General features: G+C 67.7%; 110 protein-coding genes, 1 tRNA gene and 2 pseudogenes (2 of these 113 only partly in view). 37 read left to right on the top strand and 76 right to left on the bottom strand.

Annotated features, from left to right (window positions below; translation table 11 throughout):
• On the top strand, positions 1 to 671 hold the 3' portion of the coding sequence (locus AC23D6_RS04795; protein ID WP_487752572.1) for an SGNH/GDSL hydrolase family protein. It extends 61 nt beyond the left edge of the window; the window shows 671 of its 732 coding nt (coding positions 62–732); its start codon lies beyond the left edge, outside the window; its stop codon occupies positions 669 to 671.
• 61 nt (positions 672 to 732) lie between these two features.
• Here the strand turns inward: AC23D6_RS04795 and AC23D6_RS04790 are convergent, their stop codons facing one another.
• From AC23D6_RS04790 to AC23D6_RS04750, 9 genes are all read right to left on the bottom strand, one after another.
• Positions 733 to 2,106 (bottom strand): S8 family peptidase, encoded by a 1,374-nt coding sequence (locus tag AC23D6_RS04790; protein ID WP_487751679.1) that lies wholly within the window; start codon positions 2,104 to 2,106, stop codon positions 733 to 735.
• A gap of 205 nt (positions 2,107 to 2,311) precedes the next feature.
• A complete protein-coding gene (locus tag AC23D6_RS04785) occupies positions 2,312 to 2,689 on the bottom strand; it encodes a VOC family protein (RefSeq protein WP_487751678.1) in 378 nt (125 codons plus the stop codon).
• Positions 2,686 to 3,372, bottom strand: a complete 687-nt coding sequence (locus AC23D6_RS04780; protein WP_487751677.1) for an RNA polymerase sigma factor — start codon at positions 3,370 to 3,372, stop codon at positions 2,686 to 2,688. Before AC23D6_RS04780 ends, AC23D6_RS04785 begins: the two co-directional genes overlap by 4 nt.
• Entirely contained in the window at positions 3,373 to 4,329 is a 957-nt protein-coding gene (locus tag AC23D6_RS04775) for an isoaspartyl peptidase/L-asparaginase family protein (protein ID WP_487751676.1), read from the bottom strand.
• Positions 4,330 to 4,375: 46 nt separating this feature from the next.
• On the bottom strand, positions 4,376 to 5,617 hold the full coding sequence (locus AC23D6_RS04770) for an ABC transporter permease (RefSeq protein ID WP_487751675.1): 1,242 nt from the start codon (positions 5,615 to 5,617) through the stop codon (positions 4,376 to 4,378).
• A complete protein-coding gene (locus AC23D6_RS04765) occupies positions 5,614 to 6,339 on the bottom strand; it encodes an ABC transporter ATP-binding protein (protein ID WP_487751674.1) in 726 nt (241 codons plus the stop codon). Before AC23D6_RS04765 ends, AC23D6_RS04770 begins: the two co-directional genes overlap by 4 nt.
• Before the next feature lie 2 nt (positions 6,340 to 6,341).
• The gene (locus AC23D6_RS04760; RefSeq protein ID WP_487751673.1) at positions 6,342 to 7,877 is read right to left on the bottom strand and encodes an efflux RND transporter periplasmic adaptor subunit; all 1,536 of its coding nucleotides are present in this window, start codon (positions 7,875 to 7,877) and stop codon (positions 6,342 to 6,344) included.
• A 96-nt stretch (positions 7,878 to 7,973) separates the two neighbouring features.
• Positions 7,974 to 9,245: a sensor histidine kinase gene (locus AC23D6_RS04755; protein WP_487751672.1), complete on the bottom strand. Its 1,272-nt coding sequence runs from the start codon at positions 9,243 to 9,245 to the stop codon at positions 7,974 to 7,976.
• Between the two features lie 51 nt (positions 9,246 to 9,296).
• Entirely contained in the window at positions 9,297 to 9,998 is a 702-nt protein-coding gene (locus AC23D6_RS04750) for a response regulator transcription factor (RefSeq protein ID WP_056879702.1), read from the bottom strand.
• 128 nt (positions 9,999 to 10,126) lie between these two features.
• Here AC23D6_RS04750 and AC23D6_RS04745 point away from each other — a divergent pair, with 128 nt between their 5' ends.
• Entirely contained in the window at positions 10,127 to 10,465 is a 339-nt protein-coding gene (locus AC23D6_RS04745) for a DMT family protein (RefSeq protein ID WP_487751671.1), read from the top strand.
• Between the two features lie 77 nt (positions 10,466 to 10,542).
• Here the strand turns inward: AC23D6_RS04745 and AC23D6_RS04740 are convergent, their stop codons facing one another.
• The 5 genes from AC23D6_RS04740 to nudE form a co-directional block, all read right to left on the bottom strand.
• Positions 10,543 to 10,845 (bottom strand): Mpo1-like protein, encoded by a 303-nt coding sequence (locus tag AC23D6_RS04740; RefSeq protein WP_487751670.1) that lies wholly within the window; start codon positions 10,843 to 10,845, stop codon positions 10,543 to 10,545.
• Between the two features lie 16 nt (positions 10,846 to 10,861).
• Positions 10,862 to 11,185, bottom strand: a complete 324-nt coding sequence (locus tag AC23D6_RS04735) for a YnfA family protein (RefSeq protein WP_487751669.1) — start codon at positions 11,183 to 11,185, stop codon at positions 10,862 to 10,864.
• 82 nt (positions 11,186 to 11,267) lie between these two features.
• Entirely contained in the window at positions 11,268 to 12,080 is an 813-nt protein-coding gene (mazG, locus tag AC23D6_RS04730) for a nucleoside triphosphate pyrophosphohydrolase (protein ID WP_487751668.1), read from the bottom strand.
• Entirely contained in the window at positions 12,064 to 12,900 is an 837-nt protein-coding gene (gene cysQ, locus AC23D6_RS04725; RefSeq protein WP_487751667.1) for a 3'(2'),5'-bisphosphate nucleotidase CysQ, read from the bottom strand. The genes mazG and cysQ overlap by 17 nt, the downstream gene beginning before the upstream one ends.
• Positions 12,897 to 13,445 carry an ADP compounds hydrolase NudE gene (nudE, locus tag AC23D6_RS04720; protein ID WP_487751666.1) on the bottom strand — a complete coding sequence of 183 codons (549 nt, stop codon included), beginning with the start codon at positions 13,443 to 13,445 and terminating at the stop codon, positions 12,897 to 12,899. Before nudE ends, cysQ begins: the two co-directional genes overlap by 4 nt.
• 74 nt (positions 13,446 to 13,519) lie before the next feature.
• Between nudE and bioA the strand changes: the two genes are divergently transcribed.
• Positions 13,520 to 14,920, top strand: coding sequence for an adenosylmethionine--8-amino-7-oxononanoate transaminase (gene bioA / locus AC23D6_RS04715; protein ID WP_487751665.1), 1,401 nt, complete (start codon positions 13,520 to 13,522; stop codon positions 14,918 to 14,920).
• Positions 14,911 to 15,642 carry a 16S rRNA (uracil(1498)-N(3))-methyltransferase gene (locus AC23D6_RS04710; RefSeq protein ID WP_487751664.1) on the top strand — a complete coding sequence of 244 codons (732 nt, stop codon included), beginning with the start codon at positions 14,911 to 14,913 and terminating at the stop codon, positions 15,640 to 15,642. The genes bioA and AC23D6_RS04710 overlap by 10 nt, the downstream gene beginning before the upstream one ends.
• 50 nt (positions 15,643 to 15,692) lie before the next feature.
• Here the strand turns inward: AC23D6_RS04710 and AC23D6_RS04705 are convergent, their stop codons facing one another.
• The 7 genes and pseudogenes from AC23D6_RS04705 to AC23D6_RS04675 form a co-directional block, all read right to left on the bottom strand.
• Positions 15,693 to 16,163, bottom strand: coding sequence for a chemotaxis protein CheW (locus AC23D6_RS04705; protein ID WP_487751663.1), 471 nt, complete (start codon positions 16,161 to 16,163; stop codon positions 15,693 to 15,695).
• A 10-nt stretch (positions 16,164 to 16,173) separates the two neighbouring features.
• Positions 16,174 to 17,403, bottom strand: a complete 1,230-nt coding sequence (locus AC23D6_RS04700) for a chemotaxis protein CheB (protein ID WP_487751662.1) — start codon at positions 17,401 to 17,403, stop codon at positions 16,174 to 16,176.
• A pseudogene (locus AC23D6_RS04695) lies at positions 17,390 to 18,577 on the bottom strand (response regulator); the annotation flags it as partial. The gene AC23D6_RS04700 and the pseudogene AC23D6_RS04695, both read right to left, overlap by 14 nt.
• Before the next feature lie 788 nt (positions 18,578 to 19,365).
• Positions 19,366 to 23,314 (bottom strand): annotated as a pseudogene (locus tag AC23D6_RS04690) (Hpt domain-containing protein); the annotation flags it as partial.
• Positions 23,315 to 23,404: 90 nt separating this feature from the next.
• Positions 23,405 to 25,441, bottom strand: coding sequence for a methyl-accepting chemotaxis protein (locus AC23D6_RS04685; RefSeq protein ID WP_487751661.1), 2,037 nt, complete (start codon positions 25,439 to 25,441; stop codon positions 23,405 to 23,407).
• 35 nt (positions 25,442 to 25,476) lie between these two features.
• Positions 25,477 to 26,007, bottom strand: coding sequence for a chemotaxis protein CheW (locus AC23D6_RS04680; RefSeq protein ID WP_487752571.1), 531 nt, complete (start codon positions 26,005 to 26,007; stop codon positions 25,477 to 25,479).
• A gap of 53 nt (positions 26,008 to 26,060) precedes the next feature.
• Complete coding sequence (locus tag AC23D6_RS04675; RefSeq protein ID WP_056879689.1) at positions 26,061 to 26,462, bottom strand: response regulator; 402 nt, start codon at positions 26,460 to 26,462, stop codon at positions 26,061 to 26,063.
• A gap of 243 nt (positions 26,463 to 26,705) precedes the next feature.
• Here AC23D6_RS04675 and gshB point away from each other — a divergent pair, with 243 nt between their 5' ends.
• Both gshB and AC23D6_RS04665 read left to right on the top strand, forming a co-directional pair.
• Complete coding sequence (gene gshB, locus AC23D6_RS04670; protein ID WP_487751660.1) at positions 26,706 to 27,653, top strand: glutathione synthase; 948 nt, start codon at positions 26,706 to 26,708, stop codon at positions 27,651 to 27,653.
• Position 27,654: 1 nt separating this feature from the next.
• The gene (locus tag AC23D6_RS04665; protein ID WP_487751659.1) at positions 27,655 to 28,530 is read left to right on the top strand and encodes an energy transducer TonB; all 876 of its coding nucleotides are present in this window, start codon (positions 27,655 to 27,657) and stop codon (positions 28,528 to 28,530) included.
• A 3-nt stretch (positions 28,531 to 28,533) separates the two neighbouring features.
• Here the strand turns inward: AC23D6_RS04665 and AC23D6_RS04660 are convergent, their stop codons facing one another.
• From AC23D6_RS04660 to mrcB, 8 genes are all read right to left on the bottom strand, one after another.
• Entirely contained in the window at positions 28,534 to 30,615 is a 2,082-nt protein-coding gene (locus AC23D6_RS04660; protein ID WP_487751658.1) for a S9 family peptidase, read from the bottom strand.
• A gap of 34 nt (positions 30,616 to 30,649) precedes the next feature.
• On the bottom strand, positions 30,650 to 32,491 hold the full coding sequence (locus AC23D6_RS04655) for a hypothetical protein (RefSeq protein ID WP_487751657.1): 1,842 nt from the start codon (positions 32,489 to 32,491) through the stop codon (positions 30,650 to 30,652).
• 9 nt (positions 32,492 to 32,500) lie between these two features.
• Positions 32,501 to 33,409 carry an ABC transporter ATP-binding protein gene (locus tag AC23D6_RS04650; protein WP_487751656.1) on the bottom strand — a complete coding sequence of 303 codons (909 nt, stop codon included), beginning with the start codon at positions 33,407 to 33,409 and terminating at the stop codon, positions 32,501 to 32,503.
• A 15-nt stretch (positions 33,410 to 33,424) separates the two neighbouring features.
• Complete coding sequence (locus tag AC23D6_RS04645; protein WP_487751655.1) at positions 33,425 to 33,835, bottom strand: GntR family transcriptional regulator; 411 nt, start codon at positions 33,833 to 33,835, stop codon at positions 33,425 to 33,427.
• A 90-nt stretch (positions 33,836 to 33,925) separates the two neighbouring features.
• A complete protein-coding gene (tsaB, locus tag AC23D6_RS04640) occupies positions 33,926 to 34,666 on the bottom strand; it encodes a tRNA (adenosine(37)-N6)-threonylcarbamoyltransferase complex dimerization subunit type 1 TsaB (RefSeq protein ID WP_487751654.1) in 741 nt (246 codons plus the stop codon).
• Between the two features lie 42 nt (positions 34,667 to 34,708).
• Positions 34,709 to 36,751: a DNA repair helicase YoaA gene (yoaA, locus tag AC23D6_RS04635; RefSeq protein WP_487751653.1), complete on the bottom strand. Its 2,043-nt coding sequence runs from the start codon at positions 36,749 to 36,751 to the stop codon at positions 34,709 to 34,711.
• 57 nt (positions 36,752 to 36,808) lie between these two features.
• A complete protein-coding gene (locus AC23D6_RS04630) occupies positions 36,809 to 37,405 on the bottom strand; it encodes a hypothetical protein (RefSeq protein WP_487751652.1) in 597 nt (198 codons plus the stop codon).
• A complete protein-coding gene (gene mrcB / locus AC23D6_RS04625; protein WP_487752570.1) occupies positions 37,402 to 39,789 on the bottom strand; it encodes a penicillin-binding protein 1B in 2,388 nt (795 codons plus the stop codon). Before mrcB ends, AC23D6_RS04630 begins: the two co-directional genes overlap by 4 nt.
• 125 nt (positions 39,790 to 39,914) lie before the next feature.
• Here mrcB and AC23D6_RS04620 point away from each other — a divergent pair, with 125 nt between their 5' ends.
• Complete coding sequence (locus AC23D6_RS04620; protein ID WP_487751651.1) at positions 39,915 to 42,011, top strand: glycosyltransferase; 2,097 nt, start codon at positions 39,915 to 39,917, stop codon at positions 42,009 to 42,011.
• Here AC23D6_RS04620 and AC23D6_RS04615 read toward each other — a convergent pair.
• Both AC23D6_RS04615 and AC23D6_RS04610 read right to left on the bottom strand, forming a co-directional pair.
• Positions 42,008 to 43,390, bottom strand: a complete 1,383-nt coding sequence (locus AC23D6_RS04615) for a hypothetical protein (protein ID WP_487752569.1) — start codon at positions 43,388 to 43,390, stop codon at positions 42,008 to 42,010. The two genes, AC23D6_RS04620 and AC23D6_RS04615, sit on opposite strands and share 4 nt — an antisense overlap.
• Positions 43,391 to 43,611: 221 nt before the next feature.
• Positions 43,612 to 45,765, bottom strand: coding sequence for a RelA/SpoT family protein (locus AC23D6_RS04610; protein ID WP_487751650.1), 2,154 nt, complete (start codon positions 45,763 to 45,765; stop codon positions 43,612 to 43,614).
• A 119-nt stretch (positions 45,766 to 45,884) separates the two neighbouring features.
• Between AC23D6_RS04610 and AC23D6_RS04605 the strand changes: the two genes are divergently transcribed.
• Entirely contained in the window at positions 45,885 to 46,385 is a 501-nt protein-coding gene (locus AC23D6_RS04605) for a hypothetical protein (protein WP_487752568.1), read from the top strand.
• Positions 46,386 to 46,391: 6 nt separating this feature from the next.
• On the opposite strand, the gene hrpA is transcribed toward AC23D6_RS04605, so the two are convergent.
• The gene (gene hrpA / locus AC23D6_RS04600; RefSeq protein ID WP_487751649.1) at positions 46,392 to 50,498 is read right to left on the bottom strand and encodes an ATP-dependent RNA helicase HrpA; all 4,107 of its coding nucleotides are present in this window, start codon (positions 50,496 to 50,498) and stop codon (positions 46,392 to 46,394) included.
• Positions 50,499 to 50,587: 89 nt separating this feature from the next.
• Here hrpA and AC23D6_RS04595 point away from each other — a divergent pair, with 89 nt between their 5' ends.
• The 3 genes from AC23D6_RS04595 to AC23D6_RS04585 all read left to right on the top strand — a co-directional run bounded on the left by AC23D6_RS04595 (position 50,588) and on the right by AC23D6_RS04585 (position 53,598).
• Positions 50,588 to 51,136 (top strand): Dps family protein, encoded by a 549-nt coding sequence (locus AC23D6_RS04595; protein WP_056879674.1) that lies wholly within the window; start codon positions 50,588 to 50,590, stop codon positions 51,134 to 51,136.
• A 126-nt stretch (positions 51,137 to 51,262) separates the two neighbouring features.
• Positions 51,263 to 53,056, top strand: coding sequence for a DNA helicase RecQ (gene recQ / locus AC23D6_RS04590; protein ID WP_487751648.1), 1,794 nt, complete (start codon positions 51,263 to 51,265; stop codon positions 53,054 to 53,056).
• A 98-nt stretch (positions 53,057 to 53,154) separates the two neighbouring features.
• On the top strand, positions 53,155 to 53,598 hold the full coding sequence (locus AC23D6_RS04585) for a hypothetical protein (protein ID WP_487751647.1): 444 nt from the start codon (positions 53,155 to 53,157) through the stop codon (positions 53,596 to 53,598).
• Positions 53,599 to 53,605: 7 nt separating this feature from the next.
• Here AC23D6_RS04585 and AC23D6_RS04580 read toward each other — a convergent pair whose 3' ends face one another.
• The 3 genes from AC23D6_RS04580 to AC23D6_RS04570 all read right to left on the bottom strand — a co-directional run bounded on the left by AC23D6_RS04580 (position 53,606) and on the right by AC23D6_RS04570 (position 59,103).
• Positions 53,606 to 54,766, bottom strand: coding sequence for an MFS transporter (locus AC23D6_RS04580; protein ID WP_487751646.1), 1,161 nt, complete (start codon positions 54,764 to 54,766; stop codon positions 53,606 to 53,608).
• 7 nt (positions 54,767 to 54,773) lie between these two features.
• Positions 54,774 to 56,954, bottom strand: coding sequence for a glycoside hydrolase family 3 N-terminal domain-containing protein (locus tag AC23D6_RS04575; RefSeq protein WP_487751645.1), 2,181 nt, complete (start codon positions 56,952 to 56,954; stop codon positions 54,774 to 54,776).
• Between the two features lie 121 nt (positions 56,955 to 57,075).
• A complete protein-coding gene (locus AC23D6_RS04570) occupies positions 57,076 to 59,103 on the bottom strand; it encodes a M3 family metallopeptidase (RefSeq protein WP_487751644.1) in 2,028 nt (675 codons plus the stop codon).
• Positions 59,104 to 59,339: 236 nt separating this feature from the next.
• Between AC23D6_RS04570 and AC23D6_RS04565 the strand changes: the two genes are divergently transcribed.
• Positions 59,340 to 59,948 (top strand): GNAT family N-acetyltransferase, encoded by a 609-nt coding sequence (locus tag AC23D6_RS04565; protein WP_487751643.1) that lies wholly within the window; start codon positions 59,340 to 59,342, stop codon positions 59,946 to 59,948.
• 377 nt (positions 59,949 to 60,325) lie between these two features.
• Here AC23D6_RS04565 and AC23D6_RS04560 read toward each other — a convergent pair whose 3' ends face one another.
• The 3 genes from AC23D6_RS04560 to AC23D6_RS04550 form a co-directional block, all read right to left on the bottom strand.
• Complete coding sequence (locus tag AC23D6_RS04560; protein ID WP_487751642.1) at positions 60,326 to 61,945, bottom strand: AAA family ATPase; 1,620 nt, start codon at positions 61,943 to 61,945, stop codon at positions 60,326 to 60,328.
• 219 nt (positions 61,946 to 62,164) lie between these two features.
• Positions 62,165 to 62,344, bottom strand: coding sequence for a DUF3606 domain-containing protein (locus AC23D6_RS04555; protein ID WP_487751641.1), 180 nt, complete (start codon positions 62,342 to 62,344; stop codon positions 62,165 to 62,167).
• Positions 62,345 to 62,547: 203 nt separating this feature from the next.
• A complete protein-coding gene (locus AC23D6_RS04550; RefSeq protein WP_487751640.1) occupies positions 62,548 to 62,886 on the bottom strand; it encodes a hypothetical protein in 339 nt (112 codons plus the stop codon).
• Between the two features lie 64 nt (positions 62,887 to 62,950).
• On the opposite strand from AC23D6_RS04550, the gene AC23D6_RS04545 reads away from it, so the two are divergent.
• The 4 genes from AC23D6_RS04545 to AC23D6_RS04530 all read left to right on the top strand — a co-directional run bounded on the left by AC23D6_RS04545 (position 62,951) and on the right by AC23D6_RS04530 (position 65,049).
• Entirely contained in the window at positions 62,951 to 63,163 is a 213-nt protein-coding gene (locus AC23D6_RS04545; protein ID WP_487751639.1) for a hypothetical protein, read from the top strand.
• A 1-nt stretch (position 63,164) separates the two neighbouring features.
• Positions 63,165 to 64,100, top strand: a complete 936-nt coding sequence (locus AC23D6_RS04540) for an SOS response-associated peptidase family protein (RefSeq protein ID WP_487751638.1) — start codon at positions 63,165 to 63,167, stop codon at positions 64,098 to 64,100.
• Entirely contained in the window at positions 64,097 to 64,669 is a 573-nt protein-coding gene (locus AC23D6_RS04535) for a hypothetical protein (protein WP_487751637.1), read from the top strand. Before AC23D6_RS04540 ends, AC23D6_RS04535 begins: the two co-directional genes overlap by 4 nt.
• A 110-nt stretch (positions 64,670 to 64,779) precedes the next feature.
• The gene (locus AC23D6_RS04530) at positions 64,780 to 65,049 is read left to right on the top strand and encodes a DUF2845 domain-containing protein (protein WP_487751636.1); all 270 of its coding nucleotides are present in this window, start codon (positions 64,780 to 64,782) and stop codon (positions 65,047 to 65,049) included.
• 11 nt (positions 65,050 to 65,060) lie between these two features.
• Here AC23D6_RS04530 and AC23D6_RS04525 read toward each other — a convergent pair whose 3' ends face one another.
• From AC23D6_RS04525 to AC23D6_RS04405, 25 genes are all read right to left on the bottom strand, one after another.
• The gene (locus AC23D6_RS04525; protein WP_487751635.1) at positions 65,061 to 65,294 is read right to left on the bottom strand and encodes a hypothetical protein; all 234 of its coding nucleotides are present in this window, start codon (positions 65,292 to 65,294) and stop codon (positions 65,061 to 65,063) included.
• The gene (locus AC23D6_RS04520; protein ID WP_487751634.1) at positions 65,284 to 67,116 is read right to left on the bottom strand and encodes a hypothetical protein; all 1,833 of its coding nucleotides are present in this window, start codon (positions 67,114 to 67,116) and stop codon (positions 65,284 to 65,286) included. The genes AC23D6_RS04525 and AC23D6_RS04520 overlap by 11 nt, the downstream gene beginning before the upstream one ends.
• A 3-nt stretch (positions 67,117 to 67,119) precedes the next feature.
• The gene (locus AC23D6_RS04515) at positions 67,120 to 67,449 is read right to left on the bottom strand and encodes a hypothetical protein (protein ID WP_487751633.1); all 330 of its coding nucleotides are present in this window, start codon (positions 67,447 to 67,449) and stop codon (positions 67,120 to 67,122) included.
• 2 nt (positions 67,450 to 67,451) lie between these two features.
• Positions 67,452 to 68,444 carry a hypothetical protein gene (locus AC23D6_RS04510; RefSeq protein WP_487751632.1) on the bottom strand — a complete coding sequence of 331 codons (993 nt, stop codon included), beginning with the start codon at positions 68,442 to 68,444 and terminating at the stop codon, positions 67,452 to 67,454.
• The gene (locus tag AC23D6_RS04505) at positions 68,441 to 72,070 is read right to left on the bottom strand and encodes a hypothetical protein (protein WP_487751631.1); all 3,630 of its coding nucleotides are present in this window, start codon (positions 72,068 to 72,070) and stop codon (positions 68,441 to 68,443) included. The genes AC23D6_RS04510 and AC23D6_RS04505 overlap by 4 nt, the downstream gene beginning before the upstream one ends.
• A complete protein-coding gene (locus AC23D6_RS04500) occupies positions 72,071 to 72,490 on the bottom strand; it encodes a hypothetical protein (protein WP_487751630.1) in 420 nt (139 codons plus the stop codon).
• Positions 72,487 to 75,759: a phage tail tape measure protein gene (locus AC23D6_RS04495; RefSeq protein WP_487751629.1), complete on the bottom strand. Its 3,273-nt coding sequence runs from the start codon at positions 75,757 to 75,759 to the stop codon at positions 72,487 to 72,489. The genes AC23D6_RS04500 and AC23D6_RS04495 overlap by 4 nt, the downstream gene beginning before the upstream one ends.
• Entirely contained in the window at positions 75,759 to 76,388 is a 630-nt protein-coding gene (locus AC23D6_RS04490; protein WP_487751628.1) for a hypothetical protein, read from the bottom strand. The genes AC23D6_RS04495 and AC23D6_RS04490 overlap by 1 nt, the downstream gene beginning before the upstream one ends.
• Before the next feature lie 90 nt (positions 76,389 to 76,478).
• Positions 76,479 to 77,276, bottom strand: coding sequence for a phage tail tube protein (locus AC23D6_RS04485; protein WP_487751627.1), 798 nt, complete (start codon positions 77,274 to 77,276; stop codon positions 76,479 to 76,481).
• A 13-nt stretch (positions 77,277 to 77,289) separates the two neighbouring features.
• Positions 77,290 to 77,760, bottom strand: a complete 471-nt coding sequence (locus tag AC23D6_RS04480; protein WP_487751626.1) for a hypothetical protein — start codon at positions 77,758 to 77,760, stop codon at positions 77,290 to 77,292.
• Positions 77,753 to 78,079: a hypothetical protein gene (locus AC23D6_RS04475; RefSeq protein WP_487751625.1), complete on the bottom strand. Its 327-nt coding sequence runs from the start codon at positions 78,077 to 78,079 to the stop codon at positions 77,753 to 77,755. The genes AC23D6_RS04480 and AC23D6_RS04475 overlap by 8 nt, the downstream gene beginning before the upstream one ends.
• Positions 78,076 to 78,609: a hypothetical protein gene (locus AC23D6_RS04470; protein ID WP_487751624.1), complete on the bottom strand. Its 534-nt coding sequence runs from the start codon at positions 78,607 to 78,609 to the stop codon at positions 78,076 to 78,078. The genes AC23D6_RS04475 and AC23D6_RS04470 overlap by 4 nt, the downstream gene beginning before the upstream one ends.
• A 9-nt stretch (positions 78,610 to 78,618) precedes the next feature.
• The gene (locus AC23D6_RS04465) at positions 78,619 to 78,975 is read right to left on the bottom strand and encodes a hypothetical protein (RefSeq protein ID WP_487751623.1); all 357 of its coding nucleotides are present in this window, start codon (positions 78,973 to 78,975) and stop codon (positions 78,619 to 78,621) included.
• 2 nt (positions 78,976 to 78,977) lie between these two features.
• Entirely contained in the window at positions 78,978 to 79,502 is a 525-nt protein-coding gene (locus AC23D6_RS04460; RefSeq protein WP_487751622.1) for a glycoside hydrolase family 108 protein, read from the bottom strand.
• Complete coding sequence (locus tag AC23D6_RS04455) at positions 79,499 to 79,789, bottom strand: hypothetical protein (protein WP_487751621.1); 291 nt, start codon at positions 79,787 to 79,789, stop codon at positions 79,499 to 79,501. Before AC23D6_RS04455 ends, AC23D6_RS04460 begins: the two co-directional genes overlap by 4 nt.
• Positions 79,790 to 79,868: 79 nt before the next feature.
• The gene (locus AC23D6_RS04450) at positions 79,869 to 80,222 is read right to left on the bottom strand and encodes a capsid cement protein (RefSeq protein WP_487751620.1); all 354 of its coding nucleotides are present in this window, start codon (positions 80,220 to 80,222) and stop codon (positions 79,869 to 79,871) included.
• 70 nt (positions 80,223 to 80,292) lie between these two features.
• Complete coding sequence (locus tag AC23D6_RS04445) at positions 80,293 to 82,539, bottom strand: ClpP-like prohead protease/major capsid protein fusion protein (protein WP_487751619.1); 2,247 nt, start codon at positions 82,537 to 82,539, stop codon at positions 80,293 to 80,295.
• Complete coding sequence (locus tag AC23D6_RS04440; protein WP_487751618.1) at positions 82,539 to 84,116, bottom strand: phage portal protein; 1,578 nt, start codon at positions 84,114 to 84,116, stop codon at positions 82,539 to 82,541. The genes AC23D6_RS04445 and AC23D6_RS04440 overlap by 1 nt, the downstream gene beginning before the upstream one ends.
• Positions 84,113 to 84,328 carry a DUF6148 family protein gene (locus tag AC23D6_RS04435; protein ID WP_487751617.1) on the bottom strand — a complete coding sequence of 72 codons (216 nt, stop codon included), beginning with the start codon at positions 84,326 to 84,328 and terminating at the stop codon, positions 84,113 to 84,115. The genes AC23D6_RS04440 and AC23D6_RS04435 overlap by 4 nt, the downstream gene beginning before the upstream one ends.
• Positions 84,329 to 84,384: 56 nt before the next feature.
• Entirely contained in the window at positions 84,385 to 84,705 is a 321-nt protein-coding gene (locus AC23D6_RS04430; protein WP_487751616.1) for a hypothetical protein, read from the bottom strand.
• A complete protein-coding gene (locus AC23D6_RS04425; RefSeq protein WP_487751615.1) occupies positions 84,705 to 86,675 on the bottom strand; it encodes a terminase gpA endonuclease subunit in 1,971 nt (656 codons plus the stop codon). The genes AC23D6_RS04430 and AC23D6_RS04425 overlap by 1 nt, the downstream gene beginning before the upstream one ends.
• Positions 86,672 to 87,268 (bottom strand): hypothetical protein, encoded by a 597-nt coding sequence (locus AC23D6_RS04420; RefSeq protein WP_487751614.1) that lies wholly within the window; start codon positions 87,266 to 87,268, stop codon positions 86,672 to 86,674. The genes AC23D6_RS04425 and AC23D6_RS04420 overlap by 4 nt, the downstream gene beginning before the upstream one ends.
• A gap of 337 nt (positions 87,269 to 87,605) precedes the next feature.
• A complete protein-coding gene (locus tag AC23D6_RS04415; RefSeq protein WP_487751613.1) occupies positions 87,606 to 90,011 on the bottom strand; it encodes a DUF5906 domain-containing protein in 2,406 nt (801 codons plus the stop codon).
• 416 nt (positions 90,012 to 90,427) lie between these two features.
• Positions 90,428 to 91,006, bottom strand: a complete 579-nt coding sequence (locus AC23D6_RS04410; protein WP_487751612.1) for a hypothetical protein — start codon at positions 91,004 to 91,006, stop codon at positions 90,428 to 90,430.
• Between the two features lie 327 nt (positions 91,007 to 91,333).
• Positions 91,334 to 91,546 (bottom strand): helix-turn-helix domain-containing protein, encoded by a 213-nt coding sequence (locus AC23D6_RS04405; RefSeq protein WP_487751611.1) that lies wholly within the window; start codon positions 91,544 to 91,546, stop codon positions 91,334 to 91,336.
• 75 nt (positions 91,547 to 91,621) lie between these two features.
• Here AC23D6_RS04405 and AC23D6_RS04400 point away from each other — a divergent pair, with 75 nt between their 5' ends.
• The 21 genes from AC23D6_RS04400 (at position 91,622) to AC23D6_RS04300 (ending at position 101,760) form a co-directional block, all read left to right on the top strand.
• Positions 91,622 to 92,077: a helix-turn-helix domain-containing protein gene (locus AC23D6_RS04400; protein WP_487751610.1), complete on the top strand. Its 456-nt coding sequence runs from the start codon at positions 91,622 to 91,624 to the stop codon at positions 92,075 to 92,077.
• Positions 92,078 to 92,095: 18 nt separating this feature from the next.
• Entirely contained in the window at positions 92,096 to 92,452 is a 357-nt protein-coding gene (locus tag AC23D6_RS04395; protein ID WP_487751609.1) for a hypothetical protein, read from the top strand.
• A 239-nt stretch (positions 92,453 to 92,691) separates the two neighbouring features.
• Entirely contained in the window at positions 92,692 to 92,910 is a 219-nt protein-coding gene (locus AC23D6_RS04390; protein ID WP_487751608.1) for a hypothetical protein, read from the top strand.
• On the top strand, positions 92,910 to 93,110 hold the full coding sequence (locus AC23D6_RS04385; protein WP_487751607.1) for a hypothetical protein: 201 nt from the start codon (positions 92,910 to 92,912) through the stop codon (positions 93,108 to 93,110). The genes AC23D6_RS04390 and AC23D6_RS04385 overlap by 1 nt, the downstream gene beginning before the upstream one ends.
• Positions 93,107 to 93,421, top strand: coding sequence for a hypothetical protein (locus AC23D6_RS04380; protein WP_487751606.1), 315 nt, complete (start codon positions 93,107 to 93,109; stop codon positions 93,419 to 93,421). Before AC23D6_RS04385 ends, AC23D6_RS04380 begins: the two co-directional genes overlap by 4 nt.
• A complete protein-coding gene (locus AC23D6_RS04375; protein WP_487751605.1) occupies positions 93,418 to 93,687 on the top strand; it encodes a hypothetical protein in 270 nt (89 codons plus the stop codon). The genes AC23D6_RS04380 and AC23D6_RS04375 overlap by 4 nt, the downstream gene beginning before the upstream one ends.
• Positions 93,688 to 93,766: 79 nt before the next feature.
• On the top strand, positions 93,767 to 93,961 hold the full coding sequence (locus tag AC23D6_RS04370) for a hypothetical protein (protein ID WP_487751604.1): 195 nt from the start codon (positions 93,767 to 93,769) through the stop codon (positions 93,959 to 93,961).
• Positions 93,958 to 94,086: a hypothetical protein gene (locus AC23D6_RS04365; RefSeq protein ID WP_487751603.1), complete on the top strand. Its 129-nt coding sequence runs from the start codon at positions 93,958 to 93,960 to the stop codon at positions 94,084 to 94,086. Before AC23D6_RS04370 ends, AC23D6_RS04365 begins: the two co-directional genes overlap by 4 nt.
• Entirely contained in the window at positions 94,083 to 94,253 is a 171-nt protein-coding gene (locus AC23D6_RS04360; protein ID WP_487751602.1) for a hypothetical protein, read from the top strand. The genes AC23D6_RS04365 and AC23D6_RS04360 overlap by 4 nt, the downstream gene beginning before the upstream one ends.
• Before the next feature lies 1 nt (position 94,254).
• Positions 94,255 to 94,545 carry a hypothetical protein gene (locus tag AC23D6_RS04355; protein ID WP_487751601.1) on the top strand — a complete coding sequence of 97 codons (291 nt, stop codon included), beginning with the start codon at positions 94,255 to 94,257 and terminating at the stop codon, positions 94,543 to 94,545.
• Positions 94,535 to 94,831 carry a hypothetical protein gene (locus AC23D6_RS04350; protein WP_487751600.1) on the top strand — a complete coding sequence of 99 codons (297 nt, stop codon included), beginning with the start codon at positions 94,535 to 94,537 and terminating at the stop codon, positions 94,829 to 94,831. Before AC23D6_RS04355 ends, AC23D6_RS04350 begins: the two co-directional genes overlap by 11 nt.
• Positions 94,828 to 95,043, top strand: a complete 216-nt coding sequence (locus AC23D6_RS04345; protein WP_487751599.1) for a hypothetical protein — start codon at positions 94,828 to 94,830, stop codon at positions 95,041 to 95,043. Before AC23D6_RS04350 ends, AC23D6_RS04345 begins: the two co-directional genes overlap by 4 nt.
• Positions 95,040 to 95,231 (top strand): hypothetical protein, encoded by a 192-nt coding sequence (locus AC23D6_RS04340; protein WP_487751598.1) that lies wholly within the window; start codon positions 95,040 to 95,042, stop codon positions 95,229 to 95,231. Before AC23D6_RS04345 ends, AC23D6_RS04340 begins: the two co-directional genes overlap by 4 nt.
• Complete coding sequence (locus tag AC23D6_RS04335; RefSeq protein ID WP_487751597.1) at positions 95,216 to 95,443, top strand: hypothetical protein; 228 nt, start codon at positions 95,216 to 95,218, stop codon at positions 95,441 to 95,443. Before AC23D6_RS04340 ends, AC23D6_RS04335 begins: the two co-directional genes overlap by 16 nt.
• A 12-nt stretch (positions 95,444 to 95,455) precedes the next feature.
• The gene (locus AC23D6_RS04330) at positions 95,456 to 97,480 is read left to right on the top strand and encodes a ParB/RepB/Spo0J family partition protein (RefSeq protein ID WP_487751596.1); all 2,025 of its coding nucleotides are present in this window, start codon (positions 95,456 to 95,458) and stop codon (positions 97,478 to 97,480) included.
• Positions 97,477 to 98,331, top strand: coding sequence for a ParB/RepB/Spo0J family partition protein (locus AC23D6_RS04325; protein WP_487751595.1), 855 nt, complete (start codon positions 97,477 to 97,479; stop codon positions 98,329 to 98,331). Before AC23D6_RS04330 ends, AC23D6_RS04325 begins: the two co-directional genes overlap by 4 nt.
• Entirely contained in the window at positions 98,328 to 98,624 is a 297-nt protein-coding gene (locus tag AC23D6_RS04320) for a hypothetical protein (RefSeq protein WP_487751594.1), read from the top strand. The genes AC23D6_RS04325 and AC23D6_RS04320 overlap by 4 nt, the downstream gene beginning before the upstream one ends.
• Positions 98,621 to 99,373 (top strand): ASCH domain-containing protein, encoded by a 753-nt coding sequence (locus tag AC23D6_RS04315; RefSeq protein WP_487751593.1) that lies wholly within the window; start codon positions 98,621 to 98,623, stop codon positions 99,371 to 99,373. The genes AC23D6_RS04320 and AC23D6_RS04315 overlap by 4 nt, the downstream gene beginning before the upstream one ends.
• Positions 99,370 to 100,398, top strand: a complete 1,029-nt coding sequence (locus AC23D6_RS04310) for a phage Gp37/Gp68 family protein (RefSeq protein WP_487751592.1) — start codon at positions 99,370 to 99,372, stop codon at positions 100,396 to 100,398. Before AC23D6_RS04315 ends, AC23D6_RS04310 begins: the two co-directional genes overlap by 4 nt.
• On the top strand, positions 100,395 to 100,604 hold the full coding sequence (locus AC23D6_RS04305; RefSeq protein WP_487751591.1) for a hypothetical protein: 210 nt from the start codon (positions 100,395 to 100,397) through the stop codon (positions 100,602 to 100,604). Before AC23D6_RS04310 ends, AC23D6_RS04305 begins: the two co-directional genes overlap by 4 nt.
• Positions 100,605 to 100,608: 4 nt before the next feature.
• Positions 100,609 to 101,760, top strand: coding sequence for a site-specific integrase (locus tag AC23D6_RS04300; RefSeq protein ID WP_487751590.1), 1,152 nt, complete (start codon positions 100,609 to 100,611; stop codon positions 101,758 to 101,760).
• On the opposite strand, the gene AC23D6_RS04295 is transcribed toward AC23D6_RS04300, so the two are convergent.
• The 13 genes from AC23D6_RS04295 to AC23D6_RS04235 all read right to left on the bottom strand — a co-directional run.
• Positions 101,757 to 102,284, bottom strand: coding sequence for a hypothetical protein (locus AC23D6_RS04295; protein WP_487751589.1), 528 nt, complete (start codon positions 102,282 to 102,284; stop codon positions 101,757 to 101,759). The genes AC23D6_RS04300 and AC23D6_RS04295 overlap by 4 nt on opposite strands.
• A 111-nt stretch (positions 102,285 to 102,395) precedes the next feature.
• Positions 102,396 to 102,471, bottom strand: a tRNA-Lys gene (locus AC23D6_RS04290).
• 73 nt (positions 102,472 to 102,544) lie between these two features.
• Positions 102,545 to 103,210, bottom strand: a complete 666-nt coding sequence (queC, locus tag AC23D6_RS04285; protein ID WP_487751588.1) for a 7-cyano-7-deazaguanine synthase QueC — start codon at positions 103,208 to 103,210, stop codon at positions 102,545 to 102,547.
• A 150-nt stretch (positions 103,211 to 103,360) separates the two neighbouring features.
• Complete coding sequence (gene queE, locus AC23D6_RS04280) at positions 103,361 to 104,044, bottom strand: 7-carboxy-7-deazaguanine synthase QueE (protein ID WP_487751587.1); 684 nt, start codon at positions 104,042 to 104,044, stop codon at positions 103,361 to 103,363.
• 52 nt (positions 104,045 to 104,096) lie between these two features.
• Positions 104,097 to 104,903 carry a tol-pal system protein YbgF gene (ybgF, locus tag AC23D6_RS04275; RefSeq protein ID WP_487751586.1) on the bottom strand — a complete coding sequence of 269 codons (807 nt, stop codon included), beginning with the start codon at positions 104,901 to 104,903 and terminating at the stop codon, positions 104,097 to 104,099.
• A 33-nt stretch (positions 104,904 to 104,936) separates the two neighbouring features.
• On the bottom strand, positions 104,937 to 105,452 hold the full coding sequence (pal, locus tag AC23D6_RS04270; protein WP_487751585.1) for a peptidoglycan-associated lipoprotein Pal: 516 nt from the start codon (positions 105,450 to 105,452) through the stop codon (positions 104,937 to 104,939).
• Between the two features lie 58 nt (positions 105,453 to 105,510).
• Positions 105,511 to 106,830 (bottom strand): Tol-Pal system beta propeller repeat protein TolB, encoded by a 1,320-nt coding sequence (gene tolB, locus AC23D6_RS04265; protein WP_487752567.1) that lies wholly within the window; start codon positions 106,828 to 106,830, stop codon positions 105,511 to 105,513.
• A gap of 103 nt (positions 106,831 to 106,933) precedes the next feature.
• Positions 106,934 to 107,929: a cell envelope integrity protein TolA gene (gene tolA, locus AC23D6_RS04260; protein ID WP_487751584.1), complete on the bottom strand. Its 996-nt coding sequence runs from the start codon at positions 107,927 to 107,929 to the stop codon at positions 106,934 to 106,936.
• Positions 107,919 to 108,362, bottom strand: coding sequence for an ExbD/TolR family protein (locus tag AC23D6_RS04255; RefSeq protein WP_093295958.1), 444 nt, complete (start codon positions 108,360 to 108,362; stop codon positions 107,919 to 107,921). Before AC23D6_RS04255 ends, tolA begins: the two co-directional genes overlap by 11 nt.
• A 12-nt stretch (positions 108,363 to 108,374) precedes the next feature.
• Positions 108,375 to 109,148 (bottom strand): protein TolQ, encoded by a 774-nt coding sequence (gene tolQ, locus AC23D6_RS04250; protein ID WP_093487632.1) that lies wholly within the window; start codon positions 109,146 to 109,148, stop codon positions 108,375 to 108,377.
• Between the two features lie 38 nt (positions 109,149 to 109,186).
• The gene (gene ybgC / locus AC23D6_RS04245) at positions 109,187 to 109,624 is read right to left on the bottom strand and encodes a tol-pal system-associated acyl-CoA thioesterase (protein WP_487751583.1); all 438 of its coding nucleotides are present in this window, start codon (positions 109,622 to 109,624) and stop codon (positions 109,187 to 109,189) included.
• A gap of 67 nt (positions 109,625 to 109,691) precedes the next feature.
• A complete protein-coding gene (gene ruvB, locus AC23D6_RS04240; protein WP_487751582.1) occupies positions 109,692 to 110,732 on the bottom strand; it encodes a Holliday junction branch migration DNA helicase RuvB in 1,041 nt (346 codons plus the stop codon).
• A 90-nt stretch (positions 110,733 to 110,822) separates the two neighbouring features.
• Positions 110,823 to 111,129 carry the final stretch of a potassium transporter Kup gene (locus tag AC23D6_RS04235; protein ID WP_487751581.1) on the bottom strand. It continues 1,610 nt past the right edge of the window, so only the last 307 of its 1,917 coding nucleotides appear in the window; its start codon lies beyond the right edge, outside the window; its stop codon occupies positions 110,823 to 110,825.

Here is a 111,129-nt window from a genome sequence, read left to right as displayed (position 1 = left end):
CCGGCGTTCCAGCGACCACGACCCCGGCCACCGCCGCGCCCTCCGCGCCGGCCAGAAGCGCTCCGCGCATTCCCGAGCAGGTCTCGAATCCGGCCTGGGAAGCCGACATGCAGCGCTTCGAGGCCGCCGACGCGCAGTCGCCTCCGCCGCGCGGCGGCGTGCTGTTCATCGGCAGCTCGTCGATCCGCTTCTGGGACACGCTGGCGCAGGATTTCCCCGGCGTGCCCGTGATCAACCGCGGCTTCGGCGGCTCCGAGCTGCGCGACAGCACGTGGTACGCCGATCGCATCATCGTGCCGTACGCACCGCGCCAGATCCTGATCTACGCGGGCGACAACGACCTCAATGCCGGGCGCACACCGCAGCAGCTGCGCGCGGATTTCATCGCCTTCGTGGAACGCGTGCGCCGCGACCTGCCGACAACCAGGATCGGCTACATCAGCAACAAGCCGAGTCCCTCGCGCGCGCAGCTGCTGTCCGTGCAGCGGGAGGCGAACGCATTGATCCAGGCCGAAGCGAAGCATCTGGGGGTGGACTACATCGATATCTTCACCCCCATGCTGGATGCGACGGGCCAGCCGGACGAAAGCCTGTTCATCGAGGACCGCCTGCATATGAACCGCGCCGGCTACGTCATCTGGCGAGGCGTGATCGCGCCCTACGTCAAGTAGGTGCTCGCGCAAAAAAGAAGCCCGGCGATGCCGGGCTTCTTCGTTGCAGCATCCGCTGGCGTCAGAAGCCGCTGACGTTGAGGCGTCCGCCCGTCACCGTCTTGCCCTGCAGCGACGGCGTCGGCACGGTGGCCCCGAGGATGGCCGCCTTGATCTGCGCCGCCGTCACGCCCGGACGCGTGGACGCATAGAGGGCAGCGGCGCCGGTCACGTGCGGCGTCGCCATCGACGTGCCGTTGTAGCTGGCATAGCCCGACACCAGTTGGCCCTTGGACGAGGTGGGCACCGTCGACCAGATGCCGTAGCCCGGTGCGCCCAGGTCCACAGTGGTCGCGCCGTAGTTGTAGACGAGCGCGCCGGTCGAACGGAGAGCGGCCACCGAGATGATGCTCGCGTTCGGGTACGACGCCGGATAGCACGCGCCCGACGTATTGCCCTCGCAGTTCACGCTGTCGTTGCCGGCGGCGACGATCGTCAGGATCTCGGCCTGGCCCGCGCGGTCGATGGCATCGCTCAACGCCTGCGAATAGCCGCCGCCGCCCCACGAGTTGTTCGTCGCCACCAGGTTCAGGCCATGGCGGGTCTTGAGGTCGGTGAAGTAGTCCAGCGCCTTGACGGCATTGGCCGTGCTGCCGCCGCGACGACCGAGGAACTTGCCACTGATCAGCTTCACGCCGCTCCAGCACACGCCCGCCACGCCCTTGCCGTTGCCGCCCACGCCGGCGATGGTGCCGGCCACGTGCGTGCCGTGGTCGTCGTTGGCGCCAGCGGAGTTGATGTTGTTGGTGTTGCCGTCGAAATCCCAGCCGCGCACGTCGTCGACGTAGCCGTTGCCGTCGTTGTCCACGCCATCGACCGGATCGTACGGATTGGTCCAGATGTTCGCCGCCAGGTCTTCGTGGGTGTAGTAGATGCCTTCGTCGATCACGCCGACCACGACGTTGCCGCAGCTGGTGTGGCCCGCGGCCCACGCTTCGGATGCCTGCGAGCCGTACACGTTCGTGGGCGTGCCCGCATCGCCGTACATGCCCCACAACGAACCGTTGGTGGAATAGGTGTCGTTGGAGACCGCGTTGTGCTGGTAGGTCCAGTTCGGCTCGGCGTACTCCACGGCCGGATCGGCGCTCAGCGCCTGCACGGCAGCAGACAGGTCGACGTTGCCCGGCAGCTTCAGCAGCGCGATCTCGCCACTGCGGCCGTTGCCACGGCGCACCGTTTCCAGCTTCTGCGCGCCCAGGCCGTGCGCGACGGCGTCACGATCGGCGGCGACGGCACCGTCGCGGTACTTCACCAACAACTCACCGCTGGCGTGGGGCTTGCCTTCCTTCAGTCCCTTGATCACCAGGTCGGGCCTGCCGCCCGCGCTGGCCGCCTGTGCCGCCCCCATCGCCACAAGCGTCAATCCCACCCATACCGCCATGCGATTCTTCTTCATAAACCGATCCGACTCCGAGTGTTGTGGTTGCCGCGCCGAACGGCGCGGTGGATCGAATCTAGCTTGTAATTTCGGTTCTAGATATCCAATTTGACTCACACTTTCGCTGTGCGAAAAAAATACCTGCGATGGCACCGGTAGCCATGAGAACGACTCGCATCGCAGCGCCTGATGCCGCTGCGATGCGTCACGTCATTTGAAGGGATCAGCGCCTGCGCGGCGCGCCTTCCGGTTGGTGAAGACTGAGCACGTTGCCGTCCGGATCGAGGAAATCCAGCGACAGCCCACCGTCCGGCGATTCGCTCACCGGCACCACGATCTCCACCCCCTTCTCCGCCAGCGCTACGGCATGGTCGTCGATGCCGCCATCCAGACTGAAAACGACCACCGGCGATTCGCCCGCGCGCGCCTCGCGCGGGATGAACACCAGGCTCAGGTCGCCCACATCACCGACGGCGAACGGACCATCGTGGCCCTCCACGACCTGCACGGGCAGGCCGAGCGTGTCGCGGTAAAAGGCGACCGACCGGGCCAGGTCAGAGACGAAAAAGACGATGGCACCCACCTTGCAATTGCTGATCATGGGAGTTCCTCCTGTGTGATTCCCTTCTCTTCGTTGCCGCGAGGCCGCGATGTGTGAGCGCGCGCATCGATCAGGACCAAGTGGCCATCGGGATCGTGCGTACCCAGGCCCTCGCCGACCCGCATGGCAGCCTTCAGCGCCCGCCGCACCAGGCCGAACTGCAGATCGACAGCCCGTGCCGGATCGCGCAGGTAAGCCAAGGCCAGGCTTTCGGCGCGCACCTGGGGAGACTGCGCAGCCACGGCGCGCCGGACCGTGGTCAGCCGCTGGCGGAACGCCGTGGGCTGGATCCGCAGGATCCAGCGGATCTCGTCCGCCGACAGGCCGTGCAGGGCGAGCAAGGCAACGCGGCGCGCCGAGGGCGGCAGCGTGGCGAGCCAGGCCTGCGGCGCACCATGTTCCGACGGCGCGGGCGTGGCATCGACAGGGTCTTCGCCCTGCAGCGCCACTTCGGTCTCGCGACGTCGCCTTCGCACGCTGCCGCGCGCCGCGAACGCCGCCTGACGCCGCAACACCCCCGATAGCCACGGCAGGTCATGGCGGCCGGCCACGCACGCGGCCAGCAGGGTCTCCTGCACAAGATCTTCGGCGTCTTCCACGCGCCGGCACAAGCGCAGCGCCTGCGCGCGCAACTGGCGATAGGCCGCCAGCGTCAGCGCTTCCTGCCCCACGCCGTCCGTCACTCAGTCGTCCCGATGGATGGCGGTGCCGCGACTGCCGTCGGGGCGGATCCACCCGCGGTACATCCCGCGCGTACTGAGCACCAGCACCACGTTACCGTCGCGGTCCAGCGCGATCACGCCCCCGTCACCGCCATGCGCGGGGACCTCGCCCAGCACCACGTCCTCGGCGGCGTCGCGCAGCCGGTCGCCACGGTAGGCCACGCGCGCCGCGATGTCGTGGGCCACCACGTTCCGGATGTAGTACTCCCCCCAACCCGTACAGGACACCGCGCAGCGCGCATCGGCCCACGTGCCTGCACCGATCAGGGGCGAGTCGCCCACGCGCCCCCAGCGCTTGTTCGTCATCCCACCCGTCGATGTCGCCGCAGCGAGGTGTCCGCGGCTATCCAGCGCGACCGCACCCACCGTGCCGAAGTAGCGCCCGCGCAGGTCCGGATTGGCCTGCCAGGTCTGCTGCTCGAGCCGCTGAGCCTCGACCAGTTGCAACCGGCGCGGCTCGGTGGAGAACCAGTCGTTCGGCACGCGCTCGATTTCCGGATGCAGGTCGGCGAACTGCTCGGCGCCGGCGCCGACCAGGAACACATGCGGCGAATCCTCCAGCACGCGGCGCGCGAGTCGCACCGGATTGCGTACGCTGGACACGCCGGCGACCGCGCCGGCACGCCGGTGCTGGCCGTCCATGATCGAGGCATCGAGTTCGTGGCGGCCGTCGGCGGTGAACACCGCGCCGCGCCCCGCATTGAAGTAGGGCGAATCCTCCAGCACGCACACCGATGCCTCCACCGCATCCAGCGCGCTGCCGCCCGAGGCGAGCACACTGTGGCCCGCGTCCAGGGCGCGGTCCAGCTCGGCATGGATGCGCTCGGCGGTGGCATCGCCCAGCGTCGCCATGTCGATCACACCCGCCCCGCCGTGGATGGCCAGCGCGAGCGGCCTGCGCGGGGAATGCGTACTCATGGCGCCCTCCGGTCTGCATGACCCGACGGCGCCAGCATACTCCGCGCTACTGCGAACGGAGCGCCTCGATCGGGTCGAGCTGCGAGGCCTTGCGCGCGGGGTAGTAGCCGAAGAACAAACCCGTTGCGATCGAGAAGCCGGCCGCCAGGCCGATCACCTGCCCGTTCAACGCCACCGGCAATTCGCTGAACTTGCCGACCAGCAGCGCGCCGACCACGCCGATCACGATGCCCAGCACGCCGCCACCCAACGACAGCAGCATGGCCTCGGCGAGGAATTGCCGTCGCACGTCGCTGGGTCCGGCACCCACGGCCATGCGCAGGCCGATTTCGCGGATGCGCTCGGTTACCGACACCAGCATGATGTTCATGATGCCGATGCCGCCGACGATCAACGAGATGGTGGCCACCGCGCCGAGCAGCAGCGACATCAGCTTCGTCGTAGCGGTGCGCGTGGCGACGATCTCCGAGATGTTGCGGACGTTGAAGTCGTCCTCTTCGCCCGGATTGATCTTGTGCCGTTGGCGCAGCAGGGCTTCCACCTCACCCTGCACGTAGCTCAGATCCTTCGCATCCGCGACGGTCAGCGCCACCTGCATCACGGCCCCGGGGGGCAGGCCCATCGAGCCCATCAACCGGCGACGCGCGGTTTCCAGCGGCACCATGATCACGTCGTCCTGGTCCTGGCCGAAGCCGCCCTGGCCTTTCGGCGCCAGCGTGGCCACCACGGTGAAGGGGACGCGGCCCAGGCGCACGGTCTGGCCCACGCCGCTGTCTTCGCCGAACAGCGTGCGGCGCACGGTCTCGCCGAGGATCACCACCTTGCCGGCGCTGGAGTAATCCTGCGCGTCGAAGCCCTCGCCGTTGGCGATCACCCAGCTGTTGATGTCGAAGAAATCCGCCTGCACGCCCTGCCAGCTGGTCGACGCATTGTTCTCGGCGAACACGACCTGGGTGTTGCCGCGCAACGCGCCGGCGACGTACTGCACTTCGGGGATCTCGTTGCGGATCGCATCGACGTCGCCCTCGTTGAGGGTGAAGAAGCTGCTCGAGCTCATCCGCACGCCACCGCCACCGGGCCCACGGCCGGCGCCCGGGCTGATGTCCAGCCGCTGCGAGCCCAAGCCCGACACGAGCTTGTCGATCTCGGCCTGCGTGCCCTGCCCGACCGACACCATCACGATGACGGCGGCGATGCCGATGATCACACCCAGCGAAGTCAGCGCGCTGCGCATCCAGTTGCCGCGCAGCGCATGCAGCGCGGTGCGCAGGATGTCGGAAAATTTCATGGGCGGCCTCCGGCGTGCTCGAGGTCTTCGTGCAGCTCTCCGTCGCGCATCACCAGGATGCGGTCGGCGTGCGCGGCGACTTCGGCGTCGTGGGTGATCAGGATGACCGTATGTCCGTCATCGCGCAGGCGCTTGAACAGGGCCAGGATCTCCTCGCCCGTCTTGCTGTCGAGCGCGCCGGTCGGTTCGTCGGCGAGCAGGATGGGCGGCTGGTTGATCAGCGCGCGCGCGATGGCCACGCGCTGCTGCTGGCCGCCGGACAGTTCGTTCGGGCGATGCCCGGCACGCTCCGCCAGGCCGACCGCGGCGAGGGCCTGGCGCGCACGCTCGGTACGTTCGCCGGGCGGCACCTGCGCATAGCCCAGCGGCATCGCCACGTTCTCCAGCGCGGTCATGCGCGGCAGCAAGTGGAAGCCCTGGAAGACGAAGCCGATCTTTTCGCGCCGCAGGATCGCCAGTTGCTCGGCATCCAGCGTCGCCACATCGATGCCGTCGCACAGATAGCGGCCGTCGCTGGGCGTGTCCAGGCAGCCGATCAGGTTCATCAGCGTCGACTTGCCGGAGCCCGACGGCCCCATGATGGCGACGAAATCGCCACGGTCCACGCGCATGTCCACGCCCTTGAGCGCGACCACTTCCGCCTCGGTGCCCGCGGAATAGACCTTGCCCAGCGCGTGCGTCTGGATGACCGGCACGCGTTCGCCGGTAGGTGCGGACGGCATGCTCATTCCTTCGCGCGCTCGCCCACGACCACGACGTCGCCTTCTTTCACCGCGCCGGAGACCTCGGTGCTGGTGCCGTCGCTGGCGCCGATGCGCACCTGCGCCATCTCCGGCTTGCCGTCGACGAGCTTGTAGATCGGCGCGCGCTTGGCGCCGAGCAGGGTGCGCAGTTCACCGTCCCAACGCTGCTTCTGCATATCGTCCAGGGTGGCGCGGAACGGGGCGAAGTCCTGCTGCATGCGCTCGGCCATGCGCTGGCGGATCTGCGCCTGCATGGCGCCGCCGCCGGCGCCGGCCGTCACCATGCGCGGACCGCCACCAGGACCGCCACCGAACATGCGGGAACCGCCCTGCTGCTGCGCCTGCGCCATGCGCGCGGCCTGGCGTTCGCGCAGCGCGGCAAGCGCGGCATCGAAGGCGGCCTGCTGCTCGGGCTTCAACTGCAGGCCACCGGCCACGCGCACGAGGTCATCGCTGATGCCGCCGCCACGGCTCTGGCCGCCGGGCGGCGCCTGCCCAGCGGGCGCCCCGTTGGCCTCCTCGCCGGTCGGCTTGTAGCGCAGTGCGGCATTGGAGACCTTGAGGATGTTGTCGCGCTTGCTGACCTCGATCTCGGCGTTGACGGTCAGGCCCGGCAACAGCGTGCCGTCGGTGTTGTCCACGCTGACCACGACCGGATAGGTCACCACGTTGTTGGTGGTGGTCGCGGACAGGCGCACCTGCTGCACCTCGCCCCGGAACTGGCGATCGGCAAAGGCATCGACGGTGAAGGACACCGCCTGCCCCACCTTGACCTGGCCGATGTCGGCTTCGTCGACGGCCAGTTCGATCTTCATCTTCGAGAGGTCCTCGGCGATGGTGAACAGCTCCGGCGCCTGCAGGCTGGCGGCCACGGTCTGGCCCGGCTCGATCGTGCGCGTGAGCACCACGCCGTCCACCGGCGAGCGGATCACGGTGCGGTCCAGATTGACGCGCGTAGTCTGGGTGGAGGCAGTCTGCTGGCGGATCGAGGCCTGCGCCGCGTTGACCTGCGCGCGCGCCTGGTCGCGCGCCGCTCGCGCCAAGTCCACATCGCTCTGTGCGACCAGCTTCTGCTTGCCCAGGTCCGCCTTGCGGGTGTAATCGAGTTCGGCGTTGGCCAGCGTGGCCTGCGCCTGCCTGAGGTTGGCCTGGGCGTTGGCGATCTGCGCGTTGCCCTGCGCGATCTGCGCCTCGTAGGTGCTGGGGTCGATGCGCGCGAGCACTTCGCCCTTCTTGACCTCGCTGTTGTAGTCGACCATCACGTCGGTCACCTGGCCGGAAATCTGGCTGCCGACGGTCACGGTGGAGATCGCGCTCAGCGTGCCGGTGGCCGAAATGGCCACGCGGATGTCGCCGCGCTCGATGGTGGCGGTGCGATAGGCACTCTCCGCGGACTCGCCCTTACGGGACGTCCACCACCAGGCGCCGCCGCCGAGGAGGGCGACCACGGCGATGCCGAGCAGCACGTTGGGGACGATGGACTTCTTGCGGAGGGAGGAACGTGCAGGCTGGCTCATGCGGTGAGTCGGCTCGGAGAGTGGGGAATCGGGGACGGGAACGCGCGGGGAGCCGCGGCGTTGACAGCCCCGGCCACCGGTCAGTTCCCGTATAGATTACGGAACGAAGCGGATCGTCGCGGTGGTGCCGCGTCCAAGCTCGCTGTCGAGCTCGATCTTCCAGCCGAAGCGGTCGCACAGGCGGCTGACGATGGACAGGCCCAGGCCGCTGCCATGGGGCCGGTTGGGATCGGCGCGGTAGAAAGGCTCGAAGACCCGGACCATCGATTCGGCCGACATGCCGATGCCGGTATCCCGCACGACCACGCGGTCCGGCTCCAGGATCACGTCGATCCTGCCGCGGTCGGTATACGTGCAGGCGTTGCGCAGCAGGTTGCTGACCACCACCTGGAACACCCGCGGCGGCGCATGCAGGCGCGGGCGGGCATGCAGGGTCACTTCCAGGTCGACCGGCTTGTTGAGCAACAGGGTGCGCGCGTTCTCCGCTTCGTCCATGACGATGTCCGCCACGTCGAAATCCTCGCTCTGCGGTTCCACCTCGGCCTCGCGGGCGAGGATGAGGAAGGCGTCGATCACCGCCTCCATGTCGCGGCCGGCGCGCTGGATGCGCTGCAATGCCCGGGCCACGCGCGGCGGCGAGTCCTCGGCCATACCCATGTCGGTGGCCACGCGGATGACCGTCAGCGGCGTGCGCAGCTCATGGCTGGCGTCGCGGGTGAAGTCGCGCTCGCGCGCGATGTGGGCGGTGACGCGCTGAGCTAGGCCGTGCAAGGCCGAGGCCAGTTGGCGGGCTTCGCCCTGCACGTCGTTGGGAAGGCGGTCCGGCGCCAGGCCGCTGACGTCGGGGCGCCGCGGATCCCACTCGGCCACCTGCCGCGCCAGCCAGCTGACCGGCGACACCAGCCGTTTGGAGGCCCGGTACGTCAGCCACGACACCAGGTAGATGGCCACCAGCGTCATGATGATCGGTACGGTGCCGAAGTAGAACGCCAGGCGCTCGGCCTGCGAGCGCAGGAACACCAGGTAGAGCCGGCCGGCCGGCTGCTCGTCGACCAGCACCAGCAGGTCATCGGCCTTGAGTTCGTGGAAGCCGGGCTTCAGCTCGCGCAGGTTTTCCGGCAGCACCAGGTTCGAGTGCCCCTTCAACACCAGATAGCCGCGCAAATTGTGGGTGTTCGGCGGCGGCTGCGCGGTCGACGCGCTGTACAGCTCCCAGAAGTGCGTGGCCTCTTCCTGCAGCGCGGTGTTCATCAGGCTGTGCTTGATCACCGCGGAGATCAGGTACACGCCCAGCACGATGGCCAGGCTGACCATGACGGCCTGCAGGATGAAGGCGATCCTGAGCTTGCGGGGCAGTCCGTGACGCATCGGCGTGTCGTCGGGCAAAAGGCGGAGTATGCCGCGCGCCGACGCCGGGGCTCAGCCGATATCGGCGATGCGGTAGCCCGCGCTCTGCACGGTGTGCAGCAGCGGCTTGTCGAACGGCTTGTCGATCACCTTGCGCAGGTTGTACAGGTGGCTGCGCAGGGTGTCCGAATCCGGCAACCCGTTGCCCCAGATCTCGCGTTCGATTTCCTGGCGCGTGACCACGCGCGGCGATTCGCGCATCAGGATCGTCAGCAAGCGCAGGCCGATCGGCGAGAGCATCAGTTCGGTGCCGCCGCGGGTGGCGCGCATGCTCACCGGGTCCAGCACCAGGTCGGCGACCTTCAACACCTCCGCACCGACCTGACGGCGCTCGCGGCGGATCAGGGCGCGCAGGCGCGCCTCCAGTTCCTGGATCGCGAAGGGCTTGGTGAGGTAGTCGTCGGCGCCGGAGCTCAGGCCGGTCAGCTTGTCGTCCAGGGTGTCGCGCGCCGTCAGCATCAGGACCGGCGTGGACTTGCGCGCTTCGTTGCGCAGGCGCTTGCAGACTTCCATGCCGTCCAGGCGCGGCAGCATCAGGTCCAGCACCAGCACGTCGTAGCTGTTTTCCACGGCCAGGCGGTAACCGTCCAGGCCATCGGTGGCGTAGTCGACCTCGAAACCGCGCCCTTCCAGGTACTCCCCGATCATCTCGGAGATGTTGCGGTTGTCTTCCACCACCAGGACGAGACCCGCAGTTTCCTGACTGTGTCGCATGACGGCTCCTTTGAAGGCTTCAGGTTTGTGAAACTACCCGGACACCGGTAGACGCCATGTGAAGACCGCGGCTGCATTCAGCCCGCAGTTGGGATTAGGCTTCGCCATCCCTCCCCGACCCTTCCGCCATGATCGAACGCGTCCTGCCCCTCTTCCTACTGCTCGCCTCGAATGTCTTCATGACCTTTGCCTGGTACGGGCACCTGAAGTACAAGTCCGCCCCGCTGTTCGTCGCGATCCTGGCCAGCTGGGGCATCGCGTTCTTCGAATACACCCTGATGGTGCCGGCCAACCGGATGGGCAGTGCCGTGTACTCGGTGGTCCAGCTGAAGACCATCCAGGAGATCCTGACCCTGCTGGTGTTCGCCGGCTTCAGCACCTGGTACCTGGGCCAGCCGCTGAAGTGGAACCACTACGCCGCCTTCGCCCTGATCGTGGGCGCGGCGTTCCTGATGTTCTACGAATGAAGCAGGAATGAGGTGAGAGGAGTGAGGAGTGAGCAGAGCCCTGCTTTTCCTTGCTTCTCACTCCTATCCACTCACTCCTAGAACCGGATCTTCCCGATCAGGATGTCCTTGAACATCACCCAGTCGCCGGCGAAGGAATAGAACGGATGCTTGAAGGTGGCAGGCCGGTTTTTCTCGAAGAAGAAATGGCCGACCCAGGCGAAGCCATAGCCGCAGAACAGCGCGGCCAGCAGCCACCAGGCGTTGCGGTCGACGATGGCCCACGCCAGCAGCGCCAGCACGCCGCAGCTGCCGATGAAGTGCAGTCGGCGCGAGGTGCGGTTGCTGTGCTCGTTGAGGTAGAACGGATAGAACTCGCGGAAGCTGGCGAAGCGGCTCATGTCCCCTCCCACAGGGTCAGGCGGCGCGTGGCGAGAACATGATCACCGCCATGCCGGCCAGGCACAAGCCGGCGCCCAGCACGTCCCAGCGGGTGGGTTTCACCGCGTCCACGGCCCACAGCCACGCGATCGCCATGCAGACATACACCCCGCCGTAAGCCGCATACACGCGGCCGGAGGCCGCGGGGTGCAGCGTCAGCAGCCAGGCGAACAGGGCCAGGCTGGCCGCGGCCGGGAGCAGCGACCAGGCGCTGCCGCCCTTGCGCAGCCACAGGTAGGGGAGATAGCAGCCGACGATCTCGGCCAGCGCGGTGACAAGGAAGAGCAGCAGGGTCTTCATGTCCACAGTAGAGCGGAGCTCGCTCCGCTGCGTCTACCATCCAAGAGAGAAATACCGCCCGCGGAGCAAAGCACGCGCCGCTCTACGGAGATTCGTTCCGCTTCACCCGCGCCCACAGCGCTTCCTGCGCCTCCAGCTCCAATGCGGACATCGTGGTGCCTTCGGCGGCCGCGAGCGCTTCCATCGCGCGGAAGCGGCGTTCGAACTTCAGATTGGCCCGGCGCAGCGCGCTACCCACGTCCACCTTCGCGTGGCGCGCGAGGTTGGCGGCGACAAACAGCAAGTCGCCGATCTCGTCCTCCAGCCGCGCATCGCGCTCCGGCGAAGGGGTTGCGGCGAGCTCGACGCGGACCTCGTCGATTTCCTCGTGCAGCTTGTCGATCACCGGCGCGGTATCGGGCCAGTCGAAGCCCACGCGCGCCGCGCGTGACTGCAGCTTCACCGCGCGCTGCCACTCCGGCAGCCCGCGCGAGACGCCCGCCAGCGCGGACGCGTCTTCTTCGCCGGCGGCCTTGCGCTCGGCGGCCTTGATCGCTTCCCAGTTGACGGTCTGCGCCTCGGCATCGGCGAAGGAGGCGTCGCCGAAGACATGAGGATGCCGACGCACCATCTTGTCGCAGATGGCGTCCACCACATCGTCGAACGCGAACGCGCCCTGCTCCTTCGCCATCTGCGCATGGAAGACGACCTGTAGCAGCAGGTCGCCCAGCTCGTCCTTCAGCGCGTGCAGATCGCCGCGGTCGATCGCGTCGGCGACTTCGTAGGCTTCCTCGATCGTGTACGGCGCGATCGTCGAAAAGTCCTGCTCGAGGTCCCACGGGCAGCCGCCATCGGGGTTGCGCAGCCGGGCCATGATGGCCAGCAGCCGCGCGATGCCCTCAGGCGCTGCGGACATGTCCATGTTCGTCCCCGAGCGCCTGCGCCAGCCAGGTGCGCCAGGGCAGCGTCATGTCGCCCATCGCGACGAAATCGCCGTTGAGCAGCGTCTCCCGGCGGTTGTAGCGGAAGGCGCGGCCATCCGGCGCCAGCAGCGCGCCGCCGGCGGCTTCCAGCACGCATTGCGCCGCAGCGGTGTCCCACTCGCTGGTCGGCCCGAAGCGCGGGTAGACGTCGAGCGTGCCTTCGGCGATGCGGCAGAACTTCAGCGACGAGCCCAGCGATATTTCTTCGATCCCGCCCATCGCATCGAGGAAGGCCTGCGTGCGCGCATCGCGGTGCGAGCGGCTGGCTGCCACCCTCAGCGCGCCCGTCGCCGGCGCACGCGTGCGGATCTGCGCGTCCACGTCGCCCACGCGGCGGTAGGCGTTGCGGCCCTGGCGCGCGTGCCACGTTTCGCCGGTCACCGGCGCGTGGACTACGCCGAAGATAGGCTCGTTCTGTTCGATCAGCGCGATGTTCACCGTGAACTCGCCATTGCGCTTGATGAACTCGCGGGTGCCGTCCAGCGGATCCACCAGCCAGTACGTTGGCCATTGGCTGCGTTCGGCCCACGGGATGTCCGAGGCTTCTTCCGACAGCACCGGCCATTGCGGCGTCAGCCGGCGCAGGCCGTCGGTGATGACGCGATGCGCGGCCATGTCGGCGGCGGTGAGCGGGCTGTCGTCGGTCTTCTGCTGGACGTCGAAGGCGCCTTCGTACACGGCCATGATGGCCTGGCCCGCTTCGCGGGCGATGACGATGACGGCTTCGTGCAGGTCTGCGGTCATGCGCGTCATGCCGGGCTTTTCAACCATTCGCGGGCAATGAACAACGCCGCAAGCGAACGGCCTTCCGAAAAATCCTCGCGCAGCATCAGCTGGTCGAGGTCTTGCAACTTCCAGGGCACTACTTCCAACTCCTCGGGTTCATCCCCCGGCAGGCGCTCGGGGTACAGGTCTCTTGCCACCACCAGCCAGGACTGGTGGCTCATGTAGGTGGGCGCCAGCGTCAGGCTGCGCAGCACGTCGAGCCGGCGCGCGCCGAAACCGGCTTCTTCCTTGAGTTCGCGGTCGGCGGCCTGCGCCGGCGTTTCGCCCGCGTCGATGCGGCCCTTCACCAGGCCCAGCTCGTAGCGGTGCATGCCGGCGGCGTATTCGCGCACGAGCAGCACCGTGTCGTCGTCGCGCATCGGCACCACGACCACGGCGCCGTGGCCCTGCGAACGCAGCCGGTGGTACCGCCGCCGCTCGCCGTTGCTGAACTCCAGGTCCAGCTCTTCCACGTGCCGGTCCGGCCCGTCGGTGCGCTGGGTGATCCCGTGGATGATCGGCAGGCGGCTCATGCGCGGGAACGGCATCCACGCCAGGCGCGCGATGCGCGGCGACGGCAGGGGGCGAGGGCCGATATCATGGGGGGATGCGACAAACGGATCATCAAGCCAGCATGCTAACAGAGGCGGACGACTGGCGTGCCCGCGACCTGTCGGTGGTGTGGCACCCCTGCACCCAGATGCGTGAGCATCCGCACACCTTGCCGCTGGTCCCGATCGCGCGCGGCGAAGGCGCCTGGCTGGTCGGCCATGACGGGACCCGCTACCTGGACGCGGTCAGCAGTTGGTGGACCAACCTGTTCGGCCATGCGGAACCCCGTATCGGCGCCGCGATTGCCGCCCAGGCCGGCGCGCTGGAACAGGTGATGCTGGCCGGTTTCACCCATGCGCCGGCGGTGTCGTTGGCGGAACGGCTGCTGGCGCTCGCGCCCCGACAGCCCGACCGTGCGCCGCTGGCCAAGGTCTTCTACGCCGACAACGGCTCGGCCGGTGTGGAAGTGGCGCTGAAGATGGCCTTCCACTGGTTCCACAACCGCGGCGAACACCGGCGCACGAAGTTCATCGCGCTGGAGAACGGCTACCACGGCGAAACCCTGGGCGCGCTGGCCGTGGGCGACATTCCGCTGTACCGGCGGGTCTACGCGCCGCTGCTGGCCGAAGCCCTGTTCGCGCCCTCGCCCGACGCCTACCTGGCGCGCGACGGCGAGTCGCCCGCCGAGTGCGCGGCGCGCGCGGCGGATGCGTTGGCGACCCTGCTGGACCAGCACCCCGGCGAGATCTGCGCGGTCATCGTCGAACCGCGCGTGCAATGCGCGGGCGGCATGCGCATGCATCATCCGGACTACCTGTCGCGGGTGCGCGAACTCTGCGATGCGAGTGGTGCGTTTCTCATCGCCGACGAGATCGCCGTAGGATTCGGCCGCACCGGCACGCTGTTCGCCAGCGAGCAAAGCGGCGTGATGCCCGACCTGATGTGCCTGTCCAAAGGCCTGACCGGTGGCTTCATGCCGCTGGCGGCGGTGCTCGCCACGCAGGCACTCTTCGACGGCTTCCTGGATGACTCGCGCGAGCGCGCGTTCCTGCACTCGCACAGCTATACCGGCAATCCGCTGGCGTGTGCGGCCGCGTTGGCGTCGCTGGACATCTTCCGCGACGACGACATCCTGGCCCGCAACCGCGCCACCGCACGCGCGATGGCTGCGCTGGCCGAGCCGCTGGCCGCGCACCGCCATGTCGCCGACGTGCGCCAGGCCGGGATGATGCTGGCCTTCGAACTCACGCGCGACGGCGACAAGGCCACGCCCTTCCCTGCCACGGCGCGCGTGGGCTTGAAGGCCTATCGCGCCGCGCTGGCACGCGGCGTGGTGCTGCGCCCGCTGGGCGACGTGCTGTACTGGATGCCGCCTTACTGCGTGGATGCCGACGACCTGCAGTATCTGGCCGACGTCACCCGCCATGCCATCGAGGAAGCCACCGCATGCGCCTGACCCGCTGTTACGTGGCGCTGCCGCTGCAGGCGGGTGCGCACGTCGTCCTGCCCGAGGTGACGGCCAACCACCTGGCCCGCGTGCTGCGGCTGCGCGAAGGCGATCCCTGTGTGTTGTTCAACGGCGACGGTCAGGATCATGACGGCCGCATCGCGTCGATCGGCAAGCGCGAGGTGGTGGTCGAACTGCAGGCCTCGCGCGCGGTGGACAATGAGTCCCCCCTGCGCGTGACGCTGCTGCAGGGTGTCGCGCGCGGCGAGAAGATGGACCTGATCCTGCAGAAGGCGACCGAACTGGGCGTCGCCGCGATCATGCCGGTCATGGCCGAACGCACCGAGGTGAAGCTGGATGCCGAGCGCGCGGAAAAACGCGTGGCGCACTGGCGCAGCGTCATCGCCTCCGCCTGCGAACAGAGCGGTCGCGCGCGCCTGCCGGCGTTGTCCGCACCCACCCCGCTCAACGAGGCCGCACGGGGCATCGCCGACGATGCGATACGCCTGACCCTCGATCCGAACGGCGACGTGTCGCTGGCGACCGTGCAGGTCACGACGGGTGCGGTGGTGGTGGCGATCGGTCCGGAGGGCGGCTGGTCGCCGCGCGATCGCGAGATCCTGTCGGCGGCCGGGTTCACCGGACTGCGCCTGGGACCGCGCATCCTGCGTACGGAAACTGCAGGACTGGCGGCCATCGCGGCGCTGCAATCGCGCTTCGGCGATCTGTAGATCGATTGTGCATGAGCGTGGGCCAAGGCCCACGCGACAAGCGGACCCGGTCAGGCCGCGTTGGCCAGCGCTTCGCCGATCATCGTTTCCACGACTTCCAGGTCCGGCAGCACCGCGGCTTCATCGCCCAGCAGCACGCGCACCTTCACGCCGACCGGCAGATCGTCTTCGGTCGCGTCCGCCAGCAGGCCGTCGCGCGGCACCGACACCAGGCGCGGGAACGAGGGCGTCAGCAACGCGAAGTACGGGCGATCCTTGTCGCCGCTCAACGCCTTCAGCACCACGATCTTGCTGTTGAGCGCCACGGGATCGTTCGGGTTGCCGCTGAGGCGACCGAACGCCACCAGCGGCACCGGCCACCCGTGCCAGTCGATCCGCCCAGGCAACCAGTCCGGCATGCCGTCGATGGGCTCCACCGGCGCGCGCGTCAGCACTTCGGCAACGGTGGCATTGGGCAGCAGCAGGCGGTGTTCGCCCGCCTGGATCAGGACGCCGCGAATTTCGTCGTTGGAGTGGGCCATCGTGTGTTCCTCAGAACCAGCGGTCGGTCAGGCGTTGCGCGAGCTGCGCGGGCGTGCCCAGTTCGGCACCGCGGGACGCCAGCGCGCGGGGCGCGGCGGGGTCGTAGCAACCGTCCTGCGACTGGCCCATCACCAGCGCGCCCTGCGTGCCCAGCGCGGCGACAGGCTCGACCAAAGCGGTATCGCTACCGCTGAGCAACAGCACGGCGCTGTCGGCCGGCGGCAACTGCGGGATCATGGTGTGGATGACGGCGCCGGGGCGGAAGCTCACCACGCCGGCGTCGACCAACGGCACGACATCGCCGGGCATGACGTAGATGTGGCCCGGCTCGGCGGGCGTGCCTGCTTCCGCCAGCGCGACCGGCATGTGCGCGACGCGCTCCATCTGCCGCACGAGGTTGTCGTAACGGCCTCCGTCCAGGCGCAGGTGCACGAGCACCGGCTTCGGGAAGCCGTCGGGCAATTCCGCCAGCAGTTTGCGCACGGCATCGGGACCACCGATACCGGCGAACACCAGCACCGCGCCCTGCGCGCGCTCGACGGTCTTGCCGCCTGCGGCGTCCAGCGGCTCCAAGGAGAGCGAGGACAGGTCGAACTTCGGCGTGGGCAGCGGCGGCGGCGTGGCGGCCGGAGGTTCGGGCAGCGGTGGCGGAACCGGTGGCGGCGCAGCCTGCGACGCGTTGCGCAGCCAGTCGTCCGCGTCGATCACGTTGTCGTCGACCTGGCGCGCTGCCAGACCGCCGGTGTAGGCGAAATCGTCGCGCGGCAGTTCCTGGGCGACGTCGGCCGCTTCTTCCAGGTGCAGCGAGATTTCCGCGTCCTGGTGCAGCTGCGCCGGCGTCACCGGCAGGCCGGGCTCCAGTTGCAGGCTGACTTCTTCCTCGCGGCCCGGCGGCAGCACGTCCTGATGGCCGTGCAGCTTGGCGGCCAGGTGGCGTGCCCAGCGCTGGGCTTCCCAGCCCTGGCGTCGCGCGGCCAGTTCGGCTTCATCGAAGATCACCGAGACCGCGGGGTCGTGCAGCACGCCGTCGAAGCGCTCGAGGCTGTCCTCGATGGCCGGTTCGAGTGCGACCAGCACCACCTGCGGCGCGCTGGCGCCCAGCGCATCGGCATCCAGCGTGCTGGGATCGTCTTCCAGCACGATATCGGCGCCGGCTTCGTGCAAGGCCACCCGCAGGCGCTCGCGCGCCTCACCCGGGCGCGCCAACAGGGCAACGCGCTTGGCTTCACTCACGGACACGGGCGATTCCCAACAGGTCGTAGACGTTGCGCAGCAGATCGAGCTCCTGGTACGGCTTGCCCATGTAGCGTTGCACGCCGATGTCGAACGCGCGCTGGCGATGCTTGTCGCCGGTACGCGAGGTGATCATCACGATGGGCACGTCCTTGAAGCGCGGATCGGCCTTCATCGCGGTCGCCAACTCGTAACCGTCCATGCGCGGCATTTCGATATCCAGCAGCATCAGGTCCGGAACACGCTCCTCGAGCTTCTCCAGAGCCTCGACGCCATCGCGCGCGGCGGCGACTTCGAAGTTGTGGCGCTCCAGTACGCGGCTGGTCACCTTACGCATGGTCAGCGAGTCGTCGACCACCATCACCAGCGGCACGCGCCGCTGTTCGATCGCGGTCGCGACCTGCGTGGGCTGCGCGGGCTGGGCCAGGTGGCGGCGCACCAGCGGCGCGGCGTCCAGGATCACCACGACGCTGCCGTCACCGGTGATGGTGGCGCCGTAGATGCCCTGGATCGAGGCGATCTGCGGGCCCACCGGCTTGACCACGATTTCGCGGTTGCCCAGCACCTGGTCCACGGCCACGGCGGCACGCAAATCACCCGCCCGCACCAGCAGCAGCGGCACCTGCGCCTGGCCTTCCGCCTTGGCGGGGCTGTGGCCCACCAGATGGCCGAGGTTGTAGAGCGGGTAGTCCTCGCCGGCGTAGTGATACGTGCCGGCGCCGGCATTGAAGCGCGCGTGGCTGATGCGGCCGATACCGCTGACCGCGGCGACGGGCACCGCGAACTGGGCCTCGCCGATCTGCACGAACACGGCCTGGGTGACCGCCAGCGTCTGTGGCAGGCGCAAGGTGAAGACGGCGCCCTTGCCCGGCGTGGATGCGATGTCCAGCGAGCCGCCGAGCTGGCGGACTTCGTTGTAGACAACGTCCATGCCCACGCCACGGCCGGCCAGCTGGCTGACCTGGTCGTAGGTGCTGAAGCCCGATTCCAGGATCAGGCGGTCGAGGTCGGCATCGGCCAGCGTAGCGCCGGGCTGGATCAGGCCGCGCTGTTCGGCACGGCGACGGATCGCCTCGCGGTTGAGGCCGGCACCGTCGTCGGAGACCACCAGCACCATTTCCGAACCTTCGCGACGCAGGGCGACCTGCACCGTGCCCTCTTCCGGCTTTCCGGCCTTGCGCCGCTCTTTCGGCGTTTCCAGACCATGCGCCACCGAGTTGCGCAGCAGGTGCTCCAGGGGCGCCGTCATGCGCTCCAGCACGTTGCGGTCCATTTCCCCGTGGGTACCCGACAGCTGCAGGTTGACCTGCTTGTGGGTATCGCTGGCGGCCTGGCGCAACACGCGACGCAGGCGCGGCACGATGCCTTCGAACGGCACCATCCGCGCGCGCATCAGGCCGTCCTGCAGTTCCGAACTGACGCGCGACTGCTGCTGAAGCAGGCTGTCGTACTGGCGCGAGAGATCGTCCAGCACGCCCTGCAGGCCGGTGATGTCGGCGGCCGATTCGGCCAACGCGCGGCTGAGCTGCTGCAGCGTGGAGAAGCGGTCCAGCTCCAGCGGGTCGAACGTCGGGTCCTGCTTCTCGTGTTCGCGCTGGTAGCGGGCGACGATCTGGGCTTCAGTTTCCAGGTCGAGGCGACGCAGCTGGTCGTGCAATCGGATGTTGGTGCGGTCGAGTTCGGCCATCGCACCGCGGAACGCGCCGAGCTGCTGCTCCAGGCGTGCGCGATAGATGGCGACTTCGCCGGCGTGGTTGACCAGGCGGTCCAGCAGGTCGGCGCGGACACGCACCTGTTCCTGCTGGCCCATCGGGAAGAACTCTTCCTCCACCGGCGCGGCCAGCTCGGTCTCGATCGGCGCGGACAGCGGCGCGAGTTCGACCGGCGCGGCGGGCGCATCGCTCGCGGCGGGCGCCTCGGGCAGTTCGATGCCGCGGGCGCGGGCATTGAACTCGGCGATCATGCCGTCCGGGATCGTCACGGCGCGGCGTGCGGTGACACGCGCCAGTTGGCCGTGCAGCGTGTCGAAGCCACGTTCCAGCAACTGGATCGCGCGGCGATCCAGCTCGGTACGATGGCCCGCGATCGACTCGAGCATCGATTCGATGGCATGGCCCAGATCGCCCACGGCGTGGATGCCGGCCATGCGCGCGCCACCCTTCAAGGTGTGCAGATCGCGCTGCAGGCTGATGACCAGGGCGCGGTCTTCTGGCGTCTCGCGCAGTTTGGCCAGCAGGTCGTCGGAGTGGTCGAGCAGGTCGTTGCCTTCCTCGATGAAGATCTCCACCAGATCCAGGTCCAGACCCGTCAGGTCGAGGGCCTCTTCCGGCTCCGGCATGTCGGCGGGCGCACTGGTCACGGCAGACTCCTCGGCTTCGGCGGAGGCGACGACTTCAGACTCGGCGGATTCAGCGGCATCCGGCATTTCGGCGGGTGCATCGATGGCATCGACATCGTCGATGGACGCCATGTCGGCGGGCGCTTCTTCCGCGACCGTCTCTTCGGCAACGGCGTCCTCGATGGGCGCCGCTTCGATGACGGCATCGTCGGCCGCCACCTCTTCCACGACGGCCTCTTCGGCGACGACCTCTTCGACGGGGGTCTCCTCGACCTCGGCGGTCGGCGCTGCCGCTACCGCGTCTTCCGGTGCTTCGATGGCATCTTCGAGGACGATCTCTTCGACGACGAGCGCATCGCCTTCGACCGGCGCATCCATGACGTCTGCAGAGGCCTCAACGGAAGCCGCCTCGAGGGACGCTGGTTCGACGGCCTCGTCCTCGACGGAGAGCTCTTCCACCGACGTCGCTTCGACAGCGGCGTCTTCGGCGATCGCCGCATCGGCGGCCGGTTCGGCCAGGAAGGCGGGCAAATCGGCGTCGACAACCAGCGCATCGTCGATGGTGGCCTCTTCGGCCAGCGCATCGACGGCCACGTCGTCAGCCGTTGCGGTGACCTCTTCCTCGCCTGGGGTGGTGGCGGCGACGTCCGTCGCGTCCGCACGAGTACGCGGCAGGATGCGGTAGTCGATGTCGTAGAAGGTCACTTCAGGCGATGCAGGCGCCAACGACCCGGCATCGGCAGCGGCCAGTGTTTCCACCTCGTCCACGGCAGCGACATCCGGCACCAGATCGCCACCGGCGCCACGCGCGGTGTCGTCCAGATACGCCGACAGGTCCAGCGCGGCGAGTTCGACATCGGACGGCATGACCGGCGGCGCGATCGTCGGCATCTGCTCGACGTAGGTGCCCTGGTGCGTGTCGTCGACGATCTGCGCCCCCTGGCGCTGCTCGGGCAGGCTGTCGCGCAGCGCGACCAACTGGCCGGCGAGCGCGGCGAACACGGGGATGCGCGGCGAAGGCGCCTGCAGCGCGGCCACGCTGCGACGGATCGCCTGCGCCGTGTCGGCGATGGCGGACACGCCTTCCGGCGTCGGCGTTTCGCCGGCGGCCAGCAGGCGTTTCACGTATTGCTCGGCGGCCGATGTGACCCCGGTGATTTCCGGCACGTCGGCCATCGCCAGCGCACCGTTCATGGTGTGCACGGCGCGCAGCAACTCCTCGCTCACCGGCACCGCGTTGACCTGCGCCTTCAGCAGCCAGGTATCGACGGTGTCGAGGTGGTTGTCGACCTCGACCTCCAGGATCTCGCGCAACACCGCATCGACGGAAGCCGGCGTGCCTTCGGTCTCCGGTTCGAACACGGCGGGCACATCCTCGATCGCCGGCGTGACCATCGGGGCAGGTGCAGGCTCGATGAACTCGGCTCCGTCGTCCACGACGGCCGGCTGGGCGCTGTAGTACGCCTCTTCGCCCGCTGCCAGGCGATCCGCGATGTCCTGGATGCCCGCGAGGTCCGCGGTCACGCTGCCCTGGCCGCGCAACGCGGCGTTGAGCTGGGGTAGCGCATCGCATGCCATCTCCAGTAGCGCCTCGACGGCGTGGCTGGGTTCGCGCGTGTGATCGAGCACGCGATTGAGCATGTTCTCGACCTTCCAGCTGAACTCGCCCAGCGTCTTGGCGCCCACCAGGCGGCCACTGCCCTTGAGCGTGTGGAAGACGCGGCGGATCGGCCGCAGGCGCTCCAGGTCTTCCGGATTGCTGCGCCACGCGGGCAGCAGCTGGCGGAGGTTGACGATCTCTTCGTCGAATTCCTCGAGGAAGACCTCGCGGATCTCGTCGTCGATATCGGTCGCGTCGCTGTCGAAGCCACCGATCACCGTCGCGGCAGGCAACGCGGCCGCCGCGGCGGCGATTTCATGGCGCAGGTCCGGCAGTGTTTCTTCTTCCACCTCGACGGGCGCGACGGGCGTCGCCTCGAACGCGGGCAGCACCTCGACCTCCGCCGGCGTATCGGCGACCGGCGCCTGGTCGGCTGCGTCGTCTTCGAGCTCGACGACGAACGTCGTCGCTTCAGCGCCCGCGTCGGCCTCTTCGAAGCCGACCGGATCGAACGGATTCGCATCGGCCAGCGCCGGCGCGGCGTCGATGGGCTCCAGCGTCAGCGCGCCGAACGTGGAGGCCTCGGCGCTTTCCACCGTCGTTTCGACGGACGACGCCTCGACAGGCGCCGGCGCGTCGGCCGACGTGGCGACGGCGTCCGCCAGCGGTTCCACCGCGGCGGGCACTGCGGCGACGGCTGCGATCGCGGGTTCGACGACGGGCGCGGCTTCCGGCGGCAGTGGCCAGTAACGCAGCGCTTCCAGGCTCCCGCGGGTGATCTCGAGGATGTCCTCGCGGTTCGGGCGGCGCTCGCGCAGCGCTTCCAGGTAGTACTCCAGGCTGGCCATCGCATCGGCCAGCGTGTCCAGCTGCTGGCCGCCGGGCACGCGCTTCTTGCCGATCAGTTCGCCGCTGACGTACCGGCGCACGCCAACCACGTAGTCCCCCGCCTGACCCAGTTCGAGCATGCGCAAGGCGCCGGCCACTTCATCGAGCAAGCGCGGGACATCGGCCAGCTCACCGTGGTCCCAGTTGGTTTCGATGAACGCGACGAAGCGCTCGCGCGCGCCGGCGAAATTGATGATGGCTTCCTGGGCCAGCACCTCGACCGTACGCTGCGATTCGGCCGCGCTCGGATCGGGACCGGCGTCGCTGGCGCTGCCGAGCCGGGCGACCTGGTCGTCCAGCGAGGCATCCACGTACAGCAAGGCACCGGCGACATCGAGCAGCGTGCCTTCGTCGGCGGGACGGCTGCCGGCGACGACATCACGCAGGGTGTCGCGCTGCTGCATCACCACGTCGCGCGCTACGCCTAGCCCCATCATGCCGAGCGTGTCGGCGACGTTGCCGAGCTCGGCGACCTGGGGCTCCAGTTCATGCGCATCGTTGCCGGTGCGCAGGTGCAGGTCGAGCGCATCCTTCACGCGCAGCAGCTCTTCCTTCACCGCATTGCCGACGGTATCGAGCAGCTCGCGGTTGCGGCCGCTCAGGCTGCTGCGCGCGTGATCGATCTCGGCTTCGCTGGGCGTCGCCTCGTCGCTGGCGCCGCCCGGGTACAGCATGCTTTCGTTGAGGCCCGACGCGCCGCGCGCGGCACGGATCTCGTTGAGCAGCGGCAACAGCACGATGGGGATGTCGCGGTGGCCTTCTTGCAGTCGCTCCAGGTAGTCCGGAAGCAGCACCGCACCGCGCATCAGCGTGGCGCAGGCCTCGTCGCGATCGCCCACGCCGCCGTCCTGCAGCGCCTTGGCCAGCAGTTCCAGTTCTTCGGCCACCATGGCCGGGGCGTACAGCTCCACCATGCGCAGGGTGCCCTGCACCTGGTGCAGGTAGCCGGCGCAGAACCGCATGCGGCTCGTGTCGGCAGGGGCCTCGACGAAGGATTCGATCTCCTGGCGCACCAGGCGGAGGGTCTCGTCCAGCTCGGGCTTCACCCAGCCGAGCACGGCATGGCTCATGGCCTCGCGAAGCGCGCTCATGCGCGGACCCCCGCGGCGGCGGTGCAGCCCTCAGCCCGGACGGGCCGGCAGGCGGGATGGCGTAGGAAGTTCATGCGGTGCGTCCCGTCCTCAGCCCGGCAGCTTGAAGTCGGCAACCGAACGCCGCAGGTCGGCGGCCAACTGCGCCAGGTGGCCGATCGACTCGGCGGTCTGGCCCGCACCCAGCGAGGTCTGCGAGGTGATCTGCCGGATCACGCCCATCGTCTGCGTGATGTCCAGTGCCGCGGTGGACTGCTGCTGTGCAGCCGAGGAGATGTTCTTGATGAGGTTGTTGAGGTCGTTCGACACGCGCTCGATCTCGCCCAGCGCGGTACCCGCATCCTCGGCCAGGCGCGCACCGGAGACCACTTCGGCCGTCGTCTGCTCCATCGAGCTGACCGCCTCGTTGGTGTCGGCCTGAATCGTCTGCACCAGCGATTCGATGCGGCGCGTCGCGCCCGAGGTGCGTTCGGCGAGGCGCTGCACTTCGTCGGCCACGACCGCGAAACCGCGGCCCGCTTCACCCGCCGAGGCCGCCTGCACGGCGGCGTTCAAGGCCAGGATGTTGGTCTGTTCGGAAATGTCATTGATCAGTTCCACGACCGAGCCGATTTCCTGCGAGGACTCGCCCAGGCGCTTGATGCGCTTGGAGGTTTCCTGGATCTGGTCGCGAATCTGGTCCATGCCGCGGATCGTCTCGCGCACCACGCCGGCGCCCTCGGTCGCGATCTGCACCGAGCGCTGCGCCACTTCGGCCGACTCGGTGGAGTTCTTCGACACCTGGTCGATGCTGGTCGCGATTTCGCTGATGCGGTCGGACGCGGTGGTGATCTGGTCGGCCTGGTGGCCGGCGGCCTCGGCCAGCTGCAGCGCGGTGGCCTGCGTTTCCTGGGTCGACGCGGCCACCTGCACGGAGGTGTCGTTGATCGTCGTCACCAGGTTGCGCAGTTCGTCCACGGCGTAGTTGATGGCGTCCGCGATGGCGCCGGTCATGTCCTCGGTCACCGAGGCCTTCACCGTCAGATCGCCTTCACCCAGCGAGCTGATTTCGTCCAGCAGCCGCATGATCGCCTGCTGGTTGCGGCTGTTGTATTCCACCTGCGTCTGGTAACGCACTTCCTGCTCGCGCTGGCGGGTACGGTACAGCGAATACAGCAAGCCGATGATCGAGATCAGCGCCGCGGCACCGGAGGCGATGCCCAGCCAGAAGTTCGGGAACAGGCGTGTATCGCGCACCGAACCGAAGGCCGAGAAGGCCTGGAAGAGGTTGGTGCTGTCCTGGAGCATCTGGCCGGAGCCGTTGGTCAGCGCGGCGGCCGCGCCCTGCGCAGCGAACAGGTTGCGGGAACTGGCCAGGATCGCGTCCAGGTCCTTCTTCATCGCGGTCCACAGGGTCTGCGAGTTCTGCAGCGCGGCCAGCGCGGCGCCGTTGCGCACCGGCGCGATGCCGAGGTCGGCGTTGCCGTTGCGCAGGCCCTCCAGCACCTGGCCGAACAACACCGCGTCGCGGCCCAGCGCGTCACCGGCAGTGGAAGCACCCGCGCCACCGGCGCGGATTTCCGTCACGCGGCGGGCCATGGTGCCCGCCAACACGACCTGCTGCAGGGCGCTGTAGATCTGCGAGGACGGCGCGCCGCCGGCCGACATCGCACGCACCACTTCGTTGAGCTGCGCCTGCAGGCTGGGCACTTGCGCGGCGAAGCGGTCGGCGTTGCCGGCCAGCGCCAGCACGGCCGCTTCGGACGCGATGATCTGGTCGGCATTCTTGCCCAGCGGCGCCCAGGTGGCGGCCAGCTTTTCGAGCGGATCGGCCACGGCGCCCTCGTTGCTGAAGCGCGCCTGCAGGTCGGAGACGGTGGACTCGACTGACTGCTTGGTTTCCTTGAAGGCCTTGAACGCAGACGCGTTGCCGGCGACCGCCTCTCGGCCCTGGTTGGCCAGCTGCTGCGAAAGCACGCGCATGTCCGATGCGCCGGTGCTGGCGCCGGAGAGGCGGCTGCCCTGGTAGGTGGCCACGCCCGTGTTCGCACCGAACACGATCACCGAGATCGCCAGCAGCGCCAGCCAGAAGCTGTTGCTGAAGCTGCCGATCTTGCTGGCGCTAGGAGAATCCGACGCAGTGCTCATTGTTCAACCCCTGAAAAATAGCGTGTCGTCCGCGCTCAAAGCGCGGCTTGGCGGAACTCGGGCGTGCGCGCGAGCAACCCCAGCGCGAACACACCCCATTGCTGATCGTCGCTGGCGAATGCCCGCTCGATGAAATGCGCGTAGCGGCCTTCCGCCAGGTCCCCCGGCTCGACCTGCTGCGACTCGTGGAAGCTGCGCTGTCCGTACAGCTCGTCGATGGTCAGTGCAACGTCCCCACCCGATTGCCGCATGACCAGCACGCGCTGGCCTTCATGCAGCACGGTGCGCTCGCCCTCGAGGAACTGCTTGAGGTCCACCACCGGGAACAGGTTGCCGCGCAGGTTGCCGATCCCCAGCAACCACGGCTGCGCGCCCGGTACCGGCGTGACCGGCGGCATCGGCACGATTTCCACCACTTCCCCGAAGTTGGAGATCAGCCGGCGCTTGCCCACGCGATAGCCGACGCCGCGGTACTGGTCCTGCGCGATCTCGCGCGCGGGCTGGACCACGGCATGCGCCAGGCTGCGGCGCTCGTATTCGGCCAGCGTGTCGAACGGTGTGCGGATCATCGCCCGCCCCCTGTGCACTCAGTACGATGGGTCCCCATGGCGCCAGCCCCTCAGGTGCTGACGTGGGCGCGGATGGCGTCGAGGAGTTCCTCGCGCGTGAACGGCTTGGTCAGGTACTGCTCCGAGCCGACGATGCGTCCGCGCGCCTTGTCGAACAGGCTGTCCTTGGACGAGAGCATGATGACCGGCGTGGACTTGAAGACCTGGTTGTTCTTGATGAGCGCGCAGGTCTGATACCCGTCCAGGCGCGGCATCATGATGTCCACGAAAATGATCTGCGGCTGCTGGTCGGCGATCTTGGCGAGCGCCTCGAAGCCGTCCGTCGCCGTCACCACTTCGCAACCCTCGCGTTTCAGCAGGGTTTCTGCGGTGCGGCGGATGGTTTTCGAGTCATCGATCACCATGACCCGTAGGCCGTTGAGTCCGCCGGCCTGGCCTTCATTCTGCGTCATTACCTGATTTCCCCATGCGCGCGCGGCTTCATTGACGAACTGGCCGCGCTGCGTTGCCTGCTTATATCCCCTATCCCGGCGCGCACTGTCAAGCAGCGCCCCCACGACCGATTTCGCTGAACGGCGCGATGCGAACCACGTCGCAGTTTCCGCCGCGCCGTGCAAGCGGCGTTCCAATCATCGCCGGGGCGGCGCGCCGGCCCCGCCTGATACCATCGCGACGTCTTCCGCAGAACCGCCCCCATGCCGCTGGACATCGTCGTCGTCATGGACCCGATCGGGTCCATCAAGATCGCCAAGGACACCACCTTCGCCATGCTGCTGGAGGCCCAGCGGCGCGGGCACCGGCTGCACTACGTCATCCCCGGCCGGCTGGCCCTGCGCGACGGCCGCGCCTTCGCCCAGGTGGCCCCGCTGGCGGTGAAGGACGACAAGGCCGGCTGGTTCACCCTCGGCGAGCCGCACGACCTGGCCTTCGGCCCCGGCCAGGTCGTGCTGATGCGCAAGGACCCGCCCGTCGACGACCAGTACCTCTATGACACCCACGTGCTGGGTATCGCCCAGCAGGCGGGCGCGCTGGTCGTCAACGACCCCCAGGGCCTGCGCGACTACAACGAGAAGCTGGCCGCCCTGCTCTTCCCGCAGTGCTGTCCGCCGACCCTGGTCAGCCGCGATCCGGCCGCGTTGAAAGCCTTTGTCGCCGAGCACGGCGAGGCGGTGCTGAAGCCGCTGGACGGCATGGGCGGCCGCTCGATCTTCCGGGTCAAGGCCGGCGACCCCAATACCAACGTCATTCTGGAAACCCTGGTCGGCCCCGGCCATCTGACGCTGGCGCAGCGGTTCATCCCGGGCATCAAGGACGGCGACAAGCGCGTGCTGCTGGTCGACGGCGAGCCGGTGGACTACGCCCTGGCCCGCATCCCGCAGGGCGACGAGTTCCGCGGCAACCTGGCGGCCGGCGGCCGTGGCGAAGGCCGTCCGCTGAGCGACCGCGACCGCTGGATCGCCGCCCAGGTGGGCCCCGAGATGAAGCGCCGCGGCATGCTGTTCGTCGGCCTGGACGTGATCGGCGACTACCTGACCGAAGTGAACGTCACCAGCCCGACCTGCGTACGCGAACTTGATGCGCAGTTCGGGCTGAACATCGCCGCTCTGCTGTTCGACGTGATCGAGAAGAAGCTGGCCGCCTGAGATGTCCGCCGTTCCGGTGACCCCGCCGAAGATCGGCGCGAACGAACGCCTCGGCGCCACGTTGGCGCTGTCGTTGATCGTGCATGGCCTGCTGGTGCTGGGCGTGGGCTTCGCTCTGGACGACGCCGCGCCGGTGATGCCCACGCTCGACGTGATCCTCAGCCAGACCAGCACGCCACTGACGCCCAAGGAAGCCGACTTCCTGGCCGCGGCCAATCAGGAGGGCGGCGGCGAAAGCGAACAGGCCAAGCGCCCGCGCGATAGTCAGGCCGGCTGGATCCCCCAACCCGATACGGGACTGGCGCCGCAGCCACTGCGTGCGCAGACCACCGCGCCGGTGCCGCCGCCGGAGAGCCGCGTCGTCGCCACGCGCGACAGCGATGCGCGCGCGCCGGTGCCGGAAGCCCGCCCGCAACCGGACCAGCCCGATCTGCCGCAGGGCGAGCAGAAGATCCAGCGCGACGCCGAGATGGCGCGCCTGGCCGCCGAGTACCACCTGCGATCGGAGCTGTACGCCAAGCGCCCGAAGCGCAAGTTCGTCTCGGCGAGCACCAAGGAATACGTCTACGCCAATTACCTGCGCGCGTGGGTGGACCGCGCCGAACGCGTCGGCAACCTCAATTATCCCGACGAGGCGCGCCGCAAGCGCCTGGCCGGCACGCTGGTGATCAGCGTCGCCGTGCGCCGCGACGGCAGCGTGGAGCAGACCCGCATCATCCAGTCCAGCGGTATCCCGCTACTGGATTCGACCGCGCAACGGATCGTGCAGTTGTCCGCGCCTTTCCCGCCGCTGCCCGAGACCGGCGAGAACGTCGACATCCTGCACGTCACCCGCACGTGGCGCTTCCTGCCCGGCGGGCAGGTGCGCGACGAGTGACGCTCAGGGCGCGAGCGTGCCCGGCACCCTGAGGTTGCGGCGCAGGTAGGCGCGCACCTCAGACTCGGGCGCCGCCGGCGCGGCACCGCCGAGTTCGCGCTGCAGGATCGTTTCCACCAGGTAGGCCCGCGCCTCGCGCGCCGTGGGCGAACCGCCATCGTGGCCGGCCTGTTCGTCGACCAACAGCGCGACCTCCTTCCCCGCCAGCTTGAGGCGTGCGGCGTACTCGATGACGCCCGCCAGGCCGACGCGGCGATCTTCGCCGCCGGCGACCAGCAACACCGGACGACGCAGACGCTCGACATTCGCCAGCGGCGATTGCGCGTGCAACCGTGCCATCGTGGACGCGTCCGCCACATCGATGCCCTGGCCCTTCAGCCAGGTCTCCATCGGGACGAGGCCGCCGATCTCCAGCGCTTCGGGATTGCGCAACACCCAGCGCAGCACCCAACCGAAATCCGGCGGCGGCACCATCGCCACCGCCACCTTGAACAGGTCCGGATCGAAGGTGGCCCCGAGCAACGCCGAGTAGCCGCCGAACGACGCACCGACGATGCCCACGCGCTCGCGATCGCCGACGCCGTTATCCAGCAGCCAGCGCGTGCCCTCCACGGTGTCACGCTGAACGCGGCCATGGCCGAAGTCGCCGGCGGCGGCGAGCACGTAGTCGCGGCCATGCCCCGTGGAGCCGCGGAAGTTCGGTTCGAACACCGCGTAGCCGCGATTGGCGAGCAACTGGCTCAGCGCGCGGTATTCCGGCTTCCAGTGATTCCAGGGACCACCGTGCGGCACCACGACCAGCGGCAGGCGCGCCGCATCCCGGCCCGGCGGCAACCACAGGAAGCCATACACGCGCCGACCATCGGACGCCGTCCACGCCAGCGGCATCGGTCGCGCCAGGGCGGAAGCGGGTGCGGCGACGGCCGGTGCGCCCGATCGCCGATCCAGCGGCATATCGTCCAGCAACGGCGACAGCGTGCGCGTCACCGGGTCGTACAGGCGCCATTGGCGCATCGGTACCTGCGGCGACGTGATTTCCACCAACCAGCGTGCGCTTCCGCCGCCCGCCGGCTGCACATCCAGATCGCGATCGGGTAGCGCCGTGCGCAGCGCGGCCAGCGACGCGGCATCGACCGGCGCCAGCGCATGCAGTTGTGCCGTGGTGCTGCGGTAAGCCACGAACCGCGGCTGCCGCGACACGGGATCGAAGACGGTGTCGTCCACGTCGGCCGTACGCTGCGGATCGGAATGGACGTCCACGATGCGGCCATCGGGTTGCAGGCGGGCTAGGCGCGCAAGATCGCCCTGCAGGTCGGTGCGGATCCATGCGCTGCCGTCAGGGGCGAGGCCGAGCAACGCGCAGCGCCGGCTGGGATCGCACGCCGAGACGCGGCGCGGCACGCCGCGTTCGACCCGATGGATCACGAGTTCACCGCCCTCCAGCCGTTGCAGCCACGCGACGCGACCGTCGGCATCCAGCAAGGCGTTGACGATGCGTAGGCGGTCTTTCCACACCTCGCTGCGCTGCCCGCGCATGTCCACGCGCAGCAGGCGCCATGTCCCTGGCGCGGCGATCGGGCCTTCCCGTTCGATCACCAGCACGGCGGCGGCCTGGCTGGGATCCACATCGAGCATCGCCGTGCCGGGGCCGCCACCCAACGTCGTGATCCGACCCGACCGCGTTCCCGGCATGGCCATCGCCTGCACGTCGCGCGCGGAACGTAGCAGCAACCAGCGGCCATCGCGGCTCCAGTCCAGTGCCTGTGCGGGCGTGTTGCTGAGGCGCCGCTGCGGCGAACCGCCCGCTGTCGCGCGCACCCACAGCTCGCGCTGGTCGCCGCGATCCTGCAGCCACGCGACATGGGCGCCATCGGGCGCGAGGCGGATCGCCGTCACCGCACCACGCTGCAGGAACGTGCTACGCGGCAACATGGGCGCGACCGGACGCGCCCGCTCGCTGACTACATAAGCGCGCAACGCATCCTCGGCCGCGTCGCGCGCACTCGCCGTCCACGCGAAGCAGCCGGCGAGCAACGCGCAGGCCGGCGCAGCGAGGCGCATCCCGGCACGAAGCGGGAATAGCATCATCATCTTCTCCTTCGAAACGGGGCGTCGGCGGTCAGGCGGCGGCCGGATAGACCAACGGCAGCGGTTCGGCCGATTCGCGGCGCGGAATCAGCAGCCACAGGCTGGCCAACGCGGGCAGCCCGATCACTGCGCACGCCACGACCCATGCCCAGCGGCCGGCCGTCGAGAGTTGCGAGCGCGCCGTCAGCCAGACCGCACCGATGAGCGAGAACAGCGACAGCGCGCCCGCGAGCCACACCATCGAGGTGGGTATCACGGCAGGCCGGACGACATCCAGCGGCAACGGCGGTGCGAACAGGTTGCGGGCCGCCTCGGTCGCGATACGCAGCACCGGCGAAGGCCAGGCGCTGCGGTACCGGTAGACCGGCGGGTAGTCGAACGCCAGTGCGCGGGTATGCACGGTCTCGATGCGGCCATCGTCGCGGGTGCGCAGCGTGATCTGCACCGGCGCCGCACCGTCGGCGTGCGATCGCGCGGAGTACGCCAGCGAGATCAGGTGGCCGTCGACCAGTTCCACCAGGTCCAGGTTGCGCAGGTCGCCCATCGCGCCGGGCAATGGAACGCGCAGGCGCGGCACCATCAACGCGTGGCTTTCGACCAGCGGTCGCCCGTCGTAGAAATACAGTGCGCGATCGCTGAGCATGCCGATGCCCTGCCCCAGCGGGCTGCCACCCATCAGCGTTTCGCCAGCCGCGACGCGCACCCGCGGCACGACGCGATGTTCGGCACTGATGTACTGGTAGAGCGTGTCGCCGCCGACAAGCACTGCATCGCCCGGCTCCATGCCGGGCAGGCCATCACCCGGCAACACCACCGCCGGGAACGGCGCTTCTTCCTTGCCGATGCCGAGCACGCCGACGCTACGATTGTCGGCCAGTCGGTAGCCGTGCAGGCGCATGTCGTCATGACTGAATACCCAGCGTTCGCGGCGCTCGCCGTCGTCGAACTCCATCGGGCGGAAGTTCGCCAGCTCCTGGTATTGCGGCAGCTTGGGCACCTGCACGCCCAACCCCTCGGGATCGGACAGGCGAATCTGCTCGCGCAGCAACGGCGCATCCGGATGACGACTACCGCGCAGGCCCGCCACCATGCGGTCGCGCGGATCCATCTTCTCGACCTCGTTGTGCCCACCCACCGGCGGCGTCGGCGTGTTGTTCGGATGGCTGCCCTGCGCGATCCACACCATTTCCAGACCGAACAGCACGACCAGCACCAGCACCTGCACCGCCACCTGCAGCGGCAACGCAACGACCGCCGTGGCGAAGACCCCGCGCGGTGGCGCGTCCAGATCGGCCACAAACGCCACGCGTAGCAGCACGGCGAGCCAGGCCAGCACGATCAGTTCGATCGCGATCATGCCAAAGCCATAGGCACGGCTAACTAGCAACCACACCAGCAGGATCAAGGCCGCGCCCGCCCAGCGCCAGCCGCGCAGGCTGCAGAACGCACCGGCGAGATAGGCGGACGTCGCGATCAACGCACCGGAGAGCGGCAACAGCCAATGACGAAGGTCGACCACGCGCGGCGTGAGTGCGTGCTGCCAGAGGGCGACAAGCAACAACGGCAGCGCGACGGCCACGGCCAGCAGCACCGCAGCAGCGGCCGCGAGCGCGAACGCCACGCGCGTCGGCGCCATCGGCCGGTGCAGCAGGCTCAGCCACTGGCTGGGCTTGCGGTACGTGCCCATCTGATAGAGGCCAAGCAGCAGGCCGCTCAACGCGTAGACACCGCCGATCACCCGGTGCACGAGCAGCGGCTGCTGGGCCAGGTCGACGACGCGCGCCATGAAGGCAAGCGCCAGCAGGTGCACCACGGCGGCGAGCATGGCCCAGCTGCGGAAGCGGATCAGTTCGCTTTTGAAGAAGTCGTACATGAGCACTCCTCAGGCCGCAACCGGGGTGGCGTGGTTCTTGGCCAGGAAGCCGTTGACCGCACGGTCCAGGCTCACCGGCATGCTGCGGATCGAACGCGCGCCCTGCGCACGCAGGTAGTCGGCGAAGCGTTCGTCCTGGTCGAGCACCAGGTAGTGGTGCAGGCCGTCCAGGCGCTGCACTTCCAGCAGGCCGGGCACCGTATGCGGTTCCGGCCCCTTGAACGGGATGTCCGCCACCCACAGCGCGACGCGCGCGGTGAAGTCCTCCGGCGCGGACATGTTCTTCAGCTGGCCGCGCTCGAGGATGATCAGGTTGTCGGCCACGCGCTCGATCTCTTCCATCTGGTGCGAGCAGTAGACGACGGTGCACTGCTCGGCCGCGTTGCTATACATCAGCGATTCGAGGAAGGCGCGCGTGGCGACGACGTCCAGGCCCAGCGTGGGCTCGTCGAGCACCAGCAGCTCCGGCGTTTGCGCCAGGGCCAGCGCGAGGTTCAGGCCGGCGCGTTCGCCGCGCGAGAGCTGCGAGACCTTCTGCTCCGGCAGCACATGGTAGTGGCCGATCACGTCGTCGTAAGCGCGCGTGTTCCAACGGGGATATTGATGCTGCTGCATCGCACGCACCTGCTCGACCCGCATCCAGCCCGGCAGCGTATGTTCTTCGTTGACGAAGCCGACCCGTGCACGATCCGCGGGCCGCAGTTGCTGGCTGTCGCGGCCGAGGATGCGCGCCGTGCCGGACGTCGGCGGCAGGAAGCCGAGCAGGATCCGGAACAGCGTCGACTTGCCCGCGCCGTTCGCGCCCACGATGGCGTGGATGCGTCCACGCGGGATCGCCAGGTCCAGGTGGTCCAGCGTCAGCTTCGCGCCGTAGCGGCGGGTCAGTGCGCGGGTTTCGATCACGTAGTCGTCGGACATATGCGTGGTCCAGGCTCAGGCGATGCGGCGCGGCGCCAGGCGCCGCAAGGCGCGCGATACGCGCGACTCGACCTCGTCGGCGGCGAAGTCGAGCGGAATCACGTCGTTCACGAAGCGGCCGACCGCATCGTCGAGGCGACGCTCGCGTTCGGTATCGGACAGGCGCTGGCGCGGCGCCGCCACGTACAGGCCCATGCCTTGCCGCGATTCCAGCCAACCCTCCGTGGTCAGTTCGGCATACGCCTTGGCCACCGTGTTGGGGTTGATCGACAACTGCTGTGCCAGGCCGCGCACGCTGGGCAGTTGGTCGCCGGGACGCAGGCCGCCGGTGGCGATCTGCATGCGCACGCCGTCGACGATTTGGCGGACGATGGGCCGCGGATCGCCGGTGGCGATCTGCAGCATGAGGGGGACGGTGCGGGCCATGCGAACTCCAGGCAACTGTACTAATACAAATAGTACAGTCGATTCGGCGAACGTCAACCATGACCGACGACACCCCGCCGGGCGGTCGCCTCAGCGGCTGGCGCGCAGGGCTTTCTGTTCTTCCAGCGTCAGGGCGACGTTGTTGCGCAGGTAAGCTGGCTCCACCCGCTCAGGTGCGATGGCTTCGCCGCGCTGCCACGCCTGCACGGCGAGCCGCGCGAGGTCGATGGCGTGCGGCAGCGCTTGCGCATCGATGCGGGAGAAGCGGTCCTGCAGCGAGGTCGCCAGCGCGCCGTCGGCCGCTGCGAAGCCGGTGCCCACGCCGATCCAGCCGATCGCATCGCCGGGCAGGCGGTATGCGGTAGGCGCGACCACGGCTTCATCGGTGGTCGCCTGCACGCCATCGCCCTGCCGTACGAACGTGCCGGTGTAGATCTCGCCCATCCGCGCATCGATCGTGGCCAGGATCGTGTGCGGCGCGCCGATGTCGCAGCCGGCTTCGCCAGCCAACACAGCAGGTGGCGGCACCTGCGCCGCGAGCACGGCCAGGGTCGAGACGGGCAGCAGGGGACGGTCCAGGGCCAGCGCGATGCCCTGCGCAAGCGCGATCGCCAGGCGCACGCCGGTGAAGGCACCAGGCCCGCGGCTGAGCGCCACCGCATCGAGCTGCGAGCGCGCGATGCCGGCCTCGGCCAGCAGCTGTTCGGCCCAAGGCAACGCCAGTTCGGCATGGCGGCGCGGGGCGATCTCGAAGCGCTCGCGCACCTCGCCATCGACGTAGACGGCGACGGAACAGGCTTCGGTGGCGGTTTCGAAGGCGAGCAGTTTCATGCGGATCGACGGGACCAGGGGGAGCAAGGATACCTGCGCGGCTCAGAAGCGGGCGTCGGCGAACCAGTCGTCGGCCGGCGGAGGGATCGCCGCGGGCGCATCGTCGCTGATCGCAGCGCCGAAGAACCCCTGCACGTCCTGCACCCGCTGGGTACGCGCGAACGGCGGCAGCGAGTCCAGGAAGACGCGCCCGTATGGCTTGCCGGTGAGACGCGGATCGCACAGCACCAGCACACCGCGGTCATTCTCGCTGCGGATCAGGCGACCGACGGCCTGCTTCAGCGCGATGACGGCCTGCGGCAGCTGTTCGTCGCGGAACGGATTGCCGCCGGCGCGGCGCACGGCTTCCAGACGCGCTTCGAACACCGGATCGTCGGGCGCGGCGAACGGCAGCTTGTCCACCACGACGACACTCAGGGTGTCGCCGACCACGTCGACGCCCTCGCGGAAACTCGCCGCACCCAACAGCACGCCGTTGCCGGATTCGCGGAAACGCTGCAGCAACGTGCCGCGCGGCGCTTCGCCCTGCACGAACAGCGGCCACGGCCCGCCCCGCAGGGCTTCGGCCGCCTCGCGCAGCGCGCGGTGCGAAGCGAACAACAGGAACGCACGCCCCTGCGAGGCCTCCAGCACCGGGCGCACGGTGGCGATCAAGGCTTTGCCGTAGGTGGGCGCATTGGGGTCCGGTAGGCCGCTGGGCAGGTAGCACAACGCCTGGTGCGGCCAGTCGAACGGACTGGGCTGGAGCAGCGTGGGCGGATCTTCCAAGCCCAGGCGCACGGCGAAGTGGTCGAAGCGGCCACCGACGGCGAGCGTGGCTGAGGTGAACACCCAGGCCGCACGCGACTGTTCGCGGTGCTGGCGCAATGGGCCCGACACATCCAGCGGCGTGCGCTGGCAACGGAATGCGCGCGGCGTGAGTTCGTACCAGAGCACGTCGCCGTCGTCGGCGTGCGCTTCCTCGTCGTCGAATGCGCCCGCGCGGGTGGGCGCCGCATGCCAGCGCGACAGGCGCTTGGCGAACTCGGTGGCGCGTGCCGCGCAGGCCTCCAGGCCCAGCGATGCCTGCGCCAGCGGTGCGAGCGCGGCCGACAGGTCAGCGAGCGCGTGGTCGATGGCATCGAAGCCCGCGGCCACCTCCGGCTTGGCCAGCAACCGTTCCTGCGTACCGCGTGCCGGCAGTCCTTCCATCGCCGCGCGGGCCTCGCGCAGCGCCTGCTCCAGCGCGCGCACCGGCGGCTGCAGCGCGGACAGCGCACCGGCGACGTCCTTGCACTCGGCCAGGCAGTCGCGCGCCAGCTCCTGCAACGGCCGCATGCCGAAGCCTTCGCCGAAGAAGTTCGCCGCCAGTTCGGGAAGCTGGTGCGCTTCATCGATCACGAAGGCCTGTGCGCCCGGCAGGATCTCGCCAAAGCCTTCCTGCTTGAGCGCGAGGTCGGCGAGCAACAGGTGATGGTTCACCACCACGATGTCCGCCGCCTGCGCGCGCTGGCGCGCCTGTACTACGAAGCAGTCGTCCCAGAACGGGCATTCGCTACCCAGGCAGTTGTCGACCGTGGACGTGACCAGCGGCAGCAGCGGCGAATCGTCCGGCAGCGCGGCCAGCTCGGCCATGTCGCCGAACTGTGTGCGGCCGCTCCACGCGACGACGCGCTGGAACTGGTCCACCTGCTCGCGGCTGGTGAAGGTGGTGCGCAGCAGCGCCGGCTCGCCCTTGGCCTGATTCAGGCGGTAGCGGCACAGGTAGTTGCTGCGGCCCTTCAGCAGCGCCGACTTCAGTCCCGCCACACCAAGCGCATCGCGCACGCGCGGCAGGTCGCGGTGGTACAGCTGATCCTGCAGGGCGCGCGTGCCGGTGGAGATGATGGTCTTCAGCCCCGACAGCAGTGCCGGCACGAGGTAGGCAAAGGTCTTGCCGGTACCGGTGCCGGCTTCGGCCAGCAGCACGTCGCGCGCATCGAAAGCGTCGGCGATCGCCGCCGTCAGGCGCTGCTGGGCATCGCGGGGTACGAAGGCGTCGAGGCGGTCCGCCAGGGCGCCGCCCTCGCTGAGGGCGTCGCGGCTGGCCTGGGCGAGCTGGGACATCGGGAAAACAGTGGGTGGTTCGGCCGCAAGGGTACCGCGTCGCGACCGACCCGTGCCTTACATGCGCTCGATCACCGGCACCGTACACGCATCACGCTGACGCTCGGCATCGGCGATCGACGCATCCTGGGTGGCGGCGCGCGCGGCGTGCTGGGCGGCATCTTCCGGCGTGTGCCGCGTCGGCAGCGGCGCCAGCATCGCGCGCTGGTGCTGGCGCACCTGGCGCACGGTTTCCCAATGCTGGCGACAGAGCGGGCCGACCCGCGAGCCCAGTTCGAACGCGCGCTGCGCGAGCGTGTCGGCGCGCGCGTAGTCGCCCTGGAGCAAGGCCAGTTCGGCGCGTTCCTGCAGCACAGCCGGGTCTTCCGGCACGATGGCCACCGCACGGTCGAGCGCCGTGCCGGCGGCCGCCAGATCGCGCGCGGCGATCGCACGTTGCGCGGCTTCGCGCAGGTCTTCGACTTCCGGATCGCGCAGCGGCTGCACGGCCAGTTCGCGGTCGTCGTTACCGGCGGCGGCATGGATCGCGGCCACGCGCTGCTCGGGCGTGACCGGGTCGGTGGCGACAGGGGTTTCGGGGGCCGGCGCGGAGGCGCAACCGGCAAGGCTCACGAGGCCAAGCAGGAACAGGGGAACGGCGTACTTCATCATCATGGCTGTTGCGGGGGAGGATCCTGGGGCGGCGGCGTTTCTTCTTCGCGATCCAGGCCGAACCAGCTGCGCCAGCCGCCGCCGCTGTCGGCTTCTTCGCCCTCGATCGGCGGCTGTTCGACCACGCAGGCGGCATAGGCCGGCGCGAAGCCGGAGACGAACGGCAGCTGGCGCGCACCCGGGCAACCCGGGTCCGTGCTGTTGGACGACACGACCCACTGCCAGTCCAGGCCCTTGCCGGAGGCTTTCAGCGGTGCCGTGGGCAGGCGGGCGAACAGACCCGACCACACGCGCATCGCGCCGGTGGCGCCGTACAGGCCGGTCTGTTCGTTCTGGTCGTTGCCCATCCAAACGACGGCCAAGTGATCGCCGGTGTAGCCGGCGTACCAGCTGTCGCGGCCATCGTTGCTGGTGCCGGTCTTGCCGGCGGACTGCAGGCGACCCAGGCCATCGCCGAGCAATTGCCGGCCCGTGCCGTTCGAAACGACCTGCTGCAGCGCCACGGTAATGAGGTTGGCGGCGATGGAATCGCCTTCCTGCGCCGGTGCGGGCGTCTTGTCGTAGCGCTTGAGCAGCTTGCCGTTCGGATCGAGCACGCCGCGCACCGCGTGCAGCGGCTGGATCTCGCCGCCGGACGCCAGGAACTGGTACAGCTGCGCCATCGCGTAGGGGCTCTGATCGGTCGCGCCAAGGATCAGGGCCGGATTCGGCTCGGCCTGGATGCCCGCCAGCACGCGGATCAGTTGCGCCAGGCGATCCGGTTCGACCTTCATGCCCACCCGCACGGTCGCCTGGTTGTACGACTGCGCCAGCGCATCGACCAGACGCACGGTGCCGTGGCTGCGACGGTCGGAATTGGCGGGCGTCCAACGCTTGTTCTTGCCCAGTTGCACGGTGACCGGCGAATCGTCGACCCAGCTGGCGAGCGAATACTCGTCCGGCTGTGCGAGTGCGAGCAGGTAGACGAACGGCTTGAGCAACGACCCCACCGGACGCTGTGCCTCCACGGCGCGGTTGAAGCCCTGCTCGGACACATTGCGGCTGCCGACGACGGCCAACACGTCGCCGTCGTGCACATCCGTGACCACCATGCCGGCCTGCAGCGGCGGACGGCGCTTGTTCTCGAGCGCCTTCACCGTGCGCGTGACCGAGGCCTCGGCGTACGCCTGGGCGGACGGCGACATGCCGGTCAGCACGGTCAGACCCGCGCCCTGCAGCGCGCTCTCGGGGTAATCACGGGCGAGCTGACGACGCACAAGGTCGACGTAAGCGGGGAAGCGGTTCGCGGCGGCCATACCCGGCGTCTTCGTCACGCCCAGCGGCGCGGCCAGTGCGCGCTTGTACTCGGCGTCGTCGATCAGGCCGGTCTCGTGCAACTTCAACAGCGCGTAGTCGCGGCGCTCCTTGGCACGCGTGGGATTGCGACGAGGGTCGTAGTACGACGGCCCTTTCACCATGCCGATCAGCAGGGCCACCTGTTCGGTGGTCAGACTGTCGAGGTCGCGGCCGAACCAGAACTCCGAACCCGCGGCGACGCCGTGGATGGCCTGGCTGCCGCGCTGTCCCAGGTAGACCTGGTTGAAGTACGCCTCCAGGATCGTGCGCTTGTCGTAGCGCGCTTCCAGGATCAGGGCATACAGGATCTCGTTGAACTTGCGGGTCGGCGTCTGCTCCTTGCCGATGCCGAGCAGGCCGCTGCGCGCGAGCTGCTGGGTCAGCGTACTCGCACCCTGGCGGGTGTCGCCCCCGGACTTCACCAGCAACCACGCCGCACGCACCATGCCCGACAGGTCGATGCCGTGGTGGTCCTTGAAGTCGCGGTCCTCGACCGCCTGCAGGCCGGTCACCAGCAGGTCCGGCACTTCTTCCAGACGCACCAGGCGCCGCTCTTCCTGCTTCTGTCCGTACAGGGTGGCGATGCGGGCGGGGTCCAGCCGTGCCGCCTTCAGCGGCTGTTTGCGGGTCAGGTCGCGCACGGCGGCCACGCGTCCGCCCGACAGGCTCACCTGGATGCGGCGCGGCGCCACGCGGCCATCGACATCCACGTAACCGCGGCTGGAAATCGTGAACCGTCCGCCCTCGCGCGCATAGGTGCCGGGGCTCTGACCGGTGCCGTCGTCACGATAGGACGCCGCGTCGAGCTCGGTCTTCAGGGTCTGCGCATCCATCGCCAGTCCCGGCGCGACCTGCAGCGGACGCGCGTACACGCGCGTGGGGATCTGCCATTGCAGTTCGCCGAAGCGCTGGGTGACCTGGTGGTTCAGGTACAGCGTGTAGGGGATCAGGAAACCGAGACCCAGTCCTACCGCCGCCAAGCCCCAACTCAGCAGGCGCTGCCGCCAGACCGGCGGGCTGCCGTCACCGTCGTCGATGTCGTCTTCGTCCAGCGCTTCGTCGTCGTAGTCGTTACGGGCCACAGGGGATGCGACAATGGGAATTCGGGCGAGTCTAGCGCAGCCGCCAAGGGTGCGCCCGGCCCGTACGCCCCTCACTCAGCTGGAGTTGCAACGGAATGTCGATGTCGTGGGCGGACCTGCGCTTCATGCTGGAACGCACGCGCGGGTTGGTCCGTCGGGGACTGGCCAGCCTTCGCACGCGGGGCCTGTCGGCCACCTGGGCGCGGGTGCGGCGGCAGTTCGCACGGCATCCACGGCTTCCACCCGGAACGTTGTACCGGCCCGCCGACACGGCCTTCGCACCGTTCGCGGTCCCGTCCAGCGACGCGCCCCGCGTCAGCATCGTGATCCCTGTCTACAACCAGGCCGCCCACACGCTGGGCTGCCTGCGCGCGCTGGCCGAACACCCGCCGGCGGTCGCCTGCGAGATCATCGTCGTCGACGACGGCTCCCGCGACGAGACACGTGACTGGATGATGTCGATCGCGGGCCTGAGCTACCACGTGCGCGCCGAGAACGGTGGCTTCATCGCTGCATGCAACGACGGCGCGGCGCTGGCGCGCGGCGCGTATCTCGTCTTCCTCAACAACGACACCTTTCCACAACCGGGCTGGCTCAATGCGCTGCTGGACACCTTCGGTGCATGGCCGGAGGCGGGACTGGTCGGCGCACAGCTGGTGTATCCGGACGGCCGCCTGCAGGAAGCCGGCGGTGTCGTCTTCAACGACGGCTCCGCTTGGAATTACGGACGTTTCGAATCGCCCGATGATCCTCGCTATGCCAGCGTGCGCGATGCGGACTACTGCTCCGGCGCGGCGATCATGTTGCCGACGTCGCTGTTCCGCGAGCTCGGCGGCTTCGATACGCGCTATGCGCCGGCCTATTACGAAGACACCGACCTCGCCTTCGCCGTGCGCGCGCACGGACGCCGCGTGCTCTATCAGCCTACATCGCGCGTAGTGCACCTGGAAGGCATCACCGCAGGCACCGACACCGGCAGCGGCGCGAAGGCCTATCAGGTGCGCAACCGCGACATTTTCGCTCGCAAGTGGGCCGATTCGCTCGCACGGCAGCCCACACCGGACACCTTGCCCTCCCCGGGCGTAGTTGCGCGCGGGAAACGGCAGTTTCTGGTGATCGACGCGGAAACGCCGCGCCCGCAGCACGATTCCGCATCGCTGCGCATGGCCAATCTCATGCGCCTGCTGATGGCCGAAGGCGCGCACGTGGTGTTCCTGCCGGCCGACCTGCGCCACGCGGGCGAAGACACGGTCCGCCTGCGCCAGCGCGGCGTCGAAACGTGGCATGCGCCCTTCGTCGGTAGCGTGGCGACCTGGTTGCGCGAGCAGGGGCCACGCTTCGACGTCGTCATGCTGTCGCGCCATTACGTGGCATCGGAATTTCTTCCTCTGGTGCGCCGATTCGCGCCACAGGCACGCATCGTATTCGATACCGTCGACCTGCATTTCCTGCGCGAGGCGCGCGGTGCGGACCTCGCCCGGGACGATGCGCTGCGGCGTAGCGCGGAACGGACACGCGAACGCGAGCTCGTGCTCATGCGACAGGTGGACACGACCCTGGTGGTCAGCCCCGCCGAGCGCGACCTGCTAGATCCGTTGCTGCCGCATGCGCAGATCGAAGTGCTCTCGAACCTGCATGAGGTCGCCGGGGGCGGTGCGCCTTTCGATCAACGTGTGGATATCGTCTTCGTGGGGGGTTTCCGCCATCCGCCGAACGTCGACGCCGTGCTGTGGTTCGGCCGCGAGGTCTTTCCTCTGATTCGCGACCGTCTTCCGGAGGTGCGCTTCCACTGCATCGGTGCGGAGCCGCCGGCGGACGTGCTTGCGCTTCAGCAGCTGCCCGGCGTCGTCGTGCATGGCCACGTGCCGGACCTCGCGCCCTACATGGACGGCGTCCGCGTGGCCGTCGCGCCGCTGCGCTTCGGTGCGGGCGTCAAGGGCAAGGTGAACCTGAGCATGGCGCATGGTCAACCCGTCGTCGCGACGTCGTGCGCGGTGGAGGGCATGCACCTGACCGATGGCCTTGATGTGCGCGTTGCCGACACCGCGACTGCCTTCGCCGACGCTGTCGTCGAGATCTACCAAGACCACGCCGTGTGGGAACGCCTATCTAAGAACGGCCGCGACAACATCCGTCGTCACTTCTCGCTGGATGCGGCGCGCGACGTCGTACATCGCGTCTTCCTGCGTTAGCGCGACGGCGGCGTCTGCGCCAGGCGCACGCGCGCCTGGAAATCGTCGAGACCGGGCACCGCTGCATCCAGTCGCCGCGCTTCATCCAGCGCCTGCGAGGCGAACCCGACATCGCCCGCACCGAGTCGCTCGCTGCCGACCGCGATCCACTTTTCCGCCAAACGCCGCCGCGCATCGGCGAGTCCCGCGTCGCGTGGCTGCAAGGTCTGCCATGCCTGCTGGCAGGCCTGCGCGCGACGAATGCGGTTCGCACGCAATTCGTCTTCGAAGCATGTGCGCACGGCAGGTAGCAGCCGCGCTGCGGCCTGCTTCACGGCAGGCGCATCGGGCGCCAGCTGCTGGGCGGCGCGCAATTTGTCGTACGCGCTTTCCCCCGGCGGCGTGAGCCACTGTCCCTGCGCCTCGGCCTGGGCCATCGCCGCGAGCAGGGCCTGCACGCGACGGTCGCGTTCGCGCGTCGGCATCGTGGTGCCCAGTCGACCGCGGGCCTGCTCGGCGCGGGCGACGGCCTGTTCCGCCTGGGCGACGCGCGCGGCGTGCGGCGCGAGCGCACGCGCCAGGGCGAGCTCCTGGCGGGCCTGGTCAAAACGAAAATCCGCCGCCTGGCGCTCCGCCAGCGTGGCGTGGGCCACGCCTACCTGCTCCAAGCCCTGGCGAGCGCCAGCGTCGTCCGGCACCGCCGCGAGCACGGCTTCGTATGCGACGCGTGCGGACGCGAGCCTACCGCGCGCGAGGTCCCTGGCTGCCGCACGACGTCTCGACTCCAGCGCGGTGGCGAGCGTGGCTTGAGCCTGCGGCAGGTCGACATGACCGGGGTCGAAGGTCTGCGCCTGGGTGATCAATATCGCGGCCTCGCCGAGCTCGTAGCGCGCCAGATGGCGTCCCGCCTGCTGCAACAGATCGGACAATGCGTCTTCGCGCCCCTCCAACGCCTCCAAACGGGTCGGCTGCAAGGCCAGGACGCGTTGGTAGAGCGGCAGCGCGGCCTCATCGCTACCCACGAGGTCGCCTGCCGCATGCGCTTGAGCCGCGGCCTGCAGCACGCCGTCCAGGCCTGCATGCTCCGCCTCGCGTGCACGCAGCCGCGCGGCCAGCGCGTCGGCCTGGGCGCGCGGCACCTGCAGCTCGCGCGCGAGCGCGAGTTGGTCGCGCGCGTCGTCGAAGCGGTTTTCCGCGAGCGCCGCGGCAGCCTGGCGCAACGCCTCCTGCGCGACGCGACGCAGGCCGACGATGGCTTCGTTGCGGTCGGAGTCGAGGGCCTGCGCCGCCTCGTAGAGTTGGCGCGCGCCGGTGCCGTCGTCCGCATCGAGGTGGCCTTCGGCAAGTGCATGCCCGGCCTGGTCGAGCAAGGCTTGCACGCGCGTCTCGGGCCAGAGCATGTCCGCCAACGGACCTCGAAAGAGCGTGAGCAGCGCCGCGAGCACCAGCACAATCGCCGCGCCCCACCGCCAATGCCACCACGCGCGCCGGACGGGCGAATGATCCTCATGGTGCGTACGGGCCGCCGCAATGGCGCGCGTCCAGTCGATGCGCGGTTCGATGCGCCGATCGCGGCCTTCGTCGGAGCGGTCTTCGCGGGTCACCCCGGCAGGATAGCGACTCAGCCTGAACGCCGCGCGTCTTCCACGCCCGGCAGCGCGTCCAGCTTGCCCAGCAGCGTCGAGAGCTGGCCGAAGTCCGCGACCTTCAGGCGCAGGCGCAGGTGCACCCGCCCGCTGGCGCGGTTGTTCTGGCTGTTGATATCCAGCACGTTGGCCTCTTCCTGGGCAATCAGCGTGGTGATGTCCTTGAGCAGCCACTTGCGATCGATCGCGGTGACCTGCACGTCCACCTCATAGCCGCCACCGGCCTGGCCCCACTCCACCGGCAGCACGCGCTGCGGGCTGGTCGCGGCGAGCCGCGCGAAAGCGGCACAATCGGTGCGGTGCACGGTGACGCCACGGCCGCGGGTCAGGTAACCGGCGATGGGCTCGCCCGGCACCGGCTGGCAGCAGCGGGCCAGCTGCACGAGCAGGTTGCCCACACCCTGCACGGTGAATTTCGATTTGCCCGGGGCGGCGACCTTGCGTGGCGGACGGCGCACCGGCAGGACAGGCTCGTCCACCTCGGCGAGGCCGCGCTGTTCCTCGTGCAGCGCGCGGCCCACCTGGTGCGGCCCGACGTCGCCCAGCGCCACCTGGATGTACAGATCATCGATGGTCTCGGCGTGGAATTTCCGGGCCACGCCAGCCAGGTCGGCGTGGTGCAGGCCCAAGCGCTTGAGCTCCTTCTCCAGCAACTCGCGGCCCGCCTGCAGGTTGCGGGCGCGATCGAGCTTGTGGAACCACGCGCGCACCTTGTCGCGCGAGCGACCGCTGGCGAGGAAGCCGTTGGCCGGCAGCAACCAGTCGCGTCGTGGTTCAGGCTCCTTCGACGTCATGATCTCGACGCGATCGCCGCTGGTGAGCGCGTGGTTCAACGGCACGATGCGGCCGTTGACCTTCGCACCGCGTGTGCGGTGCCCCACCATCGTGTGCACGTGGTAGGCGAAGTCCAACACGGTGCCACCTTGCGGCAGGTCCACCACCTCGCCTTTCGGCGTCAGCGCATAGACCCGGTCCTCGACCAGCTCGGCATCCAGGTCATCGGCCAGCGCGCCGTCGCCTGCGCCATCGCTGGCGCCGTCGAGCAACCGCCGCATCCACGCGATCTTGCGGTCGAACGCATCGCCGCCGCCCTTGCCTTCCTTGTACTTCCAGTGCGCCGCCACGCCAAGCTCGGCCTGCGCGTGCATCTCGTGCGTACGGATCTGCACTTCCAGCGTGCGCCCTTCCGGCCCTACCACCGCGGTATGCAGCGAGCGGTAGTCGTTGGCCTTGGGGCGCGCGATGTAGTCGTCGAACTCGCTGGGAATCGGCGCCCACAGCGCGTGCACGATGCCGAGGGCGGCGTAGCACGCCGCGACATCGTCCACCGCGATGCGCACGGCGCGCAGGTCGTAGAGCTCGTCGAAGCCCACCTGCTTGCGCTGCATTTTCCGCCAGATGCTGTAGATGTGTTTCGGCCGGCCACTGATCTCGGCGCGGAGGCCGTGCTCGGCCAGCGCCGCCTGCAGGCTGGCGATGACGGCGGCGATGTAGCGCTCGCGGCCAGTGCGTTTCTCGTCGAGCTGCGAGGCGATCTGCTTGTAGGTCTGCGGCTGCAGGTAGCGGAACGCGAGGTCCTCGAGCTCCCACTTCAATTGCCAGATGCCCAGGCGGTTGGCCAGCGGCGCATGGATGTCGCGGGTCAACCGCGCCAGCGCCTGCCGCTGCTCTTCCGGCAGGCTGCCCGCCGCGCGCATCCGGGCGAGCTGGCGCGCCAGCAGGATGGGCACGACACGCAGGTCGCGCACGATCGCCAGCAATAGCCGGCGCAGCCCCTCCGTGTTCGCACCGCGCGCCTGCTCCGCATGCAGCGCCCAGACCTGGGCCGCGGCCGCCTGGCCTTCGAGGAGATCGGTCAGGCCCGCGAGGGGCTTGCCCGATGGCGCGGGCTTCACCGACTGCAGCGCCGGCACGGCATACAGCAGCGCCGCCAGGATGACGTCGCCATCGGCCGACAAAGCAGCCAGCGTGTCGAGCGTGTCGGCCGCCACGCCCGGGGCGTCCGGCATCCCCGCATCCGCGCCCTCGCGCGCCGCGGCTTCGGCGAGCGCATGCTGCAACGGCCCCGGCAACGCCTGCAGCGCGGGCCTTTGCAGCAACGTGTCGAGGGCGTGAACGGGGGACACCATGGCTAAGCGACGGGGCGGCCAGCGGCCGCCGGAATGACTACACTACCGGCCAGTCGCCCGAAGGAACAACCATGAAGATGAGCCGCTTGTTTCTGTCCATCGCGTTGCTGTCCACGCCGATGTTTGCTTTCGCGCAGGACGCCGCGTCTGACGCCCGGTTTGCCGACCTGCGCGCGTCGATGACGGCGGAAGAATTCAAGGCGGCCGGCCTGGACAAGCTTAGCGATGCCGAACTGTCCGCACTCAGTGCATGGCTGACCCGCAAGGTAGGCACCGAAACGGCACGTGCCGTCGAGCAGGTGCGGCAGGAGACTCAGACGGCCGTCGCCCAGGCTCAGGCCGATACGCGCAAGCAGGTCGAGCAGGAGAACCGCGGCTTCTTCGATTTCGGTTCGGACGAGCCCATCAGCAGCACGTTGGACGGCGAGTTCAAGGGCTTCGCCAGAGGAAATCGTTACACGCTGGCCAATGGGCAGGTGTGGGAGCAAATCGAGCCCGCGAGCTTGTCCGGCGTGCGCAAGACCAACCCTGCCGTGACCATCAAGCCCGGGTTGTTCAACAACTGGTTCCTGAGGATCGACGGCTACAACACGGCCGCGAAGGTGCGTCGCATCAAGTAAGCGCGATCAGCCGCGCAGCGCCTGCAGGCGCTGCGCAAGCTTCTTAGGCGACACGCCTGCGCGCGCACCGAGCTCCTGGGCGAACATCGACACGCGCAGTTCTTCCAGGTCCCAGCGCAGGGCCTGCCAGTCGGGCGAGCCCGCCACGCCGTCCGCCACCGCCTGCGCCAACGCATCGGCGAACGGCTTGATGTCCAGCATCCTGGCCTGGTCCTTGGCCGGGTCCCGCACCGCCCGTTCGGCCCGCAGCCGCATCGCCTTCACGTAGCGCGGCAACTGCGCCAGCGCATCGGCCGGCGTCTCGCGCAGGAAGCCGGGGTGCACCAGCGCCGCCAGCTGCGCGCGCAGATCGTCGAGATTGCCGCGCGCCCAGCCCATCAGCGGCGCCTCCAACTGCGGCTTGAGTTCGGCGACCGCGGAGAGGATCGCCTCGGCCAGCTTGAGCCGCTCCATCGCTTCGCCGAACAACCGCTTGCCGGCCACCTCGCGCCGCTGTTCGAAGGCGGCGCGGTCGCGGATCTCGCCCAGGCCGTCGGCCAGCACGGCATTCATGGCCGCGTCGACAATGTCGCCCCGCAGGCGTTCCTGCGACTCGATGGCCGCGTACAGCAGACCCGTCTTGGGCGACACCGGCAATTGCTTGCGTGCCTGCTTGACCTTGTCGGCCAGGGCGATCTCCAGCAGGCGGCGAACCCCCTTCGGATGCGCGGCCTCCGCCTCGGCGCGGTCGGCGAACACCTGCAGCGCCACGGTGTCGCCCTCGTCGCGCAGCGCCGGGTAAGCGGGCACGCCGGCTTCGCCGGGCACTTCGTGTGGAATTGCCTGTGCCGGGAATTCACGCAGGCCGCTCGCCGCCATCGCGCGCCCGGCTCGCGCGGCGAAGGCCTGTCCCGCCTTCGCACCGAAGCGTGCGCGCAGTTCGTCGAGATCGCGCGACTCGGCCAAGACCTTGCCTTCCCCACCGCCGCGCGGGTCCTCGCGCAGGCGCAGGTTCATGCGCAGATGCGGTTCCAGCGCAGCTTCATCGAAGTCCAGCGCCGTCGCCGCCACGCCCGTCGCCCGCGAGAGGAAGCGCGCCAGCTCGCCGCGCACATCGTCGGCGGTCGGCTTCGGGAACGCCTCGAAGAACGCGCGGCCGAAGTCCGGCGCCGGCACATAGTTGCGGCGCATCGCCTTGGGCAGGCTGCGGATCAGGCCTGCGGCCTTGTCGGCCACAAAGCCAGGCGCCAGCCACGACAGGCGCGCGGGGTCGAGGGCATTGAGCAGGTGCAGCGGCACCTCCAGCGTCACGCCGTCATCGGCCGCACCGGGCTCGAATCGGTAGTGCAGCGGCAGCCGCGCGTCGCCCAGAGCGAAATACTTCGGGAACCGGTCTTCTTCGCTGCCCTCGCCCGGCAGCAGGTCTGCCAGTGTCCAGTGCAACGCACGCCGCTTGTCCGCCGGCAACGCCTTCCACCATGCATCCAAGCCGGCGGCGGAATGGAGGTCGGACGGCACGCGGTCGAGATACCAGCGCGCCTGCCAGTCCTCGTCGGCGACCAGGCCCGCACGGCGCAGCTTGGCTTCTTCCTCGCGCGCCTGCTCCAGCGTCTTCAGGTTGTCGGCCACGAATGCGGCGCGGGTGTTGATCTCACCGGTGACCAGGCCCTGCCGCACGAAGATGTCGTGTGCTTCCCCCGGCGCGATGCGGCCGTAGTGCACCGGTTTCTTCGGCGCCAGCACCAGGCCGAACAGGCTGATCTGCTCGGAGGCCAGCACCTGTCCCTGGGCGCGCGACCAGTGCGGATCGAAATGCTTGCGCAGCAGCAGGTGCGGCAGTTCGGCGATCACCCAGTCGGGCTCGATCGCGGCCAGCGTCATGCCCCACACTTTCTGCGTATCCAGCAGGTTGGCCGCCAGCAGCCATGGCGGCGGCCGTTTGGACAACGGCGAACCCGGGAACGGGAGGAAGCGGCGCTGGCGCGGGGCCTGGAAATCGCCTTTGTCGGTGCGATGGCCGATCTGGGTTGGAAGGCCGGCGACCAGGGCGCGATGCAGGGTCTGGTAAGCGTTGGCGCGGACGCGCTCGCTGAAGCCGCCGGTGGGCGCTTGCTCCTTGAGCGTGCTGGCGGCGACCGGCGCCGGTGCGGCCTCGGTCTTGCCCTCACGCGCCAAACGTGCGGCGCGGTGCAGCTGGCCGCGTGTCGCTTTCGCCGCTGCCGCGTCATCGCGCGCAGCCAGCGGTGTGCTGCTGCCAGCCAGCAACGGCGCCAGCGACGCCTCGCTGGCCTCCTCCTTCCAGCCCAGTTCTTCGCACAACAGGCGCAGCTGGCGATGCAGCTCGCGCCATTCCCGCATGCGCAGGAACCCGAGGAAATGGCGGCCGCACCAATCGCGTAACTTCGACTGGGTGAGGTCTTCGTGCGCCTGCCGATAAGCATCCCATAGCCGCAGCACGCCGACGAACTCGGAGCGGCCATCGGCGAACTGCGCGTGCGCGTTGTCGGCCGCGCCGCGCGCATCGGCCGGGCGCTCGCGCGGATCCTGGATGCCGAGGAACGAGGCGATCACCAGCATCGGCCGCAGGCAGCCCGCGGCCTGCGCCGCCACCAGCATGCGTGCCAGCTTCACGTCGACCGGCAGGCGCGCCATCTGCTTGCCGATGGCCGTCATGCGCCGCTCGCTATCGATCGCACCGAGTTCGGTCAGCTGCTGCCAGCCATCGGCCACGGCGCGTTCGTCCGGCGCCTCCAGGAATGGGAAGTCTTCGATGCGGCCCAGACCCAGCTGCAGCATGCGCAGGATCACTCCGCCCAGGCTGGAGCGGCGGATCTCCGGATCGGTGAATTCGGCTCGCGCCTGAAAATCGGACTCGGCGTACAAGCGATAGCAGATGCCTTCGGCGATGCGTCCGCAGCGGCCCTTGCGCTGGTTGGCGCTGGCCTGCGAGATCGGTTCGATATGCAGGCGGTCGAGCTTGTTGCGCGGGCTGTAGCGCTTGACGCGCGCGAAGCCGGGGTCGACCACGTAGCGGATGCGCGGCACCGTCAGCGAGGTTTCGGCCACGTTGGTGGCCAGCACGATGCGACGGTTCGCCCCCGGATTGAACACGCGGTCCTGGTCCTGGTTGGACAGGCGCGCATACAGCGGCAGCACTTCGGTATTCCTGTACTTGCGCCGCTCCAGCGCCTGGTGCGCGTCGCGGATCTCGCGTTCGCCGGGCAGGAAGACCAGCACGTCGCCACGCGCATCCTGCCGGGTGATCTCATCCACGGCCGCCACGATCGCATCGTTGACGGTGCGCTCGCCTTCCTGATCGCCCTCGCCCTCCAGCGCCCGGTAGCGCACCTCCACCGGGTAAGTGCGCCCTTCCACACTGATCACCGGCGCATTGTCGAAGTGCTTCGCGAACCGCTCCGTGTCGATGGTGGCGGAGGTGACGATGACCTTCAGGTCGCGGCGCTTGCGCAGCAGCTGCTTCAGGTAGCCGAGCAGGAAGTCGATGTTGAGGCCGCGCTCGTGCGCTTCGTCGACGATGATCGTGTCGTACGCCGACAGCCAGCGGTCGCTGGCGATTTCCGCCAGCAGGATGCCGTCGGTCATGAACTTGATGTGGGTGTCCTCGCCCACCTGGTCGTTGAAGCGGACCTGGAAGCCTACGCCCCGGCCCAGCTCGGTCTTCAACTCGTCGGCCACGCGCCGCGCCACGGCGCGCGCGGCGATGCGGCGCGGCTGCGTGCATCCGATCATGCCGGCGACGCCTCGCCCGGCGGCCAGGCACAGCTTGGGCAGCTGGGTCGTCTTGCCGGATCCGGTCTCGCCGGCGATCACCACCACCTGGTGGTTGCGGATCAGCTCGACGATGCGCTCGCCTTCGCGTGCGATGGGCAGGCTGTCATCGAGCGACACCTCCGGCACCGTGGACAGGCGACGTTCGCGCGCGGCGACGGAAGCGTCCAGGGCCTGCTCGAACGCCTGCCGCGCCGCGGCGTCGGACGGCTTGCCCTGCCAGCGCGACCACAGCCCGTGCAGACGGCCGCGGTCGCGGCTCAGCGCGCGGTCGAGCGCACGCCGGCCCTGCTCGAGGGCAGCGCGGTCGGGCGGGGCCGGGGTGGGGTCACGAGGGGTATTCATTCTTCAGCAAGCGGTTGAAACTTTTCACTCACGCCACATGTTCTAGTGTGTCTATTGTGCCGTCTCAACCCACCCTCAGGAGAATCCGCATGGCCAAGACGAAGTCCAAGCCGGCCAAGGCCCCGGCCGTCACCGCGCCCATCCCGTCGGCGCCGACCGCGCCCAACATCGATATCGGGATCAGCACCGGCGACCGCAAGAAGATCGCCGACGGTCTGTCGCGCTACCTGGCCGACGCGTACACGCTGTACCTGAAGACCCACAACTTCCACTGGAACGTCACCGGCGCGATGTTCAATTCGCTGCATACGATGTTCGAGACCCAGTACACCGAGCAGTGGACCGCGCTGGACGAAGTCGCCGAGCGCATCCGTGCGCTGGGCTACAACGCACCCGGTTCCTACCGCGAATTCGTCGGCCTGACCTCGATCCCCGAAGAGCCCGGCCTGACCGACAGCGCCGACTGGCGCGAGATGGTCCGCCAGCTGACCGTCGGCAACGAAGCGGTCTGCCGTACCGCACGCAAGGTGCTCAAGGTAGCCGACGATGCCGGCGACGACCCCTCGGTGGATCTGCTGACCCAGCGCCTGCAGACCCACGAGAAGTACGCCTGGATGCTGCGCTCACTGCTGCAGTAAGCCCGCCCTGGCGTGCCCTGGACGCCCGGCTTCGGCCGGGCGTCCGCGTTTTCGGCCAGGGATTTCCCACCCCGCAACGCGACGGCGGCGGAGGGCCGCGACCGCCCGTCGCGGTATCCTGTACCCATGTCGTCCCCCGCAATAGAAACGCTGCAGCGCGTCTTCGGTTACAGCGCCTTCCGCGGCCAGCAGCAGGCCGTCGTCGAACACCTCGCCGCCGGCCACGATGCCCTGGTGCTGATGCCCACCGGCGCCGGCAAGTCGCTGTGCTACCAAGTGCCCGCGCTGTTGCGCGAGGGCACCGGCATCGTCGTTTCGCCGCTGATCGCCCTGATGCAGGACCAGGTGGACGCACTGCGCCAGTTGGGCGTGCGTGCGGCGTTCCTGAATTCCTCGCTCGCCGCCGACGAGGCCACGCAGGTGGAGCAGGCGCTGCTTCGCGGCGAGCTCGACCTGCTCTACGTGGCCCCGGAGCGGCTGCTGACCGGCCGTTTCCTGTCGCTGCTGGACCGCAGCCGGATCTCCCTGTTCGCCATCGACGAAGCGCATTGCGTCTCGGCCTGGGGCCACGACTTCCGCCGCGAATACCTGGAACTGACCCTGCTGCACGAGCGCTGGCCGGACGTGCCGCGCATCGCCCTGACGGCGACCGCCGATCCGCCCACCCAGCGCGAGATCGCCGAGCGGCTGAACCTGGTGGAGGCCGAGCGTTTCGTCAGCTCGTTCGACCGCCCCAACATCCGCTACACCGTGGTGCAGAAGGACAATGCCCGCCAACAGCTGAGGGATTTCCTTCGCAAGCACCGTGGCGAAGCCGGCATCGTCTACTGCCTGTCGCGCAAGCGGGTCGAGCAATTCGCCGACTACCTCGCGGAACAGGGCTTCAATGCCCTGCCCTACCACGCCGGACTGGACGCCGGGGTGCGCGCGCACAACCAGCGCCGCTTCCTGCGCGAGGACGGCATCGTCATGGTGGCGACCATCGCCTTCGGCATGGGCATCGACAAGCCCGATGTGCGCTTCGTGGCCCACGTGGATCTGCCCAAATCGATGGAGGGCTACTACCAGGAGACCGGCCGCGCCGGTCGCGATGGCGAAGCCGCCGAAGCCTGGCTCTGCTACGGACTCGGCGATGTCGTGCTGCTGAAGCAGATGATCGAACAGGGCGAGGCCGGCGAGGAACGCAAGCGCCTGGAGCGCCGCAAACTCGACCAGTTGCTGGGCTACTGCGAATCCACCCAGTGCCGCCGGCAGGTGCTGTTGGCCGGGTTCGGCGAGGTCTATCCCCACGACTGCGGCAACTGCGACAACTGCCTGAGCCCCGCCGAGACGTGGGATGCGACCGAGGCCGCTCAGAAGGCCCTGAGTTGCGTGTACCGCAGTGGCCAGCGCTTCGGCGTGAACCACGTGATCGACGTCCTGCGCGGCAGCGAGAGCGAGCGCATCCGTCAGTGCGGACACGACCATTTGACCACCTACGGCATCGGCAAGGACCTGGAGGCCGCCACCTGGCGCAGCGTGTTCCGCCAACTGGTGGCCTGCGGCCTGCTGGAAGTGGAGGCCGAGTTCGGCAGCCTGCGCCTGACCGAGGGCAGCCGCGCGGTGCTGCGCGGCGAGCGCCGCCTGCAACTTCGCAAGGAGCAGCGCGAACGGCGCGAACGCGACCGCAGCCCGCGCAGCGGCGTCGCCGTGGAAGCCGTGGACCTGCCCCGCTTCCAGGCGCTGCGCGACCTGCGCGCGCAATTGGCGCGCGAACAGAACGTACCGGCTTACGTCATCTTCCACGACAGCACGCTGCGCAGCATTGCCGAGCAGCAGCCCGGCACCCTGGATGAACTGGCCCGCGTGGGCGGCATCGGCGGCGCCAAGCTGGCGCGTTATGGCGAGCGCGTGCTCGAGGCGCTGGGCGCGGCCGGCTGAGCACCGGCCCGAGGCGTCCGCATCAGCCGGCGTTCAATCCCTGGCTGTTAGCGTGCCTTGCAGGTGCCCGTCGGGCGCACCGCTGTCAGGAGCCTTGCATGAAGACGCTGCCGTTCGCCCTGCTCGCCCTGGTGACTGCGGCACCTGCTTGGGCCCAGTCGAATGCCGAGGCCCTGGACCTCACCCTGCCCAACGCCCGTGCCTACGCCAACGATGCGCCCGGCACCTGGTACGGCGACCGTCAGCCGGCGAAGCCCAAGGGACAGCGCGCCGAAGCGCCTGTCGACCCCTGCGCCTGGTATGGCGACGACGATGGCGATGGGGTGTCCGGCAGCATCACCACCGGCATCGGCTACAGCAAGGGATATGGCCGCAGCACGTATAACGCCGCCAACCTCAACCTGTGCAAGACGACGTACAACGACGAAGGCAAGCCACGCACCTTCAACCTCGACATCAACGTCAGTCGTTCGGACGGGCCCGGTTATTACTACGGCCCCGGCTATCCCGGTCCGATGATGCGGGCCGCGCCACGGCCCTGATCCATCGTCAGCCGCGCGTCGCCGGTCGGGCGACGCTCGCCACAGCCAGCAGCAAGACCACGAGCAAGCCGAACGCGATTGGCAGCGAACTCGCCTTCGCGACGAAGCCCAGCGCCGCCGGGCCCAGCAGCACGCCCGCGTAGCCCATCGTGGTGACGGCCGCGACGGCCAGGTGCGTGGGCATGGCGTGTTGCCGGCCGGCTGCCGAGAACATCACCGGCACCACGTTCGCCGCGCCCGCCCCCACCAGGGCGAAGCCCGCCAGACCTGCCGACGGTGACGCGGACAGGATCGCCAGGGTGAATCCCGCCGCGGCGACCAAGGCACCGCAAATGACGACACGGAACGCGCCCAACGCCTGCACGATGCGGTCGCCGGTCAGGCGACCGAGCGTCATCGTCACCGCGAAGGCAACGTAGCCGAAGCCCGCGGTCGCCGGATCCGCGTGGCGCACGGTGCTCAGGAAGACCGCGCTCCAGTCCAGCACCGCGCCTTCCGACAGGAACATCGCGAAGCACACCGCGCCCACCAGCAACACGCGGCCGCGCGGCAGCACGAACGCCGGCGAGTCGCCTTCGCCGCCCTGCGCCAGCAGCCCTCGTCGCGCGATCGCCAGCAGCAGCGCGGCCAACACGGCGGTACCCGCGATGGACACCAGCGGGGTCGCGCCCAACGCCAGCGCACCCGCGACGCCGCCTGCACCGGCGATGCCGCCCACGCTGTACAGGCCGTGGAAGCCGGACATCATCGCCCGTCCGCTGGCGCGCTCGACGATCACCGCCTGCACGTTCATCACCACGTCCAGCACGCCCAGGCTGGCACCGAACACGGCCAGCGTCACGGCGAGCATCGGGATCGAAGGTGCCAGCATCAGCGCCGGCATGCAAAGGACGATCACCGCGCCGGCCGCGAGGATCGCGCGTCGGCAGCCGAAACGCGCCGCCAGGCCGCCGGCCAGCGGCATCATCAGCACGGAGCCGACGCCAAGGCAGAGCAGCATCAGGCCCAGCTGCGCGTCGTCCAGCGCGAGCCGTCGCTTGGCGAAGGGAATCAGCGGCGCCCAGGCAGACACCGCGAAGCCGGCGATGAAGAAAGCAAGGCGCGTGGCGACGCGTTCGCGAAGACCCGGCGCGGCCTCAAGGGCGCGCGTATCCTCGGGCACCGTCATGCTGCGCTCAGGGTCCAAGCAATTCGAACTGCACCGCGTCGCCCGCGGTCGCGGACGGTGCGACCCACAGGTCGAACAGGCCGGGTTCGGCCGCCCACCGATTGTCCACGCCGTGGAACGCCAGATCGGCGCGGGTCAGGGCGAACACGACCTCCTCCGACTGACCGGGCGCTAAGGCGATCTTGCGGAATCGCTTCAGCTCGCGGACCGGCCGCACGCGGCTGGCGGTGCGGTCGCGCACGTAAAGCTGCACGACCTCCTCGCCCTCGCGCGTGCCCTCGTTGGTGATGCGCGTGCGGACCGTCAGTGTGTCGTCCCAGCCGAGTTGTGCGGCATCCACCTGTGGCACGCCGTAGTCGAAGCGCGTGTAGGTCAGGCCATGGCCGAACGGATACAGGGCCGCGTGGCTGACTTCGCGCCAGCGCGTCTGGAAGAAGCGGGGCGTGCCCGGCACGTTGGGGCGGCCGGTCGCCGGATGATTGTAGAAATACGGCTGCTGGCCGGCGTCCTGCGGAAAGCTCACCGGCAGGCGCGCCGACGGGCTGTAGTCGCCGAACACCACGTCGGCGACGGCCGGCCCCGTCTGCGTACCGAGGAACCAGGTCACCAGCAGCGCCTGCGCCTCGCGCACGGCGCCTTCCAGCGCCAGCGCGCGACCGTTGCGCAACACCACGACGACGGGCGTACCGGTAGCGGCGACTGCCTCGGCCAGCGCCTGCTGGGCGGCGGGAATCGCGATCTGCGTGCGCGACTGCGCCTCGCCGGAGAACTCGTGCGGCTCGCCCAACGCCAGCAGCACGACGTCGGCTGCGCGCGCGGCCGCCACGGCGGCCTCGATGCCACCTTCGATGTCGTCTTCGAATCCGCTACCCGGCACCACCACCAGCGAAGACGGATCGTCCAGCGCTGCGCGCAAGCCGGTTTCGAGATCCACCATGCGCGACGCATCGCCGAAGATGTTCCAGCAACCGCCGAGATTGGCGGTGTCCTGCGCGAACGGTCCGATCAGCGCGATGCGCTGGCCGGCCTTCTTCAGCGGCAGCACGTCGCCGTCGTTCTTCAGCAGGACGATGGAGCGGCGCGCGCAGTCGCGCGCCAGCGCATCGTGCGCCGGGACGTGGGACTGGTCGGCTTCGCGCGCGGCGTCCAGGCAGCGGTACGGGTCGTCGAACAGGCCGGCCGCAGCCTTCACGTGCAGCACGCGACGCACGGCCTCGTCGACCTCGGCCATCGTCAGCCTGCCCTGCTCGACCAGGGTGGCCACGTGGTTGGCGTACACACCGCTCTGCAGGCTCATGTCCAGGCCAGCCGACAGCGCCTTCTGCGCGGCATCGGCCTCATCGGCTGCATAGCCATGCGCGATCAGTTCCAGGTCCGAGGTGTAGTCGGACACGACGAATCCCTGGAACTTCCATTCGCCGCGCAGGATGTCGGTCAGCAGTTCGCGGTTGGCCGACGCCGGCACGCCGTTGATGTCGTTGAACGAACTCATCAGCGTCAGCGCGCCGGCGTCCAGCGCGGCCTTGAACGGCGGCAGGTGGACATCGCGCAGCGTCTGCGGCGCCATGTCCACGAAGTTGTAGTCCAGGCCGGCGGAGATCGCGCCGTAGGCCGCGAAATGCTTCGGCGTGGTCAGCAGCGAATCCGGTGCCGTCAGGTCATCGCCCTGGAAGCCGCGCACGCGGGCGGCGGCGAATTCGCAGGACAGGTACACGTCTTCGCCGGAGGTTTCGGCCACCCGCCCCCAGCGCTGGTCGCGGGCAATGTCCACCATCGGCGCGAACGTCCAGTGGATACCGGCCGCGGTGGCTTCCTTCGCCGTGGCGCGCGCGGTGCGCTCAGCGAGGTCGGGCTCGAAGCTGGCCGCTTCACCCAGCGGAATCGGGAACACCGTGCGCATGCCGTGGATGACATCGGCACCGAGCAGCAGCGGAATGCCCAGGCGACTTTCCTCCACCGCGATGCGCTGCGCCTCGCGGCCTTCCGCCGCGCCGACGCCGTTGAACAGCGCACCGACGCGACCGGCGCGGATCTGCTGACGCACCTGCTCGGCATCGCGCGCGAAGGTCTCCGGGTTGACCTCGAAAGCGAACGGCCGCAGCGCGTCGGCGAAGGCGCCGAGCTGGCCGATCTTCTCTTCCAGCGTCATCTCGGCGATCAGTCCCTCGATCCTGCGCTGATGCGGCATGTAAGCGGTCCTCCCGGGAACGCGGGTGTTACGGGGGAGTCATTATGAAAACGTTTACAGTCACGGTCAAACGCGTCGCCGGCACGCTCGAATGCGCCCCCGCCGCCTGGCCCAAACGGGTTCAGCCCGCCATGCCGGCGTGGCGCAGGAGCGCGTCGATGCGCGGTGCGCGACCGCGGAAGGCCCTGAAATTCTCGGCCGCGCCGCGGCTGCCGCCCCGGGCCAGGATTTCATGGCGGAACCGCGCGCCGGTCTCGGCCACCTTGTCCGGCGCCTCTTCGAAGGCCTCGTAGGCGTCCGCGCTGAGCACCTCGGCCCACTTGTAGCTGTAGTAACCGGCCCCGTAGCCGCCTGCGAAGATGTGGCTGAACTGGTGGGGGAAGCGGTTCCAGGCCGGCGGCAGGTTCACCGCCACCTCGGCGCGCACGCGGTCGAGCAACGCCAGCACCGTGTCGCCGGTGGCGTCGAAACCGCTGTGCAGTTGCATGTCGAACAGGCCGAACTCCAGCTGCCGGACCGTGGCCATGCCGCTCTGGAAATTCTTCGCCGTGACCATCTTGTCGAAGAGATCGCGCGGCAGCGGCTCGCCACTGTCCACGTGCGCGGTCATCGCCTGCACGCGCGCCCACTCCCAGCAGAAGTTTTCCATGAACTGGCTGGGCAGCTCCACCGCATCCCATTCGACACCATTGATGCCGGCCACGCCCAACTCGCCGACCTGGGTGAGCAACTGGTGCAGCCCATGGCCCATTTCGTGGAACAGCGTGGTGACGTCGTTGTGGCTGAAGGTGGCCGGCTTGCCGTCCACGCCCTTGCCGAAGTTGCAGACCAGGTACACCAGCGGCGTCTGCGTGCCGCGTGCCGTCGTGCGACGGTTGCGGCAATCGTCCATCCACGCGCCGCCGCGCTTGCCTTCGCGCGCGTACAGGTCGAGATAGAACTGGCCGATGAGGGCGCCTTCGCCATCCACCAGCCGGTAGAAGCGCACGTCCGGGTGCCAGGTCGGCGCAGTGTCCTGCTCCACCCGCAGCCCGTACAGATCGCCGATGACGCCGAACAGGCCGGCCAGTACCGCCGGCTCGGTGAAGTACTGCTTCACCTCCTGCGCGGAGAAGCTGTAACGCGCCTGCTTGAGCTTCTCGCTGGCGTAGGCCAGGTCCCAGGCTTCCACGGTCTCCAGGCCCAGGTGCTCGCGCGCGAAGGTTTCCAGCTCGGCGCGGTCGCGCTGCGCATGCGGCTTGGCACGAGCGGCCAGGTCACGGAGGAAATGCAGCACCTCGTCCGGCGTGTCGGCCATCTTCGTTGCGAGCGAATACGCCGCATAGCTGGGGAAGCCCAGCAGCGCCGCGAGTTCGGCGCGCAGCGCCAGGATGCGGTCGATCAGCGCGGAGTTGTCGAGCGCATCGTTGTCGGCCAGTTCGGACGCGCGCACCGCATTGGCGTGGTACAGCGTCTCGCGCAGCGCGCGGTCGTCGGCGTACGTCTGCACCGGCAGGTAGCACGGCATCTGCAGGGTGAATTTCCAGCCCGGTTCGTCGTCGGCCTTGGCCGCGGCGCGCGCGGCGGACACCACGTCGGCTGGCAGACCGCCGAGGTGCTGCTTGTCCTTGATCCAGAACTCGTACTCGTCGGTGGCGTCGAGCACGTTCTGCGAGAACTTCGCCGACAGGCTCGCGAGCTCCTCCTTCGCTTCGCCGAAGCGGACCTTCTGCGCCTCCGGCAATTCCGCGCCGCCCAGGCGGAAGTCGCGCAGCGCGTTCTCCAGCACCTTGCGGCGCGCTTCGTCGTACTGCGCGGCCTCGGGCGCATCGGCCAGCGCGCGGTATTGGCGGTACAGGGCCAGGTTCTGCCCAACCGCGCTCCAGAAGCGCGTGACCTTGGGCAGCAGCGCGTTGTAGGCACCGCGTAGTGCCGGCGTGTTCACCACCGCCTCCAGGTGGGTCACCTGGTTCCAGGCGCGCGCCAGGCGCTCGGTGGCGTCATCAAGCGGCACCACGAAGGTGTCCCATGTCACCGGTGCAACGGTTTCGGCGGCGGCGACGGCGGCTTCCGCCTCGAGCAGCAACTGATCGATGGCCGGCGCGATGTGCTCGGCACGGATCTCGTCGAAACGCGGCAGGCCGCAGAAGTCGAGCAAGGGATTGGTCATGGAAACACCTGGGAAAAGTCGATGGCGTGAGGACGTGGGGACGGAAGTCGCCGCATCTTCAGCCGTCCGGACCTCGATTTGGGGGCGCCGGAAGCACCCGCAAAGGTGGGCCCCGCATTTTACCGGGCGGTAGCGCATCACGGGTGTAGGACGCCGCGCCACGCGGCCCACCCGTTGGGCGCTGGATATGGCATATAAGCCGCTCCCGGCATCCCGCCGCCAGACAGTCCGGCCCGATGGAGATCACGCGCGCAACGCCTGCCGATCTGGTCAAGACGGTGGATCGGCTGACCCACGCCTTCGCCCACGACCCGATCACCGGCTTCCTGCTGGAGGAAGGACCGGCCTACCAAGAACGCCTCACGCGGTTCTTCTCGTTGCTGATGCGGGCGCGCATCGCGCTCGGGATGCCCGTACTGGTGGCGCGCGACGGCGACGAGATCCACGGCATCGTGATGGGCAATGTCCCGTCGCCGCCGGCATGGCCCGCCGACATTGCCCATGAGTGGGAGGACTTCGAGCGGGCCGTCCCCGGCATGGTCGATCGGCTGGCGATCTACGAAGGGCTCGCCGCGCAGTACGCGCCCGACGTGCCGCACTACTACTTGGGCGTCATTGGAGTCGATCCGGCCAAGCATGGTCATGGTATCGGCATGCGCCTGATAAAGACGTTCTGCGACCTGTCCGCCGCGGATGACCTTTCTCACGGTGTGTATCTGGAGACCGGGGAGCCGTCGAACGTCAGCTTCTACCGACGTGCGGGCTTCATGGAAGCCGGTCGCGGGACGATGGGATCGGCAACGCTGTGGTGCATGTACCTGCCCCATGCGCGCGATGATAGCTAGGTACAGGGATCTGGTTCGCGGGGAACGGATGTTTGGTGGGCCGTGAAGGATTCGAACCTTCGACCAAAAGATTAAAAGTCACGCCTGCACACCAACAGAAACAACCGCTTGCGCGCCTGTACTTTACGGATCGGGCCTCGTGGAACGTCCGAACTGCAAAGGTCGAGCAGATCATTTTACGGACTCCGGGGACAGCTCGCCCGTCAGGTACCGTGAAATTAGAAGACCTGACTGTTAATCAGGGGGTCGTTGGTTCGAGTCCAACTTCGGGCGCCAAATTTTTCAGAGACTTAGGAGCCGCATAAGCGGCTTTTTTGTTGTCAGGCGTAAATTGGGACGTAAAATTGGACCGGGGCTTCCAACCCCTGTTCCCCAATTCAGCCCGTCTCTAGCGCACTCACGATAGGGCCGAGTAACTCTCGCAGTTGCCCATTGAGCCGCGGCTGCTTCATTGCCTGCAGCGCTGCATCCTCGTAGGTCCTGCGGTCCGCGAGACCGATGGCCTCAGCAATGCGATCGAACGCTTGGGACTCCCGAACCGGATATCGGCGGCAGAGCGCGCCCCAATCCGAAGAGTCAAGCAATTGGTGAAAGATCGAGCGCTCTGCAGTCAGACGTGCGGCCACATCGATCTGGATGCTCACCGGTCGACCATTCTCGATATCGGAGAGGCTGGGCGCATGGCGCCCGACCTCGTCCTGAATTCGCTTCTCCAGCGCTCTCGCCGGCATGCGATCGCCACGAAGTCGCAAGGCTCTCAGCGCCTCGGAAACCGCGTTGGCTGCGACCTCTTCGCCATCACGCCCAGTCATACCCTGAGCTCGCTCAGCCACTGCTTCTATTACAAGCGGGTGATAGTAGAGCGACTCGATCATGAAAACTGGAAGCACGAAGATGGAGCGACTTGCTAGGCGATTGATCTCCTCTTCAGACCGACCATCGCCATCGATTAGGCCGACGGCAGTCAGCCACACAAGATTTGCCGCTCCGGTAACCCCCACAACTGCTGCTTGAACTTCCTCGCACCCGCCCTTTGGTACCACGCTGCAGTTCGGGAATAAGATGGAGTACAAGGGGCGGTCGAGACTACGGTTTGAGTCACCCTCGACAAATACAACCCTAGGCTTCGCTCCGAGAACGCCAAACTTTACGGCGTCGTCCACTGCCTCTCCCGCTGTAAGCAGAGACGCATTCCAAGTGACGGAGCCCTCCTGGTATGAACACCCCGTTACAACCAACACTGCAGCGTTGCGGGCATCTTCAGGAATCGTGAGGTCATGCGTCGAGATAACGAAGCTGCAGTCCGGCCGTGTCGACACGAGTGCGTTGATCAATGGCGAAATGATTGACCGATGGAGATGCCTCTCTGGCTCATCCAACAGTATTAGTGTTCCGGCGTTTGCCGTCAGCACCTGAGCGCTCAGCAACAATGCATTCCGCTCGCCGTCCGACAGCTGTTCAATTGGAAACGGCTCGCTCCCAAATTTTGACGCCCAGAACCGCTCTCTCTCAGCGAGGGATATCACAACACCTAGACCAGCCGCGGCTAAGAGTGCATTTATCCGTTGAAGGGCACCAGGGACGCTCGCCAGTTCGCTTGCACGAGAGCTATCGCCGTTGCGAAATGCCTGAGCAATGCCGCGATTCTGGCCGTTCTCTAGGTCGAGGAGGTCATACAGCGTGGCGTTGGCCCTCTGTATGCTGACTTCGTCCTTGTAGCGCGATACCGAATTCTGATCCGAGTTCCTTAACGACCGGTCCAAAGACGCGCGCGACTCGCCCGTGAGAGTTGAAGTCGAGCTTGTCAGCCACGTCTGTCTGTGCGCGGCGACCCGCATGGTGGCCTTCCGGCTATTGGTCCACTCGTGTAGCAATGTCGACTTGCCGCTGCCATTCGCCCCGACGACAAACAGGCAACCTCCCAGTTTGATCGGGATCGTGAGGGGCTGCGCGCCAGTGATGCGAACAGAGAGTGGCTGGAGTACAGGCTGGTCCATAGGCGATCCTGAGCTGGAGCAAGCGGATCATAGGGCCGTTTGCCTAGATGCGCACTTGCCCCCCCAGACATGCGGTATGACGGTCTTAGGCCGCTGATCCATATGGAAAGTTCGACCCTCGGAGGCCCTCGAGACGGGCGCGGCGCGACCCTTGGCGATATGACATGCAGCGGGTTAGGGAGGACCCACCGCCGCTGAAGAGCAGCGGTGGGCTGGCACTTAGTGGGACTTGAGCCAGGCCTCGATCTTGGCCACCGAATTGCCGACGGCGTTTACCGCCTGCTTCAGCTTCGCTTCGCTCACGCCAAAGCGCCTGGTCCAGTACGCAACTTCGTGGGGTTGGCCCAGGGACACCAGGCTGCGATCGGGCTCTCCGGTCTTGCGGGGATTGTCTGCCATTTCTTGCGCCCTCCAAGGCGCGCTACTGCTGCCGCCCGTCATTGGTGCCCTGAACCCCTGCTCAAGGGGGACGCGGGTGAGCGGCCTGGTGGCCCGCGCCGGGCCAAACAACTTTCAAGCGTCTGCGGAAAAGCGGCAAGTCGGCCGACTCCGCGCCGGCCCGTAGGACTTGCCCTACCTGGGCGCGACCGTGCCCGATCTGGTCACAGGCCGGGCTTCCGCCGCGCCCTTCCCCGGGGGTGCCGGGAAGGCTCGCTCGGCGATCGCACCTCGCCGTACGGATGGCCGGTTCCAACGTCGACCCGCGCCTTTCGTATCGCCGCCTCCCACCTGGTCGCCCAGGCCGCCATGTAGCGCAGACAGGCCTCCTCGTCGCGCAGGAACTCGTATCGGGGCACGCCCGCCGGACTGATGCAGAGCCGCCACGGCGCGCCCGGTTCGCGGTTCGCCTGTGTGGCGGTCGCCACCACCGTCCCGTCCAGGTACAACCCCGGCCCGTCGATGTAGGGCTTGAACTTGAAACCGGGCGGGAGGGCGTCCATGTCGAAATCCTACCCCTCCGCCCGTCACACGAAGTGAGACGGGCGGAGGGGTATATTCCGGGACATGGACAGACAAGAGGTGGCGGCCCGCCTGGACGAGGCCGAAGCGCAGATCCGGGATGGCCAAGTCGGGAGCAACCCGGAAGAGTTCGTCGAGACGCTCTGGCATGAGGTTCACCGGGCCTCGCCTGGGGACATGCAGGAGGAGGTCCACGCGCGCCTCATGGCGTTCTGCGACCTGCTGGGCCTGGAGTGCGTCGACTTCCCGGAGCACTGAAATGTGCTACTCCGCCCAGGTGTACGCCGAGCTGAAAAAGTTCATTCGGGCGACCGGCCTGAAGATCAAGGCGAAGGACTACGTCAAGCTGTACTGGGACCAGACCAAGAGCCCCTACGCCAAGCGGCCGAAGGTGCCGCGGGCGATGGAGATCGAGATCCTCAACGATGGTCCGGAGGATTTGGCCGAGGCGATCCGCGGCTACGACGTGCGCGAGATGGCCGAGCTGGAACAGGAGCTGTTCAAGCAGAAGAAGCGCGTGGCAGACGCCGAGCGGGCGCTGCAGGTCAAGACCACCAAGAAGGCCCAGGATGACGTGCGCATCGGCACGGACAAGATGGCCAAGATCCAGGCGCGCATCGATGTCCTCAAACGACGCGAGCCCAAGCCCTCGGATAGCCGGATGTTCCCGCAGTACTACGTGCCAGTGCTCATCCACGAGGACGGCGAGTACGTCGTCAAGCCAATGCGCTACCAATGCCGGCCCTGCGGCAAGCCGGCCTTCTACGACACGAAGTACCCCGGCACCTACAACGCCCGGCGCGACAACCTCGAAGGCTTCTGGAAGGGCGAGTTCGGCAAATCGCATGGACTGATCATCGCTGACGTGTTCTACGAGAACGTCGAGGTCGACGGCAAGAACCAAGTCATCGCCTTCACCCCGCGCGACGGCGGCCCGATGTTCATCGCCTGCCTGTGGTCCCACTGGACCGATCCGGCCGGGAAGGAGCCGGACCTGCTGTCGTTCGCCGCGATCACCGACGACCCCGAGCCCGAGGTCGCTGCGGCTGGCCACGACCGCACGATCATCAACCTCAAGCCCGAGCACATCGGGGAGTGGCTGAACCCGGAAGGCCGATCATTGGCCGACTTCTACGCCATCTTCGACGACAAGCAGCACCCCTACTACGAGCACCAGGTGGCGAAAGCAGCATGATGACCAATGACCAGGCAGAAGCGCGCATTCGAGCCCTTGATGCGTGGACCGCTCGATACCCGCGCTCGAACACGTTTCGCCAGTTCTGGGTCGACTACGAGGCGCACGACCCAGAGCTGCACGAGTTCTTGGCCAAGTCGGATCGGAAGTCGTGGAGCGAAGGCGTGGTCTATGCGCTGAACGCCCTGGGCGAGGGAATGGATACCAGCGGCTTCATGTACAGCAAGGACCGCCCATACCGCCGGATCAATCAGGGGCCGAGCTACGGCGACGGGCGCGACACGGTGATGGACGATCTCTACTCGCGGCTGCCGGCGGACTATGAGGTCTCCCCCGCCATTGCTGCCGCATTCGATCCAATCAAGGAGCGCCTGCATTCGGAGGAATGGGTCGGCAAGCCCAGGCGCGCACAGCTCGACTGGCTATACGACGAACTGCAGAACCTGCTCAGCCGGATCCAGACCCCCGAAAGCGCCGCAGTGGTGCACGCATACTCGTTCGACTTCATCGACCGGCACGATGTCGAGGGGGCTGATCTTGAAGTTCCGGTGGAAATAGCGCCGCGCTAGATCGATTTCCGCCCAGAGCACCAAGTGGCGAAGGCCGCCTGACTTCCTCGGCCCTTTCGGTAGGCGGGTACCGGCGTTATGCTCGGCCCACCAAAGGAAAGGGGACTTCCATGCGCAAGATGATTCTCGGGCTCGTCCTGCTGCTGGCCGCTGGCGCCGCATTCGCTGATACCTATAACGTGGGCAACCGGCTCATCGCCGACGGGGACGGCGCTGGCAAGGTCATGGAGTTGCTCGGCAAGCCCGATCTGGTCACCCCCATCCAAAACAAATTCGGCGCCCAGATCGGGGAGAAGTGGACCTACTTCCGCGGCGGCAAGACCGTGGTTTTTACGATCAGTCCCGATGGACGCGTGGTCGCCATCGTTGAGTCGCGCTAGATCCCGAGCCTCTAAACTTCGAGGTTCACCAAGGGCAGGTTCGGCCCGGCGTCGACGACGCGGCCGTCCTGGATCCAGGCGTTGTAGGGCGGGGTCTGGCTGAGCTGGCCATTGGCGCGCATGACCCCGCCTTCAAAGGTCGACACGTTGCTCGTGCCGTCGCCGTTGTGGGAGTGGACCACGGCGAGGTAGCGCGGCGCGCCGGCGACCAATCCGCCGAACTGGCTCCACAGGTCAGTCTGCATCGCTGAAATGCCTCTCAAGGGTGACGGTCTGCTCGACGACGAGTGCCTTGTCCTCCAGGCGCGCGTCGACGCGATACCCAGTGCACTGCCCGTGCCAGGTCTCGGCGACCTCTTCCACGCGCACCAGCTGCTGCGGCAGCACACGCCCGGTCTGGCCAGGACCCAAGGGCGCGGGGAACAGCGGCAAGGTCAGGTCCAGGTTGGCCTGCTCGCCGCGATCGCTCAGGATGTTGCGCCCGCGCTCGCCGGCGGCGGCGTCGACATTGATCAGCGGGCTGCTGGCCTGAGGGGCAAACAGGGTGCCGGCCTCCCCTGCCCGCTTCACGGTCGCGGTGACGCCTTTGCCGAGGATCTCGCCGGTGACGACGACGGCGTCATAGAGCGGCGCGCTGCGCTGCTGCAGGCTGTCGGCCACGACGATGTCGTCCTGGATGACGTGGTCGGGCGCGGTGATCGTCCAGTTCCACGGGCTGGCCGGATAGCGCGCCACGATGCGCAGGACCAGGTCTTCGGGATCGGACTGCACCACTGCGCCACTCGCCTCGGCCAGGCGCGAGATCGCCTCCAGCGGCGTCAGGCCGTCGTAGTACCAGGCGCCCTCGGGCACCAGCCAGTCGATCGTGTCGTAGACCGCCGAGTAGCCGGTGCTGGCCAGCTCCTCGTCCACCAGTTGGGCGATGCTGCGCTCCTCGGCGGTCACCTTCGTGCGCGCCGGCGCATAGGGGGCGGCGAGCAACGCAGTGCGGCTGCGGCCTTCGACGGTCACCGCGCCGGCGGGAGCGCCGTCGTTGCCCACCTGGCGGCGGCGGCCGTAGCTCTCCACGATGAAAGTCCACACGTAGCCGTTGATCGTCACCTCGATCGCCCGCGGCCCGCTGCTATTCGGTTTCAAGTACTGCAGGTCTGAAGGCCGCGAAAGGGTCAGGTCGACGGTGGCGCCCCAGGCACCGGTGTTGCCGCCGATCGAGACCGCGTCCACCTCGATTGGCAGGCGGTCCGGCAGGCGGACGACGGAAAGCGAGTTGCGCACGATGTAGGTCCTACGCTGCGGGCGGACCGCGTAGCACGCGTTCACGCCCAGGTTGAGGGGTACGAAGCCCGGCATGTCCAGGAGCGCGCAGCCCAGGTTGAGGCCGATGCGATTGCCGGGCGGGAACGGCGTCTCGGGATCTTCCGGTGGCTCCGGCGGCGCCGGTGGCAGCACCAGCCACGGGACGCGCGCGGCCAGGCCCCAGGGAAGGCGCCAGGCGCGGCGGACGACCTTCGGGTGCTGCCAGGTCAAGGCGACGCTGCGGCGCGCCTGCGGCAGCTGTGCGCGAAATGGCAGGCTGGCCGCGCGCCGGGTCAGGTCTGGATGCGCCCACGGGATGCCGGCCGTTGCCCGCACGCCACCCAGGGTCTGCCAACGCATCGGCGTGGACACGCGAACACGCCCAAGCGCTGCCCAGGCGGCGTCGATGCCAGCGCGCACGGGAGGCAGGCTCGTGCGCCAGGAGATGTCCCAGGCGGCCGTGGCGCGTGCCGCTGACGTCCACGCCATTTCCATCCCGCGCCGCACCTTGGCCGACGTGCCCCACCCCAGCGACGCGCTCACCACCAGGCGCGGTGCCGCGCGCCAGCCGAGGGACCCAACACGGGAGATCCGCGCCGCGCGCGCCCAAGGCATCGCGGTGGTCGCGCGCAACCCGTCGAAGGGCGGCTCGGGCTCGACCGGTGGCTCGTAGTTCCAATCGATACCCAGGTTGAGCGGAACGTGGCTGCCCGGGCCCGTGTAGAGCGGCCCGAGGTTCAGGCCTACGACATGGCCGGCGGGAATCGGCATGCATCAGCCCATGTCCGCCGGGACGACGAAGTCCTGGATGGCGGCGTTCTGCAGTCCGGTGTCGTCGAACCCGATGACGGTGTACTTGAAGTCGGTGCGCAGGTGCTCCACGCGCCACGTGCCGTCACTGGCGCTGATGGCCGTGCGCACGCAGGTCATGGTGGAGCGCTCGTACACTTCGATCCGCCCCCGTCCCGGGACGTTGAGCCGCTTGAATCGACCATCGGGATCGTCGGGATCGGCCGTGAGCGGCGCCTCGCCGGCGAAGTAGCCATGTCCGAGGTACTGGACCATCGGCGTGCAGCCCATTCGGACGCGGTTGCGAGAAAACATGCTCAGTACTCGGTGGTTAGGTCGAACAAGACCTGGCCGGCAGAGGTGGAGGTGATCAGGCTGCCGCCGCGGAAGCTCTTCACGTAGGCATCAATGCCGTCGCCACCCTCCAGATCCGTCATGACCGTCATGTCGGGCAAAGCCCTGTTGTGGAGCGGCACGATGAGACCGGGCCATTTCCCGCGCACGCGGCCGACAGCCGAGTCGCGCACGTGACCCGGGCCCCAGAGAAACCCACCGCTGACCGGATCCGGATAGGGAATATCGCAGTTGCCATAGCCACTCGCGATCCATGCATCGTTCTGGACGCAACCTGCAACTTCAGGCCCAACCGCACCGGATGCGCCTCGCGCGTTGTAACCCGACGGGCCAATGCCCCACGTGCTTCCGATGGTGGAGCTGATGGCTGCACCTCGAAACATCGTGCCGTGCGCCTCGTTGGTGGTCCCGGTGTATGCGGTCAGGCCGTTGAAGGACAGGTGGAAGTTGTGCTGGTCGCCTGGCTTGTGGCTGACGAAGTCGCCGAAGAAGAACGGCGACATCTCGGTCGCAGCGAGGCCGGATGGCGCGATGAAGACATAGCAGCTCTTGTTGTTGGCAACGATCACCCACGCCCGGGCGGTGGCGTCGGCAGTGATGGATTTCTGCCACAGAGACCCGTTTGCGGCCTGTGCCGCTGTCGGCACCAGTTCGCTGCCCGTGTCGATGTCGCTCATCGTGTAGAAGGCACGCAGCCACGCGTGGCGCGCATTGCCTACCGTCGCGGTGTCATCCACGCGCAGGTAGTACCCGGTTCCGGCAATGGCGTCGCCGCGATACACGCGCTTGTTCGTCGCGGTGTAGACACGCGTCCAGCCCGCCGGCGCCTTGGCGCTCGGGCCCGTGCCGTAACCATCGACCAGGACTGCATCGAGCAGCGCGGTCAGGGAGCCGGCCTGGCCGCTCAACGCGGGCGCGCCCGCATCGGTACTGGCGAATACGCGGAAGGCGGTCACGGGGCCACCTCCTCGGTGTTGCCGATGGTTTCGTAGCGGAAGTAGTCCGAATCGGTCTCGGGCGTGCCGGGCAGCGTGCAGCGCGAGAACCAGATCGGCGCCAGGCCGCCGATGGTGTTGAAGCGGATGGCGTTGTTCGTGGCCCAGCCCGCACCGAAGCCCTGCCAGCGAATCGTTACGTAGGGCTGACCGGTGCGCGGGTTGATCGGCGAGCAGTCGGCGGCGATCGTCTGACCCACCACGATCGTGCCCACGGTCTCGCCCACCACGTTGTAGGTTGACGCGTTGGTGAACACCAGCGCCCAGCGTTCGGTGATCGCGTGGGCGTTCGTCACGATCAGCGGGAAGTCGACCTCGTTGTACGTCGCCGCTGCGGCCGACTGCCCGGGGCCCAGCGCATCGAGCCACACGCTGGCGTTCCAGGTGTTGATGTCGAACAGGTTCTGGACGCGAGCCTGCAGGTCCAGCGAGCCGTTCGCCTCGCCCAGGCGCAGCGCGCTGCTCACCAGCGTGCCGAGCGGGAAGTCGCGCGAGAGCGCGGCGTTAATCTCGATGTCGCCCGTGATCTGCACGCCGGCGCACAGACGCCGGTTCTCGATGCTGTGGCGGATCTTCAGCGGCAGCGTGTAGGCCGACAGGTTCAGCGGATCGGAAAACTCGACGGTGCCGGCCTCCAGGTCCAGCGTGTACCAGGCACTGAGTACGGCGGCGCCGGCGCTGTCACGCACCTCGATGCGGGAGAGGTTTTCGCGCCCGAGGTCCACGACCTGGCCGGCGGTAGGCGACACGTCCACCTCGTCGGTATGGTGGATCAGCACGGTCTGGCCAGCGCGGAAGCCCGGCACTCGCCCATCGCTCGGCAGGCGCGTCGGATCCAGACCGACGACCACCGAGGAGAGCGGGATGGACCGGAACACCACCGCGCCCAGGTAGACGCTGGACGGGATCACCAGCTGCGGGCGCCACACGTCCGGGCCGACCACGTTACCCGGGTCGTACCAGGGCTCGCTCTCGTTGCCGGCGGCAGTGACGAACTCGCCGAAGCGCACCGCCACCGTGCCGGTGTCCCAGTCCACCGTGCCATCGATGAGGTCGCCCGTCAGATTTCCCGAGACGTCGGCCGTGGCGTTGATCAGCGTGCCGTCGAGCGTGTTGGCGCGCAGGGTGAACACACCTGCACGCAGCGGTGAGCCGGGCGTCCGGAAATAGAGCGCGTCGGTACCGGGTTCGAACAGGCGCGTCAGCAGCGCCTGGATGCTCACCGCATTGCTCCCGCCGGCCGTCCAGAGGCTGATGACTGCCTGACCGCTGGCGTAGTCGATCGTGCCCGAGAAGGTGCCGGCGCCGGTGATAGGGTTGATGTCTGAGTAGAGCGAGCCCGAGCGATCGACGTAGGTGCGGCCCTTGAAGGTGAAGCGCACGGAGCCCGGCACGATCGCGTCGATGATGCCTGGCGTGAGATCCAGCCGAACCGGCGGGAGCTCCAGGTCCTCGGTCTCGCTCGTGTCGGCGGCGCCTGCGCCCTGCCACTCGACGGTGACCAAGGTGCCCGGGCTGAAGCTGGCCGTGACCGCAGCACGTGTGCGCCCCTGGATCCGCCAGTAGTCGCCGCCTCCGAAGCCCCCGGTGTTCTGGTAGACCGGCATCGGGACGTTCGGGATGCTCATCTGCCCGAACTGGCAGCTGATCGCCCCGGTCGTGTAGTTGATCGTGCCCAGGGTGGCCGTGTAGTTGGCCCCGCCCGCCGACACGGCCTTGATCAGGCCGGCACCGTCATCGCGCGCCACGATCGTCAGGGCGATCGCCGGTGCGCCGAGCTCCGGCTCCGTCGCCGGCCGCACGGTGACCTGCCAACGGAGCAGGACACTGCCGGCGCGCAGAGGCGCGACGGGCAGCGTGATCGCGCCCACGCCGCCGCCATCGGGCACCGGGGTGAAGCTGTCGACTTCGGCGTCGCTGTAGTCGTAGCTGGCGCTGATGGTGCTGTTGCTGTCCGGCAGCGTGGTCAGCTGCAGGTTGACCTCGCCGGTGGCGTACACCACGGCGCCGATCGGCGAGCCGCCCAGCTCGATCACACCGGTGCCGTCGTCCAGTGCGGACACCGGGGAGCCGGACACGAGCCACACCAGCTCCAGCGTTCCGGGCTTGATGCCATCGTGCGAGAGCAGGAAGGACAAGCGCGGCGGCTGGATGGCCACGTCGCCGTCCCGACGTTCGCAGACCGTGCCCGTGCCCCAGCTGACCAGCATCTCGCTGTTGATGTCTGGCAGCGAGCCGCACGTCACCGTGACCGAGCCGGTGACGTAGTTGATGGTGCCGCCGCCTTCCCCCGGCCGCCCGACCAGCTGGCCGGTGCCGTTGTCGGTGAGCCGGATCCAGCGGCCCAGGGCGCGGTAGTCCACCACGACCGTTCCCGGCGCCGGCAGGGGCACCAGGTTGAAGAGCCAGATGATGCCCACGTTGCCGGGCGTGACCTCCTGGCGTTTCGTGTAGCCCTGCTCAGTCACCGGTCCGGCGGCCGTGCCGATGATCGTGACCGCGGTGTTCGATGCGCCGCTCTCGTGCTGGATCGAAACCGTGCCGGTGGCGTAGTCGACGGTGCCGGACCAAGGCGAGGGCGATGCCGCGGCGAGGCGTCCGCCACCATCGTCCAGCAGCTCCAGCGCGGCGACCGTCGCGCGGGTGGCGCCCTTCACCAGCGGATTGCCCAGCGAGCGCGACACGCCGACGCCGGCAGCGAAGACGCTCGAGTAGCTGACGCTGAGTCCATCGGTGGGACCGGCCTGGATGTAGCTGACCGTCCCCTGCCCGGCAAGCAGATCCACGACGGGTGTTTCGGCAGTGGCCGCCGGCACGATCGGGACGTAGGGGCTGTCCACCTTCACGCTCAGGTCGCCTGCCTCGGCTGCGACGGTCAGCGGTTTCACGGTGGCATACGTCGCCGCTTCCACCACGTTGGTGTCGTGCACGCGCGTGGGCGGCTTCTCGTTGGTGAAGCGGCTGGGCGCGGTCATGCCGTAGAAGTTGGTCAGCAGCGCGCTGGCAATCTCCACGATGATCACGTCACGCTCGAAGGCGCCGCGATCATCGTAGAAGGTCTGGCTGGTGCGACTGAGGATCTTGCTGATGCGCACGTACTGCTCAGCCGCCGGGTAGCCGGACTGATTGGTCGACAGACACCAGTTGTCACTGATCTCCGGCGTGGCCGCGTCGGCCATGCAGTACAGCTGCAGGGACTGCTGCCCGGTGAAGTGGTTGCCCAGCAGGATGTAGCGCGACTCCACGCCCTTGATGGTGTAGCTCTCGATGCGATCGCGCGCCTCCGCCCGCGTGTCGCTGTAGCTGCCCAGGCCCATCATGACCATGCTGATCTTGCTGTCCTCGGGCTGCCGCAGGATCACACCGATGGCGTCCTTCAGCGTGTCGGTGTTGGCCGTGTCCACATGGACGAAGGCTTTGCGCAGGACGGTGCGGCCGGTCGTGCGCTCCTCGTCACCGATGTTGGGGAACAGGTTGTTCAAGACGCCGTCGACAACTTCCGCCTGCACCATGCGACCGCCGCCGTCGGCGTTGTCGGTCAGGCGCTGGGATTGCCGCAGCTTGATGTTGGTTGCCGTGATGGCCATTCAGTCCACCTGGATGAGTCGTAGGGTGATTGCGAAGAAGTCGGTGTCGATCGCCGGTGCGGCGAAGCGGATCGGGCGGGCCTCAATGGGTGCACCGTCGCCACGTCGAAATGCGACGTTGAAAGTTCGTGTCCCGGTGTTGTGGGCAGGCAGGACCAGCGCGAATGGCGCTTCTTCCGGGTCCGCCTCCAGCTGCTGAAGCAGGCGCAAGGTATCCAAGCGGATGGGCGCCACCCATGCGTCGCCTTCCTGCGTGGTCTCCAGAGTGATCGAGCGACCGGCCTGCAGCACCGACTCCTGGATGATCAGGGCCCCCGTGAGGGAGTACTTGCGTGCTTGACCGACCAGCGTCGCGCTGAACTCGTCCGACCAGAAAAGATCGCCAGGCAGCGTGATGCCAGCCAGAGTGATATCGCTCATCGCGGCCGGGCCCTCGAGATGACGGTGGTGGATTTGGCCCGCGCGATCGCCTGCAAGATCTTGGGCAGGATGTAGACCAGCATGCGATCGGCCGCGCGTCGCTCTTCGGGCGACAGCTCGCCGCCGGCGCTGGTCTTGGGATACTCCAACTCGATCTTCAGGGTGTTGTCGGAAAGCGGCACACGCGTCGTCGATGCAGTGGACAGCTTGTCGGCCTCTTCGAGCACCTCCAGCCGCTTCAGATCCTGCTGCCGCTGCGCCTCTGCCGCCTGTCGGTCACGCTGGATCCGCTCTTCCCTGCTCTTCTGAATGCGGTCCTCAGCCTGGATCTGCGCGTCGATCTGAGAGTCGCTGATGAAGGAATATTGCCGCTGGAGTTCCTTGCGCCGGTCGCCGTATTCGTCGAGCGACTTCGCCGCTTTGTCGGTGCTCTCGCGCAGGTCCTGCCACGCCCGCTGCTGCTCGCTCAAGTCGCGGGCGAAGCGCCCGAACGTGGCCAGCGGATCCTGCGTTGCCAAGGCAGAGCGCAAAGCTTCCCAGCCTGCCTCGGATAGCTCACCCAGGCTGAAGGTCAGGCCGTCCGCCGCCTTCGCTGCCCCCGATGCCTCGGAGGCCAGGCCTTCCGCAGAGGCACCGGCGCCCTGCTGAGCACTTGCTGCCGCATCCGCTGCAGCGGCTGTCTGCTTCAGCGCAGACGCAGCCTGCGAAGCACCGCCTGCGACCTGTTGCCCCGCCTGTTGGCCCGCCGCCCCCATGTCCGCCAGGCTGCGGTTAACGCCCAGAATCGCTTCCTGGACCGCGATCTCGTTCTCAACGCGCGCCCGGGATCCATCGGCTGAGTCAGCCACAGCCGCACGTGCGGCCTGGGCATAGGCCGCCAGTGCACGGCGTGCGTCTTCGGCCGTCGCCTGGCCAGCACCCACCGCCTCGCGAATGCGGTCAAAGTTTTTACGCGCTGACTCGGCGGCACGCTGCAGGTTGGCTTGAGATTCAATGCCTAGGTCCGCGAAGGCCTGCTTTAGCCGCGCCGCATCCTGCGACGCCTGATCCGCCGCAGCGCTGCTGGCGTCCGCCGTACGGGCAGCCGCCGCTGCCTGTTGATCCATCGCCGCAGCTGCGTCGCGCGAGGCCTGCGCCTGCTCGGCTGCTGCGGCGGCGGCGCGCCCTGATGCATCGGCATTCTTGTCCAGGGCCGCGGACAAACCAGGCACGAGCTCTGCCGCACCCACCAGGTCGCGAAACGCGTTTTCCGTCTCAAGCAGGTTTTGGTTCGAACGGCTGGCGAATTCATCGAACACGGCGCCGAGGCCGCCGATGGCATCATCGAGCCGGCGCCCGACCTCGTCGGTGCCGGTGGCCAGTTCCTGCAGCTTCCGCGGCAGGAAGGTGAAAGCCTCCGCGGCCTGCAGCGTCAGCTGTAGCAGCTTGGCGACCGCTGCCGAGGCGCCCAAAATGACCGTCTGGAACCCGTTGAACCACGCGCTGAAGGCGTCCCCGATCGTCTCGATAGTGGCCACTACCAATCCGACGTTCTCTCGGAATTCGGCCATGCTCTGGCTGGCATCGCTCACGAACGATCGAATGTCTTCGGCCAATGCCTTGAAGTCGATTTCCTGCAGCAGGGCGCGCGCGGCCTGCGCGCTCTCGATGAACAGCTCCGACAGCGCGCCTTTGATCTCTGCGAACTCGGGAGACTTGGCGAATTCTTCCAATTCAAGCGATAGAGCGAATAACTCGTTGCGCAGCGGCTCCAGGATCGGCTCCACCAGCGAGCGGCGAACTCGATCGAAGGACTTTGCGATGGAGCCCGTGGCCGCGTTGGTGCTCTCCCCCATCTGGCGAGCGGTCTCTTCAGCAGCCCCGCCTGCGTTGCGCAGGTCAGTTTCGAGCTGGCGAAGACCTGCGCCGCCTGTGTTGACCAGGGACAGGATCGCAGGCCGCGCCGCAGCATCCAGAAGCTGCAGAGCTTCGCGACCTCGCTCTCCCGACTGTCCCAGTTGCTCGATGACGGTAGCGAAGTCGCTGGACTCGATGCCCAGATCACGCAACGCCTTGGCGAACGCGCTGCTTGGCTCCAGCAGCTCGGAGAACACGTTGCGCAGTGCCGTGCCAGCACGCTCACCACGGAAGCCCTGATCGGCCAGCGCACCCAGAATGGCGACCGTGTCCTCGGTGTCCAGCCCGAGCTGCTTGGCCAGGGGCGCCGCATAGGTGAGCGCATCGCCCAGTTGGCGCACGTCGGAAGTCGTCGCGTTGGCAGCCTTGGCCAACACGTCGGCAACTCGCGACGCCTGTTCGGCGCCTAGGCCAAACTGGGTCAGCGTGGTCGTGATGAACTGCGCTGCATCCGCAACGCCGATGCCCGCAGCCTGGGCGAGATTCAGCGCTGCCGGCAGCGACTCGATGGCGGCCCTAGCGCTGCCGGTGGCACGCGCGAGCTCGCCCAGTCCGGCGGCCGCTTCCAGCGCGGTGAAGCGGGTGCTGGTGGCGCCCGCTTCAGCCGCCTCCTTCAGCGCAACCATTTCCTCGGCGGTCGCACCCGAGACGGCGCGCACCTCCATCAGCGCATCTTCCAGCGTGGCGGCCGACTTCACGGCCCCGACGAACAGCGCTCCCGTTCCGACCGCAGCTACGCCTGCCAGCGCCGTGGCCGCAGTCAACGCCGCCTGCGATGCGCTGAGCAGGCCCTTGGAGATTTTGTCCAAGGCGCCGGCGCTCTTTCGCGCCGACGTGTCGATACCGCGACTCTCGTTGCCCACTTTGCGCAGGGCACCGGAAGCGCTCTCAGCACCTGCACCCAGCTTTGAGAACTCGCTCTGCAGGTCGGCATACGCACGGCCCAGGTTCTCCGTGTCGACGCCAGCCTTGGCCAGCGCGTTCGTCGTGCGGGTGAGCTCAGCCTGCTGCCGGTTCTGCAGCTTCGTCAGCCGGTCGACCTGGACGGCCGCGCGCTCATTCTCGCGCGTCAGCTTCTTGGTCGGGTTCTCCGCGGCAGCCAGTTCGGCGTTGAGCTCGCGCTGGCGCTGACGCGCCTTCTCCAGGGCCGTCCCGGTGTCCGCGAGGGTGGCCTTGAGCCTGGTGAAGTTGCGGATGTTCGTGCTGGTGGTGGCGAGCTTCTCCAGCTCAGACGCCAGGGCGCCGGCCTTGTCCGCGCTGCCGGCAGATGTCTGGCCCAACTGCTCCAGGGCGGCCTGCAGCTGCTGAACACCCTCACGCCCTTCGGTTTCCAGGACGATGCGGATTGCTTCCTCGAGCCCACCGCGCCCCATCACGCCCCCTGCAACTTGAACTGGCGCCGAAGCTCGGCGATATAGAAGGTCCGGAGCTCCTCCATGACGTGCTCACGCGCAGCCACGGATCCGCGGTAGTCGAGCCCTGAGACCATCTCGAATGCGCTGGGTCCGTACAGCATGCGGACGGGCCCGCGGCCATGGCGCTTGCCAGAGGTGCCATCGAAAGCGCGCACCCGGATAGCGCGGCGCCCCTCAATGGTGGCGATGAAGGCGCTGTCGTAGACCTTGGACTTGCCGCGCTCGATGCTCGCTCGCGCGCCGCGGCTGCGCCGCCCGCTCCAGCGCCCACCGAAATCGAGAAGCGGGACCCGCCGCGTGCTGGCCCACAGGCTCACGTAGTCGCTGCGATCACCGCGCCGACCCCGCGTTCCATCCTGGACCTTGAAGCCCTTCGACAACGCGCCGGCCTTGACCCCGTACTCCTCACGCACCGCACGGCTGGCAGCAGGCGCGACGCGCCGCTTGAGGCCTACGACCGCTCGGGTAACAGCAACGTCGAATCGCGACAGGACGCGACCGGCGACGTCGGTCAGGCCATGCAGGTCCTGAGCGCTGCGGCCGTTGACGTAGAACTTGAGCGCGCTGTTGCGGCGAGATACGGCCACGGGTCAGACCTCCGCCCAGAAGAAAAGCGGCGGCAGCGTCTCCGCTGCCACCGCCCCAGGCACCGCCAGGGCCCCGGCATCGCCCATCCGTCAGGGCGCCTGCTCGTAGACTTCGAAGGTGTAAAGCGCCTCTTCCTCTGCGCGGAACACCACGTTGCCCGTCAGGGTCACCTGGATCGGCTCGGCACTGAACCAGTCCACGTCGCCGTCCACGGTCAGGTCGGCCTGCGGGATCCGCAGCAAACCGTTCTCGCCACTGATACGGTCCTGCACATCGCCCAGGATGTGGAACTTCTCGTTGGGCGTGGCGCCACCGTTGATGGCGGTGCGGATGTAGTCGTCGTAGCTGTAGCTCACCGTCAGCTCGTCGCCCGATTCGATGTCGCCACCCGCCTTCGGAATCAGAAGGCCCTGCCGACCGTCGATGGTGTAGTCGGTACCGGCCACCAACGGCGTGCCGCCTTTCTCGACCACCGGGGCGGGGCTCGCCAACAGATAGCGGTGCGCGAGCTTGATCGGCACGTCTTTGCTGTGTGCCGTATATGCCACATCGGTCACTGCACCCGCCGCGACGGCGCCGGAAGTGCCGCTACCGTAGAGCATGCGTGCGAGGATCAGCGGCGGGACCTCGAGCAGCGTGATGCTGATGGCCGTCGTGCCGGGGTTGCTGTCCGAGTGCGTGATCTGGCCATATCGGTCGTCGCGCCGCTTGCTGGTCACATTGGTGGTATCGCCTGCCTCGTACGAAAACACGAGCGTGTTCTGTTCGATCGGTTGGTTGCCGAACGCATCAGCCGGCTCGGGGATCACGGGCAGCCGTTCGGCGCCGGTGCCGAACTGCCAGAAACGCAGGTCACCTGCGAACTTGCGAACTTTGGGGTTTGCCATGGGATGTCTCCAGTTACTGGGCGGGCGCGTGTCGTTCGGTCAGGCCCGCCCGCGCGGTGACCTGAGCCAGGGTGAAAGGGATGCCCTTCTCGTCGGCGTCCTGGGCGAAGCGCGACCCCGTGATCACTAGGGTGCGCAGGCACTTGAGTTCTTCGCGAGAGAGGGGCTGGGCGAGCGCGCGAACGATGTCCGCGCGGGCACGGTGCGCGACCAGCTCCGGGTCCTCAGACTCGAACCGCACGGCGAACTCCAGCGTGACGTCCATGTCGACGTTCCTGATTCGGTCGTTCGACCCTGCCTCGAGGTCTTCGATATCCCCGGCGACAATCAGCATCACCGCTTCGTGCTGGTCGAGATCAAGGCGCGCGCGGTCGGTGAGGATGAGTCCGGCGCCGAGATCGGTGCGAAAGTCATTGGCCGTGCGAATGGCCAGCACCCGCGCCTTGATGACCTGCAGGGCCTCCCAAGTGATCGGCTCAGCCACGGCGCACCAGCCACCGGCTCAAAGAGCCGTCGTTGCTGATTTCGTACGTGTTGGTCAACGCGTCACCGTCGACGACGAGAATGCCCTTATCGGCAGGCATAGTCCCTCCCATGCTGCTCAGCACATAGGTCACCTCGGTGCGGCCCCCACGCATCTGACCCAGATCACCGACTTCTTGCACGGAGCGATCTACGTAGACATCACAGGGGACAGCAACGCCCCCGCTCGGCGTGTACTGCCCGCGGTCCGCCATGCCCGCGTCGGTGAAGGCGGCGTGCATCGACACATCCAATTCGGCGAGGAAGGCCTTCTGGCTCACGGCAGCGAGCCTCCGGCAATTCCGCAGGCCGCGCGCGTGGAGATCAGTTCGGTGATGTACCAGCGACGGGTGGCGTCGGCGTCGGCTCCGACTTGAACAAGATCTCCCGCACCCGCTGCTCGTAGTTCCCCGGCGCCAGCATCTCGGCCGGAATCGGCCGCAGCTGCGGCGTCACTGGGGCAGGACACAGAACTGGCCTGCCACCAGTCGCGCAGCTGCAGAGCGCCACGGCGTAGGTCATGGATAACGCGGTCTTTCGCAGCCAGTGCATCGGCCTTCTCCTGGTGATATCGGGTGTCGTTGGCCGAAGCCGTCGCGGCGAACTGGCGCTCGCGTTCGCGCACCGCCAGCGCCACCTTCGCCGTTGCCTCCGCAAGACCGCGCAGCACCTCGGCGTGCGCCTGGCGCGTGCCGGCATGCGCGGCTCGCTCGGCCTGCAGCCGGTACGACTGCACGCCAGCCGCGGCGCCGGTCAGCAGCACGAGGGCCAGCAGCGCGTACAGAATGGGCGCGGTGAGGAAGCGGGTCATGGGGTTCGCTCAGGCGGCCGGCTTGTCGTCGCCCGCAGGCAGGTCCGGGAAACGGAACGACGGGAAGCCCTGCCCCTTCATGCGCCACAGAAAGAAGAACGCGCCAATGACCTGCAGTGCCTTGCCCGCGGAGGGCTCGTTGAGCAGGGAGCCGAACTGTCCTTGGAACGAATCCCAGAAGCCGGCGACCCACGAAAGGCCATTGACGATGAAATCGCCGAACAGCATGAACACCGCCGCCCACCAGTTTACGTAGGAGCGCCAGGCCACCGTCAGAGAGACGGCGCCATAGCGCGTGAACTTGGCGAAGAAGAAGACGGCCAGCGCCACGAGGGCGAGCAGCGCGAGGGTGAAAAAGAAATTCATGATCAGTTGTCCTGGGCAGCGAAACGGAGGTTATTGGCGATGCGCCGCATCCAGCCGGCGCCGTGGACGGGCCAGTTCTTCAGGCGCGTCATGAACTCGATGCGGTCTGCGTTGAAGCGAAACACCAGGTCGTTGGGATCGGTCGCCTTGATGGCGGCCAGCGACACGGGGCCGATCATTCCGTCGTCGGCGGCGCCTGCTGCGCGCTGCACCCAGCGCGAGGCCTGCGCGATGCCGCTGTTGATGGCGCCGTCGAGCAACTGGAACGCGACAGCGGCAGGCAGCCGATCGCAGCGAGCCCGGTCCCAGAAGTCCCGGCGGTAGATCTTGATGGCCGTGTCGCGGGCCAAGTTCTTGATGTCCAGGGTGGGATAGGTGTTAGCGGCGATGCCGAACTTCGTACCCTTCAGCAGCCCCACACCGACCTTGCCACCAGTCCAGTTGCCCGGATCGCGGCGATCATCGGTGAACCCACCCTCGTGCGAGAGCAGGCGTTCGATGAAGGCGGGAAAGCGGTCGATAGTCACGGGGTCTTCGTCGCCTGTTCGACGGAGTTGAGACGACGCTCCAACTCGGTGATGCGCCAGATGACGCCGTTGTCCAGCTTCGCGTTGAGGACCTTCACGTCGCCGGTGACTTGCTGCAGCTTCTCGGTCTGGTCGACCTGCTGCCTCTTGATGTCGCCCAGTTGCGAGCTGATGTAGAACGCACCGAACGTGATGGCGAACGGCGCGAGAAACACGAAGATCCTCACGGCCACCTTCGCCACCTTGTTGTCCATGGCATCTTCGAGATGCATGTTCTTGTCGCTCATCGCCCCTGTCCGACGTTGGGTGTAAGGACCCGCCGTCGCACGCGCCACCCGGGCCTCTGCGTGCGACGGCGGCCTAGGCTTAGGTGCCGGCGACGCCGGTACCCGGGGTGAGCTTCGCCAGCACGGTGGTCGTGCCATTGCCCGCGGCCGCCACGGCAACAGCGCAACCGTTCAGGTCGCCTGCGCCACCAGCCGCGACGATGAACTCGCCCGCGCCAGACTCCCAGTTGAGCTTGGCGCCGGGCGCAATCACCGCCGCCGTGTTCTTCTTGACTTCGAACACGCCTTCGATGGCAGCGGCGCCGGTCTGGCCGTTGGCGATGTCGGTGATAGGGATGGCCAGAAGCACGCCGACGATGACGGGGACGCCCGAGAGCAGGTTGGCTCCGGCGACGATGTCGATCGTGCTGCCGGCTTTACGAAAGTTGTCCATGGTGATGATCCTCAGTGGAGGGATGGGTTACGAGGCTGAGCCCGGCTGACGCCGGACTCAGCGGACTCGGTTACGGACCCGGGAAAGCGGTCGGCGTGCCGCCCGCGTTCTTGTACAGACCGCGGTAGTCGATGGCCTTGGCGCCGAAGACGTGGCGGCACTTCACCTGCAGGCCGTCCACTTCGAAGCCGGCCTTCGTTTCGGTGAACACGCCCTCGTTGCCTTCCAGGTAAGCAAACTCAATGGTGTCCACGGTGGTCGGCTCGGCGGCGCCGTACCATGCGTCGGCGTCCGAGTCGTGCAGACGCGGCTCCACGATCGGGACCAGGGTCGGACCGATCACGTTCGCGTCGTTGCCGCGCGCCGCCACGATGGTGGCGTTGGTGACCTTCAGCGCCGCCTCTTCCAGACCCGGCGGCACGATCAGGAAGCGCGGGCGGACGGTGATGTAGCGGCCCTCGAGACCCTTCTGCAGGAGCATCTTCTGGCGCATCTCACCCAGCGGGCTGGCCACGGCCGGGTTCGGATTGATCGCGTCCAGAAGCGCCGCGGCCGTGCCCAGGTTGCCGTGCGTACCATGGAACAGCGCGACGCCGTCGGCCATGTTCGGGTTGCCGGTCAGGATGCCGTAGACGATGTCCGATTCCAGGTCGCCGGCGCTGGCGCCGAAAGCCTGCGGGATAGCGGTCAGAGCATTCAGATCATCGTTGATGATCGTCTCCCACGAGATGTGCACGATGCGGCCGTACTTCTGGACCGAGTACTTCTCGGCGCCGTCGCCGAAGGTGCCGAATTCGTATTCGGCACCTTCCATGACACGCTTGAGGTTCGGTGCGCCGGACAGCTGCACACGGCTGACTTCCTTGAAGTCAGGTAGGGTGGCCTGACGGCACCAGGGAACGAACGTGCGACTCGTGCCGTCGTAGCCACGACGCAGCGATTTGGTGATGACGTTCTCCAGGATCGCCGGGTAGTCGCTGGTGGACTGCAGGGCCTTAACGGCAATCTCCTGCCGGGACATTCCGCGCGTCTGGATGCCGGCGCGTGCCAGGCAGTCGCGAGCCATGTCGATCAGGGTCATTCCTCGGAACTCGCGTGCGCGCTCGTCCAGCTTGGCGGCCGGACTCTTGCGGTGCTCGATAGCCAGAGCCATGCCGTCGCGGTAGGTCTTGGTTTCGTCCTGGCTGAGGCCCTCAACGCGATGGGCGCCGGCGATCGGCGTGGTGTCCTTGCCCAGCAGGGCAAGCAACTTGGCGCCGGCCGCTTCGGCGGTGACATCTTCGTCATCCAGGCACTCGTCCTGCAGCTTTGTGACGGCCGCCTGGTCGAGATCCGTGCGAGCGAGGAACGGGGCGAAGGCGCCACGGATGGCCTGACGGCGGGCGGCCAGCGCCTTCTTCTGGTCTTCGGTGAGGTTGGGCATGGTTGCGGTTTCCTTGACGGTGGAAGTACCGGCGGGCGCCGGCTTGGGTGCCGCGGCGCTGGCCGCCGGCGGGTGGGGAGCGGCCGCGGGCTTCGCGGCAGCGATGTTCGCGGGAGCAGTCCGCATGGCGGCGGCCACAGCGAGCCCCGCGTAGCGCGCAGGAGCGCCGCGGGCGCTGATCCGCTCCAGCAGCGAGTTCGCGAAGGCCCTCGCGCGGGCGCTCTCATCGCCGTCCGTTTCGCCCTCGTCGGGGGCGGCATTCGACGAGGTTGCAAAGCCCGCGGCGACGGCCTCGTCGCCGGTGTAGTAGTGGTCTTCGCCGTCCGTAAGCAGGGCCAGCACCGCGTCACGACTCATGCCCGACGCGGTGACGTAGGCGTCCGCCATCGATTCGCTGAACTTGTCGAGAATGTCGGCGTACTGACGCATCTCCTTGGCGTTGCCGTACAGGCCGCCCCAGGGCGCGTGGATCATCAGCAACGACGTCGGTGGGATCTCGCGCGTGTCGCCGGCCATTGCGATCAGCGATGCGCTCGACATGGCCACACCGTCAACCGTGACCGCCTTGGCAGCCTTGTGGCGCTTGAGCGCGTTGTAGATCGCCAAGCCATCCGCCACGCTGCCGCCGTAGCTGTTGATGCGCACGTTGATGGTGGCCACGCTGGCGTCCAGCGCATTGAGCTGCTCGACCACCGCTTTCGCGGTGACCGAATCACCCCACCAGCTGTCGCCGATGTCGCCGTAGATCAGCAGATCATAGCTGCCATCCGCTGCCGCGCTGGGCTGCAGTCGCATGATCGGTTCGATGTGCGGCCGGCCTTCATGCCGCGGCCCGGCCTGAACTGCGGTGGCGAGCGCAAAGCGGACGGCCGCAACAAGGCGATTCTCTTTCATCAGTGCAGGTCTCCGGTGGTGCGCGCGAGGCGCATGCGGTACCCGCGCTCTGGTGCGCGGGCAGGTGTGGCGTCATCGCCGTCATCCGCGCTTTGAGCGGCGGACTTATTGGGGGATTCGAGCGAGATGCCGAGTTCGGCAGCGAGGTCGTACTCGCGCTTGATTTCTTCGAAGACGTCCTGGACCCGGCCGCCACGCTCGGAAATCGCCTCGGTGCGCGACTTGACCTTAGCGTCGAAGAGCGCCTGCAGGCCGTCTGCTTCCTTCTTGGGATCGATCCACGGCATCTTCGGACCACGGAACATCGCCTGCGTGACGGTCTCGGGGCGAATGTGCGCGGGTACCTTGAGCTGGCCGGACACGATGGCCATCTGGACGAACCGCTCCCAAATCGGCTGCACGAACCGTGCGACGAAGGTCTGCGTCATGGCGCGGTAGCCGTCGTAGGCCTCCACCAGTTCTTGCCGCTGGGCGCTGTACGTACCGTCGTAGTCACCGGACAGGCTGGAGTAGCTCAGTCCGATCGCGCGCGAGACCGCGCGCATCATGGCCGTACGGAACTGCTCGAGGATAGTGTTCGGCCGGTTCGGGTTGATCATTTCGATCGACTCGCCCGGTGCGGTCTCGGTGAAGATGGCGCCGGCTTCCAGGAGAAAGTCGCGTTCGACCGGCTTACCGTCCGCGTCGATTTGCGGGGACCAGCTGTCCATGTCCTTGTCGCGTTTGATGTACGCGGCGATGCGCGCGGCAATACGTGCCGCGGTGCGCTCGGATTCTTCGTAGTCCTTGATGTCGATCAGGCGGTCGATGGCGCTGGCGAACAGGCTGATGCCGCGCAGGCCGCTCAGGCGGCGTCGCACCGCCAGGTGCAGGAAACGCTCGGCCGGAACGCGCTTGAGTGCGCCACTCACGAAGCCGCGACCGTTCCCTGGGTGCTCCTTGTAGCAATGGAAGGCGATGGGTTGCCCCCATGCGTTCCGCTCAATGCCGCACTCGATGTTGGGCGAATCGAGGTTGTAGTCCAATGGAACGACGTCCGCTTCCAGGAGCTCGATGGATAGCGGCACGCGCGATGCGTGCTTAATGATTGCGCTGGCGCCCTCCACGAGCTGGGTGAATTGGTCGCCATCGCGAAGCCAGGAGCGGCACGCCAACTCCTGCGCCTGGACCCAGTTCAGGGTGCGGGTAACCTCCGGGCTGACGGCCCACTCGCGATGGAGGCTTAGCAGCTCCCGCGCGAAGTCGTCGTCGATGCTGTCGTACTGTTCGCCAGTCTTGTTGCTTCGCGGGGTCGGCTCGATGCTGATCCCGGTCGGCCCGATGATGTTGCGCACCAGCGTCGACAAGGCACCGTCGACCAGGTCGTAGTTGCGCTCTAGATCGCGGATGGTGGCGCGGACTGTCGCGGCATCTCTCGCGACGAGGCGCTCACCAGTGCTGTTGTCGCGCGACTTCTTGCGTCGACGGGTGCTGCGACCGCCCTCATAGAGCGAGAGCACCGACCGCGCGAACATCCGCTTGGCTGCGTAGCGGGGCGCGAGGACGGCGATGCCGCGATCGAGCAGATTGCCCTTCAACGGAATACCGCCGTGCGGTAACGCAGGCTGCCGCGGCTGGGCGACCGCCCCTGCTCTGCAGCCAGACGCGCTTCCAGCTCCTTGATCGCCTTCTGGATGCTAGCCAGCTCGGCCTCCTGCCGCTGGCGCTCCGACAGACGCACGCTGAAGCCCGCCGTGAGTATGCGGGTTTCAGCGGCAAGGTAGGCGTCCAGGCGAGACTGAGTCGACATGGACACGCAAGGTATACACAACGCAGTCCACCGTCGTGGATTCTGGTGGACTTTCTTCAGCCGGTTCTCGGCTGGCGCACTTTACGGTTGGGGTGATAGTTGTATGCCGTGGCCTTGCTTACCTTGTGGATGGCGCGGATCTCCGGCAACGACAGGCCACGGCGCCAGTCCTCTGCGATGGCCTCGCCGTCCACCGCTACGCGCGCTCGATAGCTCACTCGTTTTCCAGCGAGGACGTCCGCTTGCACCGCGCAGAGGGTGTCGGCAAGTTGCAGCGCGTGATGCGCGGGGATTCCAGGCACTGCCTTGCAAATGGTGGCCGCGAACTCCGTCCGCAGCGGCGAGGTGAAATCTTCGGCTTTGGCGTCGTCGGCCATCAGTCTCTCCAGCCGCCACGCCGGCGGGGCGTTACGGGACGTGTTTCACGGGAATCCACGACGGGCATGGCCGGCCGGGGTGCGGGGGTTGTTTCACGGGAATCCACCCCACGCTTGCCGATGCTGGCCAGAAGCTGCGCGGCGCGTGCGTCCCACTGGGCGCGGGTCCACTGCGGCAGGCGCAGTTCGGGGTGAAGCGCGGCGGCGTAGGCGTAGACCCAGGTGTCGAGTGGTTCATTTCTCGGCGAGCCGCGCTTCTTCTCGTAGCGGTTGGTGCGCGGGTTGAACGTTTCGCTGGTCAGCCCACCGAAGTAGTCGTGGGAGAGCTGGTCGGAGAAGCGCAGCCGGCGGTCGTCCAACTCGCGGCCGTCATCGGCGGCCAGCCAGCCGTAGAGCATGTTCTTGATGTTGACCGTGCCCACCTGGTAGACCATCACGCCGCGCTTGTCGTACACGCCGCGCCAGTTGATGTCCTGCAGCTTGCCCTTGCCGATCGCGGGCGCGTTGCTGGACTTGGCGCCGAAGATCGCCATGTGCCGACGGCCGCCGCGGCGGTCGCGCACGTAGGCCTTCACCGCCTCGGTGCGGTGGCCCAGGATGTCCTGCGCGCTGGCATCGACGCGGAGCAACGCGCCGTCTTCGCGTTCGACGGGCTCGTTGAGCAGTTCGGTCAGCGCGACCCACACCTCGTCGTTGGCTGGATCGCCGGGCAACTCCACATAGTCGATGGTCCAGCAGCGCAAGCCACCCTTCGGCGCCCTCCCCCAGCCCACGCGGTGCACGGCCAGGCGGTTGTCCTGCGTGTCGACACCGGCCGTCACGGCGACCACCCAGTGCGGCACCGGGCGCAGCGCACGCGCTTCCGCGCGCTCGGCCACCAGGTTCTGCTTGACCGCGCGCAAGGCCGGGTCTTCCCAGGCTTCGGCCAACCGGTCATTGACAAAGGTCTTGAGTTTGGCGGGATCGCCCTGCGCCTCCAGCCACATGTGCACCAGATCCAGCCAGCGCGGCCCCAGCCCCAGCGGGTAGTACAGGCAGTTGGCACGGTAGCCGCGGATCTTGCGTTCCGAATGCGTCGGCACCCAGCCGATGCCCAGCTCGCCGGCCTGCTGCCGCGCGTGCGCCTGGGCGATCATCGCGGACTTCTGGTATTCCTCGATCACTACGCCGCACTCGCGGCACGCGTACCAGCAGCGGGAGGCCTCCGGCGTCCACTGCAGGCCGCTCCATTCCAGCGGCTGCTTGGCATCGCAGTCCGGGCACGCCACATGAAACAGGCGCTGGTCCGACTTGTCCCATAGCGCGGTAAGACGGCAGGTCCCGATAGTGTCCGGCGTGCCGACCTTCAGCCGTTTGTACGTACTGGGGAAGGCCGAGTTGCGGCCGTCGAGCATGGCGTCGGGATCGTCGCCTGTCTTGAGCGCGGTGGCGAAGCTGGAGAACTCGTCGACCAGCATGCGCTTGACGCTAGTGGACTTGAGGCGAGTGGGATTGCCGGCGTGCTCGATGTAGAGCTGGCCACCCTCGAAATCCTTGAACGAGCGCCGATTGCTGGACTCGCGGCTGGCCAGGCTGGTGAGCACGCGCTGCACGGCCGGGCAGGTGTCGATCAGCGGATTGAGCTTCTGATCGATCCACTTGTTCATCGAGACTTCGCCCGGCAGGACCACCATGATCGGACCGGGGTCCTCACACATCGCGTACATCAGGATGTTGGTCTCGATCTCCGACTTTCCAAACTGGATAGGCAGCAGCGCGACGGCTTCGTGCACAGGACTGCGCGCAGACATGCAATCCATGATCTCGATTTGCAGCGGGTTGCGATCGTTCCGCCATTGCCCCGCCATCTGGCTTCCTTTGCCGGAGAGGATGCGATTGCGCTCCGCAAACTCGCTTACGCGCGTCGGAATCCGTGGCGCGATCGCGCGCGCTACGGCAGAGAAGATCACAGTGCGGGGATTGGCATTCATCGCGTTTCCTCTTTCGCGATCGCTGCGGCCTTTCGCGCAAGCTCCCGCTCGATGTGCTCGATGGCGTCGCGCAGGATCATTCGGACGCGGTCTTCGTCCTGTTCGGCGGCAAGCTGCGGGGCGAGGATCGCCGGCAGGTTGTCCAGGTCAGCGCGCATGGCGGTCACGGCGTCGGCGATCGCAGAGCGGACCTCGTCGACGGGCAAGAGCTGGCCCAGCTCGACCGCCTCGTCACGCAGCAGCTTGCGAGCCTTCGCTTCTTCGGCCTGCGCCTGGGCAAGCGCGCGGCGCTTGGCCAGCGGATCGTCCTGGGGTGGCGCCAGCGGCGCCTCTGCCTCGTCCGGCTCGCCAGGCGTCGACGGGGCCTCAAGGGCGACGGCAGCGCCGCGTGCAGCCGCGTGGCGCGCCGCCACGCCCGCTTTGCCGGGGTCGGCCGTCTCGCTCAGCAGACGACGGCTCTCGGCCAGCAGGAAGCGCTTCCCATCGCCCGTGCGCACCAGCCGCCCCTCGCCCTTTAGCTGGGTGATGTAGGAAGGCGCCACGCCCAGGATGTGGGCCAGTTCCTTGGCCGTGAACTCGTTCGCGCTGCTCATGCCTTCCTGCCCTCCTCTTCGCTTCCTTTCAGCGAAAGCGGGAAGGTCATCGGCGCGCGCGCGCGACCACGCGTGCAGGGTGTGCAGGCATCCGTGCAGGGTGACGGAGGACGAAAATTCAGCAGGGATATGACTTGTGCAGGGTGTGCAGGGTGTGCAGGGGGGCGTATACGCGTGATTGCGCCCTTGCACGTAGTGCGGAAGGCGCGGCCCTCGCGCATGCTCGCGCCTCTATAGGGCCTGCACACCCTGCACACCCTGCACAAGCTTTGTGCCGCAAGGCTTTCGTTCATTCCGCTACCCTGCACGCGTCGCTGCACACCCTGCACACTCCAGGTCATGTGGCCCCCTTGTAGGCGTTCAGGTCGGCGCGGACTTGCACCGCCTGCTCGCCGAACCAGATGGACTCGCTGCTGCCGTCGTCCGGCGACGTCAAGCCGAGCATCAGGAACGAATGCGGGCCGCGCTGCTCCTGGTTCACGTAGTAGCGCTTGCGGTTGCTCTTCGGTGGCGCCACGCCTCGCTTGCGCACCAGCGCATTGACGAACTTTGACGACGGCGCGGCGCGCGTGCCGGCGCGGTGGCACCAGACCTTGTAAACCTCGTACCAGTCCTCGGTCAGGCCAGGCCGCGGCTTAATGCTGTGGATCTCCTGCCCGTACAACTCGTCGAAGAACCGCAGCGGCGTGTCCAGGCCCAAGCTGATCAACTCGTCGCGCGCCTCGGTATGCGGCGGCAACGTGCCCGGCCCGAAGTCGCCCAGATCCAGAGACAAGAGGTGCGCATGCAGGGCGGCCACACCGCCGTCCGCCAGCTCCTGCAGGACCTCCCTGTAGAACTCGGATGACAGTTTTTCCGGCGTCCAGATCACGGCATGCCGTCGATCGTCCTCCTCGAGGACGACCGGCATGGCCTCGTTCGACAGGAACACGATGTTCACGTGGTTCCGCTCGTCGTAGGCCGCCATGTTCTTCGGGTTGATGCGGATCCACTCGCCCGTGATGAAAGCCTTGAGCTTGTTCTTCACGTGGTACAGGTCGGACCGAGCGATCACCTCGTCGGCGATCAGGAACAGCTTGCGGCTGGCCCAATCGTTGAAGCGATCCTCGATGGCGGACTGATCGATGATGCGGCCGTACTGGCCGTAGATCCCCATCAGCGCCTCGAAGAACATGTTCTTGCCTGTGCCCTGCGGTCCGTGCAGCACCAGCGTGGTCTTCATCTTGGCGCCAGGGTGCTGGATGGGATACGCGACCCAACGCAGCACCCAGTGATAGAGCTCCTGCGCGTTGCGATCGGCGCTGCACATGTGCCAGAGCAACTGCAGGAGCTTGTCGCAGCTGCCAGTCCGCGGCGTGGTCGGCCAGCCCGCCCACAGATTGCAGGTGATGCTGGGATCGTCGCCGGCCGGATCGAAGCCGACCTCACGCACGCGCACGATGCGGCGCCTGGGTGACTCCTGCCAGTCGCGGTGTACGTCCTTTCGCAGACACATATCGCGCATGTCCGACAGCGACATGAGGCAGTGCTCCTGGTGATCGAACACCGTGCCACCCTGGCCCGCCACCAGCGAAAAGCGGGCCAGCAGTTCCTGACTCGATTCGACCGGGCGCAACGGCGCGTCCCCCGCACCCCCGGTGGTGGTGGTGACGCGTGGCGCCTGGAGCCGGCCCCACTGAAGTTCCGCGAGGCGGGCTTCGACCTGCGTGCGGACCACGTGCAGGCCTTCTGCCTGGTAGAGGTCGTTGAAGTCGTTGACCTTGTGGCCGCGCTCGAGGAACTTGCCGCGGCGGCCAGCTTCGTCTTCGAAGCGCGGCAGAATCCATGCCCCGTTATGTGCAAGCGCCGCGGCCGCGGCCGCGGCCACGCCCGCGTTTGTGAGGCGATGTTCCTCGCCGCACTGCGGACACGTTGCCGGGTGATCTTCCAGGATGAAGCGGGCGCCGCACTTCTTGTGGCGCTGAAGGACGTCGTCGTCCGCGCAGATCAGCAGCCTGGCACGGGGGTACTGCTTCCGCAGCGCGGCGCAGACCGCATCGATGTTGCCGGCGTCGAACACGACGGCCACCGGATAGGCGGTCGCCTCGTACAGCGTCGCGCCGGTGGCGTAGCCCTCGGCCACCAAGATCAGCCAGTCCGGTGATCCGATGAGATGCAGGTGGCCCTTCTTCGCCAAGCCGGCGGGCCAGAATTCCTTCTCCGGTTTGCCCTGCTCGGCGGCCTCCTGCTTGGTGCGCAGCAGCTGCAGGCCATGCATGCCGCCGCCGGCGTCGAGCACCGGCACCACGGCGGCGCCCTTCGGCGAGTAGCGCAGGCCGTGGCCCCGGACCCCCTTGCGTTTCAGGTACTCGGCGTCGCCGTCGACGGCCAGGCGCGACCACATGGTGCGGGCATGGCGAGCCGCAGCCTCGTGCCGGCGGCGCTCTTCGGCCGCCGCGCGATCGCGATCATCGCGCAGGCGCTTCTTCAGCGCTGCACGCTGCTCGTCGGTGAACGCGCGATCGCGCTTGCGCAGTTCCACCTTCTGCGCGCCGTTGTCGTTGGCCTGCCAAATGCCGTACGTGCCGACGATCAGCGCGTCGCCGCCCGGCGGCGCGAACTCGTGGAGGGTGTACCAGCCTCGCTTCTCTCGCCCGCCGCCTTCGGTGCGCACGCGGATCATGCGGCCGGTTGTGTCCAGGTCGTCGATCAGCAGGCCGTAGCCGCGGAGCTGGTCGAGGACGTCGTCGTAGTTGACTGCCATTTCAGTAACCGACGACCCCGCTAACTACACGAGCAATGCGCGTCTGATCACCCGCGTAGGGGGTGCCCAGGGAGGACCCAAACCCGGCCCCTCCGTTCAGGTTCGACCCCGCGAGGGGGGTTACTGAAAAGCGGCGTGTCCGCGCGCGCGTCTCTGCTTTCAACCGAGGGGGCCGGGGATTCGAAGGGGCGAAATCCATCACGCACCACCTCGCAACGGCAGCGCCTGCTGTGCTGATCGACGCGCGTCTTCTTCGAGACCAATGCGGTCGTACTCTGCGATGGCTTCGGCCTTCGTCATGGGCTCGACGTTCCCGCACAGCACCGACCACGCTGCTAGCCATGCCGGCTCGGTGCGCCGTGCATTCGGAAGGCCCGGCATGAGCGGGCTGTAGTGATTCCCCCTGAGCATGCGGATCAGGTCTCCCCTTCCCCGTACACGTTCCGATCGACGTCGGCCTCGAGCGCCAACACAGCAGCGATCAGATCCCTGCCCTCGCGTTTGATGCGCGGCACGTGCTGTCGGTCTTCCGGCCCCAGCGTGCCGTTGGCCAGCGCGGGCCCGAGGGCCTCCATCAGCTGACCGTACTCCTGGCATAGGCCCACCACGCTGGCGACGGAGAGGCCCTCGCCCGTCGGCATGCGCACAGACAGCATGCCGCGGCGCAGTGCGAGCGCACGCTCGCAGTCATCTCGATACGGCTGCGGGAGTGCGCACAGCCACGCGTCTTCCAGGTCGGCGGGCAACGCCTTCACCGTGCCGTCCAGGTAGCGCCCGAGGATCTGACCGTTGTGCTTCTTGTCGTCCTCGATCTTGCCGCCCCGTGTGATACGGAAAGGCTGGGCGCGATCGTCTTCGGCGTACATAGCCAGGTAGCGTTCGGCTACCTCCATCGCGAAAGACCGGCGATTGCTCCCGGTCTCGCGCAGCATCTTCTCGGTGTGCGCGTAGATGATCTTCTGGCGCGGTGGCAGGAACTGAGGCGCGGGCTTCATGCGCGACCTCGCGCACTGCCAGCAGACTGCACGCCATGTCGAACCTTCTGCCCTTCCCTATCCGGCTTGCCTTCACCGCGTTGCGTGCATTCCATGCGCGCTCGGGGCGCGGACACGTCGTTGCAGTCTTCTTTGGGCCCGTACCGCTCCCAAGCGAACCTGCCGATCAGCGCCAATGCGACCAGCGCAAACGCCAGCCACAGGAAGAGGCCCGTGGGGGTGACTGACTCCAACGGACAATCACCACGCAGGCGTCGCGAGGCGGACTTGCTCAGTTGCATGTCCAGGATTTCCCGGTCGGTTGCGCTGCGTCGACTGCGCGTCATGTCAGTGAGCCCCCGCCACATCATTCGCGGTGGCGCTGAGCGGAAATTTGTCGGCCATGTGCAGGTGCAGCCAGATCCGCCTGGTCTCGGGGAGGGGCTTGTCCTCCTCCCACTGGGCGACGGCTGCGCGCGATACGTTGAACAGCCGGGCCAGTGCGGCGTCGTTCTCCAGGCCCAGCTGCTCACGGACGAACTTCTTGGTGAGCTGGCTCATGGGCTGTGGAGGCTAAGCCGTCTTAGCCTTAGTGTCAAGCCGTCTTGGCAGCTGGCCCGCTAAGCTGTCTTTACTATGACCAAGCCCACAATCGGCAGCCGCCTCCGCGAAGCGATGGAAGCTCAAGGCCTGATCCAGGCCGAGGTCGCCCGTCGCGCCGGGACGTCGCCGGAAACAGTTGGCAACTACATGAACGATCGGGTGCTGCCTGATCACGTCAAGGCCGCTCAGCTGTTCTCCATTGCGAATGCCGTCGGCCTAACTGGTCACGAACTCCTGACGGGCAACCCTGAGGCTGCGGGATCGGCGTCTTTGCGGCTTGCCGAACCACGGTCGACGTATGAGTCTCAGCCCGTGCAACTGGACGAATGGAAAGTCGCGTTCCAGCTGGTGGCTGAGGTCCTGGACGATCGCGGACTACAGCTGCCACCCGCGAAGAGAGCCGAAGTGACGCTGCTAGCTCACGATCTGCTAATCGAGGGAATGCAACGGGCGAAAGTGCTGCGATTCGTCCAAGCAGCCGCGGCCTAGCCGCAAGGGGAAATCGGGATGTCTAGGGAGAAGGTCAGCCGCCTCCGGCAGCTGCTCGCCGAAGCTGTGCCTCAAACGCCAGCGCCTGCCACTGAAGAAGTTGACGCTTGGCGACGCTATCAGTCATTCGCCGAGAACGATCCGCTGCCCGACCTCGACACCTCCACCCGCGCGCGACAAGTGCGCAACATCAATCGGATCGCGGTGTGGTACGCGTGGACACGCGAGGTCCAGCGATTCCTCGATATCCACGAAGCCTCCAGCATCAGCGCGCTGTCAGATCACCAGGTGAGCCGGCTCCACGAATACTTCGTCTCGCTTGAGTCCTGCGTCCACAACGGTTGCGACCCTCCAGACATGCCGCCCGCGTACTAACGGGGTGCAGGCCCGCCGATGGCGGGCTTTTTTCTGCCCAGCCCAAGGCTGCTTGCCCAAAATGCTAAGGCCTCTTGACTTCCAAAGCTAAGCCGTCTTATCGTGCGCCCGCCGGCTACCTAGCCGGTGGGCGACCGGCGGGTCGCCACCCTGCCGGACCCCCCTTCCGGTTGCCGTAGGCCCCTCCCCAGGCCGTAGGCGCTGACCCGCCGGCGCCCTCCTTTCATCCGGAGGCCGCCATGTTCGACGCACGCCACACGCACGACGACCAGCCCGACCAGGCGCTGGCCGCCCTCCCCCATGTCGCCACCCGCTGCCTGAGGGCCTGCAGCAGCAGCGACCACACTCACGCCGAACAGCTGCGCGCCGGGCATAACCGCCGCCACGCGCCGCGCCTGCACGTAGCCAGCGAGCGCGCCGAGATCCGTGCGCGCGAGATGGGCGAGGAGGCACGCTGATGGCTGCGTTCGTGATCGAGCTGGGCGCGGTGCGCCGCGCCCATGAGCAGCTGGTTCGCGCAGGCCGCCCGGACATGCGCCGCGAGGCCACGCGCCTGGTCATCTCCGAGAACCAGCACGGCCGCAACGGCTACATCGTGGCCAGCCACGTGCAGCTTCTCTGCATGCAGCGTGCGCACGCGCCGGGCGGTGCCGCATGACCGCGCCCGTGGATGTGCTGGCGGTCATTGAGGAGGCGCGCTCACTCGCTGTGGACCAGCGGGACATGAACGACGACAACAACAACAAGCCTATGGCCGACAGTTGGGAATCGTTCCGCGCTGACGTTGTTGCAGCCCGCGCCGCCATCGCCGAGCTGATCGCGTCGACGCAGGCTCTGCTCGAACGCAACTCGCAATGGGACGACGACGAAGAGCCCGAAACCAGCGAGGCCGCGGCGTCGAGAAACGAGCATGTGCGGATGCACAAGCGGGTGAAAGCCGCCCTCGCCCGCGTCGGGGGTGCGTCGTGACTGCCCTGGACATCGCCGGAATTCTGGAGCGCGCCGGCGCTGACAGCGATGCGCCTGCGGGCTCGCAGGCCTGGGCCTTGGCGCAGGCCTCCGCCGCCATCGCCGAGTTGATCAATGCCGATCACGAATACGACGAAGCAATGCGCGAGGCGCACACGCGCAATGAGTTCTCCCTGCGCGCACAGCAGTCATCCATGAACCGGCTGGTCGCGGCTCGCGCCCGCCGCCATAAGGCGCTGCGCAACCTGCAGGCGGTGCGCTCGTGACCGCCGCCACCTTCGCTTGCATGGTTCTGGTGTTCACCGTGCTCGGCCTTGAAGCCCACCTCACCAGGAAGCCGCGCGCATGAACGAGCAGCAGAGCTTCGACCGCCGCCGCGACGTCGGCAATGCGCCGCTCCCGCGTTTCCTGCACCTCGACGACCATTCCGCGTGCGACCACACGCCGTGCTCGGCGTGCATCGGCACACGAATCGTCAAGGGCAACCGCGACATCGAGCCCAGCAGCATCTGGGCTTACGCGCCGGTAGGTGTCGCATGACGCCCGCCATTCTGTCGATTGCCCTGGTCGCCCTGCAGGTGCTGCTGGTGTCGCTGATTGCCACGCGCTACGAGCGCGAGCTGGCCGAGGAAGAAGCCAAGCGTCGCAAGGAGTGGCCGGCATGAAGCGCAGCCCCGGAACGCTCGGCGCCTTGGAGAGCATCCAGGCGACCACGCCCGACTTCACGCCGCCCACGCCGATGCGTCTGCGCGCGGCCGGCGCCATCGGCTGGGTCCTGCTGGCCTTCCTGATCTTCCTCACCTTGGCCGCCGCCGGCGGCCGCTGGAGCTGACATGCCCGAGTTGCAGCCCAAGATGCGCGACGCGCTGCTCGCCGCCATCGCCACCCCTTCGCACACCCTGCAGCGCGCCTGCGGCGGCTACGTAGCGCTAGGCACGTCGACCGTGCGCCACAGCGGTCCTAAGCTGTTCCAGGCTTTCACTAGGCGAACGGTGAACCGCCTGCTGGACGCGGGCCTGGTCACGTTCGACGAGCCCGAGTTCCCAACCCGCATCACGCTGACTGAGGCGGGCGTGCGCAGCGCGCAAGAGCTCGCGCGGGGAGGCGACCGCCATGGCCTGTGACACCTGCGGCGAGACTGGCAAACGCCTGGTCGACCTTCGCGACATCTACCAGACAGATCAGGTCAAGCAGGTCTGCCTCGACTGCGAAAAGGTCATCAACAAGCAGCTATGGAACGCCCAGCTCGTCGCCGGGAATATCCAGCGCAGCCTGATGAAGCGCTTCCTTAACTACCTCCGCTGGAGCAAGCGTTCCCAGGCGCAAATCTGCGTGCAGCCTGGCTGCACGCAGACCGACGGCGCCCCGTGCGCCTACCCGATGTGCCCGCAGCGGAGCGCCCAAGGATGATCCTGCCGCCCCGCAGCCGCCAGAAGCAGGCCGAGAGCGATGCCATCGCGCGCGATACCGCGCGCTTCCTCGCGCAGCGTGGCAATCGCATCGAGGTCCTCCCGGCATTCGGCGCGCCACTGCGCTCGCCGATCAAGACGATGCGCCAAGTGCAGGACGAACTCGGCGAGCGCGCCAAGCGACGACGCAAGGCCCGCGACGAAGAGGAATGACCACCGCTGCACCGCCCAGGCGCCTGGGCAAGCAATTGAGGCGCGCCAACCGGCTGCTGCGCGAAACCGAACGCGTACTGCACGACCTACCCGACCACCTCTGCCCTCGCCTGCTGCTGGAACGCATCCAGCTGCACCTGGCGCAGGACAACCCACCGCCAGGAGAAAGCCAATGCCCAAAGAACTGATCGGATCCGCCGCCCTCGGCGCCCTCGCCAATGCCGCCGAAGGCAAGGGCCTGCCCATCGACGCCGCCAACTTCGAACGCCTGGAGAAGCAGTGGCGCGCAGACGAGCAATACATCGAACTCCTCGAAACCAGGCTCGCCGACCAGGGAAAGCCCATCCCGCCGCGTCCGCTGCCGCAGCACGCCGTCACGCCGACCGATCGGCGCCACTGAGGACACGCCACCATGACCCAGATCCAATCCATCCCGCTGTCCCAGCTGCGCCTGTCATCCAAGAACAGCCGCAAGCACCGCTCCAAGACCTCCATCGCTGCGCTCGCCGAGTCGCTGCGCGTCAATGGCCAGCTGCAGAACCTGGTCGTCACCGGGCCCACCGAGGACGGCATGTACGACGTCGACGCCGGCGGCTCGCGGTTTCTCGCGTTCGAACTGCGCGCCACCGGTGGCGAGATCCCGGGGGACCATCCGGTCGACTGCAAGGTCATCGCCCCCGAAGCCGCGCGCGAGGCGAGTCTGGCGGAAAACACGCTGCGCGAGGCCATGCACCCGGCCGACCAGTTTCGTGCCTTCCGCGCCCTGGTCGACGAAGGCAAGTCTGCCGAGGAAGTGGCGGCGCATTTCAGCATAGCGCCGAGCGTAGTGGTCGGCCGCCTTAAGCTTGCCAACGTTGCACCGGATCTGTTCGAGATCTACGAGAAGGGCGACATGGTGCTGGAGCAGCTCCAGGCGCTTGCCCTCACCGACGACCACGATGCCCAGCGTCGTGCTTGGTTCGGCGTGAAGGGTGCGAAGGTGGAGCACGATTGGCAACGACGTGCTCCCGAGATTCGCAAGCGCATCACCGCCAAGGAGATCGGGCCCGACAACAAGCTTGTCGGATTCGTCGGTGCCGAAGCGTACGAGGCTGCCGGCGGCGCTGTGCGACGCGACATGTTCAGCGAGGCCGTCTACTTCAGCGACCCCAAACTTCTGGAGAGGCTCGCCACCGAGAAGATGGCCCGCCTGAGCGCGGCAGAGCTGGAGGCGGGTTGGTCGTGGTGCGAGACGCACCTCTCGCTCGACTACAGTGCGCAGAGCCGCTATGGCCACGGCTTCTCTCCGACCCGCGGAACTTTCAGCAAGACCGAAGCGCGCCGCCTCGCCGAAGTTGAGGATAGGCTGAGCGTGATCGACAAGGCGATCGACAACATGGAAGTCGAGGCCGGATCGGAGTTCGACGCCCTCGACGCCGAGCGCGATCGCTTGGAGGAGGAGCGCGACTCCCTACATAGGAACAGCGCTCAGTGGAGCAAGGAGGCGAAGGAGAAGAGCGGCGTGCTGATCTACATCGATCAGTACAGCGGCCTGCAGATCGAGCGCGGTCGCCTCAAGCCTGGTCAGCGCATCACCCAGGACAAGAAGGTGACGGGAGGCAAGGATGGCACGCCAAAGAAGCCGGAACTCAGTAGCGACATGGTCGAACGGCTGGAAATGCACCGCGCGGCAAGCATCCGCTACGCCGTGGCCACCGCCCCGGCCCGAGCGCTGCAGCTGCTGCTCTGCCACCTGACCGCGCGGTTGCTCACGAAAACCAGCGCCGAGAGCGTCGTCGCGATCGACCCCACAAACGCGCATCAGGAAGCGCGGGGCCTGATCGACTCGAAGTACAAGGACGTCGGCGAAGCCGGCGGCCGCAAGGCCTTAGAGAAGATCATCGCCGCCTGGTCCGAAGCCGGGCTCCCTTCCAAGGCCGGCGACCTGCCCGCGTGGGTGGCCAAGCTGACCCAAGAGCGGCAGATTGACCTGCTTGCGGTGTTGGTCGCGATGAGCATCCCCACCCTGCGAGGGGGCAAGGGAGCCGCCTTGGCCGACCAATTCGGCGTCGACATGCGCGCCTGGTGGACGGCCACTCCCGACCGCTTCACCGCGATCGTGCCCAAGGCCATGCTTGCGCTCGCCGTCGGTGAAGTCGAGGGCAAACCGGCAGCGGAGAAGATCCTCCTGCAAAACAAGACCGGCGCGACCGCGGACGCCACGCGGATCCTGGAGAAGTCCGGCTGGCTGCCGAAACCGCTGCGTGGCCAGGCCTACACGAAGGCCGAGCCGCTCGCGACCACTGCGCAAGCGGCAGCGCCGGCTTCAGCGAAGCCGGCAACCGCCAAGGCTCCGGCCAAGAAGCCTGCAGCCAAGAAGGCCACCCCCAAAGCCGCTACCAAGAAGCCCGCGAAGAAGGCGGTGCCGAAGAAGGCAGCGAAGGTCGGCAAGAAATGACCCAGACCGTCGCCATCACCGACGTGCGGCCGGCCGCCAAACAGCCGCGTACGTTCTTCCACGAGCCAGCGCTGAAGGCTCTGGCCACGTCGCTAAAGAAGGTGGGCCAGCGCCAGCCGATCACGGTGCGTAGGCGCCGGGCCGGCGCGAGCCCACCCTACGAGATCGTCGACGGCGAGCGTCGCTGGCGCGCATGCCAGCTCGCCGGCATCACGACGATCCGCATCGACGTGGACACCAAAGACCTGAGCCGCCGTGTCGACCAGCACCGCGCCTCACTGGTGTCGAACTTCCTTCGGGAGGGACACACGCACATGGAGATCTCCGAGGCCGTCCGTTACCAGGTGGACGCTGCCGTCGAAGCAGGCGAGTCGCATGGCCAGGCGGTGATCTCGCTTGCCGAGGACATGGGCAAGTCAGACACGTGGGTGTACCAGTATCTCAACCTGCAGAAGTTGGATCCCGACCTGCAGGCCCGCATGCATCCGAAGACGCCCGACGAGCAGCGTCTGCGCTTCTCCGAGGCGTGGGTGCTGTCGAACCTGCCCGAGGGCAGGCAACGCGAGATCTACCGCAAGCTGCTCAAGGTCCCGCTATCTCAGCGCCTGCAACTGGCGCGCAGCCTGGCGCAGGCAGCCACGTCCGAGCCGCGCGCCGACCGCCGTTCCCTGGTCAAGCGCAGCACCGCGCTGTTCGTTCCACGACTCACCGCCGACATCGAGCACGTACTCGATTTCAAGCAGAGCGACTTCCGCGCCGCACTTGCCGCACTGCCCTCGGACCAGCTGAAGGCCTTCCGCGGATCCATCGCGCTACTGCTCAGTGCCGTCGACCGGGCGATGCAGCCATGAAGGTCGCTGACATCAAGAAGTGCGCGAAGTGCGGCAAGGGCGTCGCCGCTGCGGGCCCCGTGTTCTACACCGCCACCATCCAGCAGCACTGCCTGGATCCGCGCGGCATCCAGCGCACGCACGGACTCGAGCAATTCTTCGGCGGCGGCAACGCCGGAGCCGCCCTAGCACGCGCGATGGGTGATGACCCTGACATCAGCCAGCCGGTGGGAGAGCCCGTCTCGGTGTGGGTGTGCATGACCTGCGCAATCGAACCGGCGATGCTCGTGCAATTTATTCCGGAGGCACCATGAGCGAGCGCCGCTGCCGCATCTGTGGCTGCACGCAGTTCAACGCCTGCCCAAGCGGCTGCTGGTGGGTTGCCAACGACCTGTGCAGCAGTTGCCAGGCTGAAAGGCCAATCTTGTTCAGCGGCGCCATGGTGCGAGCCGTGTTGACCGGAACAAAGACTCAAACGCGGCGCCTTGTGAAGGTCCCAGCCGCATTCGAGTTCTGCGGTGGCCCCGGCGATGATCCAACCAACCCTGCGCACTGGGGCGCGGAGGACGCTGACGGCATGTGGTGGGCGCTCGCCGACGGCACCGACGCTGATCGCGTGCTGTCGTGCCCTCACGGCATGCCAGGCGATCGACTGTGGGTTCGCGAGGCGTGGATGGATCTGCAAGGGACGGGGATCGAGCACACGGATCCCGTGACGTCGCGGCGGATGCGTTATGCGTACGGCGCGGATAGCCCGGCGGGGAGTGCTAGCGATGAGGCCCGAAAGGACTACGGACTCAAGTGGCGCCCCAGCATCCATATGCCGCGCGCCGCCTGCAGGCTGCGGCTGGACATTACCGAGGTTCGCATCGAGCGGTTGCGCTCGATAACCCGGGAAGACGCGACGGCCGAGGGCGCCATCAGTTGGTCGATGGAATGTCCATCCCGTGTCGGTGCCGGCCCCATTGCCGCGTTCCGCGCTCTCTGGGGATCGATCCACGGCTCCGCCAGTTGGGAGGCGAACCCTTGGGTGTGGGCAGTCAGCTTTAAGAGGGCGCAATGATGGCCACAGAGACCGTCATCGAGTGGTGCGACTCGACGTTCAACCCTTGGATCGGGTGCACCAAGGTGGCACCCGCGTGCGATCACTGCTATGCCGAGCGCGACACACGTCGATTTGGCCGCGTGAATTGGGGCGCAGGCCAGCCCCGCGTGCGGACCTCCGAGAGCAACTGGAAGAAGGTCGAGACTTGGAATGCCGGGCACGCCGAGTTCGAAGCAGTCCACGGCCGACGTCGGCGCGTGTTCTGCGCAAGCATGGCCGACGTGTTTGACAACGAGGTAGATTCGCAGTGGCGCGCTGACCTGTTCGCGCTGATCGCACGCACGCCCAACCTGGACTGGCTGCTGCTGACCAAGCGAATCGGCAATGTGGTGTCGATGGTGCCCGGCGCGTGGCGGCCGCTGTACCCGCGCAACGTGTGGGTTGGCGCGACCGTGGCCAACCAGGCGGAGGTCGACCGAGACGTGCCAAAGTTGCTGGCGCTGCCGGCGCGCGTGCGGTTCCTGAGCATGGAGCCGCTGCTGGGGCCGGTGGACGTTCGCAGATTTATGTGGCCGGTGCATCCGCGGTGGCCATCGCGCTATCAATCGCCTGAGGACGCCATCGCTGCAGGCGCCGAGGTGACATACCACCGCCAGGCCCTGCTCGGCGCGCACGTGCCGCTGGTGGACTGGGTCATCGTCGGCGGCGAGAGCGGCAAGAGCGCACGCCCCATGCACCCCGACTGGGTCCGTGCACTGCGCAACCAGTGCGCTGCCGCAGGTGTGCCGTTTCTGTTCAAGCAGTGGGGCGAGTGGGCGCCCGCCGACCGCTTGACCTGCGCGACGCCCGCTGCGGGCTTCATCCATCCAAGCCTTCCCGAACTGCCGCACCCTCCGGAGCGCAGGCCTCTCGGGGTTGGCTACGGTCCCAACGAACTTGCCGAGATGGGGTGCGCATTCGTCGCCAGGGTCGGCAAGAAAGCCGCCGGCCGCCTGCTGGACGGCGTCGAGCACAACGGGTTCCCGGAGGTAGTCGGCGCGTGATCGGCCCCATCGTCGAGTTCGCCGACCTGCAGCAGCTCAGCGGCATGAAACGCCGGGCTGACGTGGAGCGCTGGGCCGAGGAGGCCGGCGTGCCCGTGAAGCCCTGCAGGGGCGGCGTCTGGACCACGCTCGATGCACTGAACCGAGCACTAGGCGTGTCGCCCGCCAACGAGGATGCGGGGCACTACGGCCCCGAGGTAGTCTGACGCCATGGCTCTCCGCGGACGCGCCCGCAAGCACAACCCATCTATCCCGGCCCACATCGACCAGGCCGCGCTGCCTGCGGGCGTGTATTGGGACCCGAGCGGCCGCGGCCGCTGGTACGTCTTCGTGCGCAAGGAAGGCCGGCCCGCGCGGGAAACGATTGCCGGCCCCACGGCCAAACTCTCCGAGCTGCATCACCTGGTCGAGGAGCGAGACGGGGGCCCTAAGCATGGCACCGTCACTTGGGTGCTGGCGAGCTTCGAAGACAGCGCTCGGTTCAAGGAACTGGCGCCAGGGACGCAGCGCAACTACCGCCAGGCGCGCGCAGTCGTGGAGCAATTCCCGACCGCGATCGGCCTGAAGTTCGGCGCGCTGGTCGCGGCTCGGCTCACCCAGACGAACGTGCAACGCCTGCACGAGAAGATCGTCAAGCAGGGTCATCCGACGAAGGCCAACCAGGTTCTGCGCTACTTGCGCCGGGTGTTCAAGTGGGCCGGCCCGCACTTGGGCCTCACGCACAACCCAGCCAAGGGCATCGAGCAGGCCCGCGAACGCAAGCGCCGCCGTTTGCCGTCGCCCGAGGTCTACGCCGCAGTCGTCGGCTACGCGCGCGATCGCGGCGCCTTGGTCGCCCACACTAAGGGCTCGCAGCCGCCCTACCTCTGGATGGTCGCCGAGCTGAGCTACCTTTGCCGGCTACGCGGCATCGAGACCGTCACCTTGGTCGAGGCCCAAGGCGAAGCCGACGGCATCCGGACCGATCGCCGCAAGGGCAGCCGGAACAACGTCGTGGAATGGACTCCGCGCCTGCGCGCCGCGTGGGACGCCGCGCTGGCCCACCGCTCCGCCGTCATCGAGCGCCGGCGGCAACCCCTGCAGTTGCGCCCGGAGGCCCGCTATCTGTTTCTGTCCGAGGACGGCGAACCGCTCACCAAGGATGGCCTGGACAGCGCTTGGCAACGCCTGATTAAGGCCGCGATGCGCGACGGCGTGATCACCGACGAACAGCGCTTCAGCCTGCACGACCTCAAGCGCAAGGGCGGCACCGACACCGCCGGCAACGTTGCGGACAAGCAGACGGCGCTGGGCGTGAGCCCGGCCATGATGAAGGTTTACGATCTCAGTGTCCCGCGTGTGAAGCCTTCCGACGCTACCTAAAGGCTGGCATCTGGACCGTATCGCTCGTGCATTTCGCGAACCATCGCCGCCCTCTCACGCTCAACGAATTCGGGCGTCACACCGAGGGTATGCCATACCTGCTCGTAAAGAGGGGTCACCTGCTCATCCGCCCGCTGGAACAGGTCGATCATGTCGACCAGCATCGACAACATGTGCCGCTTCCCGCCGTGGTGCATCAGCTCGGCCGCGTGCTCTCGGAAAAAGGCATGCGCGAGGTAATTTCGACTTGCTAGCGCATCGTCCAGCAACTTGTCCAAGTCGGACGATACGGACATAAGCAAACGCGTGGCCTTCAATAGCCGACCCAGTGTCTTCGCCTCCAGACCCAAGAAGGTCTCGTCGAACACTGCCCGGCTGATTGCCGGGTCCTTTGCAAGGCGCAGTCCTGCTGCCAGGTTGATCAGGCTTGCCTCCAACAAATTTGCCCCATAGAGCGCGAGCCCGGCAAAGGCATAGATTTCCTTCGGATCGTCGTAGTCGGGTGTCGGGATAGCGGCCGGCATGGGCGCACGTTATCGCGCCCCGCCCTCGCGTGAAACCTCGGTCCGCCGCTGCTTTTTACGGAGGACTTTTACGGAGGGCTCGCCGCGACGCGCGTAAGTCTTTGAAGTGCGTGGTGGGCCGTGAAGGATTCGAACCTTCGACCAAAAGATTAAAAGTCTTCTGCTCTACCGACTGAGCTAACGGCCCGGAAACGCATCCCGGCGTTGCACCGGGACGCGCATTCTAGCGCATCGCCCGCGAGGGACGAAATCCGCCCGGTTCACACGTAATGCGTGGGGTCCGGCACGCCCGCGTCGGCGAAGCCCGCGGCGCGCAGGCGGCAGGCATCGCAGTGCCCGCAGGCGCGACCGTCCGCGTCGGCACGGTAGCAGGACACGGTCTGCGAGAAGTCCACGCCCAGGCGCAGGCCTTCGCGCACGATGTCGGCCTTGCTCAAGCGCAGCAACGGCGCATGGATGCGCAGCCCCGCACCTTCCACGCCCGCCTTGGTGGCGAGGTTGGCGAGATTCTCGAAGGCCTCGATGAACTCCGGACGGCAATCCGGGTAGCCGGAGTAGTCCACCGCATTCACGCCGCAGAAGATGTCGTTCGCGCCCAGCACCTCGGCCCAGCCCAGTGCGACTGAAAGCATGATGGTGTTGCGCGCCGGCACGTAGGTGACGGGAATGCCGGGGCCACCGGCCTCCGGCACATCGATGTCGTCGGTCAGCGCCGAGCCGCCGATGCTGCGCAGGTCGACGTGCACGGTCTTGTGGGCGACGGCGCCCAGCGACTGGGCCACGCGCGCGGCCGCATCGAGTTCGGAGGTATGCCGCTGGCCGTAGCGCACGCTGAGCGCATGCACGGCGAAGCCCTGCTCGCGGGCGATCGCAACGACGGCGGCGGAGTCCATGCCACCGGAAAGGAGGACGACGGCGTTTTTCATGTACGGGATTCGAGGGTGGGGATTCGGGATTGGCAACAGCGGAACTGGATGTGCTTGAACGTTGCGGCGACCGGTCGCTCGGTGGGTGCTCGTGGAAAGCGTATTCTGCCGCTTCACGACTCCCGAATCCCGAATGCCCGATCCCCGCCCTTAACGCCCCGGCTCGTCGTTCCACAGCAGCTTGTGCAGCTGCATTTGGAAACGCACGGGCAGGCGGTCGGCGACGATCCAGTCGGCGAGATCGCGCGGATCGAGTTCGCTCTTGCTCGGCGAGAACAACACATCGCAGCGCTCGGCCAGGCCGTGTTCGGCCAGCATGCCGCGCGCCCATTCGTAGTCCTCGCGTCCGCACAGCACGAACTTCACCTGGTCGCGCGCGGTCAGCAGCGGAAGGTTCTCCAGCCGGTTGCGCGCCATTTCCTTCGAACCGGGCGTCTTCAGATCGACCACGCGCGACACGCGCGGATCCACGCCGGCGATGTCGATCGCGCCCGAGGTCTCCAGCGACACGTCGTAGCCGGCGTCGCAGAGTTTCTGCAGCAGCAACAGGCAGCGCTTCTGCGACAGCGGCTCGCCGCCCGTCACGCAGACATGGCGCACGCCCTGGCGCGCGACTTCGGCCAGGATGTCGTCGATCTCCCACCACTGCCCGCCATGGAAGGCATAGGCCGTGTCGCAGTACTGGCAGCGCAACGGGCAGCCGGTCAGGCGCACGAACACGGTCGGCCAGCCGACCGCGTTCGCCTCTCCCTGCAGGGACAGGAAGATTTCGGTGATCTTGAGGCGTTCCAGCGGGGACTGGACGATCTCGCTCGGGCGGGCGGCGTCGTTCATGGGGTGCGCATGATACGCCCCCGTGAGCGCGGGGTCGCCCGATGCCGCGGGCTCAGCGCAGGCGGCCGAGCTGGATGGCGCGCAGGCGGTCGTCGGCGGTGCGGGCGACGTCGGTGCCCGGGTATTTGGCCATGACCTCGCCCAAGGTGCGCTCGGCTTCGGGCAGCTTGCCCAGGCCGTAGTCGCACAGACCCAGCTTCAGCAATGCGCCCGGGGCCTTGTCGTGGGTCGGGTACTGCGCGAGAAGCGCGCGGAACTGGTCCGCGGCCAGCGCGTAATTCTGGGTGACGTAATAGCTCTCGCCCAGCCAGTACAGGGAGTTGGGCGCATAGACACCGGACGGATAGAGCTGCAGGAAACTGGTGAACAGCTGCGCGGCATCGGCGTAGTCGCCGGCCTTGAGCTTGTCGAATGCCACGTTGTAGGCAGTGCGCTCGTCGCCGGTCGCCGACATCGCGCCCATGTCGCCATGCACGCTGGGCGGCCGTTCGGCCGTGGCGGCAGCCGGGGCCGGCGCGCTGGCCGGCTTGGTCGTCGGGGCACCACTGAGCGGCGGAGTGATGGCGGGCGCAGGCGCCGCCGGTACCGTACCGCCTTCGAGGCGGTTCAGGCGACCGTCCAGGTCCAGGTACTGGTCGCGGTTGCGCTGCTTGAGCTGTTCGTTCTCGTTCTGCAGCTGTTCCAGTTGGGCACGCAGCTCGCGCAGTTCGGTTTCCTGCTGCGTGACCTTGTTGAGCAGGTCGAGGTTCTGCTGGGGATTGTTGGCCTTCGCTTCCAGCGCCGCGACGCGGTCGGCCAGGCTCACGCGCTGGGCGTGGGCGGGTGCGGCGGCCACGAGGGCCGCCGCGAGAACCAGCATGTACGTCTTCGCGATCATCGTGGCGACGACGGCTTACTTCGCCGTGTACACGATCTCGACGCGACGGTTCTGCGACCAGGACGCCTCGTCCGACCCGGTGGCCACCGGGCGCTCTTCGCCGTAGCTCACCACGGTCAGCTGGCTGGCCGAACCGCCGGCGGCCTGCAGGGCCGAATTCACGGCATTGCCGCGGCGCTCGCCCAGGCCCAGGTTGTACTCGCGGCTGCCGCGCTCGTCGGCGTGCCCTTCCAGCGAGATACGCGCGGACGGACGATCGCGCAGATACTTGGCGTGGCAGCCCATGATGGCCTGGAACTCCGGCTTCAGGGCGTCCTGGTCGAGGTCGAAGTACACCACGCGCTGGCGCAGGCAGGCGTCGGTGTCGAGGTCGCCCGGGCCGTACACGCCCGAGGTGGTCGGGGTGGTCGGCGTGGTCGGCGTCGTGGTGGTGGTATCGGCCGGCGCTTCCGGCTTGACGGCCTTCTTGCAGCCAGCCAGCACGGCGACGGACATCAGGGACAGCATCAGAACACGGGTGGTGTTGTTCATGGTCATTCCTTGCGTCGTTGGAACGGGGGGTCAGGGATTTAACATTGTAGACAAAAACTTAACGGGCGGTGCGATACGGCGACCATGCCGGCTCGCGCACATCCGCATTCGCCACGACCAGACGCTGGCGTACGCGCGCATCGGCCGAAACCGCATACAGCACGCCACGTCCACCCTCGCGTGCGGCATACAGGACCATGCTCGCGTTCGGGGCGAAGCTCGGCGACTCGTCCAGCGAGCCCGGCGATAGCGACGACCAGCGCGCGCCGCCCAGGCTGCTGTCCATCAGGGAGATGCGGTAGTTGTTGCCTGAGCCCTGCACCACGGCGATCTTCTTGCCGTCGTAGGAGACGCTGGCGGTGGCGTTGTAGGTGCCTTCGAAGGTTACCCGGCTGGCACTGCCGCCGGCGGCCGACACACGGTAGATCTGCGGGCGGCCACCCCGGTCGGAGGTGAAGTAGATCGTGCCACCGTCCGCGCTCCAGACCGGCTCGGTGTCGATGGCGGACGTATTGGTCAGCTGGCGCAGCGAACGGCTGCCCAGGTCCATGACATAGATCTCGGGATTGCCGCTGCGCGACAGGGTGAGCGCCAGCTGGCGACCATCCGGCGAGAACGCCGGCGCGCCGTTGATGCCTCGGAAGCTGGCCACCTTCTCGCGGGCGCCGGTGGAGATGTCCTGAATGTAGATCGCCGAGTTGCCGCCTTCGAAGCTGACGTAGGCCAGCCGGCGGCCGTCCGGGCTCCACGAGGGCGACAGCAGCGGCTCGGCCGAACGCACCACGGTCTGCGGGTTGTAGCCGTCCGAATCGGCCACCATCAGCGCATAGCGCGTCGCCCTGCCGGTACCGGCGGCGGTGACGTAGGCGATGCGGGTCCAGAACGCGCCACGCACGCCCAGGATCTTCTCGTAGATGGCGTCCGCCATTTGGTGGGCCACGTCGCGCATGGCGTTGGCCCGGGCCGTCATTGCCAGGCCGAGCATGCGCTCCTGCTTGGCCACGTCGAACAGCTCGTACTCCACCCGGTAGCTGCCTTCGCCGGCATCGACCACGCGGCCGACCACGATGTAGTCCTGGCGCAGGGCGCGCCAGGTCGGGTACTGGATTTCGCCGCCGCGCGTGGGGCGCTCGGTGACGCTGGCTTGCGGCAGCGTGCGGAACGCACCGGAGCGCTCCAAGTCCGCACGCACCACGTCGGCGACATCGGTGGGCGGCGCAGTGGCCGAACCCTGATACGGCATCGGCACCACGGTGATCGGCAACGCCGAGGCGTTGCCGCCGATGATGTCGATCTCCAGACCCTGCTGCTGGGCGGAGGCCAGCGCGGGAAGGAGCGTGAAGAGAAGGAGGGCGAACCAGCGCAGCGATTTCATCATGGGCACGGCGACTCTGCGGTTGGGCGGGGCGGGAAAGGGATACCAGCCCCCGCGTGAACGTTTTAACAATTGTGAACGAGGGGCGCGGAAACGCCGCGTGAAGTCAGCGGTCCCGCGCCTCGAAGTTCAGCGTCAGGGTGCGGGCGAACACCGCTTCATAGCCGCGATAAGGCAGCGGCTGTGCCTTCAGCACCGCGCGCTCCACCGAATCCTGGCCGGCGGCGTCCATCGCGCAGCCCGGCTGGACTTCCGCACTGACCACCTCACCACCTGGCAGTTGGCGGATCACGACCTTGCAGCGGGTCCCCACCGGCACCGATTCGGGTCGGGTCCATTGACGCAGGACCGCCTCCTGGATCGCGGCGGCATACCGGCCCCGCAGGTCCTCGTCCGTGCCGCCATTCCCAGCCGGGGCGGCCGGCTGGCTGTACTGCGATTGGTTCGCGGAGGACGCGGCCTGACGGGCGCGCGCATCGGCTAACTGGCGCAGCTTCTGTTCGGCCAACTGCGCTTCACGCGCGGCCTGCGCGCGCTGACGGCGGATGTCTTCGATCTTCTTCAGCCGGTCCTCTTCCTGCTGTGCGGCCAGGCGGCGTTGCTGCTCGGCCTGCTCCTGGCGCTTGCGTTCGGTCAGGTCGATCTGTTCCTGCCGGCGCTTGGCTTCCTGCTCCTGCCGCGCCTTTTCCTGCGAGATCGCGTCGAGGCGCGCCTCATCCTGGTCCGTGGTATCGGGAACGGGAATGCGCTCCTGCGCGTCGATCTGGCGTTCGACCGGCGCATCCTGCGGCGCCGGTTCCGGAATCGGTTGCGGCGGCGGCACCGTGTCCTCGGGCGCCGGCTCTTCCACGGGCTCGGGCATCGGCGCGGGGGTGAAATCCAGTGCGCGTTCGACGGCACGCTGGTCGGCGGCGGAGGCCTCCAGCGTGGCCTCCATCGTCGGCGCACCGGCCGCATTGAGGCGATCTCGATCCCAGGTGAGCAGCGGCGAGACGATCAGCAGCACGGCTAGCAACAGGTGCAGGCCGATCGCCCAGGCGACCGCCCTGCCCAGCCCTTCGTCGCGTTGGGCCGGATGGCGCGGGGCGACGTCAGCGTGCATTGCCACCCGCGTTGGTCATCAGGCTGACATTGCTGACCTTGGCGCGACGGAGCACGTCCATCGCATCCAGCACCTTCTGGTAGGGCGCCGAACCTTCGGCAGCCACCATGATGCGCAGCTCGTTGCCCTGCTCGCCCCGGATCGCGGCGACCTTGGCCTCCAGGCCGGCAGCGTCCAGTACCTCCGGCTGCTTGGCTTCCGGCAACTTCAGGCCGAAGCGGCCGTCCGGATAGGCGATGACGATGATGGGTTCGTTGCGCGTCTCGACCGCCTTCGCGTTCGAGGACGGCAGCTTGACGTCGACGCTGAGCGTCAGCAGCGGCGCGGTGACCATGAAGATGATCAGCAGCACGAGCATCACGTCGATGTACGGCACGACGTTGATCTCGGACTTCAGCTTGCGACGCTTGCGGTGGAAGATGCTTCCGGCCATGGGGCGCTCCGCTTACTCGCCCGAGCTCTGGCGCTGCAGGATAGAGCTGAACTCTTCGGCAAAGCTCTCGTAGCGCACCGACAGGCGTTCGACCCGCGTAGTGAAGCGGTTGTAGGCCCACACCGCCGGGATGGCCACGAACAGGCCGATCGCGGTGGCGAACAACGCCTCCGAAATGCCGGGCGCAACCGCCGCGATGCCGGCCTGTTCGCCGCTGTTGAGCATGTCGTGCATCGTGACCATGATGCCGAACACGGTACCCACCAGGCCGACGTACGGCGCGGTGGAACCGATGTTGGCCAGCAATTCCAGGTTGCGTTCCAGCTGGTCGACCTCGCGCGTATAGGTCACGCGCATCGCACGCTGCGCGCCTTCCAGCTGGGCGCGCCCGTCCAGCCCACGCTTGTCGCGCAGGCGGGTGAACTCGCGGAAGCCCGCTTCGAAGATCGCCTCCAGGCCGGTGACCACACGATTGCGGTCGGCGGCACCGGCGTAAAGCTTGTGCAGTTCGGCGCCGGACCAGAACCGGCCCTCGAACTCGTCCGCATCGCGGTTGGCGGTCTTGAACACCCGCGCCTTGCGGAAAATGATGATCCAGCTGATCAGCGAACCGGCTAGCAACAGCAGCACGATCAGCTTGACCGGCAGGCTGGCCTTGAGCATCAAGTCGATGTAGTTGATCCCGCTGTGCACGGTCTCGGCGGTCGCCTGGGCGGCGGCGGCGGCGGTTTCCGGCGGCAGCGCCTCCACCACGGTGTCCTGGAAGGCCAGCAGCGTTGCGATCATCCGTCGTTCCTCGATTCTCGGTGTGTCTTGCGTGTCGGTTAAAGCGGGCGGCCCGGGGTCTCGAGCCGGCGGAACTCTTCGTACAACGTCTCGGGCAGCGCAACGGGTCTGAACCCGGACGCGCTCAGCGCCGCGACCTTGACCTCGGCGGTGAGCAGCAACTCCCCGTCGCGTTCGATCGTCTGGGCGAACACCACGCTGGCCCGCTTGCACTGGTGGATGCGCGCGGTCACCTGCAGCAGGTCGTCCAGCCGCGCGGGGCGCAGGAAATCCAGACGCATCGCACGGACGGCGAACACCAGGTCGTGGGTCTGGCGCAGTTGTTCCTGATGGTGTCCGCGGGCCCGCAACCATTCGGTACGGGTGCGTTCCAGGAAGGCGACATACTGCGCGTGGTAGACCACGCCACCGGCGTCGGTATCTTCCCAATAGACGCGTGTCGGAAAGATGAACGGGGCCGCATCCGCGGCGATCATCGGGGAATCCGTCGTCAAAACATGCGCTCCCGCACGGAACCGTGCATACCAACCTGCGACCAGTGGATCAGAAGAGTTCGCCGCTCGCTTCGCCCGCGTCCGGCACGCGCCCCTTCGGCGTGAGGCCCAGGTGCAGGTAGGCCTTGCGCGTGGCCATGCGGCCGCGCGCGGTACGGATCAGGAACCCCTGCTGGATCAGATACGGCTCAATGACGTCCTCCAGGGTGCCGCGCTCCTCGCTGAGCGCCGCGGCCAGCGATTCCACGCCAACCGGGCCGCCGTCGAAGCTGTCGATGATCGTGCGCAGCATGCGGCGGTCGAGTTCGTCGAAGCCTTCCGGATCCACCTTCAGCATCTGCATCGCGGCGCGCGCCACGTCGGTGTCGATATGGCCGTTGGCCTTCACCTGCGCGTAGTCGCGCACGCGGCGCAACAGGCGATTGGCGATGCGCGGCGTGCCGCGCGCGCGCCGCGCGATCTCCGCGGCACCTTCGGGCTCGCAATCCATGCCGAGGATGCGCGCCGAACGCTGCACGATGCGGGTCAGCTCCTCAGGCGTGTAGAACTCCAGCCGCTGCACGATGCCGAACCGGTCGCGCAGCGGGGCCGTCAGCAGGCCGGCGCGCGTCGTGGCGCCGATCAGGGTGAACGGCGGCAGGTCGAGTTTGATCGAACGCGCCGCAGGCCCTTCGCCGATCATGATGTCGATCTGGAAGTCTTCCATCGCCGGATACAGCACTTCCTCCACCACGGGCGAAAGGCGGTGGATCTCGTCGACGAACAGCACGTCGTGCGGCTGCAGGTTGGTCAGCAGCGCGGCCAGGTCGCCCGCCTTCTCGATCACCGGGCCCGACGTGACCCGCAGGTTCACGCCCAGTTCGTTGGCGATCACGTGGCTGAGCGTGGTCTTGCCCAGGCCGGGCGGGCCGAAGATCAGCACATGGTCGAGCGCCTCGCCACGCCCCTTCGCCGCCTGGATGTAGATGTCCAGCTGCTCGCGCACCGGCTTCTGGCCGAGGTACTCGTCCAGCCGCTTCGGCCGGATGCTGGCCTCGATGGCGTCGTCTTCGCGAGTGGCGGAGGAATCGATGATGCGGTCGGCGGTCATGCGCCTATGGTAGAGCAGGAGTGAGCGGAGAAGAGCGAGAAGCCGCGATGGCCACGCCCGCCCTCGCTTCTCGTTCCTCTCCACTCACTCCTAGATTTCCACCTGCGCGCCCAGTTCGACCAGGCGGTTGCCCGGAATGCGGAAGAAGCCCGTCGCCGGCGCGGCGTTGCGGTGCATGGCGGCGAACAGCTTGTCGCGCCAGACCGGCATGCCGCCCTGGCGGCTCGCCACCACGGTTTCGCGGCTGGCGAAGTACGTGGTTTCCATCGGGTCGAAGTAAACGCCGCCCTGGTCGCAGGAGCTCATCAGCGCCTGCGGCACATCCGGCGTCTCGGCGAAGCCGTAGCTGATCACCACGCGGTAGAAATCATCGCCGATCGGCTCAATCTTCAGCCGC

The organism is Pseudoxanthomonas sp. G3 (assembly GCF_057654715.1).
Note: the sequence above shows the minus strand (reverse complement) of the source record. Positions and strands in the feature narration are given on the sequence as shown.

Excerpts from the sequence above, each read along its gene's own strand:
- AC23D6_RS04790 (WP_487751679.1), bottom strand. The coding sequence starts at position 2,106 with ATGAAGAAGAATCGCATGGCGGTATGGGTGGGATTGACGCTTGTGGCG.
- AC23D6_RS04785 (WP_487751678.1), bottom strand. The coding sequence starts at position 2,689 with ATGATCAGCAATTGCAAGGTGGGTGCCATCGTCTTTTTCGTCTCTGAC.
- AC23D6_RS04775 (WP_487751676.1), bottom strand. The coding sequence starts at position 4,329 with ATGAGTACGCATTCCCCGCGCAGGCCGCTCGCGCTGGCCATCCACGGC.
- AC23D6_RS04770 (WP_487751675.1), bottom strand. The coding sequence starts at position 5,617 with ATGAAATTTTCCGACATCCTGCGCACCGCGCTGCATGCGCTGCGCGGC.
- AC23D6_RS04765 (WP_487751674.1), bottom strand. The coding sequence starts at position 6,339 with ATGCCGTCCGCACCTACCGGCGAACGCGTGCCGGTCATCCAGACGCAC.
- AC23D6_RS04760 (WP_487751673.1), bottom strand. The coding sequence starts at position 7,877 with ATGAGCCAGCCTGCACGTTCCTCCCTCCGCAAGAAGTCCATCGTCCCC.
- AC23D6_RS04755 (WP_487751672.1), bottom strand. The coding sequence starts at position 9,245 with ATGCGTCACGGACTGCCCCGCAAGCTCAGGATCGCCTTCATCCTGCAG.
- AC23D6_RS04750 (WP_056879702.1), bottom strand. The coding sequence starts at position 9,998 with ATGCGACACAGTCAGGAAACTGCGGGTCTCGTCCTGGTGGTGGAAGAC.
- AC23D6_RS04745 (WP_487751671.1), top strand. The coding sequence starts at position 10,127 with ATGATCGAACGCGTCCTGCCCCTCTTCCTACTGCTCGCCTCGAATGTC.
- AC23D6_RS04740 (WP_487751670.1), bottom strand. The coding sequence starts at position 10,845 with ATGAGCCGCTTCGCCAGCTTCCGCGAGTTCTATCCGTTCTACCTCAAC.
- AC23D6_RS04735 (WP_487751669.1), bottom strand. The coding sequence starts at position 11,185 with ATGAAGACCCTGCTGCTCTTCCTTGTCACCGCGCTGGCCGAGATCGTC.
- mazG (WP_487751668.1), bottom strand. The coding sequence starts at position 12,080 with ATGTCCGCAGCGCCTGAGGGCATCGCGCGGCTGCTGGCCATCATGGCC.
- cysQ (WP_487751667.1), bottom strand. The coding sequence starts at position 12,900 with ATGACGCGCATGACCGCAGACCTGCACGAAGCCGTCATCGTCATCGCC.
- nudE (WP_487751666.1), bottom strand. The coding sequence starts at position 13,445 with ATGAGCCGCCTGCCGATCATCCACGGGATCACCCAGCGCACCGACGGG.
- bioA (WP_487751665.1), top strand. The coding sequence starts at position 13,520 with ATGCGACAAACGGATCATCAAGCCAGCATGCTAACAGAGGCGGACGAC.
- AC23D6_RS04710 (WP_487751664.1), top strand. The coding sequence starts at position 14,911 with ATGCGCCTGACCCGCTGTTACGTGGCGCTGCCGCTGCAGGCGGGTGCG.
- AC23D6_RS04705 (WP_487751663.1), bottom strand. The coding sequence starts at position 16,163 with ATGGCCCACTCCAACGACGAAATTCGCGGCGTCCTGATCCAGGCGGGC.
- AC23D6_RS04685 (WP_487751661.1), bottom strand. The coding sequence starts at position 25,441 with ATGAGCACTGCGTCGGATTCTCCTAGCGCCAGCAAGATCGGCAGCTTC.
- AC23D6_RS04675 (WP_056879689.1), bottom strand. The coding sequence starts at position 26,462 with ATGACGCAGAATGAAGGCCAGGCCGGCGGACTCAACGGCCTACGGGTC.
- gshB (WP_487751660.1), top strand. The coding sequence starts at position 26,706 with ATGCCGCTGGACATCGTCGTCGTCATGGACCCGATCGGGTCCATCAAG.
- AC23D6_RS04665 (WP_487751659.1), top strand. The coding sequence starts at position 27,655 with ATGTCCGCCGTTCCGGTGACCCCGCCGAAGATCGGCGCGAACGAACGC.
- AC23D6_RS04660 (WP_487751658.1), bottom strand. The coding sequence starts at position 30,615 with ATGCTATTCCCGCTTCGTGCCGGGATGCGCCTCGCTGCGCCGGCCTGC.
- AC23D6_RS04655 (WP_487751657.1), bottom strand. The coding sequence starts at position 32,491 with ATGTACGACTTCTTCAAAAGCGAACTGATCCGCTTCCGCAGCTGGGCC.
- AC23D6_RS04650 (WP_487751656.1), bottom strand. The coding sequence starts at position 33,409 with ATGTCCGACGACTACGTGATCGAAACCCGCGCACTGACCCGCCGCTAC.
- AC23D6_RS04645 (WP_487751655.1), bottom strand. The coding sequence starts at position 33,835 with ATGGCCCGCACCGTCCCCCTCATGCTGCAGATCGCCACCGGCGATCCG.
- tsaB (WP_487751654.1), bottom strand. The coding sequence starts at position 34,666 with ATGAAACTGCTCGCCTTCGAAACCGCCACCGAAGCCTGTTCCGTCGCC.
- yoaA (WP_487751653.1), bottom strand. The coding sequence starts at position 36,751 with ATGTCCCAGCTCGCCCAGGCCAGCCGCGACGCCCTCAGCGAGGGCGGC.
- AC23D6_RS04630 (WP_487751652.1), bottom strand. The coding sequence starts at position 37,405 with ATGATGATGAAGTACGCCGTTCCCCTGTTCCTGCTTGGCCTCGTGAGC.
- AC23D6_RS04620 (WP_487751651.1), top strand. The coding sequence starts at position 39,915 with ATGTCGATGTCGTGGGCGGACCTGCGCTTCATGCTGGAACGCACGCGC.
- AC23D6_RS04615 (WP_487752569.1), bottom strand. The coding sequence starts at position 43,390 with ATGCTCTGGCCCGAGACGCGCGTGCAAGCCTTGCTCGACCAGGCCGGG.
- AC23D6_RS04610 (WP_487751650.1), bottom strand. The coding sequence starts at position 45,765 with ATGGTGTCCCCCGTTCACGCCCTCGACACGTTGCTGCAAAGGCCCGCG.
- AC23D6_RS04605 (WP_487752568.1), top strand. The coding sequence starts at position 45,885 with ATGTTTGCTTTCGCGCAGGACGCCGCGTCTGACGCCCGGTTTGCCGAC.
- hrpA (WP_487751649.1), bottom strand. The coding sequence starts at position 50,498 with ATGAATACCCCTCGTGACCCCACCCCGGCCCCGCCCGACCGCGCTGCC.
- AC23D6_RS04595 (WP_056879674.1), top strand. The coding sequence starts at position 50,588 with ATGGCCAAGACGAAGTCCAAGCCGGCCAAGGCCCCGGCCGTCACCGCG.
- recQ (WP_487751648.1), top strand. The coding sequence starts at position 51,263 with ATGTCGTCCCCCGCAATAGAAACGCTGCAGCGCGTCTTCGGTTACAGC.
- AC23D6_RS04585 (WP_487751647.1), top strand. The coding sequence starts at position 53,155 with ATGAAGACGCTGCCGTTCGCCCTGCTCGCCCTGGTGACTGCGGCACCT.
- AC23D6_RS04580 (WP_487751646.1), bottom strand. The coding sequence starts at position 54,766 with ATGACGGTGCCCGAGGATACGCGCGCCCTTGAGGCCGCGCCGGGTCTT.
- AC23D6_RS04575 (WP_487751645.1), bottom strand. The coding sequence starts at position 56,954 with ATGCCGCATCAGCGCAGGATCGAGGGACTGATCGCCGAGATGACGCTG.
- AC23D6_RS04570 (WP_487751644.1), bottom strand. The coding sequence starts at position 59,103 with ATGACCAATCCCTTGCTCGACTTCTGCGGCCTGCCGCGTTTCGACGAG.
- AC23D6_RS04565 (WP_487751643.1), top strand. The coding sequence starts at position 59,340 with ATGGAGATCACGCGCGCAACGCCTGCCGATCTGGTCAAGACGGTGGAT.
- AC23D6_RS04560 (WP_487751642.1), bottom strand. The coding sequence starts at position 61,945 with ATGGACCAGCCTGTACTCCAGCCACTCTCTGTTCGCATCACTGGCGCG.
- AC23D6_RS04555 (WP_487751641.1), bottom strand. The coding sequence starts at position 62,344 with ATGGCAGACAATCCCCGCAAGACCGGAGAGCCCGATCGCAGCCTGGTG.
- AC23D6_RS04550 (WP_487751640.1), bottom strand. The coding sequence starts at position 62,886 with ATGGACGCCCTCCCGCCCGGTTTCAAGTTCAAGCCCTACATCGACGGG.
- AC23D6_RS04545 (WP_487751639.1), top strand. The coding sequence starts at position 62,951 with ATGGACAGACAAGAGGTGGCGGCCCGCCTGGACGAGGCCGAAGCGCAG.
- AC23D6_RS04540 (WP_487751638.1), top strand. The coding sequence starts at position 63,165 with ATGTGCTACTCCGCCCAGGTGTACGCCGAGCTGAAAAAGTTCATTCGG.
- AC23D6_RS04535 (WP_487751637.1), top strand. The coding sequence starts at position 64,097 with ATGATGACCAATGACCAGGCAGAAGCGCGCATTCGAGCCCTTGATGCG.
- AC23D6_RS04530 (WP_487751636.1), top strand. The coding sequence starts at position 64,780 with ATGCGCAAGATGATTCTCGGGCTCGTCCTGCTGCTGGCCGCTGGCGCC.
- AC23D6_RS04525 (WP_487751635.1), bottom strand. The coding sequence starts at position 65,294 with ATGCAGACTGACCTGTGGAGCCAGTTCGGCGGATTGGTCGCCGGCGCG.
- AC23D6_RS04520 (WP_487751634.1), bottom strand. The coding sequence starts at position 67,116 with ATGCCGATTCCCGCCGGCCATGTCGTAGGCCTGAACCTCGGGCCGCTC.
- AC23D6_RS04515 (WP_487751633.1), bottom strand. The coding sequence starts at position 67,449 with ATGTTTTCTCGCAACCGCGTCCGAATGGGCTGCACGCCGATGGTCCAG.
- AC23D6_RS04505 (WP_487751631.1), bottom strand. The coding sequence starts at position 72,070 with ATGGCCATCACGGCAACCAACATCAAGCTGCGGCAATCCCAGCGCCTG.
- AC23D6_RS04500 (WP_487751630.1), bottom strand. The coding sequence starts at position 72,490 with ATGAGCGATATCACTCTGGCTGGCATCACGCTGCCTGGCGATCTTTTC.
- AC23D6_RS04495 (WP_487751629.1), bottom strand. The coding sequence starts at position 75,759 with ATGGGGCGCGGTGGGCTCGAGGAAGCAATCCGCATCGTCCTGGAAACC.
- AC23D6_RS04485 (WP_487751627.1), bottom strand. The coding sequence starts at position 77,276 with ATGGCAAACCCCAAAGTTCGCAAGTTCGCAGGTGACCTGCGTTTCTGG.
- AC23D6_RS04470 (WP_487751624.1), bottom strand. The coding sequence starts at position 78,609 with ATGACCCGCTTCCTCACCGCGCCCATTCTGTACGCGCTGCTGGCCCTC.
- AC23D6_RS04465 (WP_487751623.1), bottom strand. The coding sequence starts at position 78,975 with ATGAATTTCTTTTTCACCCTCGCGCTGCTCGCCCTCGTGGCGCTGGCC.
- AC23D6_RS04455 (WP_487751621.1), bottom strand. The coding sequence starts at position 79,789 with ATGAGCGACAAGAACATGCATCTCGAAGATGCCATGGACAACAAGGTG.
- AC23D6_RS04450 (WP_487751620.1), bottom strand. The coding sequence starts at position 80,222 with ATGGACAACTTTCGTAAAGCCGGCAGCACGATCGACATCGTCGCCGGA.
- AC23D6_RS04445 (WP_487751619.1), bottom strand. The coding sequence starts at position 82,539 with ATGAAAGAGAATCGCCTTGTTGCGGCCGTCCGCTTTGCGCTCGCCACC.
- AC23D6_RS04435 (WP_487751617.1), bottom strand. The coding sequence starts at position 84,328 with ATGTCGACTCAGTCTCGCCTGGACGCCTACCTTGCCGCTGAAACCCGC.
- AC23D6_RS04430 (WP_487751616.1), bottom strand. The coding sequence starts at position 84,705 with ATGGCCGACGACGCCAAAGCCGAAGATTTCACCTCGCCGCTGCGGACG.
- AC23D6_RS04425 (WP_487751615.1), bottom strand. The coding sequence starts at position 86,675 with ATGAATGCCAATCCCCGCACTGTGATCTTCTCTGCCGTAGCGCGCGCG.
- AC23D6_RS04420 (WP_487751614.1), bottom strand. The coding sequence starts at position 87,268 with ATGAGCAGCGCGAACGAGTTCACGGCCAAGGAACTGGCCCACATCCTG.
- AC23D6_RS04415 (WP_487751613.1), bottom strand. The coding sequence starts at position 90,011 with ATGGCAGTCAACTACGACGACGTCCTCGACCAGCTCCGCGGCTACGGC.
- AC23D6_RS04410 (WP_487751612.1), bottom strand. The coding sequence starts at position 91,006 with ATGAAGCCCGCGCCTCAGTTCCTGCCACCGCGCCAGAAGATCATCTAC.
- AC23D6_RS04405 (WP_487751611.1), bottom strand. The coding sequence starts at position 91,546 with ATGAGCCAGCTCACCAAGAAGTTCGTCCGTGAGCAGCTGGGCCTGGAG.
- AC23D6_RS04400 (WP_487751610.1), top strand. The coding sequence starts at position 91,622 with ATGACCAAGCCCACAATCGGCAGCCGCCTCCGCGAAGCGATGGAAGCT.
- AC23D6_RS04395 (WP_487751609.1), top strand. The coding sequence starts at position 92,096 with ATGTCTAGGGAGAAGGTCAGCCGCCTCCGGCAGCTGCTCGCCGAAGCT.
- AC23D6_RS04390 (WP_487751608.1), top strand. The coding sequence starts at position 92,692 with ATGTTCGACGCACGCCACACGCACGACGACCAGCCCGACCAGGCGCTG.
- AC23D6_RS04385 (WP_487751607.1), top strand. The coding sequence starts at position 92,910 with ATGGCTGCGTTCGTGATCGAGCTGGGCGCGGTGCGCCGCGCCCATGAG.
- AC23D6_RS04380 (WP_487751606.1), top strand. The coding sequence starts at position 93,107 with ATGACCGCGCCCGTGGATGTGCTGGCGGTCATTGAGGAGGCGCGCTCA.
- AC23D6_RS04370 (WP_487751604.1), top strand. The coding sequence starts at position 93,767 with ATGAACGAGCAGCAGAGCTTCGACCGCCGCCGCGACGTCGGCAATGCG.
- AC23D6_RS04365 (WP_487751603.1), top strand. The coding sequence starts at position 93,958 with ATGACGCCCGCCATTCTGTCGATTGCCCTGGTCGCCCTGCAGGTGCTG.
- AC23D6_RS04360 (WP_487751602.1), top strand. The coding sequence starts at position 94,083 with ATGAAGCGCAGCCCCGGAACGCTCGGCGCCTTGGAGAGCATCCAGGCG.
- AC23D6_RS04355 (WP_487751601.1), top strand. The coding sequence starts at position 94,255 with ATGCCCGAGTTGCAGCCCAAGATGCGCGACGCGCTGCTCGCCGCCATC.
- AC23D6_RS04350 (WP_487751600.1), top strand. The coding sequence starts at position 94,535 with ATGGCCTGTGACACCTGCGGCGAGACTGGCAAACGCCTGGTCGACCTT.
- AC23D6_RS04345 (WP_487751599.1), top strand. The coding sequence starts at position 94,828 with ATGATCCTGCCGCCCCGCAGCCGCCAGAAGCAGGCCGAGAGCGATGCC.
- AC23D6_RS04340 (WP_487751598.1), top strand. The coding sequence starts at position 95,040 with ATGACCACCGCTGCACCGCCCAGGCGCCTGGGCAAGCAATTGAGGCGC.
- AC23D6_RS04335 (WP_487751597.1), top strand. The coding sequence starts at position 95,216 with ATGCCCAAAGAACTGATCGGATCCGCCGCCCTCGGCGCCCTCGCCAAT.
- AC23D6_RS04330 (WP_487751596.1), top strand. The coding sequence starts at position 95,456 with ATGACCCAGATCCAATCCATCCCGCTGTCCCAGCTGCGCCTGTCATCC.
- AC23D6_RS04325 (WP_487751595.1), top strand. The coding sequence starts at position 97,477 with ATGACCCAGACCGTCGCCATCACCGACGTGCGGCCGGCCGCCAAACAG.
- AC23D6_RS04320 (WP_487751594.1), top strand. The coding sequence starts at position 98,328 with ATGAAGGTCGCTGACATCAAGAAGTGCGCGAAGTGCGGCAAGGGCGTC.
- AC23D6_RS04315 (WP_487751593.1), top strand. The coding sequence starts at position 98,621 with ATGAGCGAGCGCCGCTGCCGCATCTGTGGCTGCACGCAGTTCAACGCC.
- AC23D6_RS04310 (WP_487751592.1), top strand. The coding sequence starts at position 99,370 with ATGATGGCCACAGAGACCGTCATCGAGTGGTGCGACTCGACGTTCAAC.
- AC23D6_RS04300 (WP_487751590.1), top strand. The coding sequence starts at position 100,609 with ATGGCTCTCCGCGGACGCGCCCGCAAGCACAACCCATCTATCCCGGCC.
- AC23D6_RS04295 (WP_487751589.1), bottom strand. The coding sequence starts at position 102,284 with ATGCCGGCCGCTATCCCGACACCCGACTACGACGATCCGAAGGAAATC.
- queC (WP_487751588.1), bottom strand. The coding sequence starts at position 103,210 with ATGAAAAACGCCGTCGTCCTCCTTTCCGGTGGCATGGACTCCGCCGCC.
- queE (WP_487751587.1), bottom strand. The coding sequence starts at position 104,044 with ATGAACGACGCCGCCCGCCCGAGCGAGATCGTCCAGTCCCCGCTGGAA.
- ybgF (WP_487751586.1), bottom strand. The coding sequence starts at position 104,903 with ATGCTGGTTCTCGCGGCGGCCCTCGTGGCCGCCGCACCCGCCCACGCC.
- pal (WP_487751585.1), bottom strand. The coding sequence starts at position 105,452 with ATGAACAACACCACCCGTGTTCTGATGCTGTCCCTGATGTCCGTCGCC.
- tolB (WP_487752567.1), bottom strand. The coding sequence starts at position 106,830 with ATGATGAAATCGCTGCGCTGGTTCGCCCTCCTTCTCTTCACGCTCCTT.
- tolA (WP_487751584.1), bottom strand. The coding sequence starts at position 107,929 with ATGCACGCTGACGTCGCCCCGCGCCATCCGGCCCAACGCGACGAAGGG.
- AC23D6_RS04255 (WP_093295958.1), bottom strand. The coding sequence starts at position 108,362 with ATGGCCGGAAGCATCTTCCACCGCAAGCGTCGCAAGCTGAAGTCCGAG.
- tolQ (WP_093487632.1), bottom strand. The coding sequence starts at position 109,148 with ATGATCGCAACGCTGCTGGCCTTCCAGGACACCGTGGTGGAGGCGCTG.
- ybgC (WP_487751583.1), bottom strand. The coding sequence starts at position 109,624 with ATGATCGCCGCGGATGCGGCCCCGTTCATCTTTCCGACACGCGTCTAT.
- ruvB (WP_487751582.1), bottom strand. The coding sequence starts at position 110,732 with ATGACCGCCGACCGCATCATCGATTCCTCCGCCACTCGCGAAGACGAC.